This is a genomic window from Agrobacterium rosae, from assembly GCF_002915175.1.
Classification (GTDB): domain Bacteria; phylum Pseudomonadota; class Alphaproteobacteria; order Rhizobiales; family Rhizobiaceae; genus Agrobacterium; species Agrobacterium rosae.
The window spans coordinates 1-115343 of the sequence record NZ_NXEJ01000009.1 but is presented as its reverse complement, the minus strand read 5'-3'; the positions used below and the strand labels follow the sequence as shown (position 1 = coordinate 115343).

Genomic DNA, 115343 nt, shown 5'->3' with positions numbered 1-115343 from the left:
TGAAGGCCTTTACGCCTGCCTTGGACACGTTGTAAGCCGGATCACCCGGTGGCGTGGTGATGCCCTGCTTGGAGCCGGTGTTGATGATGAGGCCGGGCTCACCATGGGCCAGCATACCGGAACCGAACACACGGCTTCCGTTGACCACGCCCATCAGATTGACACCGAAAATCTTGTCCCAGTTTGCCTGCGGGCCAAAGATGGCGCTACCGGGCTGCACGCCTGCATTGTTCATCAGCACATGAACGCGCCCGAAACGCTGGATGACAGCGCGCTCGAGTGCTTCCAGCTCATCGAGTTTGGAGACATCTGTTGGAATGGAGACAATTTGCTCGTTGCCGTTTTCGGCAAGCATGGCGATCTCGCTTTGTGCAGCGGCAAGCTTCTCTCCGTCGAGGTCAACAAGCACGACGCTCATGCCGAAACTGGCGAATTTGCGGGCGGCGGCAAGGCCGATACCGGATGCAGCGCCGGTGACGACGGCGACATTATCTTGTGCGAATGCGTTGTGAAGGATCGTCATTGGTTTCTCCTTTTCGCTACCGCTTCAAATCTCCGGCAGCGACGTTCCATGGAACCATGCGCTCTACTGACGCGATGTGCAGTCTAGTCTTATCGGCCCTCTAAGTCACATGAAGATGAAAGCGTTCCAACCGCACGCCGTTTTGCATTTTTGTTGCACCCGCCGATAAACTCGCTAAAAGTGCCGAAATCCCAAGGAAAATGGCGATATCCTGATGTCGCCGACACGCAAATGGATTTCATTGATGGCCCTTCCAAAAGACGTAAAGAAAGTCGTTCTCGCCTATTCCGGCGGACTTGATACCTCCATTATTCTCAAATGGCTCCAGACCGAACTGAACGCCGAAGTGGTGACTTTCACCGCAGACCTCGGCCAGGGCGAAGAGCTGGCACCGGCCCGTAAAAAGGCCGAGATGATGGGCATCAAGGAAATCTTCGTTGAGGATGTGCGCGAAGAATTCGTGCGCGATTTCGTCTTCCCGATGTTCCGCGCCAACGCTGTTTATGAAGGCGTCTACCTGCTCGGCACTTCGATTGCCCGCCCGCTGATTTCCAAGCACCTTATCGACATCGCCAAGAAGACTGGCGCCGATGCCATCGCACACGGTGCGACCGGCAAAGGCAACGACCAGGTTCGTTTCGAGCTTTCGGCCTATGCGCTGAACCCGGATATCAAGATCATCGCCCCATGGCGTGACTGGGAATTCAAGAGCCGTACCGATCTTCTCAACTTCGCTGAACAGCACCAGATTCCGGTTGCCAAGGACAAGAAGGGCGAGGCTCCGTTTTCCGTCGATGCCAACCTTCTGCACTCGTCGTCTGAAGGCAAGGTTCTGGAAGACCCCGCAGTCGAGGCTCCAGAATACGTGCATATGCGCACCATTTCCCCGGAAGCAGCGCCCGACAAGGCAACCGTCATCAAGGTCGGTTTCCGCAAGGGTGATGCCGTCTCCATCAACGGCGTTGAAATGTCGCCGGCAACGCTTCTGGCAGCACTCAACGATTACGGTCGCGACAACGGCATCGGCCGTCTTGATCTGGTCGAGAACCGTTATGTCGGCATGAAATCGCGCGGCGTTTACGAAACACCCGGCGGCACGATCCTGCTCACCGCTCACCGCGCCATCGAATCCATCACGCTTGACCGCGGTGCCGCCCACCTCAAGGATGAGATCATGCCGCGTTATGCGGAGCTCATCTATTACGGCTTCTGGTTCTCGCCAGAGCGCGAAATGTTGCAGGCTCTGATCGACAAGAGCCAGGAACATGTCGACGGTGAGGTAACGCTGAAGCTCTACAAGGGCAATGTCATGGTCACCGGCCGCGAGAGCGACAAGTCGCTCTACTCCGACAAGCTGGTTACCTTCGAGGACGACCAGGGTGCATACGACCAGAAGGATGCGGCAGGCTTCATCAAGCTCAACGCGCTGCGTCTTCGCACGTTGGCCAAGCGCAATCTCAGCAAGTAAGCCTCTATTACAGAGATGACGTTGAAAGCCCCGGTTCTCCGGGGCTTTTTCATGTCTGCCTGCGCGATATGATGACGAAACCGATATAGCTTGCAGCCGCACTCAGTTCCATCAACGGAATGATGGTACCGAAGCCCACCAAGGGTGACCCGAGCAGCGAGGCTGCGATACCCGCTGCAAATCCCGCGCTCATCTGGATAAAGCCCATCATGGCTGATGCAGATCCTGCAATGTGGGGAAACTGCGTCATTCCGGCGGTGATGATGTAGGGGGTCAAAAGCGCAAGCCCGAATGTTGCCACGGCCACCGGGGTCATGATGGACAGGAAGGAGGGCGTGACGAGATGGACCGACAGAAAAATCAGCAGGCCGCCCAGAGCCGACAGGGAAACACCGATCACCGACGCGCGCCGGTCTCCGATTTTCTTCGCAAGGAGGCGCAAGGCAATCGAGCCGAAGAAGTACGATCCCGATTGCATCAACATCCCCACACCGAATTCTGTCGGAGAAAGCTCGACTTCGTTGATGAGGACGAACGGCAGCATGGTCGATTGGGCGTAAAGTGCGCCGACCGACCCGCCTAATACCAGCGCGGACAGCAAAAACCGTGGCGATGCCAGAAGCTCGCCATAGGCACTGAGAAGGCGGGACGGACGAAGACGGCCCGGGTCCGGTACCGTCGTTTCGCGAAGACAAAAAACAATGGTGGTAATCGATATCAACCCGAAAGCGAGCATCAGGACGAAAACCGACTGCCAGCCGAAGGCCAGCAACGACAAGCCCCCAATCGTCGGCCCGGCCGCCGGACCCACCGCCAGCATGATGCCGATGAGGTTGAGAATGCCGGTCGCCTGTGGCCCGCTATACTGATCTCGCACCACGGCCCGGGCAACGGTCACGCCGACCGACGCCCCTATCCCCTGAATGAGACGTGCGGCGAGCAGAGTGTCGACATTGGGCGCGAAAGCTGCCAGCGCTCCGCCCAAAAGGTAAATCAGGAGAAACAGAATTGTTGCCTTGCGACGGCCAAACGCATCCGACATCGCACCGGACACGAGCTGCGCCACAGCGAAGCCACCGAAATAGAGCGTCAGGCTCATCTTGATGGCCGATTCCGTCGTCGCAAACGCTCTCACGAGTTCAGGCATGGCAGGCGTGTAAATCGCCATCGAAACAGGGCCAAGTGCGGTGAGCATGGCACCGAGAATTGCGGTGCGGCGAACCGTCATGGCGGGAGTGGTGAGGTTCATAAAGGGTTCGGCTGGTTTTTGTCGCTGACTGCGGTTTGCAGATTTTTCTGCATAATCGACAGAAGCGCGTGAAATTTCTCAAAATCACCCTCTTCAAAACCGCTGGCCGCCTGATCTATCAAAAGGCCGACCTCTTCACGAACAGCAAGCAGCAGATCAGAGGACGTTTGCGTCAGGTAGATGCACTTGGAACGACGGTCATCCGGGTTCGGGCGTCTTTCGACAAGATCGAGCGATTCCAGCCTGTCGAGATAGGTGCACACCGTCATCGGCTCGAGCCCGATGCGCGTGGCGATATCGGCCTGCTTGCTGCCATCGATGGCAGCAACGGTCAAAAGCGCTCGCGCCTCACCCGGTGTCAATCCAAGTCCCGCGTCGCTGATGCGACGCTCGAAAGCGCTGTTCAAAAACCGGACACTGCTGTTGAGCAGGAATGCCAGCGATTCTTTTTCAGTCGAAGTGGCCATGCATCACCTGTTTCATAAGCGTTCCTTACTAAAAACTATGCGGCCGTCTGGCAAGGGACAGCGCGAGGGCTACGCATGTTGTTGATCCCAAGATATTGAAACGAAGCCGCAGCCATGCCCATATGGCGCATGACCAGCATCTGCATGAGGACGAACCGATGACATCGACCACAGCCCAATATTCCGCCATCACGGACTGGAACGGGACGAACGGCCTTCCCCGGTTCAATGCTGTCAGGGACGAGGATTTTGCCGGTGCCTTCGAAACCGCGCTGGCAGCCCACGATGCGGAAATCGACACGATTGCCGATAATGCCGAGGCACCGAGTTTTGCCAATACCATTGTCGCTCTCGAAGTCGCCGGAGATGCACTGTCACGTGTGTCTGCGCTGTTCTGGAACAAGGCTGGCGCTCACACCAACCCCGACATTCAGGCGCTGGAGCGCGATATCGCCCCAAAAATGTCACGCCATTATTCGAAAATCGGCATGAACGAAGCGCTGTTCAAGCGCATCGACACGTTGTGGGAGAAACGCGACGAATTAGCCCTCACCGGTGAAGAACTGCGCGTTCTCGAACGTCACTGGAAAGGTTTTGTGCGTGCCGGTGCCAAGCTGCCGAAAGAAGCGCAGGAGCGGCTGGCCGCGATCAACGAGGAACTGGCAGGGCTCGGCGCGAAATTCGGACAAAACGTTCTCGCCGACGAAAAAAGCTGGAAACTGCTTCTCACCGAGGAAGACGAGCTCGCAGGTATCCCCGACTTCCTGAGAGATTCCATGGCGGGTGCTGCGCGCGAGCATGGCGAAGACGGCAAATTCGCCGTTACCCTGTCGCGCTCGATCATCGAACCCTTCCTGACATTTTCCGAACGCCGCGATCTGCGTGAGCAGGCCTTCAAGGCTTGGGTTTCCCGTGGTGAAAACGGTGGAGAGACCGACAATCGCGAAACGGTAAAGCGCACGCTGGAACTGCGTGACGAAAAGGCAAAGCTTCTCGGCTACGCAAATTTCGCCGCTTACAAGCTGGATAATACCATGGCGAAAACGCCGGATGCTGTGAACGCGCTTTTGACCCAGGTTTGGGAAAAAGCTGTCGAGCGCGCCGGTGAGGAAGAATCCGAACTGGCAGCCGTCATCAGCGATGAAGGCAAGAACCACGATGTCATGCCATGGGACTGGCGTCATTACGCCGAAAAACTTCGGGCGAAAAAATTCAGTTTTTCCGAGGCTGAGCTTAAGCCCTATTTGCAGCTGGAAAAGATCATCGAAGCCTGCTTCGACGTGGCACAAAGGCTTTTCGGCATCCGTGCCGTCGAGCTTAAAGATGTCACCGCTTACCACCCGGATGTCCGCACCTTCGAAATTCGCAATGAACAGGGCGAGCTTGTCGCAATGTTCCTCGGTGATTTCTTCGCCCGGCCATCGAAACGTTCCGGTGCCTGGATGAGCGCATTCCAGTCTCAGCATAAGCTGCCCCTGAAGAACGGTACGGTCGGTGAATTGCCGATCATCTACAACGTCTGTAATTTTGCCAAACCATCACAGGGCAAGCCTGCGCTGCTCTCTTTGGACGATGCCCGCACATTGTTTCACGAATTCGGCCATGCGCTGCACGGTATGCTATCCAACGTGACCTACGCATCGGTATCAGGAACAGGCGTCTCCCGTGATTTTGTTGAACTGCCTTCGCAGCTTTACGAACATTGGCTGACCGTGCCTGAAATCCTTGAGAAATATGCTCTTCACTATGAGACGGGCGCTCCGATGCCAAAGGCACTGCTGGACAAGGTTCTCGCCGCCCAAACCTTTAACGCAGGTTTCAACACGGTCGAATTCACCTCGTCGGCACTGGTCGATATGGCCTTCCACACACGCGGTGCCGTCGATGATCCGATGGCCGTGCAGGCGCAAGTTCTGGCATCGCTCAACATGCCGAAGTCGATCGTCATGCGTCATGCAACGCCGCATTTCCAGCACGTCTTTTCCGGCGACGGATATTCCGCGGGCTACTATTCCTACATGTGGTCGGAAGTTCTCGATGCCGATGCCTTCGCAGCCTTCGAAGAAACTGGCGACCCGTTCAACGCGGAAATGGCCCGCAAGCTGAAGGACAACATCTACGCCGTCGGCGGCTCGATCGACGCGGAAGAAACCTATCAGGCGTTTCGTGGCAAGATGCCAAGCCCCGATGCGATGTTGCAAAAGCGTGGCCTCGTTGCTGGCTGAGCTTGGCCGGAGGCACCTGAAAACTGTCATAAAACTCTGATACGGCGTTTCTGCAAGGGGCTTATGTGGTTGCCCCCCTTTCGCATTTGCAAAAAAAAGGTTATAGGCCCGCCAGACTAAATTGGCGCATCTAAGATATGACGCCCCAACTTCAGAGATATTAAACAATGGCAATTCGCAACATCGCGATTATCGCGCACGTTGACCATGGCAAAACGACGCTCGTTGACGAGCTTCTGAAACAGTCCGGTTCGTTCCGCGAAAACCAGCGCGTTGCAGAGCGCGTCATGGACAGTAACGACCTGGAAAAAGAACGCGGCATCACCATTCTCGCCAAGGCGACGTCTGTCGAGTGGAAGGGTGTTCGCATCAACATCGTCGACACCCCCGGCCACGCCGACTTCGGTGGTGAAGTCGAGCGTATCCTGTCGATGGTGGACGGCGCGATCGTTCTGGTCGACTCGTCTGAAGGCCCAATGCCGCAGACCAAGTTCGTGGTTTCCAAGGCGCTCAAGGTAGGCCTCAAGCCTATCGTTGCGATCAACAAGATCGACCGTCCCGATGGCCGCCACGAAGAAGTTATCAACGAAGTGTTCGACCTTTTCGCGAACCTCGATGCGACTGACGAGCAGCTCGACTTCCCGATCCTTTACGGTTCCGGTCGCGATGGCTGGATGAACGTCAACCCTGAGGGACCAAAGGACGAAGGTCTTGCACCTTTGCTCGATCTCGTTCTCAAGCACGTGCCTGAGCCAACGGTTGAAGAAGGTCCGTTCCGTCTGATCGGCACGATCCTTGAAGCCAACCCGTTCCTCGGCCGCATCATCACCGGTCGTATCGCATCCGGTTCGATCAAGCCGAACCAGGCCGTCAAGGTTCTGGGCCAGGATGGCAAGATCATCGAAACCGGTCGTATCTCCAAGATCCTCGCATTCCGCGGCATCGAGCGCACAGCGATTGATGAAGCCCATGCAGGCGACATCGTTGCCATCGCCGGTCTCTCCAAGGGCACCGTCGCCGATACGTTCTGTGATCCTTCGGTTACCGAAGCCATGACAGCACAGCCAATCGATCCGCCAACGGTAACGATGTCCTTCATCGTTAACGACTCTCCGCTGGCCGGCACCGAAGGCGACAAGGTGACATCGCGCGTTATCCGCGATCGTCTGTACAAGGAAGCCGAAGGCAACGTTGCGCTGAAGATCGAAGAAGCCGAAGGCAAGGATTCGTTCTTCGTGTCCGGCCGTGGCGAATTGCAGCTCGCCGTTCTGATCGAGACCATGCGTCGCGAAGGCTTCGAGCTTGCCGTTTCGCGTCCACGCGTTGTGATGCAGAAGGACGAGAACGGCCAGACCATCGAGCCGATCGAAGAAGTCGTTATTGACGTCGATGAAGAGCACTCCGGTATCGTTGTTCAGAAGATGTCCGAGCGCAAGGCAGAAATGACCGAGCTTCGTCCATCCGGCGGCAACCGCGTTCGCCTGAAGTTCTTGGCTCCAACGCGTGGCCTCATCGGCTACCAGTCCGAACTTTTGACGGACACACGCGGCACGGCGATCATGAACCGTCTGTTCCACTCCTACCAGCCGTTCAAGGGTGCTATCGCTGGTCGCGTCCAGGGCGTTCTGCTGTCGAACGGTTCCGGTGAAGCTGTTGCTTACGCCATGTTCAACCTGGAAGATCGCGGCCCGATGATGATTGAGCCCGGCGAAAAGGTTTATGCTGGCATGATCATCGGCATTCACACGCGCGACAACGACCTCGAAGTCAACGTTCTCAAGGGCAAGCAGCTCACCAACATCCGCGCCGCTGGCAAGGATGAAGCCGTGAAGCTGACACCGCCGATCCGCATGACGCTTGACCGCGCTCTGTCGTGGATTCAGGACGATGAGCTGATGGAAGTGACACCAAAGTCCATCCGTCTGCGCAAGATGTTCCTGGACGCTAACGATCGCAAGCGTTTCGACAAGGCAAAGCTCGCTGGCTGATTGCTGACATAGTTTCAAATTCTAAGAACCCGGCCTTCGCGCCGGGTTTTTTGATATCTGGCCTCTTCTTTACGTGCCCAGCATTTATTCGCGGGACTGAGTCGGACGGCGCTTGCCTCAATGGTAAATATAGCGTTAATTTTCTGGCATCATCCACATGAATAGGCTGTGGGTAAGCTTCAAGCCGTTAACCTTTATGGCTGGTAAGTTTTCCCCGTCGGGATCAGAATCGCGTTATGAAAACGTTATCCATAGACATTCGCCGAGCAGAGCCGGACGATGCGCGCGCCATTTCCGACGCGCACAGATCGTCCTGGCAGCAGGCCTATGCAGGTCTCATTCCCCATAAGCCACTTCGGCAGATGCTGGACCGCCGCAATGAGACATGGTGGCGTAAAGCAACACGCGGTTCGGCCACCATGCTGGTGGTGGAAATTTCCGGCGTTGTTGCGGGATACACGACACTAGGCCTCAGCCGGGCGCGTGGCCTTCCCTATGACGGCGAAATCTACGAGATTTACCTGCGCCCTGAATATCAGGGCATGGGGCTGGGCTCCGTCCTTTTCATCGAGGCACGGCGTCTGCTGAAGTCGCTCGGCTGCAATGGTGTTGTCGTGTGGTGCCTTGAAGACAGCGATGTCGCCAGCCGTTTCTTTCGCTCGCATGGCGGCAAGGACGTGGCGGAAGGCATGGAAGATTTTGACGGCACCCAATTGCGTAAGCTCGGCTACGTCTGGCACTAAAACTCCCGATCCCTCACCTGTTTTTCAAGCAAACCCATCCTGACGTCTCTATGTTTCGACAGGTGTACCATGTGGGTGCGGTTTGGCCTTCAAATACGCGCGATTTTGCGCTATTGCGGCAGTCAGCGTTTATTATGGCCCTGCTATCTGTAAGATTTCGGAGTGAGAGATGGAAAAGTTCACCAAACTGACGGGTGTCGCTGCCCCCATGCCGGTCGTCAACATCGACACGGACATGATCATTCCGAAGGACTACCTCAAAACCATCAAGCGCACCGGCCTCGGCACCGGCTTGTTTGCAGAATCGCGCTATCTCGAAGATGGTTCGCCAAACCCAGATTTCATTTTGAACAAGCCCGCCTATCAAAACGCCCAAATTCTTGTGGCTGGGGATAATTTCGGCTGCGGTTCGTCGCGTGAACATGCGCCGTGGGCGCTGCTGGATTTCGGCATTCGCTGCGTCATCTCCACCAGCTTTGCCGATATTTTCTACAGCAACTGTTTCAAGAACGGCATTCTGCCGATCGTCGTCAGCCCGGAAAATCTGGAAAAGCTGATGGATGACGCATCGCGCGGCTCCAATGCCGTCGTCACCGTGGATCTCGAAAATCTCGAAATCAGCGGCCCTGATGGCGGCACGATCTCGTTCGAACTCGACGAATTCAAGCGCCACTGCATGCTGAACGGCCTCGACGATATCGGCCTGACGCTGGAACATGCCGGTGCCATCGAAGGTTTCGAAAAGACCAATGCCGCCGCCCGCCCCTGGGCCTGATCGCTTCCAGGCGCATTCAGAGCCGGTTTGATCTCCACACGTACCGAATCGTCTCTAGCCTTCCTTGAAATAGGCCATCTCCAAGGCTAAGAAGCCCGCACCCCGCAACGATTGACGTTGCGGGAAAAGGATTTTTGACGCGCCCGTTGCTTAAACCATGCGTGGTTTTGCGACGTGGCCAAGGAGGGTTTTCATGACAGTGCGCACGCTTTTCCTGTTGCCCGGTGACGGCATCGGCCCCGAAGCCATGGCTGAAGTCCGAAAGCTGATCGATTATCTGAACAGCGAAAAGGCCGCAGGCTTCAAGACCGAAGAAGGCCTCGTCGGCGGCAGCGCTTATGATGCGCATGGTGTGGCCATCTCCGACGCTGACATGGAAAAGGCGCTGGCCGCAGACGCCATTCTGTTCGGCGCAGTCGGCGGTCCCAAGTGGGATGGCGTGCCTTACGAGGTGAGACCCGAATCCGGCCTCTTGCGCCTGCGCAAGGACCTGGAACTGTTCGCCAATCTGCGCCCGGCGATCTGCTACCCGGCGCTTGCCGCTGCATCCTCGCTGAAGCAGGAACTGGTCGAAGGCCTCGATATTCTCATCGTTCGTGAATTGACGGGCGGCGTTTATTTCGGTGAACCGAAGCAGATCATCGATCTCGGCAACGGCCAAAAGCGCGGCATCGACACCCAGATTTATGACACGTTCGAAATCGAGCGCATCGCCAGCGTTGCCTTCGAACTGGCACGCACCCGCGATAACCGCGTCTGCTCCATGGAAAAGCGCAACGTCATGAAATCGGGCGTCTTGTGGAACCAGGTCGTCACCGAAACCCATGCGGCGAAATACAAGGATGTGCAGCTTGAGCATATGCTGGCCGATGCCGGTGGCATGCAGCTGGTGCGCAAGCCCAAGCAGTTCGACGTCATCGTCACCGACAACCTGTTCGGCGACATGCTGTCCGACGTTGCTGCCATGCTGACCGGTTCGCTGGGCATGCTTCCTTCCGCTTCGCTCGGCGCACCGGATGCCAAGACCGGCAAACGCAAGGCCATGTATGAGCCTGTGCACGGCTCTGCCCCTGACATTGCGGGCAAGGGCATTGCCAACCCCATCGCCATGATCGCGTCTTTCGCCATGTGCCTGCGTTATTCTTTCAACATGGTGGATGAAGCCAAAAAGCTGGAAACGGCCATTGCCAACGTGCTGGACAAGGGCATCCGCACCGCAGACATCGTCTCGGACGGCAGCCGTCAAGTCAGCACGTCTGAAATGGGCGACGCGGTTTTGGCAGAATTCAAGGCGCTTTTGGCGGCGTAACAGAAACCGGCTGGGCAGGGGGCGTTGCACCTTGCCCGGCATTATTCTCCGACAAGAGATGCTCGTATCGCTTGTCGGTCAGCGTTTTCAAAAACGCGACGATAGCATCCACCCGTTTGTCATCCAGCGCGGGTGCCGAGGTCAGCTCCGTCATGGCGATATTGTCAGCTACCTCCGGCGCATCCCATGCCTGACCCGTTTCCGGGTTGATCTGACGGCTGGGCTTCTTGCTTTTGTATTTCACGTAAAACAGCACGACGGTGCGCAAATCCTTGAACACGCCATTGTGCATATAAGGCCCGGTGACAGCGACATTGCGCAGGGTCGGCACCTTGAACTTGCCGCGCTGGGCCGGATCGCCCGCAACGGCGGGGTTCTGTGCCAGCCCAAGATCGACCGCATCAGGCTTCGACCCATTCGCCGCCCTGACCGCCTTGTTGGCGGGAACGCCGATGTTGAAATATTTGTGGTTTGTGAAAATGCCATCGGACAGCCCATTCGGCCCCCTGATCTCATGACACGTATTGCAGTTGGTGAACTGCGTCGAAGAGATCAGCACCCGGCCAAGCTCTTCCTGATCCGTCAGCTTTTCCTCACCACGCAGGAAGCGATCATATTTCGAATCGAAAGTCGAAAACTCGTCGGAACGCTCGAAAGCGGCCAGCGCCTTTGTCATTGCTGCAAAGGCGGCATCGTCGCTTTTAAAGACATCGCCACCGAATTGCGTGCCGAAAGCTGCTGCATAATCCGGGTTTTCCTTCAGCCGCTTTGCGACTGTGGCTTTGTCCGGCATGCCCATTTCAATTGGGTTTAATGGAGGACCAGCGGCCTGATCTTCCAGAGACGATGCGCGCCCATCCCAGAACTGACCGCCGACATATTCGCCCGCCGCGTTTTTGCCGAAAGGAGGAGAGAATTTCGCATAGGCAGCACTTGGCGCATTGCGGTCACCCAGCGAACCGCCGTCGTCTCCCACGGACACATCATGCCCGACCCTGTCGCTACCGCGTGCATCGGTAAAGCCCACCGCCTCCATGTGGCAGGTGGAGCAGGACATGGTGCGGTTCATGGACAGATTGTTATCGTGGAAGAGGGCAGCACCCAGCTTTTCCAGCGTGGCGTAATCCTCACCGCTATGCGCAGCGTCGCCAGTCCCGATACCCGCAGGCAGCAGGAGACACGCACTTGCAGTAATGACGCAGATGATATGCCTGATCATGGCAGATGCCGAAATCGATGAAACTGGGGTGCTCTATAGCACTTCAATTCCGCGAAGCACAGAAACTTTCTCCGTCCGCTCCACTTTGCCGCAGCGGATGGTTCAGTCGATCTGGAAATAATTCTCGAAGGATTCCGGAAAGTTCTGCCGTGCCACCCGTTCATCGATAACGAGCATGGATTGGTAGGATAGCGGATCGAAATCCTTGTCCGCAGGCAGCACCTCACGACCGAACAACAGGCTGAGACGGGCCGCATCGAGGTTTCCACGCTCGAACGGCTGGTTGCCGAACTGGTGCCACAGCGCATGCAGGAAGGCTGCATCCACCTTGTGTTCCGCCGAGTCATTCCGTGCACGGCGGGGAATGTGTTTGACGGGCGTCACGCCGCGCGGATTTGCGCGGCGTATGGTGAACTGTATGCCCGTGCTCGGCATGCCGGATGGAAAGCCGCGGTGTTTTGTCATTTCAGGCAGCTTTGCCATGTTGTTTTCCTTATGCTTTGCCGATTTTGTCCTGTGTCTTCGTGTCGAAGTCGGACGCATCGTGGCGTTCGTGCAATTGTTCCGAAGGATCACCATTGACCTTATTGACCATGCGACCCCGCTTTACCGCTGGACGTTCCGCAATCTCGGCCGCCCACCGCTGAAGGTTCTTATAGCTTTTCACATCCAAAAAGACATCCGCCTTCGGATAGGATTGTCCACGCGCAAGATTGCCATACCATGGCCAGACGGCGATATCCGCAATCGAATATTCCGAACCGGCCAGATACTCGTTGTCTGCCAGATGGCGGTCCAGCACGTCAAGCTGTCGCTTGGCTTCCATGGCAAAACGGTCGATGGCATATTTGATGTGAACAGGCGCATAAGCGTAAAAATGGCCAAAGCCACCGCCGAGATACGGTCCGGATGCCATCTGCCAGAACAGCCAGTTGATCGCCTCCGTGCGGCCCTTATGATCTTTAGGCAGAAACGCACCAAACTTTTCTGCGAGATAAAGCAGGATCGAGCCACTTTCGAACACACGCGTCGGCTCAGGAGTGGAATGGTCCACCAGTGCCGGGATTTTCGAATTCGGATTGGCCTTGACGAAATCGGAGCCAAACTGGTCGCCATCGCCGATACGGATCAGCCAGGCATCATATTCCGCACCTTTATGTCCTGCCGCCAGGAGTTCTTCCAGCATGATGCCGACCTTCTGGCCGTTGGGCGTCGCCAGCGAATAAAGCTGCAGCGGATGTTTGCCGACGGGCAATTCCTTATCGTGCGTAGGACCTGCAATCGGGCGGTTGATATTGGCGAACTGACCGCCATTGCCCTTTTCCCATTCCCAGACGTCGGCTGGTTCGTAACCGGCGGGAAAATTATTTTCGGGGGATTTCTCGGTCATGAAAATCTGTCCTTTTTGAATGGATCAAGCGCCAGCGTCAGCACCCGTACACCAATATAGGAAGACAGCAAAATTCCTCCACCGCAACATCGATGAGAAAAACTTAACCTTTGGCAATCGCGTGAAAAAACGTGCCCGTAACAAAGCCGCGCCTACCACCAGATGGCCCCAGCGGCTTGCCCGGCCCATCGGCAATCTGTGCGAAGGGGTCATCACGGCCGGAATCGATCACTCGGGCATAGTGGAACTCGTGCCCACGGAGAACGTCACCTGCCTGTCCTAACAGACCATCGGCGGCGATTGTTGCCTGCCGATAACCAAGGTTCATCTTGCGCTTTGCGAAGCTCGTGGCATGCGACAGAAGGCCGGTCATCGCATGCGTAACCCCATCTGCATCTTCCAATGCTTCACCCAGCACCATATAGCCCCCGCATTCGCCATGGACAGGCTTCGTTTGAGAAAAGCGCGCCACACCCGTCTTGAACGTATCTGCAACAGCAAGTTGCCCTGCATAAAGCTCCGGATACCCGCCCGGCAACCAGCAAACATCGCAAGACGCATCCGGTGCTTCATCGGCCAGCGGCGAGAAGGGAACGATCTCCGCACCGGCTTCACGCCAATGGCGCTGGAGATGCGGATAGAGAAAGGTAAAGGCGGCATCCTGTGCCAGCGCAATACGCTGGCCGGGTGGCGCAATCGCCGCGTCCGTAGAGCCCTGCGGCAGATCGACCGGACGGGCGAGCGCAAAAAGTGCATCAAGATCGATGGAGTTTTCCATCGCATCGGCGAGACGTTCGATATGCGCGTCGATTTCCGGGTGCTCGCTGGCTTGCACCAGCCCTAGATGCCGTTCCGGCAACACCAGAGACGGATCACGCATCACGCAACCGGCAACCGGCAGACCAATTTTTTCGATAGCTTCCGAGCAAAGGGTTCGGTGCCGTTCGCTACCCGCGCGGTTCAGGACTACAGCAGACATTCTGACCGCAGGATCGTAGTGGGCAAAACCATGGGCGACAGCCGCCGCCGTCTGCGATTGGCCAGAGATATCCAGTACCAGCAGCACCGGTATGCCGAACAGCCGCGCCAGATCGGCCGCCGACCCTGTGCGATTGTCAGGCACTACGATGCCATCAAACAGGCCCATAGCACTTTCGATCAACACCAGCTCTGCATCTTCAGCCTGCTGCGCAAACAGGTGCCGCAGCAAATCGGGCTGCATGGCCCAGCTATCTAGATTGAGCCCAGGCGTTCCCGCTGCGAAGGCGTGGAAACCCGGATCGATATAGTCAGGCCCGGTCTTGATACCACGCACTTTGACGCCGCGCCGTGCAAAGGCGCGCAGAAGCCCGATGGTAACGCTGGTCTTGCCCGAACCGGAACGCGGCGCACCGATGATGATTGCGCGTGCCGTCATGGCGTGGCTTCTTTCAAAATAAGCGGTCTCGACATTCACCCTGCCTGTTGTTTCCCGATGACGGACAAACCCGTAACCGCTATAGAAACACGATGGAAACGGATGGAAAAAATCTGCGTCGCGGCTGGACGACCGGCGCTTGCGCGACGGCGGCAACGAAAGCTGCCTGCACCGCGTTGCTGACCGGCGATTTTCCATACCTTGTCGAGATCGAACTTCCAAGCGGCAAGCGAGTCGGTTTTTCGCTGGCCACCAGCCATCGGGGTGATGGTTTTGCCAAGGCGGGCGTCATCAAGGATGCGGGCGACGACCCTGACGTGACCCACGGTGCACTGGTAGAAAGCACCGTGCGCCCCGGAAAACCCGGCACGGGCATCACCTTCAAGGCGGGCAGCGGTGTCGGCACCGTCACCCGTCCCGGCCTGCCATTGGTCGTTGGCGAACCCGCCATCAACCCCGTACCGCGCAAGATGATCGAGAAGGCCATCCACGAAGTCGCTGGCGAAAATGCCGATTTCGAAGTGGAAATTTCCGTTGAAAACGGTGAGAAAATCGCCGAAAAAACGCTGAACGGCAGGCTTGGCATCCTCGGCGGCATTTCCATTCTCGGCACCACGGGCATCGTCATTCCGTTTTCATGCTCCTCTTGGATTCACTCCATCTGGCGTGGCATCGATGTGGCCCGGGCAGAAGGGCTGACCCATATTCTCGGCGCGACCGGCAATGCCTCGGAAAAAGCCGGGCAAGCTTTGCACGGTCTACCGGAAACCGCCCTGATCGACATGGGCGATTTCATCGGCGGCATGTTGAAATATCTCCGAACGCATCCCGTGGAGAAACTCACCATCGCCGGTGGCGTCGCCAAGATGACCAAGCTCGCGCAAGGCATGCTCGACGTTCATTCCAAGCGTGGCCTAGCGGATCTCGATGCGTTGGCGAAACTGGCGACGGAGGCGGGTGGTGACGAGACGTTAGCGGATACCATCCGTCACGCCAACACGGTGGCGCATGCCTTCACCATGGCGGGCAGCGCGGGTATAGACCTTGGCAATGTCGTGGCCGAAAAAGCCTGGCAAACGGCGGCCGACGCTCTCAATGTGCCGGAAACGGTGCTCGAGATTCTGGTGTTCGATAGGGATGGGGCCTTGAAAGGGCGCTTCGGCTTTGCGCCATCCCATCACGTCTCGGCTTTCCCTTCCGGTGAGCGGAACCGGCGCACATAATCCGTGCTGTAAAGTGCGCTCTCTCGAAAATCCTCTGACGCCAAGCCTTTGCCGACGAAGATCAACGCCGTGCGCTCCACCGGCTCTTCTGCAAGCTTGGCTTCGATATTACCAAGTGTGCCTCTGATGACCCGTTCTTCCGGCCATGAGGCCCGCACCACGATGGCGACCGGGCAATCGGTACCATAGAGCGGCGTCAGGTCTTCGACCACTTTGGCGATGGCGTGAATGGCCAGATGAATGGCAAGCGTCGCGCCTGTCGCCCCGAATGCCTTCAAGGTTTCCGTCTCCGGCATTTTGGAGGCACGGCCCGAGATGCGGGTGAGCACGAGGCTCTGCGCCACCTCCGGCACTGTCAACTCTCGCCGCAACGTAGCGGCGGCTGCGGCAAAAGACGGTACACCTGGTGTAACAGTATAATCCAGCCCCAGACGCTCCAGACGGCGAATTTGCTCGCCCATGGCGCTCCAGACGGAGAGGTCGCCGGAATGCAGCCGCGCCACATCCTTGCCCTCACGCGCCGCAGCGACATATTCCGCCTCGATATCATCCAGCGAAAGCGCTGCCGTATCGACGATGCGCGCACCATCAGGGCAATACTCCAGCAAAGCTTTCGGCACGAGCGAGCCTGCATAGAGGCAGACCGGGCAGGCGGCGATGAGATCGCGCCCACGCACCGTAATAAGATCTGCTGCACCAGGACCGGCACCAATAAAATGAACCGTCATTCGTTGTCTCCTAAAGTGGCAAGCGCCACCGTCATATCGCCGATCACCATTCGCGGCGCAATCAGCCTTGATCGTGGTCCCAACGCCGCCAAAGCCGATGCTTCGCTGAGACTGGGGGAGCCGGAATGTTTGAGGCTGGTTGCCGATTGCGTGATCGTGCGGGCACCGGCCTGTTCGAAATCCGCCTGCGCCACCACGACGAACGCCATACCAAGCCGTGTCGCGGCTTCCATCAATCCCGGTTCGTCGGCCTTGATCGGTGCCGTTGCGATGAAATCGATCTTTACACCATGCGCCTTTGACGCCTCATCTAAAGCAGCAATGATTGCCTCTGCACTGGTTCCCTTGCGACACCCGATCCCCGCCACAATCACGGCTTGACCCAAGCCCATTGCGTGACCGGCATGGCCGGACGCCAGCCCTGCATGGAACCAACAGACGAGGCGCGCGCAACCTCGAGCCGGATCAGCGAACCGCCCAGCCGCGCCTGCGCAGCCAGCAACATCGCCTCCATCTCCAACGTCACCGCATTGGCCACCAGACGACCGCCGGGTTTCAACGCCGCAATTGCGCCATCCAGCACGCCATCTTCGCTGCCACCGCCGCCAATAAAGATGGCGTGTGGCACCGGCAGACCTTCGAACGCCTCCGGTGCCGTACCGATCACGATTTCCAGCCCCGGCACGCCGAAAGCTTCCGCGTTGCGCATGGCCCGCTCGGCCCGCTCCGGGTGCTGCTCGATACCGATAGCGCGCAATGACGGATGCGCCAGCATCCACTCGATGCCGATGGAGCCCGAACCCGCACCAATATCCCAAAGCAATTCGCCATGACGGGGGCCGAGCGATGACAGCGTGACCGCCCGAATCTCACGCTTGGTCATCTGGCCATCATGCTCGAACAGCGCATCATCCAGCCCTTGCGAATAGGGGATGATACGCGCCTTTTCATCCGCAACGACATTGATGGCAACGACATTCAGCGGATCGACATCGCTCAAGGAAAACTTGGCAGCCTTGCCAGCCCGGACTTTCTCACGGGGACCACCAAGAGCTTCCAGCAGACTAAAATTGGAAGCACCAAAGCCAGCCTCCGAAACAAGCGCTGCCAAAAGGGCAGGGGCTTTCTCATCCGATGTCAGAACGATGAGTTTCGCACCGGCATGCAGATGCGGGCGGATGAGATCGATGGAGCGACCGTGCAGCGACACACATTCTACATCTTGCAACGCCCAGCCGAGTCTTGAAGCGGCCAGCGAAAACGCCGATGGGGCAGGGTAGGATACGGTCTCCTCTGCAGAGACCTGACGCAGCAGCGTCACGCCGACACCGAAAAAAAATGGATCGCCAGACGCCAGCACACAAACCTCGCGTCCGCGCAACGCGACGACATCCGCCATCTCCACATCGAACGGGACTGGCCATGGCCGGGCTTCGCCTTTGATGGCATCCGCCACCAGCGCCAAATGTCGTTTGCCGCCAAACACGAATTCGGCCGTTTCAATCGCCCGGTGCGCATCCTTACCCAGTCCGGCAAGCCCGTTCTCGCCAATGCCGACAATGGAAAGCCATGGGGCACTCGCCTTTTCAGTGGATGCGCTGTCGATTCCGGCATATTCAGAGGCCATGACACGCTCCATACTCATTCTTGGCGGCACGGCGGATGCCCGTATTCTGGCTGGAAAACTGGCGGAAGACTCCGGCTACCGGCTGCTTCTGTCTATGGCCGGCCGTACCCGTGATCCTGTTCAGCAACCGGTGCCGATGCGCACCGGCGGATTTGGCGGTGCAAAAGGACTGGCCGACTTCATCACGGAAAATCGGTTCGATCTTCTGGTGGATGCGACCCACCCTTACGCGGCGCGCATCTCTGCAAACGCCGTTGAGGCCGCAAAACTGGCCGATATTCCACTTGTCACTCTGGAGCGCCCGGCGTGGGAGAGACAGTCCAGCGATGATTGGCAAAGCGTGGCCGATGTGGAAAGCGCTGTCGCTGCTCTTGGAAACACGAGCACCAAGGCTTTCCTCGCGCTCGGTCGTCAGGAACTGCTGCCCTTCGAGGCCGCACCGCAGCACCATTATCTCATCCGCAGCGTCGATCCGGTCGAGCCGCCTCTGACGGTGCCGCATGCCCGTTACCTGACGGCGCGCGGGCCCTTCGCGCTGGCTGATGAAATCGACCTGCTGCGTGAAAATCACATTGCGTTCATCGTCTCCAAAAACTCCGGCGGCACGGCGGCCTACGCGAAGATTGAAGCGGCGCGCCGTCTGGGAATAAGGGTGTTGATGATCGAGCGTCCGATGCGGGCAAATATCGAGACGGTCCCGAACATCGATACTGCCTTGGCCGCCATCCGCCATCAGCTTTCCCTTTTGGACGAACGTGGTGAATAGACAATAGGCTGCTGGCCACTGCGTTCGATCAACCGTGTTTCCACCGAACCAACAATGATGCAGGTGGCCATATCGGCCATATCGCTTGCCGCATCAGACAGCGGCACGACGCGCATACGCTCATCCGCCCGCCCGGCAGCGCGCCCGAAAATCACCGGCACCGACCCGGGCAGATGCGCGCGCAGCACATCGAAAGCCGTTGCCAATTGGTGGGGACGTGCCTTGCTGACAGGGTTGTAAAACGCCATCACGAAACCGGCTTGCGCTGCCGCAACCAGCCGCTTTTCGATCAGCGACCAGGGTTTCAGATTATCCGATAGCGAAATGGCACAAAAATCGTGCCCCAGCGGCGCACCGGCTCTCGCCGCCACCGCCAGCATGGCCGTCACACCCGGCACGACCGAAAAATCAATATTCCGCCACTCCGCGGGACCATTTTCGATGGCTTCGCACACGGCGGCAGCCATGGCGAAAACACCGGGATCACCACCCGACACGACGCAAACCTTGCCCCCCGCAGCCGCAATCGTCAGCGCCGCCTCGGCGCGGGAAAGTTCCTCGCGATTATCAGAGGCGTGGCGACGTTGATGTGGCTCCAGCGAAAGCCGGTCGAGATAGGGAATATAGCCGAAGAAATCGTCTGCCTCACGCACGGCATCCAGCGCTTCCGGCGTAATCTGACCCAGATTGCCCGGGCCAAGGCCAACGACGGTGAGACGACCACTCATATGGTCTCTCCACCCGCAGGTCTGTCTTTCCAGCCCGGTACCAGCACCAGAGAGAAGTAGGGCGCGGGCGAACCGTCGTGCTCCACCAGTCGCATGGCATGACCGTTTTCCATCGTGCCGCGCTCGACATACAGAGCGCTTTGCAGCTTGCCCGCGCGTTCCAGCGCACGGCGGATTTTTGGAAGGTTGCGCCCAACCTTCATGATAACAGCACCATCCGTACCGGACAGCCGCTCCGTCAACGTCTCTTCGCCAAGTGTTCCGGGCAGCACGCTCAAGATGTCATCGCCCTGCACCAGCGGAAGGCCCGTCATGGACCAGCAGCCGGACATGGCTGTGATGCCCGCCACGACTTCTGCCGGATAGGACGGCGCAAGTCGCAAATGCAAGTGCATATAGGAGCCGTAAAACAACGGATCGCCTTCGGAGAGCACTGCGACGTTGCGTCCGGCATCCAGATGAACGGCAATATCTCTCGCAGACTGATCGAAAAAGCCAGCAATGGCTCCGCGGTAATCGTCGCCGTTCTTGTCGCTCTCAACCGTCACCGGGTAAACCAATGGCATTTCCAGCGTGCCGGGGCGGATGAAGCTTTCAACGATGCCGCGCCCATTGCCCTTGCTACCTCTCTTGCAAAAAAAGGCGACAACATCGGCATTCTCGATGGCGCGAACGGCCTTCAGCGTCAAAAGCTCGGGATCACCAGGACCTGTGCCGACACCAATCAGCTTGCCTTTCAATACCGTCTGTGGCGCAGGATCGAACAGTGCGGCGCTCATAGGCCAGGCCTCGCCACGGCATTGACCGCTGCTGCCGTCATGGCAGAGCCGCCGAGGCGGCCCTTGACGATCGCATAGGGAATGCGCAGCCCACTTTCCTCAAGCGCATCCTTTGATTCCATCGCACCCACGAAACCAACCGGCATGCCGATGATGGCGGCGGGGCGGGGCGCACCACGTTCCAGCATTTCCAAGAGATAAAACAGCGCGGTCGGTGCATTGCCGATGGCCACCAGCGCGCCATCCAGTTTATCGCCCCAAAGATCGAGTGCTGCGGCAGAACGGGTGTTGCCGATGGCCTTTGCCAGTTCAGGGGTTTGTGGATAGCGCAGCGTGCAAATCACCTCGTTGCGGGCGGGAAGGCGAGCACGCGTCACGCCATGCGCCACCATTTCGGCGTCGCAAAGAATGGGCTTGCCCGCTTCCAGCGCGCCGCGCGCAGCAGTCACGAAATCGGGCGAGAAGCGAAAATGCTGTGCCGCCTCCACCTGTCCGCAGGCGTGGATCATGCGGATGGCGATTTCGGCCTGGTCCGGCGTAAAGGCAGACAGATCAGCCTCTTCTCGCACCATCGCAAAGGAGCGCTCGTAAATCGCGTTACCATCGCGAATATAGTCGTATTCAGTCATCGATTATCCTGTCGGAGCGCCGCGACGATCTTTTGCCTGCCAAGACGGGCAAGCAGCGCGCGGGCATTTTCTCCGGGCTTATGTTCTTTTTCATACAAACGGGCAAGTCGCGAAAGTGCCGCCTTCTGCTCCGTGAAGGGCAAAATAACATCTGGAGCGTCTGAAACACGGCCCGAATAGCGAAACGCCAGCCCATCGGAAGAGCCTGAGAAAGCAAGCGGTGCCGATGTGGGATGGGCGCAGCCCTTGCCGCAGCCGGAAAGATGCAGCGTGAGTGACCCGTCCAGGAGGGCCGCACAGTCCGCCGCCGCGTGTTCAGCCAGTTGTCTTGTGGAAATGAAAGCCGAAGCGCAGGCCGGTTCCCCGGCGCAAACTGCAATGGCAGAACGCGGATCACGAGCATTCGTCACAAAACTAGCATCACGCGCATGGGTGAGAAGCGTCTGGCAAGCCTCTTTGTCTCCAATAAAATACAGAGCATGGCCGGGGCCGGGTCTTACATATTTTATCTCCAGCATGGATGCATGTCGGCAAAGAGCAGACAGCGTATCAGCTGGGATTTGACCGTAGGCAGGTGCCAACGCGGCGGCAAACTGCCAACAGGAAAGACTCATTAATCCGTAGGGATGCGCTTCGCCATGAGTCGGGAGGGTCAGGCTTTCCGCCTTCTCCCTGCCGGAGAGAAGGTCGCGGCAGGGGGATGAGGGGCTCAGGTCTTGACCTGTTTCATTGCTATCAACCAACCGTTCCGCACAAACCGCCCGCACCGTTTCAATGTCCAGATCGCGACCGCGCGCGTCGGAACCCCGTTCAACAAGGCAATTCAGGAGATCGATGACCACATCTGCGGCATGTTCCGTTCGCAGCATACCGGCACGCAATGACGTTTTTTCTGCACCACTCAACATCAATTGCCACAGTACGTCATCATTGATCCGAACCGCCTTCAGCCTGACATCTGCCAGCAGATCGACCATGCTCACATGGCCGCCGCCATCAATGATGACAGACATTTTCGCGGCCAGTCGTTCAGACAGTTTGAACGTATCCGCGCGCTCCGATATCCGGCTCATAATCGCACGCGGATCAGCGATGGCCGCCTCATCGATGCCTGCAAGAGGTGAAATTTCTACCGCCAAGCCTTGTCGCAACGGCAGACTAAGAGTCAAAATATCCTGTTCAAGGGCCACAGCACTCTCAGCGGTCAACCCGCGAAATTGCAAACCGCCACGCGCGGTGATGTCGATCAAACCGTTGCCATGCCGGATGGCGAGGGCAGATAGCGCATCCAGATCATCGGGCGAAATATGATCCGTGAAGGCAATGCGGGACAAAAGTCCATCTCCCGTCTGCATCGGAGCAGACAAGGCCGGGCAAACGCCGCGACGGGTAAAAGGCTGAACGTCGACACGGCTGGTGGCGCTCATGCGTTCGCCCTCGCCTGTCTTGGAGCAATCAACATCTCCAGTTCCGCATCCACGGCATTGCGACGGCTGTGCCAAAGGCCGCGATGACGGGCGGAGAGAAACCGTTGGGCCATAACCTCTGCCGCCTGCGGGTTTTCCCGTAGAATGAAATCGCGCACCTCTTCATTGCCCAAATATGCGTCGTAGAGCGCCTCGATCAGAGAGGACGATACGGCATGGGTGGTTTCGGCAAAGCCGATCAGCCGGTCCACCGTCTCGGCAAATTCCGCCGCACCGCGTGGCCCATGCCGCATCTGCCCGGCGATAAAGCGCGGATTGATCGCCCGGGCGCGCACGACGCGAGTGATTGCCTGAGCGATAGAACGGGCACGCGGGCGGGCGGGATCGGTCGTGTCCAATGCCACCACGTCAGCCGATTGACCAAGCGCCGCCTTGGCCGCCGCGAAGCCTCCGATGAAGGCAACGTCAGAGGAGCCATCAAGAAGGTCGCGTCCCGGATCATCGCCGGTGTGGACCAGCAGGTCGGCTTTTTCCACCTGGCTTGCAAAGCCTGTATCAACAAAAACGCCAAGCCCATCCGCGCCACCGAAAGCATGACTTGCCGCGTCCAAATAGGTCTGCCCAAGCTCCTCGCGCTCATCCCAGCGCCCGCTGGCCAGCTTTTCCTCAATGCCAGCACCATAGGTGCCGGGTGCGGAGCCGAAAATGCGGGCCGGGATATGGCCGAGGCTTGCAGCTTCTTCCCCCAGTGGATTGTCACCGGCGGCTTCCTCACGCCGGGCGATCGCCTTTGCCGCAGCATCGAGCAGGGCGATCAGCGCCGGGAACATATCTCGAAACAGGCCAGAAATACGGAATGTCACATCGACACGGGGCCGTCCCAGCGCCGCAGGTGGCAGCACTTCGATGCCGGTTACACGGCCCGTAGCCGGATCATAGATCGGCCTTGCCCCCATCAGATGAAGCGCCTGCCCCACATCCTCGCCGCCATTGCGCAACGAGGCCGAGCCCCAGAGATCGAACACCAGATGTTTTGGCCAATCGCCATGGCTTTGCAAATAATGCCGCAAGACCTCTTCGCCTGCCATGCGGCCAAGCTCGAAAGCGGTCGGCGTCGGCATGGTGCGCGGATCTGCGGCGTAAAGATTGCGCCCAGTGGGCAAAACATCAAGTCGCCCGCGAGCCGGTGCACCGGAAGGCCCGGGAGGGATATGCCGACCATCGAGTGCTGCAAGCAGTGCCGACTTTTCCGCCACTGCACTTTGTACTCTCAGTGGATCGACCTCATCATCTGCGCAGCGGCCGAACACATGCTGACCGTCCTTGATGGCGAAATCCTTGAGATCGCAGAGAAAGGCATCGATGCGTGACAGTGCCGTATCGGCATCGTCCCGCAAGCCAATTCCCGCATCTGCCGCCAGTCCGGTCTCCTGCGCCTTCTCCACGATAAGCTTTGCCAACCGGTCGCGGCGACGACGGTCCAGCCCATCCGCCTGCGCATATTCATCGACAAGCTGCTCCAGCGCCATTTGCTCTGGCGACAGACCGGCATCCACCAGCACGGGGGGAATGTGACCAATGGTGACGGCGGCAATGCGTCGCTTGGCAACCGCTGCTTCACCTGGATTGGACACGATGAACGGATAGATCACAGGCAACGGCCCTGTGACGATTTCCGGGAAGCAGGCCTGTGATAACGCCACAGTCTTGCCGGGCAACCATTCCAGCGTGCCATGTGCACCGACATGAATGATGGCATGCGCATCCACGCCATGCCGCATCCAAGCACCGAAAGCGACCAAGGCGTGCCGTGGAGGTAAAGCCGGGTCATGGTAATCCACGCGCCGATCTTCGTTGCGACCGCGATCAGGTGCCAGTGCGACGGTTACCGCGCCGAAACGCGCGGCGCGGAAGCGGAAGGCTCCATCTTCAATGGCATCGTCGTCAGCGGCATTCCCCCAGGTGCTCTCCAACGCCTGATTGGCGGAAGGCGGGAGGGTAGCGCAGAATACCGAATATTCGGCGAAACCGAAACCAACGGTTTCGTTCTCTATGCGGTTGAGCAACCCACGTGCCGTCTCGGGAATGTCGTCTACCGCATATCCAGCATCGCGCAGATCATGCAGCATTTCTAGTACGCTTTGCGGTACATCCAGACCCACGGCATAACCGGTTCGGCCGGGTGCCGCGCCCGGATAATCCGGCATGAGAATGACAAGGCGTCGTTGAGATGGTGCCGCAGTCTTCAGCCGAAAAAAGGCCGCCACGCGGTCTGCAACCTGCTCGACGCGGTCAGGCTCCGGCATATTGACCAGGCCCCGCCCTCCATTCGGATCAGGCTGCTTGAACGAAATGACCCCGGCCAGTATTCTGCCATCCAGCTCCGGCAGCACCACATGCATGGCAAGATCAGACGGATTGATCCCGCGCATGTTTTCCGTCCAACCATCACGCCGGGTCGTGGCCATGATCACTTGAAACGTTGCCACATCCAGCCGCTCGAACAGGGTTTTGCCGCTCTCATCCGTCTGGCTGGCAAAGGCGGTTGCCGCGATGATCGCCGCCGGTTTCAAATGCGCAAGTGTCTCTTCCAGAAACCGGATCGCGTCCTGATCTTTCAAGCCGCTGACGAAAATCGGCAGCGGTGCAAAGCCTTTCGCGTGTAAAGCACCAAACAGCGCATCGATGGGTGCCACATCTGCGGCCAGCAACATGGAACGATAAAACAGGATGGGCAGGATAGGGGCATTTTGCGGAAATTCGCGGAGCGCCTGGACGAGATCGACAAATCCCTCTCCGGGTCGATAGAAACCGGCTTTCGGCAGCGGTTCCGCCACGATATCCGGCCATGCATCGCCGCGTGCAACTGCAGCCAGCCCAGCCGCCACACGGCTCATATTATCTGAACCACCCGCGCGGAAAAACGAAAGGATGGCGTTGAGCGTTTCAAGATCGACGGTGGACGCCACCTCCAATTTTTCGTCCCGCTCGCTGCATTCACCGGGCAACAACACCAGCTTGATCCCGCGATGGCGGGCCATCCTCGATAGCTGATCCACCCCATAACGCCAACGGTCAGCGCCGCCGAGAATCCGGATAAGGATCAGTTTGGCATGTTCGGCCGTCTTCTCGATCCACAGATCGACCGACATGGGGTGGCGAAGCTCGGAAAGATTGGCGGATACGAGCGAGACAGAACCATCGCCAGCTTGCGCCCATCCACGTTCCAACCCCGCAAGATCGCTGGCGGAAAAGGACATCACCACCACATCTGCCCGTGGCTGGTTGAGATCAACCGGCTCGATCAGGTCGTCCAGAGACGAGGATGTGGTGGCGAGGATGTGCATGGATCAGGCCGCCAGCATCCGCTCGATTTTCTCGCGGTTGATACCTTTTTCGCCGATCACCACCAGGCGGCTGCGGCGGACTTCACCGGTGGCCCAGGGACGATCGAAGTAATGGTTGACGCGTGAACCGACGGCCTGAACCTGCAAGCGCATCGGCTTGGAAGAGACCTCGACAAAACCCTTGATACGCAGCACGTTTTCAGAGGCCGCCGTTTCGGAGATACGCACCGCCAACGCATCTGCGTCGGTTACCGCATCCAGTTCCACGACGAAGCTGTCGAACTCATCGTGATCGTGGTCTTCTTCCTCATCATGATGGGTGTGGCGATTATCGATATCCTCTTCCACCGCAAGCCCAAGCCCGATGAGGACGGCAGGATCGATGACGCCATTGGACGCCACGATGATTTTTGCCGCCTTTGGAAGATGTGCATTGATATGCGCCTTGGCGCGCTCGAGACCCTCTGCATCGAGCAGATCGCCCTTGGTCAGAACGATGAGATCTGCGCAGGCAATCTGATCTTCGAAAACCTCTTCGACCGGATCGTCGTGATCCAGCGCTTCGTCGTTCTGGCGCTGGGCGGCAAGAGCCTCGAGATCATGCGACACCATGCCTTCCGCAAGAGCTGCACCATCGGCAACAGCGACCACGGCGTCCACCGTCACGCGGCTTTTGATCGCTGGCCACTGGAAGGCCTGAACCAACGGCTTCGGCAAAGCCAATCCAGATGTCTCGATAAGGATATGCTCGACGCGTGGCTGACGGCTGAGGATCTGCTCGATAGCTGGTTGGAAATCATCGGCAACCGTGCAGCAAATGCAGCCATTGGCCAATTCTACGATATTTTCTTCCGGGCAGCTTTCGATGCCGCAGCCTTTGAGAACATCGCCATCAATGCCAACATCGCCAAATTCGTTGACGATAATAGCCAGCCGTTTTCCATCCAGTTTCTCCAACAGGCCACGCAGCAAGGTGGTTTTGCCAGCGCCAAGAAAGCCGGTGATGATGGTGCAGGGAACGCGATCGAGCGTGGTCATGATGTCTCCTCGGTAAAATGCAAAGGGGGAATGCGGGCAACCAAGCCACGCTTCAAACTGTTAGGCCGTCCGCGCCATGGCATCAGGCCATCCGGTGCCGTGGCCAGAAGACGCGCACCGACCATCAGGTCGGCGGCATCGTCTGCGGTCAGCGAACCAAACATATAAGACCAACCGTCGGCGCTGCGCATCGCCGCACTCAGGCCTCGCTTGCAATTGGCAAGGCAATTGACGCTACGCACCTCGACACCTTCAGTGCGACCAAGCGCGACTGCAGCCTGCGCAAGTGTGGCACCGGGACGGGGTTCTATATTGGGATCGGCTTCATCGCGACAGCTGCGGCACACGAAAACGACGACGCCACTGGACGTTTCGCGTTCGGGCTCCGCCGTCATGGCTGGGGATGTCGATGTTATATCCAAGATTAAGCTTTCCGCGCCTGCAAATTCTCTGGGGTGCGGATATCGAAAAACGCCACGCGCCGAGGCACGCTTCGCTGTTCGACAAGACCGACTGACCGGAGCACCCCGCCCGGCAGACGTTTTCCTGAAACGGCAGGTCTCCTGGCTCGCAGTGTGAAGAACGCCCTTGCGCCGCCTTCCCGGACAACATGTCCAGTGGCTTTTGGCGCGGGCTCACCGCTTACAGTTGCGGGGGCAGCCACGGATTGGTCCGCATAGCGAATTGAACCGTGTTCCCTCTTAGCTTTTCCCGTTGCCGGAAAAAGACCGTCAGTTCTTAATCCTTATGCCCTGCGGTGCTGGAGTGTCAATGCCGCTCCATGATTGCCGTGAGAACGGATTTGACTATAGTCGCCGCTTCGAAAAAACATGCGCCGGAAGGATAAGACGCCATGAACCGCGATATCAGCGACAGCGAGGCCGAACGCCATCGCGCCAAAATGGCCAATCGCAAAGCCGTTCAAGACGCGGAGGTCTCGGAAAAGACCATCGAAAAAGGTCTGCTGATGGTCAATACCGGCCCGGGCAAAGGCAAGTCCACCGCAGCCTTCGGACTTGCGCTGCGCATGCTGGGCACCAACAGACGCGTCGGCATCGTGCAGTTCATCAAGGGCGCATGGTCCACTGGCGAGCAGCAGGCGCTGGCCCTGTTTGGCGACCGTGTGGAGTGGCGCACCATGGGTGAAGGTTTCACGTGGGACACCCAGGATCTCAAACGCGATGTCGCAGCTGCCACGAAAGCGTGGCAAGAGGCAAAGACACTGATGGCCGATGAAACGATTGGCTTGGTGGTGCTCGATGAGCTCAATATCGCATTGCGTTACGATTACCTACCGCTGGATGAAGTGGTGGCAGCGTTGCAAAACCGCCGTCCGGAGCTGCATGTCATGGTCACTGGTCGTAACGCCAAGCCGGCGCTGATCGATGCCGCTGATATGGTGACGGAAATGACGCTGGTGAAGCATCACTTCAAAGCGGGCGTCAAAGCCCAGTCCGGCATCGAGTTTTAATTGATGACAGCGCGCGTTTTGATGTTTCAGGGTACCGGATCTGACGTCGGCAAGTCACTAATGGTGGCGGGGCTTGCCCGTGCGTTCACCCGCCGTGGCCTTTCCGTCATGCCGTTCAAGCCGCAAAACATGTCCAACAACGCCGCCGTTACCGCAGATGGTGGTGAAATCGGCAGGGCGCAGGCCTTGCAGGCGCGGGCGGCGGGTGTTGCCCTTTCCGTGCATATGAACCCGGTGCTGCTAAAGCCGCAAAGCGAGACCGGCGCGCAGGTGGTGGTGCAGGGCAAGGTCATCGGCAACGCCAAGGCGGCAGATTACCAGCACATGAAAGCGGGCCTGATGCCGTGTGTGCTGGAAAGTTTCGAGCATCTGAAAGCCAAAGCCGACCTGGTTCTGGTGGAGGGTGCGGGCAGCGCATCGGAAGTCAATCTTCGCGCCAACGACATTGCCAATATGGGCTTTGCCCGGGCCGCGGATGCGCCTGTCATCCTCATCGGCGATATCGATCGCGGTGGCGTCATCGCCAGCCTTGTGGGCACGAAAACAGTTCTGGATGCAGAAGATGCGGCGATGATCCAAGGCTTCATCGTCAATCGTTTCAGAGGTGATCCAAGCCTGTTCGATGACGGCATGCGCATCATCCAGGATAAAACCGGCTGGAGCCCGATTGGTCTTCTGCCCCATTTTGCCGACGCCAGCCGCTTGCCCGCCGAAGATGCACTGGGTTTGACCGCACCGGAACAGCGCAAACCGGGCGCGAAAATCCGCATCGCGGTTCCCATCCTGCCGCATATCTCCAACTTCGATGACCTCGACCCGCTGGAGGCTGAGCCCGATGTCGAACTGATTCGCGTGCGGCCGGGTGATGTCATTCCAGCAGATTGCGCATTGGTGCTTCTTTGCGGCTCGAAGTCAACAATCGCTGACCTGACCACGCTGAAAAGCTCAAGTTTCGATGTCGATATCAAAGCGCATCTGCGCCGAGGCGGCTATGTTCTCGGCCTTTGTGGTGGCTACCAGATGCTGGGCAACACCGTGGCTGATCCAGAGGGCATCGAAGGCGTAAATCTCACGGTAGACGGGTTAGGATTGTTGAATGTTGACACCGTCCTGACCGGCGATAAACGGCTCATCTCTGTCACCGGCCAGAGCTTCGACGGAATATCCTTCTCCGGCTATGAAATGCATGTTGGAATAACCGAGGGAGCGGATGTCATCCGCCCGTTCTCTACTATTGGCGACCAAAAAGACGGCGCGATTTCAACGGATGGTCGCGTCTTCGGCACCTATATGCACGGCCTGTTTGCTGATGATACTCAGCGCAGTGCCTGGCTGAAGCGGCTGGGCAGCGAAAGTTCGACGCTCAATTACGAACAGCAAGTGAATGCCGTTCTGGACAGGTTGGCTGACCATATGGAGCGCCATCTCAATCTGGATGCCTTATGGGCTATAGCGCGATGACAACGGCGAGTGCGCCGAAGAGACAAATCAACATGGCATCGGCGACACGGGTCAGTTTCAAGGCCTGACGAATATCGGCGGCGGTCAAATCCCGTCGCCCGCCTTCGCCCATGAACCGTGCCTCGATCATCTGCCCGCCGTAGGAGCGGGGACCGGCGAGCGCAAATCCAAGTGCTCCGGCAAGCGCTGCCTCCGGCCATCCGGCATTGGGCGAGCGATGATGCGGCGCATCGCGAAAAACGGCATTCATGCTCTCGCGCGGCGACGCACCTTTCACAAAAAAAGCAGACAGAACGAAAAGTAAGCCAGTAAGGCGCGAAGCGGGAAGGTTGACGAGATCATCCAGCCGCGCAGAGGCCCAGCCGAAGGCCTCATGGCGGGGTGAGCGATGGCCGATCATGCTGTCTGCCGTGTTGATCGCCTTGTATCCTGTGCCGCCGGCAAGCCCCAGAAGGCCGAGCCAGAGCGAGGGTGCAACGATGCCATCGGAAAAATTTTCTGCCAGACTTTCTATAGCCGCCCGGCACACGGCGGCTTCATCCAGCTTTTCCGGATCACGCCCCACGATCATCGACACCGCCTTGCGGCCACCTTCGACGCCATCACGCTCTAGAGCAAGGGCCACGGCCGCAACATGCTGCTCCAGGCTTTTCTGCGCAGGCAGAGATGCACCAAACACCGCCAAGATCAACAGACCAAGAGGAAGCCATAGAAGCGTTGATTGCAACACCCAAGCAATCAGCACCGCCGACCCCAGAAAAATGATCAGTGCGGCCACACCCATGCCCTTGCGACGCGAAAATGAATCACTCTCCCGGTTCCATTTTTTATCGAGGAGGGCGATAAGCGAACCGATCCATGTCACGGGATGGCCGATGCGCTTGAACAGCCAGTCGGGATAGCCGACAAGGCGTTCGATCAGCACGGACAGGAAAGCGAGAGCGAAGAACATGGGCGAGAGGGTACCAGAAAAAGCGCAACCGGCGATCCGCCATGGGGGCAACCTAGGATACGCGCGCCAGCTTTATCCACAGGCACCCGAACCCTGGATCGATCTTTCCACCGGGATCAATCCGCACTCCTACCCGCATTCGCCCATTCCCGCCAGCGCGTTTGCCCGACTGCCGGAACCAAGTGCAGTGGAAAAATTGAAAGATGTCGCATCAGCGGCGTTTGGTGCACCCTCCGCAGCGCACGTCGTAGCTGCTCCCGGCACCCAAATGCTGATGCCGTTGCTGGCGCAATTGGCCGTCCAGAAAGGCGGGCAAACGTGCGGCGTGCTGTCTCCCGCCTATGCCGAACACGCCCGCACCGCCCGCATAGCCGGGCTTTCTGTCACTGAAGTCTCTGATATCGAGGACCTCATTGCTTTCGATTACGTGGTTGTTATCAACCCAAACAATCCAGATGGGCGGGTGATAGAGCGTGCACCCTTGCTGGCACTGGCTGACGCCATGCGCAAAAAAGATGGATTGCTTGTGGTCGATGAAGCCTTCATCGAAACCGGATGCGCCGAAAGTATCGCTGACGGGGCGACCTCAAACAGCCTCGTCGTCTTGCGCTCCTTCGGCAAGTTTTACGGCATGGCAGGCGTCCGCCTCGGCTTCTCCATCGCCCACCCCGACATTGCCGCAGACCTCGAAGCACGACTGGGACCGTGGGCCGTGTCCGGCCCGGCTTTGCACATTGCGACGGAAGCGCTGGCGGACAAGCCTTGGCGGGAAGCCATGAGACTCCGGCTAAAGGATGAGTCGGCACGGCTGAACGAGATGCTGAGAAAAACCGGTTTGACCATCGCTGGGGGTACGTCGCTCTTCACCCTTGTTCGCGATGAGCGGGTGCCACGCCTGTTTGTCCACCTGATGCAACACGGCATTCTGACGCGCATCTTTGATGAAAGACCCGCTGATATGCGGTTTGGTCTTCCGGGAGAAGAGGCCGAGTGGGTAAGGCTCGAAGCAGCGCTTAGTAGCTTTTAGTTTGCCGTAAATTATTCCATTCGACGTCAAACGTGGTCAGATCCTCGGGCTTGACCCGAGGATCTGACCACGTTTGACGTCGGGGTTCGTTAGATCCTCGGGTCAAGCCCGAGGATGACGGTGAGGGGCGGCGAACTCGTCACGTCTTACCCCCTGAACAAATAAGCCTCAATCGATTCCGGCTTCATCTCAATCGAAAAACCCGCCATTTTTGGCGGCATGTAAGCCGCATCCTTGATGTCGCAGGGCTCGATGAAATGCTCGTGCAGATGGTCGACATATTCGATCACGCGGCCTTCCTTGGTGCCTGATACGACCAAATAATCGATCATCGACAGGTGCTGCACATATTCGCAGAGTCCGACGCCACCGGCATGCGGCCAGACGGGCAGGCCGTATTTCGCGGCGATCAGCAAGACGGCCAGCACTTCGTTGAGACCACCCATTCGGCAGCTGTCGATCTGCACGACGTCAATCGCACCTTCGGCGATGAACTGCTTGAACATGATACGGTTCTGGCACATTTCACCGGTCGCGACCTTGACCGAGCCAATCGCCTCGCGAATTTTCCGGTGGCCGGCAATATCGTCCGGGCTGGTCGGCTCTTCGATGAAGAAGGGATTGGCGAAAGCGAGCTTATTGACCCACTCGATGGCCTGATCGACTTCCCATACTTGGTTGGCATCGATCATCAGATAGCGGTCGGGGCCGATCACCTCGCGGGCGATGGTCAGGCGACGGATGTCGTCTTCGAGATCACGCCCAACCTTCATCTTAACGTGGTTGAAGCCGGCATCAATAGCTTCCTGGCACAGACGGCGCAGTTTCTCATCGCCGTACCCCAGCCAGCCAGCAGAGGTGGTATAGCAGGCGTAACCCTCTTTTTTCAGGATTTCGATACGCTCTGCCTTACCGGCTTCGGCTTTTTTCAAAATCGCCAGCGCATCGTCGCGCGTCAGTACGTCTGTCAGATAACGGTAATCAACGATATCGGCGATCTGCTCAGGGCTCATATCGGCCACCAGTTGCCAGACCGGCTTACCCGCCTGTTTTGCCAGCAAATCCCACACGGCATTGACGACGGCACCTGTGGCCAGATGCATGGCACCCTTGTCCGGTCCGATCCAGCGTAGCTGGCTATCACCCGTCAGATGCCGCCAATATTTGCCGGGATTTTCCACCACGGTGGAAAGATCAGTACCGACAACCAGATGCCGCATAGCTTCGATGGCCATGCAGCAAATCTCGTTGCCTCGGCCAATGGTGAAGGTCAGACCATGGCCTTTCAAGGCGGCATCATCGGTATCGAGAATGACATAGGCGGCGGAATAATCCGGATCGGGGTTCATCGCATCCGAGCCATCGAGGCTTTGCGAGGTGGGAAAGCGCAAATCGAAAACGCGCAGATCGGTAATCTTGGTCATGGCCTCACTCGCAGTCAGGGGTCACAGAATGTCTTTGTTGTTGCAGGTCTCAGACGACTTCCACCATGCCTTTGATGACACCGGCCTTTGGGTTGGTCAGGTCGGCAAAACGGGCGGGAACGTCGACCAGTGTCATGCGGTGGGTAATCAGCGCTTCGGGTACCTTGCCGGAACGTTGCGCCTCGAGCACCACTTCGAAATCCTCCAGCGTCGCGTTGCGGCTGCCCAGCAACGTGGTTTCACGCTTGTGAAATTCGGGATCATTGAAGCTGATATCGCTGGCGACGATCGATACCAGCACATAGGAACCGCCATGGCCGACGAAGGAAAAGCCACGCTCCATGGCTTTCGGATTGCCGGTGGCATCAAACACTGCGTCGAAGAAATCACCGCCGGTGATCTTGGATAGTTGATCCTTGTCACCCTCGCCAAGGATGACGACATTCGAGACGCCCAGTTGGTCTTTGCAGAACGCCAACCGGTCTTCGCGGCTGTCGATCATCGTCACCACACTGCCATTCAACACCGCGAAAACGGCAACGGCCATGCCGATGGGTCCGGCACCGACGATCAGCACATGCTGATCCGCCTTGACCGCACCACGACGGACCGCATGTGCGCCGATGGCTAGAAATTCCGTCATCGCCGCCTGATCGAGGCTGAGACCCTCGGCCTTCAATACGAATTGCTGCGGTACACTCAGATATTCCAACATGCCACCATCGCGGTGTACGCCCAGTACGCCGATGTTGCGGCAGCAATTGCTCTTACCTTTCAGGCAAGCGCTGCAATGGCCACAGGAAATGTAGGGAATGATGGTGACGATATCGCCAGCAGACAGCGCGCTTCCATCCGGTGCCTCTTCCACCGTACCGGACAATTCATGCCCCATGATGCGGGGGTAGGACAGGTAAGGCTGATTGCCGGTGAAGATATGCAAATCCGTGCCGCAGACACCGATCCGGCGGATACGCACGAGAACTTCACCCTCGCCGCGATGCGGCTTGGGCAGTTCCTTGGCCGATAGAAGCCCGGGCTTATCGCAAAAAATCGCCAGCATATGTCACCTGTCAGAAAGAGAATAAAAATGCACGGCATTGCCGCCAAACACCGCAACATGGTCGGCGGCAGGCACAATGTCACGGCTGAAATCCAGCCACGCCTGATAATCGCCAGCCAACCGCAACACAGGCCAGTCACTGCCAAACATCACCCGTCCAGTACCGAACAGCTCGACAATGGTTTCAGCATAGGGTCTCACTGCCTCAGGCTTTTGATCACCACGCTCGGTCAGCAGACCTGAAAGCTTGCAATGGACATGGGGAAGGGCCGCCAAGGCCGTCATATCCTTGCGCCAATTGCTGTAATGTCCACTGGCAATCAAAGGCTTTGCGCCGTGATCAATGACGATCGGGAGCCCGGTGTGGCGGGTCGCAAAGGCAAGCAAATGCGGCAAATGTTGAGGGAGGACCAGCGCATCGAAAACAAGGCCGTGATCGATCAAGGCTGCAACAGCCGGATCGAGGGCCGGATCTTCTATCCAGCTGACATTGGCGATGTCCTGCAACATCGGTCGCACACCCTTGAAAGCGGGATAGGCTGCGCGGCTGGCAATCTGTTCAGAGGCATCCGGTGCCTTCATATCGACCCAGCCGACCACGCCTTTGATGAAAGAATGCTTGTCGGCCAGTGCCAACATAAAATCCGTATCAGCAGCCGTTTCCATCGTCTGGACCAGCACCGTACCGGTTACGCCCGCCTGCTGCATCAATGGCAACAGATCGTCAGGAAGAAAATCCCTGTAGATGGCCTCCAGGGATGGCGGCGGCCATTGGCCGCCGCGGTCCTTCAAAAGCCAGAAATGCTGGTGGGCGTCGATCAGCATGGTCAGACCCTGCCTCCCGGCACCGGCGCACCCTCCGCAATCAGCTCCCGCCTTTGAAGCTCACTCCAGAATTCCGGCGGAATATCCTGCTCGAACCATTCGATGTTGGAAGACAGTTGTTGCGCGTTGCGTGCGCCCGACACCACCGTGACCGCAGCGGCATGCGCCAGCGGAAATTGCAGCGCAGCCGCCTGCAAGGAAACGCCGAGTTCTTCGCAGACCTCATGGAGGGCATCGACTTTGGCCAGAATATCGGCTGGCGCGTCCTCGTAATTGAATTTGCGATTGCCCGCCAGAATACCGGAATTGAACGCGCCCGCGACGACAATGGCGACGCCGCGTGTGGCACATGTATTGAGGAAATCGAGGCTGCTCTGTTCCAGCAACGTATAGCGCCCGGCCAGCATCGCAACGTCGATGTCGAAGACCTCCATTGCGCTACGGACAACTTCCCATTCGTTGACGCCAAGGCCAACGGCACCCGTAGAGCCTTCGTCGCGCAGTTTGCCGAGTGCCTTGAAACCACCGCCCGTTGTCAGCTGGTCCCAGTAGTGCTGATGCTTGTCGCCATGGGTGAAAGGACCGATATCGTGAATATAAAGGATATCCGGCTTCAGAATGCCAAGCCGCTGCTGGCTGGCCTCGAAGGAGCGCAGGATACCATCATGGGAATAATCATAGACCGGACGGAAGGGCAGGGGCGCGATATAGGCATCCTCTTCCGGGCCCACCGTTTCATCTGGCACCATTACACGCCCGACCTTGGTACTCAGCGTATAATCGCCGCGCTCATGCTCCGTCACCATCGTACCCAGGCGGCGCTCAGAGCGGGTGTAACCGTAAAAGGGTGCAGTATCGAAATAACGCATGCCGTGCTGCCAGGCCGTGTCGAAAGCGCCCTTCGATTCCGCATAGGGCGTGACCCGGTAAAGATTACCCATCTGGGCACAGCCAAGGCCCATCACGGTCACATCCACATCACGGCGAGGGATTTTACGTTTTTCGGATACTTTCATCGTAGCACTTTCGAAAGCTAATTCTTGGTAGTTTATATTTTTGGCACGTCATCCTCGGGCCTGTCCCGAGGATCCATTCACGTCGCAAAAACCGAAACGTTGGCAGATGCTCGGGACAAGCCCGAGCATGACGTCAAGTAGACTTAATAAAGAACGTTCTTGGCTTCCGGCTTGTCGATGTTGTCCTTTGTTACCACCACGACGCCGGTATCAACGAACTTCTCGACCTTTTCCTTGGCGATAAGCTTGGAGACGGTCTGAACACCCAGTTCACCCATCTGGTACGAACCCTGCACCACGATACCCGCTAGCGTGCCATCCTTGACAAAGCCCTGAAGGTCCTGATTGCCGTCAAAGCCAATGGCGACAACCTTGCCCGCCTTACCGGATTGCGCAAGCGCACGACCAACGCCAATGGCAGTCGGTTCATTGGCACCGAAAATGCCTTTGAGATCGGAATTGGCAGCCAGAACGTCCGTTGTCTGATTTAGCGCCGTCGCCATCTGAGACTGCGAATAATAAGGGCCGACAATCTGAAGCTTGGAGTTGGCCTTGATGTAATCGGTGAAACCGCCAACGCGGCCGATTTCAGAACCGGCACCGGCGACATAGGACATGACCGCAATCTTGCCTTCCTTGCCAACCTTGTCGATCAGTGCCTGCGCAGCCAGCTCACCAGCTTTTTTGTTATCGGTCGCGAGGAAGGACTGGTAATATTGCTCCGCACCCTTGGCGAGCTGCGAGTCTACGATGACAACGGGGATGCGAGCTTCCCAGGCCTTTTTCACGGCAGGAACCAGCGCATCCGGATCGGAAGGGGCGAGAACAATGCCAGCGACCTTACGGTTGACGGCATTTTCCACCATGTTGACCTGATCGGCGATGGCTGATTCCGAGGCCGGACCCTGGAAGGTCATGGTGTTGCCCTTGGAGTCCTTGATCGCGGCATCCGCACCCTTCTGGACGTTCTGCCAGAAAGTGGAGTTCACGGTCTTGACGATGACGGCGATTTCACCGGCCTCAACGGTGGAAACGCTCCACAGCGCAATCACCGATGTCAAAAGGGCAGTCGTAAGCTTTTTCATGTTTTCCTCCATTGTGCCGGCACAGCGATATCTCCTCATCGCCGTGCCGGTTTCCCGCGGAAAAGGTCCGCACCCCTATAGATCATCGGCGGTTGCGCAGCTGGTCGATCCAGACCGTACCGAGAATAACCAGACCGATGATAATCTGCTGTGTGAAGGCTGAAACGCCGTTCATGTTGAGGCCATTGCGCAAAATGCCTATGACGAAGGCACCGATAGCCGTGCCAGAAATCGTGCCGACACCACCAATCAGCGATGTGCCACCAATGACGGCACTGGCGATGGCATCCAGCTCATACATCACGCCCTCGTTCGGCTGCGCTGTGACAAGGCGAGACATCAGCACACAGCCGGTCAAACCCGCCAGCGTGCCAGACAACACGTAGGTAAAGTTGGTGACGCGGGCGACGTTGACGCCGGACAGCCGAGCGGCTTCCGCATTCGAGCCTACCGCATAGATGTGCCGTCCCAGCACCGAGCGGTTCAGCATGAAGGAAACGGCAATCGCGATCACGATCATCAAAATGACCGGGTAGGGAATGCCGGGAAATACCACATTCGGAAATCCGTCATCGCCGATGTTGACGATGCGGAACAAAGCGCCGTTGCCCAGCACACCAAAGGACTCGCCAAGGCCGGAAACGGCCCGCGCACCGGTGATTTGCAGAGCGACACCGCGGGCAATCAGCATCATGCCGAGTGTTGCGATAAACGGCGGCAGCTTGAAGCGCGTGACCAGCAAGCCATTGATAAGGCCGCAGAGAGAACCCGTCAGAATGCCGAAGAACATGCCAACCGGCACCGGCATGCCCAACTCTTTTACCGCGAGAGCTGCGACCACACCTGCCAGCGCCAGCACCGAGCCCACCGAAAGATCAATGCCGCCAGTGATGATAACGCAGGTCGCGCCAATGCCAAGCAGGGCAATCGACGTCACCTGCAAGGCAATCGTCATGGCGTTGTTGACGGTGAAGAACGCATTGCTGGTGGCTGAAAACACGATCGTCAGAAGCACCAGACTGCCGAGCGCGGCGAACTTCTGGATGATGTCCTTCTGCCGGTCGCTGAAGGAAAAACGCTTGGGTGTTTCTGGACTAACCGACATGTCTATCTCCGCTGCTATAGCCGGAGGCATAGCGCATGATTTCTTCCTGATTGGTCTTGGCCGTTTCCAGAATTCCGGTAATTCTGCCTTCGTGGAACACCGCAATCCTGTCCGTCAGCCCCAGCACTTCCGGCAGTTCGGAGCTGATGAGAATGACGCCGATGCCCTTGGCAGCCAGCTCATCCATGATTTGGTAGATCGCGAACTTCGCACCGACATCGATGCCGCGCGTCGGCTCATCGAAGAACAGGACGCGAGACTGGCGAAACAGCCATTTGCCGATAATGATCTTCTGCTGGTTGCCGCCGGACAAAAGCCGCACTGTCTGCTTGATGGAGGGTGTGCGGATGTTCAAAAGATCGACGTAACGCTTGGCAACCTCGTCATGTTTCTTAAAATCAATCAATCCGAAACGGCTGGAGACGGCCTCCATATTGGCCAGCGACGTATTCGCGGCGACCGACATCTTGATGGCGAGGCCATCGGTTTTCCGGTCTTCGGAGAGATAGGCGATGCCGTTTTCAATCGCATCCTGTGGCGACTTGATGGACAAGGTACGTCCCTCGAAGGTGACCGTTCCCGCGTCAAAGGCATCGGCTCCGAAAATGGCCCGCGCCACTTCTGTACGACCGGCACCCATCAAACCTGCAAACCCTAAGATTTCACCGCGACGCAGTTCGAAGCTGACATCGTGAAACACGCCGGTGCGCGTCAGACCTTCAACCGCGAAAATCACCTCATCGGTCGGCTTGGATGTTCGCTCTGGAAACTTCTCCTCCAGCGACCGGCCCACCATACGTGTGACGATATCGTCAACCGTAACAGCGTCGAAATCATCGGTCGAGATATGACGCCCATCACGCAAAACCGTCACGCGATCAACGATCTCTGCCATCTCGTCCAGACGGTGCGAGATATAGACGATGCCGACGCCTGATGCCTTGAGATCACGGATGACCTTGAACAAGAGCCGCGTTTCCTGCTCCGTCAACGACGACGTCGGCTCGTCCATGATCAGAACTTCCGCATCGAGAGACAATGCCTTGGCAATCTCAACCATCTGACATTGCGCAACAGAGAGACCGCGCACCAGTTGGTCAGGGTTGAGATCGACACCGAGCCGGTCGAGACAGCGCTTGGCGTCAGCGCGTAGTTTCTTGCGGTCAACCAGAAATGCCTTTTTCGGCTCGCGCGCCAGATAGATGTTTTCGGCGATGCTCAAATGCGGAACGAGGTTCAGTTCCTGGTGGATGATGGCAATGCCAGCCGCTTCCGATTCCAGCGGCGAGGCGTACTGAACCTTTTCGCCCTTGTGCAAAATGGTGCCGCTGGTGGGTTGGTACACACCACTGACGATCTTCATCAGCGTTGATTTTCCAGCGCCGTTCTCACCGCAAACGGCATGCACCTCACCAGAACGCAGATCGAAATGCACGTCGCTCAGCGCTTTGACGCCCGGGAATTCCTTGCTGATATTGTCCAGGCGAAGCACAACGCGACCATGCTCACGCACAGCGTTGTCGCCAACAATTTCGTCCTGAGCAGTCGATGCGCGATGCGACATCCAAATCCTCCCGATAGCGCCCTAACTCCACCCAAGACGCTGCGAATAGGCGGAATGGTTAGGCCGCATTTTTACCTTGGTCAAGCCAATTTTGGAATGCGGGGGAGATGAGCGTCGTTTGAAATTGATAAATTAAAAGAAATATCTAAAATTATTTATTAATTTCAATACTATAAACATTATCTTGCGTCTGTTTGATGTTGAGGGTACGGTAAGGCCAAATCTTAAGGTGTGCGCTGGTCGCGCGGAACTCATATGAATGGTCAGGCCAAAATTATGGAGCCGCGCAGGCTTTATCAGCAGATTGCGGATCAAATCCGCGAATTGATTGAGAGCGGTGAGTTTCAGACGGGTTCAAGGCTTCCGCCGGAGCGTGAGCTGGCGCAACGGCTTGGCGTCTCTCGACCGTCCCTTCGTGAAGGGCTGATCGCGCTGGAAATCGATGGAAGCGTCGAAATCCGCATGGGCTCCGGCGTTTATGTCCTACCCGAACCAGTGCAGCCAAACACGCAAACAAAATCGCTGGGCGAAAGCCCGACGGAATTGATGCAGGCGCGGGCAGCGCTTGAGGGCACAACCATCGTGCTTGCCGCCAGTCGTATCGATCGGGACGCGCTTGAAACATTGCGGTCGACTCTGGATGCGATGCGCAATGAAATAGAGGCTGGACGCAAGCCACTGGATCAGGACAGGCAGTTCCATGTGATCATTGCCGAGCAATCCGGCAACAGCGTCCTTGCACGTCTTATCGCGGATTTGTTCGATGAGCGTCACAGCCCGATGTCGGCACAGTTTCGGGTCAAGTTCGAAGACAAGGATACCTGGACATTCGCGTTGCAGGAACATGAGGCAATTCTTGCTGCCCTGGAGGCGAAAGATCCATTGTTGGCTCAATCGACCATGCACAGCCATCTGGACAGCTCCAGACGACGATGGGTCGAGAACTAGAGACGCCCGCTTGAAAGAGCACATTCGCGAGGAGGAGACCGCGTGACAGACAATTCGGAAGCAACCATTCTGCTCAACACCCGTGATAATGTCGCGGTAGCACGCCGTTCGATACAGCCGGGTGGAGCGACCGGTCGTGGTGACCTTATGACAGCGGAACTGATCGGGCGAGGGCACAAGGTTGCCTTGACCAGCATTAAAACCGGCGAGGAAGTGCTGAAATACGGTCAGGTCATCGGCATGGCAACGCAGGATATCGAGCCTGGCCGTCTCGTGCACCTGCATAATCTCGCCATGGTGCCTTCGGAACATGCGCACCAGTTCAGTGTCGATATCGAAGAAAAAGGAATGCTACCGCTCGATCAGCGCCGCACTTTCATGGGCTTCGACCGAGGAACGGGTGGGGTTGGGACACGAAACTATATCGGCGTCATTGCCTCGGTAAACTGTTCCGCCACCGTATCGCGCTACATAGCCGACTATTTCAACCGCGACGGTGGACTTGATGGTTTCGACAATATCGATGGCGTCGTGGCTTTAACCCATAGCACCGGCTGCGCGATAAACACCAAGTCGGAAGGTTACCGGCTGCTGATCCGCACCATTCAAGGGTACGCCCGCCATCCCAATTTCGGCGGCATTTTGCTGATCGGGCTTGGCTGCGAAACCAACCAGATTGCGCCAATTCTCGAACATTACAAAATGGAGGAGGGCGAGCGCCTTCGCACCATGACCATCCAGCAGCATGGGGGCACGCGCAAAACAATCGAAGCGGCCATCGCCCAGATCAAAGACATGCTGCCAGGCGTGAATGCTGCGAGACGAACCGAACAACCGCTGTCGGCGCTCAAGGTCGCTTTGGAGTGTGGTGGGTCTGACGGTTATTCGGGCATCTCCGCCAATCCAGCACTCGGCTACGCTTCTGACCTCATCGTACAAAATGGCGGCACCACGGTTCTGGCTGAAACCCCTGAAATCTATGGGGCTGAGCATCTGCTGACCCGCCGCGCCGTGACCCCTGCGGTAGCGGAAAAGCTCTTACAACGCATCGACTGGTGGCGGGATTACACGGCCCGCAACGGCGACGAGTTGAACAACAACCCCTCCCATGGCAATAAGCTGGGCGGCTTGACCACCATTCTCGAAAAATCGCTGGGTGCCGTGGCTAAGGGTGGTTCGATGCCCCTAAAGGCCGTCTATGAATTTGCCGAAACGGTCACCGAACCCGGTTTCGTCTTCATGGATACGCCCGGCTACGATCCCGTCGCAGTCACGGGTCAGGTGGCGGGTGGCTGTAATGTCATCTGCTTCACCACAGGTCGAGGCTCTGTCTCGGGCTTCAAACCATCCCCTTGCATCAAGATCGCCACCAACTCCGAAATGTATGAGCACATGAAGGAAGATATGGATATCAACTGCGGCGAGATCGTCACTGGGCAGGAAACTATTCAGGAATCCGGCAAACGAATTTTTGAGCACATCATCGCTGTTGCTTCAGGTGACAAGACCGTCAGCGAAATCTACGATTATGGGGACAACGAGTTCGTGCCGTGGCAAGTGGGTTCTGTGACGTAAGGGCCTGTCCCACGTGAAACATTGAGGAAGAATACGAGGAGGGGCATAGCCAAACCTCGTCATTCCGCACTGCACAGCATCCAATAAAAATGGACAGTCATGATCCTCGGGACGAGCCGAGGATCATCAATGTTGTGTGAAGTAATCCGGGCGAGTGCCGGCCCACTCAGTGCTTGAAGTGGCGCATGCCCGTAAACACCATCGCCACTCCATGCGCGTTCGCTGCATCGATGACATCCTGATCCCGCATCGAGCCACCCGGCTGAATAACAGCGGTCGCGCCAGCCGCGATCGCTGCCAGCAAACCATCCGCAAAGGGATAAAACGCCTCGGATGCCACGGCTGAACCCTTGGTGAGTGGCTCCGCGAGCCCCATGGCCTTGGCGGCATCTTCGGCCTTTTGCGCGGCTATACGGGCTGAATCGATACGGCTCATCTGACCCGCACCGATACCGGCAGTCTGTCCGTCCTTGGCATAGATCACCGCATTGGACTTCACGTGCTTGGCGATCTTGAAGGCGAACTTCATATCCTCAAGCTCTTGCGGCGTTGGCGCACGATTGGTGACGACCTTGAGGTCGAGGTCTTCGACTATGCCATTGTCACGGCTTTGCACCAGAAGACCACCGGATACGGTTTTCGCTGTGAGACCCGGAGCGCGCGCATCCGGCAGGCCACCGGCGGAAAGAAGGCGCAGGTTCGGCTTACGTGCAACGATCAGCTTTGCTTCTTCGGTAACGTCAGGCGCAATAATGACTTCGGTGAAGAGCTGGATGATTTCTTCGGCCGTCTCAGCGTCGAGCGTCCGGTTCAACGCAATCACGCCGCCAAACGCCGACACAGGATCGCAGGCGAGGGCACGCTTATAGGCATCCAGCAATGTCGCACCAGTGGCCACACCACATGGATTTGCGTGCTTGATGATCGCAACGGCTGGCGCGTTTTCCGGCAGGAATTCGGCAACCAGCTCATAGGCTGCGTCCGTGTCGTTGATATTGTTGTAGGAAAGCTGCTTGCCCTGCAAAAGCGTAGCCGTGGCAACACCTGGGCGCTTGTCTCCCGTCAGATAGAAACCGGCACTCTGGTGCGGGTTTTCGCCATAGCGCATCTTCTCCTTCAGAACGCCACCGATCGAGCGGTAATGCGGCGTCTCTATGGATAGCGCTTCGGCAAACCAGTTGGAAATCCCGGCGTCATAGGCGGCGGTCCGGGCGTAGGCTTTTGCAGCAAAACGCTGACGCAATGCATAGCTCGTCTGGCCGTCATCGGCTTGCAGCGCCTCCAGCAGCTCCGGGTAATCGCTGGGATCGGTTAGGACCGTGACATAGGCATGGTTTTTGGCAGAAGCGCGGATCATCGCCGGGCCACCAATATCAATGTTTTCCACTGTTGTTGGATAATCACCGCCCTTGGCGCGGACCTCCTCGAAAGGATAGAGATTGATCACGGAAAGATCGATCGCTTCGATGCCGTGCGCGCGCATCGCCTCCACATGCTCCGCATCGTCACGGATCGCCAGCAGACCGCCATGGACATTGGGATGCAACGTCTTGACGCGACCATCCATGATCTCCGGAAACTGGGTGATATCGGAGACATCAGTCACTGGAAGACCCGCATCGGCAATGGCCTTGGACGTGCCTCCCGTCGACAAAAGCTTCACACCGAGCTTGGCCAGCGCGCCTGCCAGTTCAACGATATCCGTCTTGTCCGAGACTGAGAGCAGCGCAGTGCGGATTTTGACCTTGTCAGGAGCGGGAATTTTCTTGGAAACGACAGCCATGCGGGAACACTCCGTGATGCGGAAAGGACAGGCCGGAGAGCGACCCATCCGGCGGTTGCCGCCGCGTTAGCACAGCTTGGCGCAATAATAAACCTGCACCGGCGTGTTGGCCCACAAATCAAACCAGATATGAGGCGGAACGCAAAAGGCTACGGCTTCTTTTCGATCAGCCAGCGAACTTCCGGTGTATCCAAAGGGCTAAAGGGAATCTCGATCTGCTGCGATGGCCGTATCCCAGAGGCATCGGCCATAAAAACGTCCTCGGCGATCGTGACAATTTGACCCGGCGCTGAAAACACCCAGCCCGTGCCATCAGCCGCACTCATCAAGACGGTTTCCTGATCCACTTGTACGAGATTGATGGACGGATGAATGTGGAAACGGGAAACGGCGCTAACCGGCAGGGTGGTTCGTTTTTTGCCGTCCTGAGACAAGATGACGGCGTCGCGGCCTTTTATCTTGGTGCCAGCAACATTCAGCTCCAACTCCCGCTCATGACGATATCCGAGTGTCCTGAGATAACCGTCATGTGAGGCCGTCAGCACATCGCTACCCTTCTGGTCGGTCTGTCGCTCGACAGTCACGTCGGTAATACCCGGCATCATGACGGGCCCGAGAAGACGTGAGCGGGAAAGACGCGAAGACGAGGTATCGTTGAGGGTGACCGTGGAATGCGCGGCCGTAGACCGACTAGCGCGTCTGAAATCCTTGGCCGCCTGGGGTGGAAAACCGGAATTGACGATGAACCGGTTGCGAACAGAAGAAAGCTCAAATGAGAGGCAGCCGCAATGGGCACCTTTCGAAAGCTCAAGTGTCTGCGGAAGCCCGGTATCAACGATAACAACTGTGCTGCCGGCCGAAAGCCGCTGATAACCGACATCAGGCAGCGCTCGGGAGGGTCTTCCAGATGTTTCATCGTAGCGCAGTACGGAGGCCAGTTCATTGGCGAGCGTCACCGTTGCCCCGTTGAAAAGCGCAAGATCACCATCTTGATGGCGAAAGAAACGAATGGCTGGAAACATACGGTCGATTGCAGGCACGAGCCCAGGTGGGACATCATGGCCGAGATTGATATAGCTCTGGCGCAGAGGCAAGAGATCCAGCAGCAGATCCAGCATGACGCGCGGGTTGCGCGACACATGGCCACCATCCGGCAGAACCTGTCGTTCCAGCTCACGATCGAGTTTCACGCCGAAACGCGCGATTTTTACCGCCCTGTGCGGTAGGGAAATCGACGCGACAGCCAAAGCGATACGGATTTTCAGGCGAATTTCGCCATCCGGTGCATATTTTGCAATGAGGCTGAGATAGCGAACGTGGTAGCCGAGGCATTTCAGGAAACGGCGATAAAACACCGCATCGGCGTTTTGCAGCACGACAGGAGAATGCGACAACCAGGCAATCAGTCTTTGCGCTGCAATCTCTGGAGCCCAGGCGACACCTTTGATCCTGCGGCCGTGATGGGCGATCCAGTCCGAGACCAAAAATCGCGCGCGGGCGCAGGCCTCATCCGATTTGCTGGCACGAACATGTCGCAACCAGCCAAACGCATGGAGTTTTTCCTCAAAGGCTGCAGAGGGCATCTCCAGCGAAAACGGCGATGCTCCGCCCGTTTCCAAGATACGACCGGTGAGCGCTATGCGCCCATATACCAGTTCCTGAGCAACGTAAGGATCAACCGCACGTAAATCCGTAGGTGCTGCAACAAGCCCGCTGGGTGCACGATCGGCAAGCTTCAAAAACCGCAGGCGTGATGGCGCGAGGCCGATCATGATGCGATTCCGGAGTGTGCGTATAAAAAGCCCCGCAACACTCAAGCTGCTGTTCAGGGATATTGCCAAACCTGCGTTTCCCGCCCGCCCGAAGACTTGTTCTGTTTCATTTGCACAGCATGAAATCTCAGTCGATTTTCTGCCAGCACGCCATTGAAGGGATTGAGAGCGACCTTGTGCGTCCAGACGTCCGCACAGCCCTCAGAGAAAGGACGGCATATTGCGAATGCGACATTGTTCAATATGTCATGAAAAACTTCATATTTTGTAAACAATCCAAAGCAACAGCAAGCAAGCCATGATCACCCGATGGGAATCCGGCTCAAGGTTGAAAAAGAATAAGCTGTATTAATTCACACGAAGGACCGTAGCGTAAAAACCGTCCACGCCCCCGAACATATCGGGCGTCGTGCGAAGGTCACCGTTTTCATTGATCGCAATTTCCATGTCCGGAAAGTCGCTCTTGGAGGCCGGAACGCGCTGCAGCGACGGCTCGCTTTTCAGAACCTTGGCAACCATATCTTCGCCCTCTGACGGATCGAGCGAGCAATTGGAGAAGACAACGATACCGCCTGGTTTCACCATGGTGATGGCGTGGCGAAGCATCTGTTCCTGTAAGGTAGCGAGCTTGGAAATGTCTTTTTCGTCCTTGGTCCAGCAAACATCCGGGTGTTTGCGCAAGGTGCCTGTGGAAGAGCAGGGCGCATCCAGAAGTACGGCATCGAACAATTCGTCCGGCTGGAATTTCAGCATGTTGATCTCGATAGTCTCTGCTTTCAGTTGCAGGCGATCCAGATTTTCACGAAGACGTTTCAGACGGTTTCCCGATTGATCCAATGCGGTAACCTCGGCACCTGCAAGAACGAGTTGCGCCGTCTTGCCACCGGGTGCCGCGCAAAGATCGGCCACACGCTTACCAGCGAGATCGCCCATCAGTCGCACCGGCATGCTCGCGGAGAAATCCTGAACCCACCATTCGCCTTCCGTAAAGCCGTCCAGCCCGGAAACCGAGCCTTCGAAGGAACCGAGCCGAACGCTACCATTCGGCATCACCGTCCCATTCAGCTTTTCCGCCCAATGATCAGGGTCGGATTTCACGGTGACGTCAATAACTGACGGAATGAGTTGCGCCTCGGCTATACGCGCCGCTGCGTCCTTACCGTAAACCTTAACCAGCTTGGCATAAAACCATTCGGGCAAAACAGGTATGGCGCTGACCGCTTGCAAGATATCGTCTTTCTCACGCCCCAAACGCCGCAAGACAGCGTTGACGAGTTTGACGAAACGACGGTTGCGTGGATCTCGATGCGCCTGTTCGACGGCAAGATCGACGGCGGAGTGATCCGGAACATCCAGATAAAGCATCTGCGTGACACCGACCACCAGAACATGGTGCAGCGACCGCGCGCCCTGTGGCAGCGGGCCGTCCAGCAACATCCCGAGAACCGCTTCGATGCGAGGTAGGTGTCGGAGAGATGTATTGACGATTGCCCGAACCAGAGCGCGGTCAGCAAGACTGAGAGCGCGGTAGGCTGGATTGCCATTTTCCGCATCCAACATGCCATCCAGCGACGTCTTCTTGTCCAAGACCGCTGAGATGATCTTGACGGCTGCCACACGCGTAGCAAGCCCTGGTTTCCAGTCTTCAACAAAAGACGCGGCTTCGTTGTTTCCACCAGACGGCTTACGTTTGTGTTGTTTTGCCGGCTTGGCGGAGGAATTCGATGTCAAGACCAGGGACCTTTGCGTTCATTTTGATCGCCTTTCCCAATACCAATGTTTGGAACAGAGCGTGATTTGCGGACCGGATTAGCACTTGTCGGACGATAGGTCGATGCCTGCGCGAAATCCTGCGACATCGCCTGAAGCGCAGCGATGCGATTGTCCGTATTCGGGTGCGTCGAAAACAGATTGTCCATGCGCTCACCGGACAGCGGATTGATGATGAACATGTGCGCTGTCGCAGGGTTTCGTTCTGCATCATCATTATGAATCTGCTTTGCGGCACCGGCAATCTTTTGCAGCGCAGATGCGAGCCACATCGGATTTCCGCAAATCTCCGCACCGCGACGGTCCGCGGAATATTCCCGTGTCCGACTGATGGCCATCTGCACCAGCATCGCCGCCAAAGGTGCCACGATCATGGCAACCAAAACGCCAATAAAGCCGAGCGGATTATTGTTCTCGCGGTTTCCGCCAAAAAAGAATGCAAAGTTGCCGAGCATGGAAATAGCACCGGCTAGAGTTGCCGTGATGGTCATCGTCAACGTGTCGCGGTTCTGGATATGCGCCAACTCATGCGCCATGACCCCAGCAACCTCTTGCGGCGTCAATTGCTCCATCAATCCGGTCGACGCCGCAACCGCGGCATTTTGCGGATTGCGACCCGTGGCAAAAGCGTTGGGTTGTGGGCTATCGTAAACATAGACCTTGGGCATCGGCAGGCCAGCATTGTGTGAGAGATCGCGAATCATCGCGAAAAAATCTGGCGCGTTTCGTTCATCGATTTCCTGGGCGTGATAGGCCTTCAGAACCATCTTGTCTGAATTCCAGTAAGAAAACAGATTCATGCCAGCTGCGAACAGCAAAGCAATCATCATGCCTTCCGTACCGCCAATCAAGAAACCAATCCCCATGAACAAAGCGGTCATGAACGCCAACAACATGGCCGTACGCATCAGATTCATCTAAAAATCTCCGTTCAAAGGTGAAATGGCTTATCAAGCCATTGCGACTTCTATAATCTGGTTACGAACGAATGCATTTCAATATGCTGTCATAAGGCCTAGGATTTCATGCAAGACGCAGACAACGATAATGGCGGTGAAAACCGCAGGACACTTTCTCCTGCTGCAGAACGTGCGCTGAAAGAAGCCAAAGAGCGCCGCCGAGAGGCAAAAGCGCTGGAATTACCGCCGGAATCGGGCGGGCGCGGCGGACCTGAGCCGGTGCGTTTTGGCGACTATGAAATCAAAGGACGCGCAATCGATTTTTAAGCTAAATATGGTTGAAAAAGGGGAAATCCAAATCGATTTCCCCATAATATTCAGATAGTTGATGTCATTTTTGTTCCAGAAGACGGCACACCGCCTCAAGCTGGTCCAGCGTGCGGTAATTAATGCGAATATGACCGCCCGAGCCTTTGTGATTGATTTTCACATCAAGACCCAATGCATCGGCCAACGTCCGCTCAAGCGCAATCGTATCGGAATCTTTCTCATTCTCGGATTTGCGTGAATGAGCCGGATCAAGTTGTGATCGGATATCGGCCTGCGCCATACGTTCGGCATCACGAACGGACAGACCTTTCGCAACGATCGAGCGGGCCAGATAGGTTGGATCAGACGTCGAGACCAAAGCTCGCGCGTGACCGGCCGATAAAGAACCTTCTGCCAGCATATCACGAACAGGGTCCGGTAGCTTCAGAAGGCGCAGGCTATTGGCGACATGACTGCGGCTTTTGCCGATGATCTCACCGAGATCATTCTGAGTATAACCATGCTCAGCGATCAACTGGTCGTAACCGAGGGCTTCTTCCAATGGATTGAGGTCAGAACGCTGGACGTTTTCAACGATAGCGAGCTCAAGTGCGGTGCGGTCATCCACATCGCGGACGATAACGGGAACTTCCGTAAAGCCGGCGAGCTGCGCAGCGCGCCAACGGCGCTCACCGGCAATAATCTCATAACGATCTTGGCTGGTCGTCCTGACGACAACAGGCTGAACGATACCGTGCTGCCGTATTGAGGAGGCAAGGTCCTGAAGTTCGCTTTCGTCAAAATGACGACGCGGGTTGCGTGGGCTTCGAGCAATGAATTCGATAGGAATGGTGCGGTCGGCACTCACAGCGCGCTGCGGCTCGCCCACCGGAAGAGGCTGGTCCATCTCTCCAATTAGGGCCGCCAAGCCGCGCCCGAGACGGCGCTTCGAAAGATCATCGCTCATATTCAACTCCACAAAACTCGCAAGAACACTACATGAACACTCGTCATGTTTGCGCTATGATGCTTATTCATACCTATCAAGCGGCTTTCCGCAAACGTTCACGTTGTATCACTTCAGAAGCCAACTCCAGGTAGGCTTGGGAACCCGCGCATTTAAGATCATATAATATCGCTGGTTTACCATAGGATGGCGCTTCGGACACGCGGACATTCCGAGGAATGAGCGTGTGGTACACCTTCTCTCCCAGATGGGTGCGCACATCATTGACGACCTGCTGTGCCAGATTGTTGCGCGAATCGAACATCGTCAGCACGATACCTTGGATATCCAAGGCAGGATTAACCGTGCCACGAATCTGATTGACCGTATCCAGCAGTTGGCTGAGACCCTCAAGCGCAAAGAACTCGCATTGCAGAGGAACAAGCACAGAATGCGCTGCCGCCATCGCATTCATTGTCAAAAGATTGAATGAGGGTGGGCAATCAACCAGAATGTATGAATAGGCGCGCGCATCATCAGCTTGTAGCGCGTTGCGCAAAAAGAAAACACGATTTGCAACATTGGCGACTTCCATCTCGAAACCGAGCAAATCCATGGTCGACGCGACGATGTCGAGATTTGGCACTGCCGTGGGCACAGCCACTTCCGCAACGGAATTGGTGCCGACCAGAAGATCATAAGACGAAAGCTTGCGAGAGCGACGATCTATACCCAAGCCAGTGCTTGCATTTCCCTGTGGGTCGAGATCGACAACGAGAACACGTTCACCAATAGCAGCAAGTGCTGTGGCAAGGTTTATGGCCGTCGTCGTTTTACCGACGCCACCCTTTTGGTTCGCGATCGTGATTATTCGGTTTTTTTCGAACATGATGCCGCACCTGACTTGGTAAATCAGCTTTTCGAGGCAAGACCACTAATTTCAAGAACAACAGAGCTCGCTTCGACGCTGCTTTGATGTATTAACAGATCGAAATCCCAACGACCACGCGCTTTTTGCACCTCAGCCTCGTAATCCCGACCTTTGTTCAGATAACAGCGCAAATTTTCGTTGGTAGTAGCCCATGGATGAATATAATCCATCAATAAATCAAGCTCGGCCAGTGCTCTGGCGGATATGGCGTCACAGGGCCCTATTGCCGAAGGAGCAGCTTCGATTCGAATTGGGTGGACCGAACCACGAGCGCCTGTCTCTTTAAGCGCAACGCGGAGAAATCCAGCCTTTTTATTGTTGCTTTCAACGAGATGAACCCAACCGTCTTGAAGTTCAGCCAAAAAAATAGCCGTTATGATGCCCGGAAATCCGCCGCCGCTTCCCAAGTCAACCCAAACTTGAGGCCTTGGAGAGAGCTGGAAAATTTGAGCACTATCAGCGATATGGCGTGACCACAGTTCACCGAGCGTGGAGGGGGCAACAAGGTTGGTCGTCGCATTCCATTTTTTGAAAAGCTCGACAAAAAGCTCAAGCCGCTCTTGTGTTTCACGTGAAACACTCTGGCCGTTTATGATCATATTGGGACTCGTTATGGATGTGCACGCAACTTTGAAGTTTGCGTATAAGTCCCTTTTTTCACTAAAGCAAGAATCAATGAGATAGCCGCCGGTGTCATTCCATCCACCCGCCCGGCCTGAGCGATATTTTCAGGTCGAGCCCTCTGAAGCTTCTGTTTCAATTCATTGGAAAGGCCAGACAACATGGAAAAATCAAAATCATCAGGGATTTTTCGATCTTCGTCCCGTTTGATGTCGACAATGTCGGCACTCTGCCGCTGCATATAGACGGCATAGCTCGCCTCAATTTCCAAGACTTCACCGACTTTTGGAGATATCTGATGCAAGTCAGGCCAAATCGCCTTGAGTATATCCAATGTGATGTCAGGATGAGATAGCAGCTCGTAGGCCGACCGTTTCTGTCCGTCTTGGTTCAGCTTCAATCCATGCTTTGCAGCGTGAGAGGGGCAAACAAAACTTTGTTTTAGGATCGAACGATTTTTGTCGAGGTCATCGCCAAAGGCTTCAAATCGCTTCGCTCGTTCAGACCCAATAATGCCTGCCTTGGCACCGACAGGGGTCAGACGAAGATCTGCATTATCGACACGTAGTGATAGGCGATATTCTGCCCGTGAGGTGAACATCCGGTAGGGCTCGGTGACACCCTTGGACGTCAAATCGTCGATCATGACTCCAATGTAAGATTCGGTGCGGCTGAAATGGATGGCGTCAGCGCCGCTTGCAAACAACGAAGCGTTCAGCCCCGCCACCAAGCCCTGCGCGGCGGCCTCCTCATAGCCCGTCGTTCCATTAATCTGACCTGCCAGAAAAAGCCCTGGTACCTTGCGGCATTCCAGCGATGGCTTTAGTTCACGAGGATCGACATAGTCATACTCTATCGCGTAGCCTGGCTGAAGAATCGTGACATGCTCCAGTCCGGGTATTGTGTGAATAAACATTTCTTGGACAGAAGCGGGTAGGGACGTCGAAATGCCGTTTGGATAAATCGTGTCGTCGTCCAAGCCTTCTGGCTCGAGGAATATTTGGTGGCCGTCCCGCTCGCCGAACCGGACAATCTTATCCTCAATGGATGGGCAATAACGCGGTCCAACACCTTCGATCTGTCCTGAATACATGGCGGACAAGTGGATATTGTCTTGAATTATCTTGTGTCCGGCGGGCGTCGTCCGGGTCACGCCGCATTCAATCTGGGGATTAACGATTTTATTCGTCATAAAGGAAAACGGAACAGGATCAGTATCCGCTCCTTGGCGCTCGACTGCTGCCCAATCAATGGTTTTGCCATCAAGTCTTGCGGGAGTTCCGGTTTTCAGTCTCCCCATGCTCAGGCCAGATCGAGCCAACGTGTCCGACAGGCCAACAGAGGGCTTTTCACCAACGCGTCCAGCCGGTATCTTTTCGGAGCCGATATGAATCAGACCTCGCAGAAATGTGCCGCTGGTTAGAACAACTGCTCTGCAAGAAATTTTTCGACCGTCCGCCAGAACGACAGCACTGATGGTACCGTGGACCATTTCGATGTCGTATGCATCACCTTCAACCACCGTCAGGTTTTCGATTACAGCAATTTCCGCCTGCATGGCTTCGCGATAAAGTCGGCGATCGGCCTGGGTGCGAGGGCCGCGAACGGCGGGGCCCTTCTTGCGGTTTAGCATGCGGAACTGAATACCGCCCGCGTCAGCCACACGGCCCATAAGACCGTCGAGCGCGTCGATCTCTCGCACAAGGTGGCCTTTTCCGAGGCCGCCTATGGCGGGATTGCATGACATGACGCCGATCGTATCTTTGTTGTGCGTCAACAAGACCGTCTTGGCACCATGACGCGCGGCCGCGGCGGCCGCTTCGCTTCCGGCATGCCCACCGCCAATTACAACGACATCGTATGTCATTATAAATCTCTTTATCCCTGTCGCCTCTGACAATCAGAATGCGAATGTTTCACGTGAATCATTTACCGATACAAAATTCGGAGAATATGACGCCCAGCAAGTCTTCAACATCGACTCGGCCCGTAATCCGTCCAAGAGACGTCGCTGCCAAACGTAGATATTCCGAGCGGATCGCTAAATCCATTTCTTCGGATTTCAAGGCATCACTAACATAGTTTAGCGTCTCTTCAAGACGTTTCTTATGCCTCGCCCTAGCAGGGACAAGTGTCTGGGCAACACCGACGCGTTTGGCAATCTCAGAGCCAATTCTTTGACGCAGAACATCCAGCCCTGCACCGGTTTTAGATGAGATGGACATATTAGAGTTCTGCTGTTGACCGGCTCGTCGAACATCGGCCTTCGTTTCTACCGAAATAACTGATGCAGACGGGGACTCATCGAATTGTTGCGGAGCCGAATCAATGTCGGAAAGCAAAAGAACAAGATCGGCAGTGCTTGCGGTTTCTCGTGCACGACGAACGCCCTCAAGCTCCACGACGTCAGTGGTTTCTCTGAGGCCAGCGGTATCGAAGACAGCCACCAAATAGCCGTCGATGTTAAGATCAACACTCAAAACATCGCGCGTCGTGCCAGCAATGTCAGTGACGATAGCGATATCGCGACCGCTAAGAGCGTTCAGCAAACTGGATTTACCGACGTTAGGCGCGCCAACAAGCGCAACTTTGAACCCATCTCTGATGATTTCTGATGAAGAACCTGCATTAAGGTGACGCTCCAGTTCTTTCTGGAGACCTGAGACATCTTTCCATACCTGCGCTGCAACCGAGTCGGGAACATCTTCTTCGTCTGAAAAATCAAGCTCTGCTTCAATCAAGGCGCGACAACGGGTCAAGCGATGCGCCCAACCATCATAAAGTCCAGAGAGACGCCCACTGGTTTGTTCGACAGCCAGTCGCCGCTGCATTTCTGTTTCAGCCTTCAGAAGGTCGGCAAGACCTTCAACTTCCAGCAAGTCCATTTTGCCGTTGTCATAGGCGCGCTTGGAAAACTCACCAGGCTCCGCCGGGCGAAGTCCGGGTATGGCGTCGAGTTCTGAGAAGACAGCTTCCACAACGGCTCTGCTGCCATGAATGTGGATTTCGGCGCAGTCTTCTCCTGTAAAAGAATGCGGTGCTGGAAATTGTAGAACCAAAGCTTGATCAAGCTCTTCATTGTTTCGGTTACGAATCGTTTTTAGCGCGGCCCGACGCGGGGACGGCAGGGGGTCACCGATCAACGATACAAGAGCCGTAAGCGCCGAAGGCCCGCTTAGTCGCAACACTGCAACGCCAGCCGGCAGAGAACCACTCGACAGAGCATAAATTGTATCAGTGGACTGAGACATCGAATGTCATCTCGCTAAAACAATTGGCCGCATCCTTATGAGGAACGCGGCCTTATGATCGATAATGAGGATTGATACTTGAGAGATCAAGTGTTCATGGAGTCGAAGAAATCGCCATTTGTCTTTGTCTGCTTCAGCTTGTCGATAAGGAACTCGATGGCATCTGTCGTGCCCATCGGTGCCAGAATACGGCGCAGCACAAAGATTTTCTGCAAGTCCTGACGCGGAACGAGCAGGTCTTCCTTACGCGTACCGGACTTGAGAATATCCATCGACGGGAAGATACGCTTATCGGCGACCTTACGGTCCAGCACGATTTCCGAGTTACCCGTACCCTTGAATTCTTCAAAGATGACTTCATCCATACGGCTGCCGGTATCGATCAACGCCGTAGCAATGATCGTCAGCGAGCCGCCTTCTTCGATATTACGGGCGGCACCAAAGAAGCGCTTGGGGCGCTGCAGAGCGTTTGCATCCACACCACCGGTCAGAACCTTGCCAGAAGAGGGAACGACGGTGTTATAGGCGCGGCCAAGGCGTGTAATGGAGTCGAGCAGGATAACGACGTCACGGCCATGTTCGACGAGACGCTTGGCCTTTTCGATGACCATTTCGGCGACCTGAACGTGACGGACAGCCGGTTCATCGAATGTGGATGATACGACTTCGCCCTTCACCGAGCGCTGCATGTCGGTCACTTCCTCGGGACGCTCATCGATCAGCAGAACGATCAGATAGCATTCGGGATGATTGGCAGTGATGGAGTGAGCAATGTTCTGAAGAAGAACGGTTTTACCGGTGCGTGGCGGAGCGACGATCAAACCGCGCTGGCCTTTACCGAGTGGTGCTACGAGATCCATGACGCGGGCGGAAAGGTCCTTGGATGTGGGAACTTCCAACTCCAGCTTGAAACGCTCGTTGGGATAAAGCGGCGTCAGATTGTCGAAATGGACCTTGTGACGAATTTTTTCCGGATCGTCGAAGTTGATCGTGTTGACCTTCAGCAGCGCGAAATAGCGCTCGCCTTCCTTGGGTCCCCGGATTGGGCCTTCAACGGTATCGCCCGTTTTCAATGAGAAACGGCGGATCTGCGAAGGCGAGATGTAAATATCATCCGGGCCTGGCAGATAATTGGCATTGGCAGAACGCAGGAAGCCAAATCCATCCTGGAGAACTTCGACGACACCTTCGCCAATGATCTCGATGTCCTGACTTGCCAGAACCTTGAGGATTGCAAACATGAGCTCCTGCTTACGCATCGTGCTCGCATTTTCGACTTCCAGGGATTCGGCAAAAGTCAGCAAATCGGTTGGGGATTTGCTCTTAAGTTCCTGTAGCTTCATTTCAGCCATGAAGAGAAAGACCGTCTTTAAAAAATGTGTGTGGGGAAAGGCTTGATCGCGAATCAGGTACTGAGGGTGTCCCGCAGACGGCTGAATAATTCACATGCCATTGAGATGGGTTACGGGAAAATAGCGATTCAACCGGAAAGCCGCAAGAGGAAAGCACCAATTCCGAGAAAATTATCGTGATCGCCCGTCAGGCATAGGGTTTCACAACCACTAGTATGACTATCACGATCATCAGAACGGTCGGAACCTCGTTCATCAACCGCCAGTGACGGGCAGAACGGGTGTTCTCATCCCGTGCAAATCGCCTCACGCTTCGGCTGAAGTAGACATGGGTCACTGTCATGAGCACGACGAAGCCGATTTTCGCATGCAGCCATCCACCGGAAAATCCATAAACCGACCAGGCAAGATAGAGGCCCAGCACCCAGGAAATCATCATCGCCGGGTTCATGATGACCTTGAGAAGCCGCTGCTCCATGATCTTGAAGGTCTCGGATGTCTCGGAGCCAGGTGCCGCATCCGTGTGGTAGATGAACAGCCGCGGAAGGTAGAACAGCCCGGCCATCCACGAGATAACGGCGATGATGTGCAAAGCCTTGATCCACAAATAGGCATCCGCCGGATCGACATGCAGGACAAGCGCAACCAGCGCAACAAAACCAGCGAGTGCCACCGCCGCCCGCAGACGGGACTTCTGGCCGGCCTTTGCTGAGGTTTGCGCTTCCAAGCTCATTTTGCCACTCCGTAAGAGCGAACTCTGGACACGAGCCTTCCAACGTTTTCAGGATCAGCCTGAGGTGTTATTCCGTGGCCGAGATTGAAGATCAATGGACCGGCCCCGAGACAGTCGAGAATGGCATCAATGCCGTCTTCCAGCGCCTTACCACCCGCCACCATGCGCATTGGATCGAGATTACCCTGTACCGGGCCGTCCTTCTGAAGATCGCGCGCAAAGGACAACGGCACGCTCCAGTCGAGGCCGATAGCATCTGCCTTCGTCTTCTGACGGTAGTCCTTCAACAGGATACCTGCACCTTTCGCGAAAGCGATGATCTTGGCGTTCGGGCGACGGGCTCGAACGGATGCGATAATCCGGGCAACCGGCTTCACCGCATAGTCTTCGAACTCTTTCTCGCCTAACACACCAGCCCAAGAATCGAATATCTGAACGGCATCCGCTCCCGCATCGAGCTGCGCAACGAGATAATCGGCCGACACCTCTGCCAAAAATGACAGCAGCTTTTCCATGGCCTTCGGGTGTTGGTAACCGAACAGACGAGCAGGGGCCTGATCCGGCGTTCCGTGTCCAGCAATCATATAGGTCGCAACGGTCCAGGGCGCACCACAGAACCCGAGCAGCGTAGTCTTCGATGGCAGTTCCCGCCTCAGCTTCGTCACCGTTTCAAATACAGGCTTGAGATGCGGAAGGATGTTGTCAGGTTTCAGAGCAGAGATGCCCGCCGTGTCAATCGGATCCATCGCTGGACCTTTGCCCTCGGTGAATGTGACGTTGCGGTTCAGAGCATCCGGAATGACCAGAATATCGGAAAACAAAATGGCAGCATCCAGATCGAAACGACGGATCGGCTGGAGTGTCACCTCAGTCGCCAGCTCTGGATTATAACAAAGGTCCAGGAAACTTCCCGCAGTTTTGCGCGTTTCTCGATATTCGGGAAGGTAACGACCAGCCTGTCTCATCAGCCAGATCGGCGGAGGGCTCAGTGCCTCTCCATTTAAAACCTTCAAAACGCTACGTTCAGACATCAGCTCATCTTTTCTAAAAATAAAATAAAAGAGATTCTTAAGATTTTCTATTTCTTAGAGTCTGTGAGTAGCAAGGATTAAAATTTATCCGGCGGATATGCCGCATGTGACGCCGTTGGATTTAGACAATGACAATGCCGACATGGTGTCTATCTCATATCCGAGATAAGGCTGAAAATATCATGATTTTCAATAATTTATGACATCATGAAATTTAAGCCATCCTGTGGATAATTATTGTGTCGTTTTTAACAGTTTGACGTTCTCCTCACAATTCACAAGCGGGTCTTTGCTTGCTACACCAAAAGCCAATTGTGGATAAAACGCAGGTTTTGCGCCGGGGTGACCATTACCCGCCCGAAAGGCTGATGTTGTCCACCCTTATCAACAGGGAGGCGAAAACAGCGTGGAGAACCAAAAAAGCTTCTTCCATCTTCATCTGATTTCTGACTCCACGGGAGAGACTCTGATGTCGGCGGGTAGGGCGGTATCGGCGCAGTTTCACGCGGCGATGCCGCTTGAACACGTTTATCCAATGATCAGGAACCAGAAACAGCTGCAACAAGTTCTCGACAGTATCGATAAGGAGCCGGGAATCGTGCTCTATACGATTGTCGATGAACAGCTTGCGGAATTTCTTGATCTTCAATGTCACGCGATTGGCGTTCCTTGCGTGAATGTCCTCGAACCTGTCATCGGTATTTTTCAGACATACCTTGGAACAGCCTCGAGACGGCGGGTTGGCGCACAGCATGCGCTTAACGCGGAGTATTTCGCACGCATTGAAGCATTGAACTTCGCCATGGACCATGATGACGGGCAGATGCCGGAAAGTTACGACGACGCGGACGTCGTGCTGATCGGTATCAGCCGGACGTCGAAGACGCCGACCAGCATCTATCTCGCCAACCGGGGCGTTAAGACCGCAAATATTCCGGTCGTTCCCGGCGTTCCGCTGCCCGAGGGTCTTTATAAGGCATCAAGACCGTTGATTGTTGGACTTGTGGCGACATCCGATCGGATATCGCAGGTCCGCGAACATCGTGAACTCGGCTCGACAGGTGGCTTTGATCGAGGCCAGTACATTGATCGGGCCACGATCATGGAAGAGTTGAAATATGCCCGCGCGCTTTGCGCTCGCAACAATTGGCCGATGATCGATGTTACCAGGCGCTCGATTGAAGAGACGGCTGCCGCCATTCTTGCCCTTCGTCAACGGACACGCTAATCCCTTCGCCAAATCGTTTGGAGACCGTGGTTGATGAAACCAGACCTTATTCTTGCTTCCTCCAGTGCTTCACGGCAAATGCTGATGCGCAATGCAGGTCTCAGTTTTTCCGTGCAACCCGCCGATATCGATGAGAGAGCCGTCGATGCTCGGCTCGAGGCGGAGGGTGCAACGCCGGACCGGATCGCGGTGGAGCTTGCAAAGGCAAAAGCACTGGCGGTCAGCGCGTTAAATCCACATGCGATTGTTCTGGGATGTGATCAAACGATGTCGCTTGCGGATCGGATTTACCATAAGCCGAGGGATATGACGGAGGCCCATGCAAATCTCATGTCTTTGTCTGGCAAAACGCACAGGCTGAATTGCGGTGCAGCACTTGCCAGACATGATGAGATCATTTGGGATGTCGTGACGGTTGCGGATATGACGGTGCGTGAACTGGATGCAGCTTTTGTCGATAGGCATCTGGACCGCGTCGGCACGAAAGTGCTTTCCAGCGTTGGCGCGTACCAGTTGGAGAGAGAGGGAATCCAGCTATTTACCGCAATTGAAGGCGATTATTTCACCATCCTCGGGCTGCCGCTTTTGCCTCTCTTAACAAAACTTCGAGAACTGGGCCTGATCGATGGCTGATTCACGTGAAACATTAACTATAAACGCTTTCGTCACCGGCTACCCGATCAAGCATTCCCGTTCGCCATTGATCCACGGGCATTGGCTGAAAACATTCGAGATAGACGGCTCTTATAAAGCGGTAGAAGTTGCGCCTGAAAAATTCGAAAAATTCATCACCGAATTAAAGTCCGAGAGCGATAGCAGTTTTGTCGGCGGCAACGTCACGATCCCTCACAAGGAATCCGCCTATCGATTGGCAGACCAACCGGACGAACTTGCGCAGGAGCTGGGAGCAGTCAACACACTGTGGCTTGAGGATGGCCTTGTCCATGCATCGAACACGGACGGTTACGGTTTCGTGTCCAATCTGGACGCAGCTCATCCTGGATGGGACGTAACCGATAAGGCGGTGGTTCTTGGTGCGGGGGGTGCGAGCCGAGCTGTCATTCAGGCCCTGCGAGACCGAGGTATTTCCGAAATCCACGTGGTCAACCGCACGGTGGCGCGAGCCAAAGAATTGCGTGATCGGTTCGGTGTCCACGTCTTTGCTCACCCGATGGAGGCTTTGCACGAAGTATCGGGCGGCGCGGGGCTCTTCGTCAACACGACGTCGCTGGGCATGGATGGGAGCGCCGTGCCGGACATCGATTTTTCGAGGCTAAGCAACGGTGCCGTGGTGACTGATATCGTCTACGTTCCGTTGAAGACACCCATTTTGAGAATGGCGGAGAGACAAGGCTTTTCAATTGTCGATGGGCTCGGCATGCTGCTTCACCAAGCCAAACCCGGTTTTAAGAAATGGTTTGGAAAAACACCTCACGTGGATGAAGCGCTGCGATCACTGATCATCAACGATATGGAACAGCACGTATGATCACCATCGGGCTGACCGGATCGATCGGAATGGGAAAGTCAACAACTGCCCAACTGTTTGCTCAGGAAGGCATAGCCATCTGCGATTCCGACGCTGTGGTGCATCAGCTCTATGAAAATGAAGCTGCGTCTCTTATCGAAGACGCTTTTCGAGGGACGACTGAAGCAGGTCGCGTCAACCGCGAGAAACTCGGCCAAATTCTTCGACAGAATCCGGCTAATTTTGCAAAGCTTGAGCAGCTTGTTCACCCACTGGTGAGGAGTAAGCAGGACGAATTTCTGGAGCGTGAACGACAGAACGGTTCTGCGTTTGCATTGCTGGATATTCCGCTTCTGTTTGAGACCGGTGCTGAAACGCGGGTGGATGTTATTGTCGTTGTCAGCTGCGCACCCGATATTCAGCGCCAGCGGGTTTTGTCGCGGCCTGGAATGAGCGAAGAAAAGTTCCAGATGATCCTTGCGCGGCAAAGGCCAGATGAGGAAAAAAGGAAGCGTGCCGATTTCATTATTGATACCGGACGTGGGCTAGAAGATGCCCGCGTACAGGTGCAAGCGGTGCTTGTTGCCTTGCGGACCAGGCGAGACGGAAAGGTTTGACCATGCGCGAAATCATATTCGATACGGAAACAACTGGTCTGGAATCGAAGGCCGATCGCATTATCGAAATCGGTGGCATTGAACTTTTCAATCATTTCCCGACAGGCCGGTCGATTCATCTTTATATCAATCCGGCGGACCGAAAGGTTCATCCGGATGCGTTGGCGGTGCATGGCATCACCGATGAATTTTTGCGGGACAAACCAAAGTTCGAAGAGGTCGTTCAGGACATCAGGGATTTCTTCGAAGGTGCGCGTTGGGTCGCCCATAATGCCACATTCGATATGGGCTTCATCAACGCGGAATTTGCCCGGCTTGGAATAGAGCCGGTTTCACCGGAGCTGGTAACAGACACGCTATCCATGGCGCGCCGCAAACATCCGATGGGTCCGAATTCGCTGGATGCGCTCTGCCGCAGATACGGTATCGACAATTCGCACCGGACACGGCACGGCGCGCTGCTCGATTCCGAACTTCTGGCCGAAGTCTATATCGAGATGATCGGCGGTCGCCAGACGGCGCTGGGATTTGGAAGCGCAGCCAAAACTCAAACGGTCAACGTCGTGGATGAAGTGCCGAGCGAACCATTACACCGGATCAAGCCATTACCACCGAGGCTGGATGCCGATACCGCTGCTGCGCATGGAAAGCTGGTTCTAGCGATGGGCGACAAGGCGATCTGGAACAAGTATCAGCAGTGAAGATGTCTGAAGCGAGGACCAAGTTTGTTGGTTCACGTGATCCTGAAAAAGCTTACAGATGAAATTGAGTGTGCGTCGCGACACCCAAAAAATAAACCCGGGCTTTTGACCCGGGTTCATCAACTCATCTATGTTTTCGTACAATCAGTTCGGAACGGCCTGAACCTTGGCGCGGGCCTGTTCTTCAGCAACACGCTGCGCAAACATCTGAGAGAAATCGATCGGATCGATCATCAATGGAGGGAAGCCGCCGTTGCGGGTAACGTCTGCAATGATCTGGCGTGCGAAAGGAAACAGCAGACGCGGGCACTCGATGAAGAGAACCGGCAGCATATGTTCCTGCGGAAAGCCAGTGATGCGGAAAACGCCGCCGTAGACCAGTTCAGCCACAAACAGAACCTTGTCACCATCCTTGGCTTCTGCGTTCAGCGTCAGAACGACGTCGAAATCCGAACCGGAAATCGGGTTCGCATTGACGTTGACATTGATGTTGATGGCAGGAGCGCCATCACGGGCCTGAAGCGAGCGGGGGGCACCCGGATTTTCAAAGGACAAATCCTTGGTGTACTGCGTCAGAATATTGAGGGAAGGGTTTGCACCGTCCAGCGCACCGTTTTCAGTGGTCATACTATGTCCTCGCGGATTGAATTCTTGGAAAGCCCTCTATCATTTAGACAATAGGCTTACAACCCTTCGATATGCAGGGTGGCGTCAAGGTTTCGGCAAGTCGCGGTCGTCTCTATTCGCAGACCATGGCGACTGGTTTGGCCCATCACGGTGGAAGTCGTCATCGTCCAGATCCACCACCTTTGCAGAACCGTTATTTTGCGGACCCGGTCGAAAACCCTGGTTCTTGAACGAGCCGGCAACGACGATGCGGGGACCGATCGCTTTCCAGATAAGGGTTCTGAAAGCGGGAACGAGGAGAAGAAGACCGATGACATCGGTAATGAAGCCAGGCACGAACAACAGAATACCAGCAATAACGCGCATACCGCCATTGATCATGGCCTGCGCCGGTTCATCACCCGAGCGACTTGCGGTTTGAAGGTTGCGCACCATGCCGAGGCCGCCGGATCTGAGAATGACCAGTCCGAGGAAAGAGGTGAAAAGGATCAGCGCCAGCGTGAGCCATAATCCCAGTGCTTTGCCGACGACGATGAAGCCGCAAATTTCCAGGATTGGCATCATAAGAACGATGACGGGTAAGAAAGAGAAACGCATATTGCTAGCCTTGCGTGTTACAGGTCAGTCGAGACGAAAGTTTCAAACCCGTTTTCGGAAAATTCGATGCTGGATCGGGACGATATCATCAATATGTCGACCGATGGATAGAACCGATTGAATCTGCAGGTTTGAATGATGAGCAGATGCAGACTATATGATGTGTAGAAAATTAGATTTAAATGGCGGTTTCGGTAAAAGATGGGCTCAAGCGACTTTATAACATTGTTTTTCCTTGTGGCTGCAGTGCTGATTTTTCTTCAGCTTCGCAGTGTTCTTGGCCGCCGTACCGGCAATGAGAAGCCACCAGTGGACCCTTATAGCCCGCGTGATGCCGCCAAATCTCCGGCTGACGATAACAAGGTCGTGACCTTGCCGCGCCGCGGGGAAGGTGACGAGGAAAACCGTTTTGCAGCAATCGATGCCATCGCCCCTGTGGGTTCAGCGCTCAATGATTCGCTTCGTGAACTGACAAAGACCGATCCGTCTTTCGAGCCGAAGGAGTTCCTGAACGGTGCCCGGATGGCCTACGAAATGATCGTCATGGCTTTTGCCGATGGCGACCGCAAGACGCTTAAGAACCTCCTGTCCAAGGAAGTATATGAGGGTTTCGATGCGGCGATTTCCGAGCGTGAGAGCCGCGGTGAAGTGATCAAGTCGACCTTCGTCGGCACTGAAAAGATCGATATCACCCATGCCAGCATCCGTGATTCCGAAGAGCAGATTACACTGCGGATCATCAGCCAGTTGATTTCGGCGACCTATGATAAGGATGGCAAGGTTATCGACGGCGACGCGGAAAATGTCTCCGAGGTTGACGATATCTGGACCTTCTCACGCGACATCCGTTCGCGCGATCCAAACTGGAAACTGATCGCGACCGAATCCGAACAATGAGCAGCATGGGCCGGGATTTTGCTTTAGAAGAGGTATCGTTCGATGAACTGCCCGGTTGGCAGACGGACGATCCTTCGGCTCTGTTTCCGGCCATGCACTCCGTTCTCGAACATTTAAGTCACGGCAAGCGATATCGCACCGGAGCACTTGGTCTCAAAGCGGATGACCTTGTTCCTCTTCTGGAGAAGGCCGACAGTGCAGAGTTGACCGATGCGCTTTCTGCCCGCCGCTTCTTTGAAGCGGAGTGTTTTCCATTCAAAATATCTCCCGCGTCGGGCAGAAGCGGTTTCGTCACTGCATTTTATGAGCCGGAACTGGACGTATCGGCTACGCCAGATGCGATCTGGAAATATCCGATTTATCGTCGCCCGGCGGACCTCATCGATCTGGATGAGACCAACAGACCATCCGATATCGATCCCTATTATGCCTTCGGGCTCGAGCGCGATTGTGCGATTTCCCCATATCCCGACCGAGGAGAGATCGACCGCGGATATCTCGACGGCCGTGGTCTTGAAATTGCCTGGGCGAAATCGAAAGTCGATCTCTTTTTCGTCCATGTACAGGGTGCGGCGCGGCTTCGGTTTGCCGATGGCACGATCAAACGGATCACCTATGCGGCCAAGGCCGGTCATCCCTTCTCTCCGATCGGTCGGCTTTTGCTGGACAAAAGCGAGCTCGATCCAGCCACCATATCGATGCAGACCATCCGGGCTTGGTTAGGCGAGCATCCGGACAAGGTGGATGAAGTCCTCTGGCACAATCGCTCCTACATCTTTTTCCGCGAGGCGGATGTGGAGGGTCTAGAGCTTGGACCTGTTGCTGCCGCCAAAGTACCTTTGATTGCTGGTCGGTCGCTTGCGGTGGATCGGTTGATCCATACGTTTGGCTTCCCCTTCTTTATCAGTTCGAAGAGCCTCACCCATCTTGATGGTGGTCACTCCTTTGGCCGGCTGATGCTGGCACTCGATACAGGTTCTGCCATTGTCGGGCCTGCCCGTGGCGATATTTTCACGGGGTCCGGTGATGAGGCGGGAGAGCTTGCAGGCACGGTGCGCAATGACGCAGATTTTTATATACTGATACCGCGTGGAGCAGCGGAAAGGTATCGGTGATGAAGGGTGGCCGCAAGCTCGGCAAGGACGAGCGTATTTTATGGGGGAAGGTGGCCAAGACGACGCGGTTGATTTCCGGTCGTGCCGAGGATCTTCTTGCTTTCGAAGCGCTGGAGGCCGAAGCCGAGGTCGTGTTGCCGCTGCAGCCGGAAAAGAAACCCGGCAAACCCATTCCGCCTTTCCCGCAGATGATCATCGAAACAGTGCCTCAACCCTTATTGACGGAGGCGGACAGGAAGCGTTTTCACAGCCCGCTGGAAAAGCCCGTCAAACGAAAGCTGACCCGTGGGCGCTTGCCGCTGGAGGCGCGAATCGATCTGCACGGGATGTTCCAGAGCGAAGCCCACGCCGTGCTTCTTGATTTTCTGATTCGGGCACATGAGCGCGGTTTGCGCCACGTGCTGGTCATTACCGGTAAGGGCCGGTCCATGGGCAGCGATGGCGCATTGAAGCGGGCGGTGCCCATGTGGTTTTCCAAACCGGAGTATCGCTATCTCATCTCGTCCTATGAGGATGCATCGATGAACCATGGCGGCGATGGTGCGCTTTATGTGCGCCTGGCCAGACGTCGCGGTGAGCCCTCATGACACCCTTTGCCGATGCCGTGCGAGTGCTGCGGGAGAAGAAGGGTGTAACGCAAAAGCAGATGGCGCTGGCGATTGGCGTTTCGCCTGCCTATCTCTCGGCGCTGGAACATGGAAAGCGCGGCAAACCGAGTTTCGATCTTCTTCAGCGCATTGCCGGCTACTTCAACATCATCTGGGATGAGGCCGACGAGTTGTTCTCACTGGCTGGCGCGTCCGATCCACGCGTGGTGATCGATACAGCCGGTTTGCCGAAGGAATATACGGCGCTGGCCAACGGATTGGCGCGGAATATTCGCAAGCTGTCGCCAACTGTGATAGATGAACTGACAGAGGTGCTGCAAAAAAGCCGTTCTTGCGATTGAAACCCGCGCTATCCCCGACTTTGTGCTGGGTTTTGGCGCTCGTGGACTTTGGATATCGAGGCGGAATTTCTATAGTCACACGTCAGATTTAAAGTGATTCGCTGCCGCGCCGTTCTTGTTTTGGATGCGCTGCGACAGATACATTTGGAAAGAGTGCTTATGACTGAAACGACGTCGAGCGAAAAAAACGCCGCTAGTGCAGCCTATGGAGCCGATTCGATCAAAGTGCTCAAGGGCCTTGACGCGGTTCGCAAACGTCCCGGCATGTATATCGGTGATACCGACGATGGTTCTGGTCTGCACCACATGGTCTACGAGGTGGTGGATAACGCCATCGACGAAGCGTTGGCTGGTCACGCTGATCTGGTAACTGTGACGCTGAACGCCGATGGTTCGGTCTCGGTCACCGATAACGGTCGCGGCATTCCAACAGATATTCACACTGGCGAAGGTGTTTCAGCTGCCGAAGTTATCATGACGCAGCTGCATGCGGGCGGTAAGTTCGACCAGAACTCCTACAAGGTGTCTGGCGGTCTGCACGGTGTGGGTGTTTCCGTTGTGAACGCGCTGTCGGTCTGGCTGAAGCTTCGCATTCGCCGCAATGGAAAAACCCACGAAATTTCCTTTACGCACGGTGTGGCCGACGGCCCGCTGAAGGTTGTTGGTGAATATGAAGGTCGTTCCGGCACGGAAGTTACCTTCCTCGCCAGCACCGAAACCTTCACGATGACAGAATATACCTATGCAACGCTGGAGCACCGACTTCGCGAGCTGGCGTTCCTGAATTCGGGCGTGCGCATTCTGTTGACCGACAAGCGTCACTCCGACATCAAGCAGGAAGAAATGCTTTATGATGGCGGTCTTGAGGCCTTCGTGCGATATCTGGATCGCTCCAAGAAGCCGCTGGTGGACAAGCCCGTTTACATCATTGGCGAAAAAGACGGTATTACCGTCGAAGTCGCGATGTGGTGGAACGACAGCTATCATGAAAACATGCTGTGCTTCACCAACAACATCCCGCAGCGCGATGGCGGCACGCACATGGCCGGTTTCCGCGGCGCGTTGACGCGTCAGGTTACGTCCTATGCAGATAGCTCGGGCATCACCAAGCGCGAGAAGGTCTCCCTTCAGGGCGAAGATTGCCGTGAAGGTCTGACGGCCGTTCTTTCGGTCAAGGTTCCAGATCCGAAGTTCTCATCGCAGACCAAGGACAAGCTGGTTTCCTCGGAAGTCCGTCCCGTCGTTGAAAACCTCGTCAATGAAGCGCTCAGCACTTGGTTCGAAGAGCATCCGACAGAAGCTAAGATTCTCGTCGGCAAGGTGGTGGAAGCTGCCATCGCCCGTGAAGCTGCCCGCAAGGCGCGCGAACTGACCCGCCGTAAGGGCGCTCTCGATATCGCATCCTTGCCGGGTAAACTGGCGGACTGCTCTGAACGCGATCCGGCTAAATCCGAAGTCTTCCTCGTCGAGGGCGACTCCGCTGGCGGTTCCGCCAAGCAAGGCCGTTCCCGTGAAACGCAGGCCATTCTGCCTTTGCGTGGTAAGATTCTGAACGTGGAACGCGCCCGTTTCGACAAGATGCTGTCCAGCCAGGAAATCGGTACGCTGATTACTGCGCTCGGCACATCCATCGGCAAGGACGAATTCAACGCTGACAAGCTGCGTTACCACAAGATCATCATCATGACCGATGCTGATGTGGACGGCGCGCATATTCGCACACTTTTGCTGACGTTCTTCTTCCGCCAGATGCCAGAACTGATCGAGCGCGGTCATCTTTATATCGCACAGCCACCGCTTTATAAGGTCACACGTGGCAAGTCTGTGCAATATCTGAAGGACGAAAAGGCGCTGGAAGAATACCTGATTTCCATGGGTATCGAAGAAGCGTCTCTCACCGTCGGTTCGGGTGAAGTCCGGGTTGGCCAGGATTTGCGCGAGGTTATTCTCGATGCGGTGCGGATGCGCACACTGATCGACAGCCTGCACTCGCGCTACAGCCGCTCCATCGTGGAACAGGCAGCCATCGCCGGTGCGCTCAACCCCGAACTGTCAGCAGACGCCAGCAAGGCCGAAGCGACCGTTGCTGAAGTCTCACGCCGTCTGGACATGATTGCCGAAGAGACGGAGTGCGGCTGGACCGGCGAAGTGATGAACGATGGCGGCTTGCGTTTCTGGCGCATGGTGCGTGGCGTAAAGGAAGTCTCCACGCTGGATATGGGCCTGATGGGTTCGGCAGATGCCCGACATATCGACCAGCTGGCTACGCGCATGGGTGACATTTACAAGACGCCGCCCGTGCTACAACGCAAGGATGGCACGCTGACAATTTCCGGCCCGCGCTCGCTTCTCGACGCGATCTTTGCGGCAGGCCGCAAGGGCCTCTCCATGCAGCGTTATAAGGGGCTTGGTGAAATGAATGCCGAGCAGCTGTGGGAAACCACGCTCGACGCCAATGTCCGCTCGTTGTTGCAGGTCAAAATTCCAGACGCCACCGATGCTGACAGCCTGTTTGCCCGGCTGATGGGCGATGAAGTGGAGCCGCGCCGCGACTTCATTCAGGAAAACGCGCTCAACGTCGCCAATCTTGATATCTGATTTTAACCGGTGGATTGTCGGATGCGACGATTCACGTGAAACGCAATGTTAACAAAAGGCCCGGTGGATATGCTTCCACCGGGCCTTTTGTTGTTCTGACGGTTGGTAGCAACCAGCTCAATCCGCCTTGCCAGTGAAACTGCCTTCAAACGCGACGTCGGCAAGCGGCAATCTCTCGCTTGGAACTTCGCGTGCGGCCAGTTCGTCGGGTAGGGTGCTTTTGTCGGCAATCGTACCGATGGCGACGGCTGCTTCCACGACATAACCTTGCGGCAGATTGAGCGCTTCTGCGATTTTGTCTTTAAATATGCCCGCCATGCCATGGGCGTGATAGCCGAGATAATGCGCCTGCATCGCGAGCGAGAACCACGCGGCTCCGGCGTCGAATGAATGGGTCGTCGCAGGCTTCTTCTCGCCATCGCGCGAAATATTGTAATCACGAGAAATGATAAAGAGCAGAACCGCGGCGTTTTTGGCCCAACGCTGGTTTCCCTCCATCAGCAGGCCCACGAATTTATCCCAATCCGGGCTGCCTCTATGGGTATAAACAAAGCGCCAAGGCTGGAGATTGGACGCCGATGGAGCCCAATGCGCCGCATCGAGGATCGTCAGCAAATGTTCTTTGGGCATTGCTGCGTCCGTAAATGCTCGCGGTGACCATCGGTCCAGAAAAATGGGATCGACCGGGTATTCGGATTGGCGTGAATTACTGTAGGTCATATCATCTCCTCGACAATTTTCTGCGTCACATGGATGCAGCGTAAAGCCATGATGTGGCTTAGCCTTCATTCAATGCCATGGATAGGGGAATGCGCAAGGCCTATGTTGGTTCGCGTTTTTGACCATGAAATGGTGACAAGGATAAATAGTTCGTTCATATATGCATAATCAAATGCAAGTGGGAGAGACCTATGAAACTGATGCGCGTCGGCCAACCCGGCCAGGAAAAGCCAGCAATCCTCGATACGGATGGAAAGGTCCGTGATCTTTCTTCACACGTGAAAGATATCGGCGGAGAGGCAATCTCGCCGGAGGGTCTCAAAAAAATTGCTGCCATCGATCTCTCTTCGCTTCCCGTTCTGTCCGGCGAGCGCATCGGAGCCTGCGTTTCCGGCACGGGCAAGTTCATTTGCATCGGGCTCAACTTCTCCGACCACGCTGCCGAAACCGGTGCGAAGGTGCCGTCCGAACCGGTTATCTTCATGAAGGCCACCTCCGCCATCGTCGGCCCCGACGACAATGTCGTTATCCCGCGCGGTTCGGAGAAGACGGACTGGGAAGTCGAACTCGGTGTCGTCATCGGCAAGACAGCGAAATATGTCTCTGAAGCCGATGCGCTGGATTACGTCGCCGGCTATTGTGTTTCACATGATGTCTCGGAGCGCGCGTTTCAGTCAGAGCGCCAGGGCCAGTGGACCAAGGGAAAATCCTGCGACACCTTCGGCCCAATCGGTCCATGGCTCGTGACCAAGGATGAAGTTGCCGATCCACAAAACCTTGGTATGTGGCTGAAGGTCAATGGTGAGACGATGCAGAACGGTTCCAGCAAAACCATGGTCTATGGTGTCGCTCACGTCGTTTCCTATCTCAGCCAGTTCATGTCCCTGCATCCCGGAGATGTTATCTCCACCGGCACGCCTCCCGGCGTCGGCCTTGGCATGAAGCCACAGCGCTTCCTGAAAGCTGGCGATGTTGTCGAACTCGGCATCGAAGGTCTGGGAACTCAGAAGCAGACTTTCGTCGCCGACGTTTAAGCGTCAGCTTCGGTTAGAGCCATTATCTCTGGAAGCAATTTAAGCGCTGGTGCAACTCACCAGCGCTTAGCGCATTTTGTGCATGTGCGAAAAGATGCTACTATCCTGCAAAAGACCAAGATAAACGACGGGAGGCGTTCATCCATGTTCTATCATCTCTATGAAATGAACCATGCGGCCATGGCCCCGCTGAGGGCAGGTGCAGATATGATGCGCCAGGCCTATAGCAATCCACTCAGCCCTTTATCCAATACCGCCTTCGGGCGCAGCATGGATGCAGGTTTCGAGGTTTTCGAGCGATTGACCCGGCGTTATGGAAAACCTGAATTCGGTCTGTCCTCTACCGTGGTTGACGGCAAGCCCGTGAGCGTTATCGAGGAAACCGTTTGGTCGAGACCATTCTGTAATCTGGTGCGATTCAATCGTGATCTCGGCGCAAATCGCAAGGCTGACCCAAAAATATTGATCGTTTCGCCCATGTCAGGCCATTACTCCACTTTGCTGCGTGGCACCGTTGAAGCTTTGCTCCCTTACGGCGAGATTTACATTACCGACTGGATAGATGCGCGAACGGTGCCGGTAACGGACGGCGGGTTCGACCTAGACGACTATATCTCCCACGTCATCGATATGCTGCATCACATCGGCGAAGGCGTGCATGTCGTGGCCGTTTGTCAGCCATCCGTGCCGGTTCTCGCCGCCGTGTCCCTGATGGAAGCGGATGATGACACATGCGCTCCTGCCTCGATGACGCTGATGGGTGGGCCAATCGATACGCGTATCAATCCCACTGCCGTCAATGAGATGGCTAAAGGCAAGCCAATCGAATGGTTTCGCGACAATGTGGTAATGCAGGTGCCATGGCCGCAGCCGGGTTTCGGCCGTCCCGTCTATCCAGGCTTTCTACAGCTCTCCGGCTTCATGTCGATGAACCTCGACCGGCACATGACGGCGCATAAGGATTTCTACCTCAATCTCGTCAAGAATGACGGGGATTCGGCGGAGAAACATCGCGAGTTCTATGATGAATATCTGGCCGTGATGGATCTGACAGCGGAGTTCTATCTCCAGACGGTCGAAACGGTCTTCATCGAACATGCTCTGCCCAAAGGCATGATGTTACACAAGGGCAGGGCGGTCGATCCGTCGGCCATTCGACATACGGCACTTTTCACAGTGGAGGGTGAGAACGACGATATCTCCGGCGTCGGCCAGACCAAGGCGGCGCATGACATCTGTCTCAATCTTCCAGACAGCAAGCGTGAGCATTACATGCAGCCGGATGTCGGCCATTACGGCGTTTTCAACGGTTCGCGCTTCCGCAGCGATATCGTGCCGCGCATGGTGGATTTTATGCGCAAACATGAGAAGGCTGCTTAAGGACAGGCGGATAGCTTTTTGTGGTGCGAATCGCTATGAAAGGACATGTTTTCGCTTCTCCGAAAGTCTCCGAAACAACCTGCCTCCGCGAAAGCCGCGCCCTCTCAGCGTTTGGTGGAGGTTGGCGGTCGTAGCTTGCCTATCACCATCAAGGAAAACCAACGCGCAACCCGCATCACACTTCGCATCGAACCAGGTGGCAAAGCGCTGAAGATGACCATTCCCTATGGTCTACATCACCGTGAGGTCGATGACTTTCTGGACCGTTATAATGGCTGGCTGAAAAACAGACTGGCAAAGTTTTCGGACGATGCAGGTATCGTGGATGGCGGCAAGATCGATATCCGCGGCGTTGCACACCGCATCGAGCACACCGGCACATTGCGCGGCGTGACACATGTGGTGACAAACGCGGACGGCGAGGCCGTGCTGCGAGTGAGCGGCTTACCGGAAAGCTTGGGCAAGCGCATTGCGACGTTCTTGAAAAAAGAAGCGCGCGCCGATCTGGAACGGCTGGTCGCTGTTCACGCAAAAACAGTCGGCAAATCCGTTCGCTCCATTTCCATGAAAGACACCCGCAGCCGGTGGGGCTCCTGCTCGCACGAAGGCAATCTCAGTTTTTCCTGGCGCATCGTCATGGCACCGGAAAGCGTCATTGATTACCTCGCCGCCCATGAGGTCGCACATCTGCGCGAGATGAATCACGGCCCAAAATTCTGGGCCTTATGTGAACGGCTCTGCCCGCATACTGAAACCTCAAAGGCTTGGTTGAAGCGCAATGGATCACAACTCCATGCCATCGACTTCGACTGAAGCGTTCCAAACGGTTTTGGATTCACGTGAAACACTCGTTCTCTGTCCGCGGAAAATGGATTTGGCTCGACTTTGGACGCATTTCGTGGCACCTCCCACCCTATGAAACCGGACATAAAGATTTGCGGACTGAAGTCGGCGGACGCCATTGAGCGGTCCGTTAGACGCGGTGCGACCCATATCGGCTTTATCTTCTTTGAAAAGAGCCCACGCAATATCGAGCCTGACATCGCAGGCAAGCTGGCCGATGCCGTGCGCGGCAGCGTCAAGATCGTGGCCGTTACCGTCAATGCCGACAATGACGAGCTGGACGAGATCATCGATTTGCTGAAGCCGGACATGCTGCAACTGCATGGCAGCGAAACTCCGGAGAGAGTACTGAACATCAAAGCTGTCTACGGATTGCCCGTCATAAAAGCGTTTTCCATTCGTGATGGCGATGATCTTGCCAAAATTCATCCCTATATAGGGATTGCCGACAAGTTCCTGTTCGATGCCAAACCGCCAGCGGGTTCCGATCTTCCAGGCGGGAATGGCGTGTCCTTCGATTGGACCTTGCTGCGCACTCTTGACGAAGGCGTAGATTACATGCTTTCCGGGGGATTGAACAAAGACAATATCGCTGAAGCCTTGGAAGAAACCGGGGCGAGGGGAATAGATGCATCGTCTGGTGTCGAAAGCGCGCCGGGTGTGAAGGATTTGGCCATGATCGACGCATTTTTCGATGCGGTCCGATCGGCAAGGCCGCAGGGAGTTTAAGAGTGAACGAAACGGTGAAACCCAACTCTTTCCGCGCTGGTCCCGATGAGGACGGGCGCTTCGGTATCTACGGAGGCCGCTTCGTGGCCGAAACGTTGATGCCGCTGATCCTTGATCTCCAAGCCGAATGGAACAAGGCCAAGACCGATCCCGAGTTCCAGGCAGAGCTGACCCACCTCAACACCCATTATACCGGCCGCCCGAGCCCGCTCTATTTTGCCGAGCGACTGACGCATGAGCTGGGCGGCGCAAAGATTTACTTCAAGCGTGACGAACTGAACCACACCGGTTCGCACAAGATCAACAATTGCCTCGGACAAATCCTGCTCGCCAAGCGCATGGGCAAGACCCGTATCATCGCGGAAACCGGTGCCGGTCAGCATGGCGTTGCCTCGGCAACCGTCGCTGCCCGTTTCGGTATTCCATGCGTGGTCTACATGGGTGCAACAGATGTCGAGCGTCAGGCACCCAATGTCTTTCGCATGAAGCTTCTGGGTGCAGAAGTCATTCCGGTGACAGCAGGTCATGGCACGCTGAAAGATGCCATGAACGAGGCCTTGCGTGATTGGGTCACCAATGTCGATGACACCTATTACATGATCGGCACCGCAGCTGGTCCGCATCCATACCCGGAAATGGTTCGAGACTTCCAATCCGTCATCGGCCACGAAGTGCGTGAGCAGATGATGGCAGCTGAAGGGCGTCTTCCCGACATGCTCGTGGCTGCGGTTGGTGGTGGCTCTAACGCCATCGGCCTGTTCCACCCCTTCCTCGACGACGCCAGCGTCAAGATCGTCGGCGTTGAAGCAGGCGGTAAGGGTCTTGAAGGTGAGGAGCATTGCGCGTCTCTCACAGCCGGTTCACCCGGCGTGCTGCACGGCAATCGCACCTATCTGTTGCAAGACAGCGATGGCCAGATCAAGGAAGGTCACTCGATTTCCGCAGGTCTCGATTATCCCGGCATCGGCCCAGAACATTCGTGGCTGAAAGATGCAGGCCGCGTCGAATATGTGCCCATCAAGGACAATGAGGCGCTGGATGCCTTCCAGTTGCTGACACGCACAGAGGGCATCATTCCCGCCCTTGAGCCTGCGCATGCGCTGGCGGAAGTCGTCAAGCGTGCTCCAAAGATGGATAAGGATCAGATCATCGTCATGAACCTGTGCGGCCGTGGCGACAAGGACATCTTCACCGTGGCGAAACTTCTGGAAATGGGTGCGTAATCATGACTGCACGTATGGACAAGCGCTTTGCTGATTTGCGCGCTGAAAATCGCCCCGCACTGATCACCTATTTCATGGGTGGCGATCCGGATTTTGAGACGTCGCTCGGCATTATGAAATCGTTGCCGGACGCTGGTGCCGATGTGATCGAACTCGGTATGCCCTTTTCCGACCCCATGGCAGATGGCCCAGCCATTCAGCTTGCCGCACAGCGTGCGCTGAAGGGCGGACAGACGTTAAAAACCACGCTCGATCTGGCACGGGAATTTCGCAAGCAGGATAGTGCGACACCGATCGTTTTGATGGGCTATTACAATCCCATCTACATCTATGGCGTTGAAAAGTTTTTGGATGACGCGTTGGCGGCTGGCATAGATGGCCTCATCGTCGTTGATCTGCCGCCGGAAATGGACGATGAGCTTTGCGTTCCGGCCTTGAGTCGCGACATCAATTTCATTCGTCTTGCGACGCCAACGACCGATGAGAAGCGACTGCCCACTGTTCTCAAAAACACCTCGGGCTTCGTTTATTATGTTTCGACCAACGGGATCACCGGTTCGGCATTGCCGGAACCGGCGCTGATTTCCGGTGCCGTCGGTCGGATCAAATCCCATACCGGCCTTCCGGTCTGCGTCGGATTTGGCGTCAAGACCGCAGATCATGCCCGTGCCATCGGCGCTGTTGCCGATGGCGTCGTTGTCGGATCTGTCATCGTCAACCAGATTGCCGCCAGCCTGACCAAGGATGGCAAAGCCACGAATGACACTGTTCCCTTCGTCACAACGCTGGTAAAGGGACTTTCAACAGGTGTGCGCGCATCGCGCCTTGCCGCTGCCGAATAAGTCTTCGGTTCAGCGCAGATAGTCAGGAGTATTAGACGTGAACTGGATCACCAATTACGTACGGCCTCGGATCAACTCCATGCTTGGCCGCCGCGAGACACCGGAAAATCTCTGGATCAAATGCCCCGAGACGGGCGAGATGGTTTTTCATAAGGATCTCGAAGAAAACAAGTGGGTCATCCCGGCCTCCGGTTTTCATATGAAGATGCCGGCCAAGGCACGTCTTGAAGACCTGTTCGACGGTGGCACTTACGAAGCGCTGCCGCAGCCCAAGGTCGCCCAGGACCCGTTGAAGTTTCGCGATTCCAAGAAATATTCGGATCGTCTGCGCGACAGCCGCGTGAAGACCGAACAGGAAGATACGATCCTGGCGGGCGTCGGCAAGCTCCAGGGTTTGAAGATCGTCGCCATCGTGCACGAATTCCAATTCATGGGTGGCTCACTCGGAATTGCTGCCGGTGAAGCCATCGTAAAGGCCTTCGAGCGCGCCATTTCCGAGCGTTGCCCTGTAGTGATGTTCCCGGCCTCCGGTGGTGCACGCATGCAGGAAGGCATCCTGTCTTTGATGCAGCTGCCGCGCACCACGGTTGCGGTCAACATGCTCAAGGAAGCGGGCATGCCTTACATCGTCGTGCTGACCAACCCGACAACGGGTGGCGTGACGGCATCCTACGCCATGCTGGGCGACGTGCACATTGCCGAACCGGGTGCTGAAATCTGCTTCGCAGGCAAGCGGGTGATCGAACAGACGATCCGCGAAAAGCTGCCAGAGGGCTTCCAGACATCGGAATATCTGCTGGATCACGGCATGGTCGACATGGTCGTGGATCGGCGTGAAATTCCCGATACGCTGGCCAGCTTGTTCAAGATCATGACCAAGGCACCAGCCGATACGTCTACGGAAATCCTGCCACTGGCCGCTTCCGCCTGACGTCATTCGCGACTGGGCTCCGGAGGGGCCAATGACGGATATGACGACGCCCGCGCAAAGCGAGGCAGAACGGATCATCGAAAAGCTTTTGGGGCTGCACCCCAAAGGCTTCGATCTGTCGCTCGGCAGGATCACCATCCTCCTCGAAAAGCTCGGCAATCCGCACGAACGATTGCCGCCCATTATCCATGTTGCCGGTACCAACGGCAAAGGCTCGTTCACAGCCTTCAGCCGCGCGCTTCTGGAAGCCGCGGGCCTTGGCGTTCACGTCCACACCTCTCCGCATCTCGTCAATTGGTACGAACGCTACCGCCTCGGCATTCGTGGTGAAAAGGGCCGCTACGTTGAAGATGCGGTTCTGGCCGATGCCCTGGAACGCGTGGCCGCCGCCAATGGCGGGCAGATGATCACTGTCTTTGAAATCCTGACCGCCGTCACCTTCGTTTTGTTCGCGGAGCATCCAGCCGATGCTGCTATCATCGAGGTTGGCCTCGGCGGCCGTTTCGACGCGACCAATGTGATCACGAACCCTGCGGTTTCGATTATCATGCCGATTTCGCTCGACCACCAGGCCTATCTTGGAGACAGCGTCGAATTGATCGCAGCTGAAAAAGCCGGGATCATGAAATCAGGCTCGCCTGTCGTCATCGGCCATCAGGAATATGATGCCGCGCTTGATGTGCTCGTGCAAACCGCGGAGCGCCTGAAATGCCCGACAGCCGTTTACGGGCAGGATTACTCCGCCCACGAAGAATTCGGGCGCATGGTCTATCAGGATGAATTCAGCCTGGTGGACGCCCCATTGCCACGCCTTCCCGGCCGCCACCAACTCGCCAACGCCGCCGCCGCCATCCGTGCCGTCAAGGCCGCTGGCTTCGAAGTGACGGACAAGATGATCGAAACGGCGATGGCATCGGTCGAGTGGCCGGGCCGCCTGCAACGCATCAAGACCGGCCGCATCGTCGATTTTGCACCCGCGGGCTCGGAAATCTGGATCGATGGCGGACATAATCCCGGTGCTGGCGAAGTCATTTCCGAGGCCATGGCGGGCTTTGAAGAAAAGCAGGCTCGTCCGCTGTTTCTCATTGCCGGTATGATCAACACCAAGGATCAGGTCGGATATTTCAAGGCGTTTGCCGATATTGCGCAATACGTTTTCACGGTGCCGATCCATGGCACGGATGCCGCGATTGACCCGGTGGTGCTGGCGCATGCGGTATTTGATGCCGGGCTGGTTGCGGCACCGACATCCTCCATCGAGGAGGCCTTGGAAGAACTCACAAGACGTCTTGTGCCTGGCAAACCGGCACCGCGCATTTTGATCGGTGGATCACTCTATCTGGCGGGCAATGCGCTGGCGTTGAACGGCACGGTTCCGAAGTAAAGCCTGCGAACATCGACTTTGAGAATTGAGCCGCTCCATCCGGTGGGAATGGGGATTATTTCAAAAGAAAAAGCCCGGCAATGACCGGGCTTTTCTCACTTTATCTTTTGCACTCAATCAAGCGGCGCTGGAAATCCAGGCCGAAAGCGCAGTCTTGGGCGCTGCGCCGACCTTGATGTCCGCCACTTCGCCGCCCTTGAACATCGCAAGAGTCGGGATCGAGCGAACGCCGAACTGTGCTGCCAGTTCAGGGTTCTCGTCGATGTTGAGCTTGACGACCTTCACCTTACCAGCAAGTTCGGTTGCGATTTCTTCGAGGCTCGGCGCAATCATCTTGCACGGGCCGCACCATTCAGCCCAGAAATCAACGACGACGGGCTCGACGGAATCAAGAACTTCGGCCTGGAAGTTGGACGTATCGACTTTCACGGTAGCCATGGATGGCTCTCCTTTCGGTGTCTCTTTTGGTTGATTAGAATGTGATGCCGATGGCCGGCAATTTCAATGTCCGGTATCTCACTTTGTCTCGATTGCAGCAAGGGCAGCGGATAACGCCTCGTCACTGAGCGTCACGAACGAGGCGTTTTCCGTATAGACCAGTGCACAGGTAAAGCTCTTATCAGGGTAAAGCGGCTCCAGAATACTTTTATAGATCGCAAGCTGCGCCTTGTGTGCCAGGGGTATATCCGCGTCTTTGACAGGTGGAACACGGTTCGTCTTGTAATCGACCAGAATAACGCGGTCTCCATCTACCGCCAGTCGGTCGATCCGGCCAGATACGGAATAGTCCTTCGTACCCAGCCGCAAGGTCCCCATGATCGAGATTTCTGCACGGCTATTGGCGGAAAAGGCGGGCTGAAGCGCGGGTTCTGACAGCACTGCCAGCGTCGAGCGGATCAGTTTTTCACGCTCGTGCTCGGGCCAGAACCGGGCGGCGCGTTCCGCATACCGGCGGGCGGTGGCGTCACGCTGTTCCGATGGGTATTCAGGCAATGTCTGCAGCATCCGGTGAACGAGCTTGCCGCGTTGCAACGCAAGGCCGGATGAGACCTCCTGTTTGGCAAATAGCGGTGATGTGACCAGCAGGTCCTCCGAACCATCATCTATGATGGTTCCGGCACCGGAAGGGCTGAGCGGGCGCGGTAGAACCGGTGGTGGCGGCAAGGGCTGCATGAGAGGTGGGGGCAGCCCATCCCGAACGGGAAGGGGCGGCGGTTCGGTTTTGGCGATGGCCTTAGCGTCGCGGCTGGTCGAATGCCACAGGAGACCATCCCACTCTTCGCCGCCAGCGGAAAAACCCTGGCGTTTGCAGCGGTTTTCATCTGCGGTCAGCGAACGCGCGATCATCGCATGCCAGCAATCGAGATTTTCCCGGGGGCCGCGATAGCCGCAGACGATCAGATGATCGGCAGCACGCGTCATCGCCACGTAAAGAAGGCGGCGATATTCCTGCTCGGCCGAAAGCTTGAGTCGATCCTCATCTTTCGACACCAGCGCATTGTCGAAGCCCTTGCCGGGCAGCCAAATAGGCAGAGAGGTATCATGGGTTTCGATAAAACGCAGTTTCGGCAGATGGCTATGAATAAAGGCCTTCGAACCTCCATCGACCAGAAAAACAACCGGCGCTTCAAGACCCTTGGACGCATGCACGGTCATGATGCGGACTTCGCCGCGTTCCTTGTCCTGCTCGCGCTTGATCTCGGGCGCGTCGGTTTCCATCACGGAAATAAAGGATTGCAGGCCGGGAAGGCCTGTCCTTTCATGATCGAGCGCGAACGACAGAAATTCGTCCATGACGTCGCTGGCTTCATTGCCCAGCCGCCCGAGGAATTTTGCGCGACCTTCATGCAGGGTCAGCACGGCAGCAAAGAAGTCATGGATCGTCTGCGTCTTCGACAGTTCGATGAAGTGTAGAAGTTGCGCCACGGAAGCAACGAAATGACTGCCCTCGGGCTGTTCTGATACCACTCGCAAATATTGCCAAACACTGGTGTCTGGAGGGCGTTTGGCCGCGATGTCGAAAATGTCTTCTTCAGAGTGATTGAACAGCGGACTTTTCAGCAGCGCCGATAGAGACAAATCGTCCTGCGGCAACAGCACGAAGCGGCCAAGCGCCAGAAGATCCTGAATGGCGATGTGATCGGTCAGGCGCAATCGGTCGGCACCGGCGACGGGAATGTTCTTTCGCTGCTTCAACTCGCGGGTCAGCGCGTTGACGAAGGCATGGCGTTTTCTGACCAGAACCAGAATATCGCCTGCCTCAATGGTGCGTTCCACGCCGTTCTCGACCACGGTCTCCTTGCCGATCATCTCGGCAATGCGGGCAGCGATGCGGCGCGCGACGATTGCGGGCGGTGCGCTTTCGCGCAGCGCATCGAAGGGTGCCGTCCAGTCTTCTTCGTTTTCAACCGGTTCGGCGGCGATCATGTCCCACAGTTCGACGGTGCCCGCCTGTCCTTGGCGGTTGGAGCGGTGTTCGACGGGTTCCTTCTCGGCGCTAAGTCCTTCCGCATGTTCTGGCAGGGAAAAGACCTGATCGACCGCGGCAAGAACATCGTCCGTTGAACGGAAGGAAAGGGGTAGGCGGACGGAATGGAATGTTTGCTCCACGGCAGTAACGCGCCGCTGTGTCTCCCGACTTTCCTGCGAGAAACGCTCCGGCCGTGCGCCTTGGAAGGAGTAGATCGACTGCTTCTCGTCACCCACCGCAAACACCGTGCGCCGACCATCGCGCGCGGTTTCACCATGGAAGAAATCGGCGGCCAGTGACTGGATGATGGACCACTGCACAGGGCTGGTGTCCTGCGCCTCATCCACCAGAATGTGATCGATACCCTGATCCAGCTTGTAATGAACCCAGGCACCCGCCGTATCGCGGTTCAAAAGCGTAGCGGCGCGTTCGATCAGATCCTCGAAATCCAGCTGGCTGCGCTGTTTCTTCAAATCTTCAAAATCACCGATCAGCCGTTCCGCGAGAGTCAGCGCATGTTTCGTCGCTTCCAGCATACGGATGGTGCGGTAGCGATCGCGGCAGGCGACGACATGGGCACGCGCCGCTGCCAGATCGTCCAGCAGGGCAGGGGCGGATTTCTGCATGGCCTTGTTGATGACGTAAGCGTCGGACTTCGCTGCGCCTTGTGAAGTTAAAAGAGCGGCTTCGATGAACTCAACACGTTTGAAGACATCTGTCGTGCGGGCGGCTTCACGAAGCGCATAGGCGACGTCGATCACGCGCGATCCACCAATTTCGTCGCCTAGGGTTAGATAGGTTTCCATCGATAGACCGGATAGACCGGGCAGGGGCCAATAGGCCGCGGCTGCCGTTTCTTCCGTTTCCTCAGCGCCAATGCCAGCCTTAGCCCGAAGCGTGGCATCGATACCGCCGCTGCGGCTTGCCTGTTCGAGAAAGCCGCTGATCGCGTTGCGGTTTGACACAATGGCGCTGAGCAAGGCTTCCAGCCCGGTCTCATCCGCGATATCGAGGACATAGGCAAGGGCCTGCGCCAGTGGCTGATCGGCCTCCATGGAGACTGCGGTCAGAAGCGTGCGGCGCGCTTCTGTCAGAAGCGTACTTGCGGCACGGTCATCCAGCACTGAGAAATGCCCGGCGACATTGGCTTCCAGCGGAAATTGATGAAGAAGTGCTTCGCAGAAGGCATGGATGGTCTGGATTTTCAGGCCACCCGGCGTTTCCAAGGCCTTTGCAAAAAGGCGTCGTGCTTCTTTCAACTTGATGAGATCTGGAACACGGCCTTCGATGGCGGTGATGCGATCACTGAGATCGGCGTTGGAAAGCGTGGCCCAGTCTGCCAGCCTGTCGAATACGCGGCTCGACATTTCCGATGCCGCGGCCTTGGTATAGGTCAGACACAGGATGGCGGACGGGCGGCAACCGGCCAGAAGCAGGCGGATCACCCGCTGCGTCAAAACGTGCGTCTTGCCGGAACCGGCATTCGCCGACACCCAGGCGGAGCTGGTGGGGTCGGACGCGCGGGTCTGCTGCGCGCTCGTCCAGTCGATCCAGCTTTTTGGATCGTCCTGTTCAGGGCCGTGATCGATGATGTCATTCAGCATCGCTATCTCCCGGCTCTGCCGTCGACCATTCGGACACACGGGCAAGGTGGTCATATTCGCCGCCATAGGCCTGCTGTTCCTCGGGGATCAGCCGCGAAACGAAGCCGTTCTTGCCCTCGCGAAGAGAAATCACGAATTTGGCCAGCTGATCGATGGAATCACTCGCCAGGTCCACCGCCGACTTTGGCGCAACTTTCGCCGTTGCCTTGGCGTGTTCATTGTTGATCGTATCTGTTCCGAAGCGCTCGCCGGGCCGCAGACGCACATAGATCAAATCCTCCGGTGTCGGAGAGCCCGTATCGCGAAACGCGCCGCGCATCAGGGCCGCCGCTTCCAGCGGCAATTGCGGATCGAGCAGCGAGCGTGCCTGTTTGACGGAGGGTGAGAGGCCGGTTTTGTAATCGATGATATCGGCCTTGCCAGAGGTCTTGATATCGATGCGGTCTGCAACGCCAGTCAGGCGAATGCCCGCTTCCGGAATTTCCTGTCCGGCCCGTGCTTCGATGTGGCTGCGCTTGACCAGCGCGCGATGGTCTTTTTCCCATTTCAGAAACTCGCGGGCGACAGCTTCGAAGCGGGGCCGCCAAACCACATCGATATGTGGCGGTAGGTTTTCCGCATCGAAACAGCCATGCAGCACGCGAAACATCGCTTCTTCGGACGCAGGCGTACCCGGCACATGCTCTTCGCGAGAATAGGTTTCCATGATGCGGTGATAGAGTGTTCCACGGTCGGCAGCACCCGGATCGCGGTTGAACTCGTCCAGCGGATCGAGTTTCAGAATGCGCCGCGCATAGATGGAATAGGGATCGCGCCGCAGCCTACCCACTTCGCTGAAGGAATAGGATTTCGGTTGCAGCTCCGCAGGCGGTGTCGGGGCAGGGCGCTTGGCGGCTTGCTGGCTTTCACCCTCATCCAGCATGGTGGCCCAGTGCCGGTACGCTGTCCCGCGCGCTTTCAGCGTGTCCGCAAACTCGTCGCCACCCAGTGCCAAGAGCCGTTGCAGCCAGCGCGACGCAACGGCGGGCGTCGATCCCTGGCGCAGCGCACGGGTGTAAAAAATATGACGCGTGCCATTGGCCATCTCGAAATCATGCGCCAGCTGGCCGATGCGCCGTTCCGGCGGCTCCAGACCGATGGCGGTTTTCATGTTGCGGGACAGGAACGGGTTGTTGGCCGTCTGGTCGGGCCATATGCCTTCGTTCAAACCGCCGATAATGACGGTATCGACGCTTTGAAGTCGGGCTTCCAATGCACCGAAAATAAAGACGCGCGGATGGCGCATCGCGCGCGGTTTGATCGATTCGCCGGCAATGAGCGCCGTCATGATATCGATCCATTGCGGCCCATCGGCCTCCAGCACGCTGCCGCAGTCCATCAGCTCTGAGAGAAGGCCGGACAGTTTCTCACCCGCCTCATGCGACCAGAGATTGGCAAGATCACCCCTCTCATCGATACACATGGCCTCGATCACCCGGCCTGTCCGCTCCGCCCAGTCGGCCAGCGTCAGCCGCGCCGTCAACCGGCCGCTGACGGGGTCTTTGCGAATAAACGCGGCATCCAGCGGCTCAATGGCAGCCTTGATGCGGCGCGCTAGGTCGGCAGCAGCGAGGTCGGTACCCTCCGTCAGAGATTTTCGCCATTGCGGCGGATGCCGGTCGTCCGTGTGAATGGCTAGTTGCTGCTGGAGCAGGGCTTCCAGTGTATCGAGTGTGGTTTCCGTTCTTCCACCGCGAAGTGCGAGCAGTTCTAGACCGGCGACTGCCTGACCAACCGCCTCTTCGCCAAGACCGAAGCGTCCGAGCGGATGTTTCAGCAGCGACATGACAGCGACCGGATCACCGGGCCGCAAGATGGCCTCGAGCGCCAGCATCAACAGTCCCGCCTGCGGGGTTGCCGACAGCGGCGTACCGGCGGAATCGTCTGCCTCGATACCGAAACGGGCGAGCTCTGTTGCCACGCGTCGCGCAAGTCCACGATCCGGGGTGATGAGTGCTGCCTGCGACTGACCGCCTGTGCCGGGCTTTTCAAGCGCCAGACGAAGGGCAATCGCAATTGCCGTCGCCTCCTCGCGTTCATTGGCAGCCTCTATGATGGAGGCCGATGCAAAGGCTTCATTGAAAAATGCATCGCTTTTTTCGGAACGCCACTCGTTCCACTCGCTGGTGGCCTTGGCTGGAGCAAGGGCCGTTGAAAAGATGGCGGCACGGTTTTGTAGGTCGCCGTCCAGCACCCCGATCTGTTCGGCATCATTGCGAGAGACACCCAGCTTTTGCAGCAGAACGAACAGGCCATATTGCGAATGCGTGCGGCTGGACGGGTCGTCGGGGCTCTCATTGATCGATTGCCATTGATCCTCGGGCATTTCAATATCGAGGCCCGGCAGAACGACGGTGCCCTGGGGGAGGGATGCGACAGCTGCAATCAAGTCTGCTGCTGCCGGAATGGAACCTGTGGAACCCGCAACGATGATGGGATCGTCCGATCCGATCTTTGTGAGGCGATCGGCTTCTGCCCGCAAAATAGCATTGCGGTGCCGTCCGGCAGAGGATTTGTTGAGTTCTTCCAGCCGCGCGGGCCAGAAGACGCTGGCAATCTTCAGGAAGTCTGCGGTCAGCTGCCACCATTGCGCATGGTCGGCGGTGTCGAGCTTGGAGAGCGCGTCCCAATCCCGATCTTCCGTGTCTATGGCGTCGATGACTTCGCCGAGCGACCGCGCCAGCCAGATGGCATCCGCCGGGCTTGCAGGCGCGACGAGCGGCGAATCGGAATGCACGGCACGGATGGCATCCGGCAAGCTGTTGCGCCACGCAAGGATCAGACGCGCAAGCTCGACCAGCCGCGCAGTGCTGGAAATCGGTGGGGCGAGGTCGATGGTCGCGGGCGTTTCGACATCGAAAAAACCGCTATCGTCATCTGTTTCGCCCAACGGACGGATAATCGGCAGGATGGCAGATTTGCCGCCGAGAAGATCCACGAATTCGGACCGCAGTACACGCGCCGAACGGCGTGTCGGAACGTAGATGGTGACCTTGGCCAGCGACAGCGGATCAGCGGCATCGTAACGAAAGCCGGGTGTCAGCCTACCATCGCACAGAGCTACCGCCAGCGTTCGGAGAAACGGCGTTCCGGGGGCGATGGTTAGAATACGCTTGGCATGCGCCAATGGGTGATCTCACTTGTCGTTTGCTACAGCTGCGATTGTTCGTTCCGCATCTTCTATAGCATCCGGCGTGCCGACCGTAATCCATTGACCTGAAAGTGACAGGCCAAATAGCCGGTTTTGGGCAATGGCACGGTCGAAATAGATGTTGAGATTGAAGGCGTCCGTGGGTGCGTCATCCAGAAGCCGCGTATCCATCGCAATCGCACCGGCATAAACCACAGGGCGCGGTTCGCCTTCATTGTAGCGCGTTAACGTGCCGTCATCGGCAAGGTTGAAATCCTTCTTGCCGTTATGGCCGGTGGTGCGGTCCATATCGACGCAGAGCAGCGCCATATCCATGGTCTCAGGATCGAAAAACGCGGCAAGCTTTTGCAGATTAGTGGCTTCAGCAGGCATTTCGCCAACCCAGAACAGGTCCGCATTCATCACGATGACAGGGCCGGGCTCCAGCAGCTTCAAACCCTTGGCAAGCCCGCCGCCGGAATTCATCAGCTGTTCCCGCTCGTCGGAAATCAGAATGTTAACGTCCTTGCGGGCCTCAAGATGGGCAACCATCTGGTCGGCATGATGGTGCACATTGACGGCGATGGTCTCGACGCCCGCCTCAACGAGAACATCGATGACATAATCGATCATAGGCCGCCCCGCGATCCGCACCAGAGGTTTGGGGATTGTATCGGTAATCGGCCGCATTCTCGTGCCGAGACCTGCCGCCAGCACCATCGCTTGTCTGATCGTCATGAGAAAACTTCGCTGTTAGTGAATGTCGATGCCCGCATTCCTGAACCAGTCGTTCAAGGGTGCCAGATCGGGATGCTCAAGCGCCGAGCGCAGATAGGAGAAGGTGCGCGGCATGTGTTTCATGTAATGCGGCTTGCCATCGCGCGTCATCAGCCGCACCCATATGCCCACCAGCTTGCAATTGCGCTGTGCGGCCATGATGGAAAAGGCTCTCAGAAAGGCTTTTTCATCGAAAGCAGGATTTTTGCACCGGATATCGAGATAGTGTTCCATCAGCCGGGCTTGCATATCCGGTGAAATTGTCACGCGGGCATCCTGAACGATGGAGGCGAGGTCGTAGGCCGTTGGCCCGATCATGGCATCCTGAAAGTCGATAATACCAACCCGTTGGATGCCGGTTTTTTCGGGTTGCCAGATGATGTTGGGTGAATGGAAATCCCGCAGCAAAAGCCCGGTCTCCGCATCATCGAGTTTTTCGATCAGCTGGTCCCAGACGGCAAAGAAGCTTTGCTTTTCACTGTCATTGGTCTCTCCACCACGGATATGCGGGAGATACCAGTCCAACAGCAAAGATGTCTCGATCTTCATCGCATCCGCATCAAATGACGGTACCTGATAGATCGCGCCATTCGGAAGGCTGATATCGCTTGAGGCAGGTGCGTCATGAAGGGCGGCAAGGCAGGCGACGCTTGCCAGATAGCGTTCTTCAATTGGCGCACCATCGGCATCCAAAATACCATCGCGGCCGATATCTTCGAGAAGCAGAATGCCCCGTTCCAGATCCTGCGCCAGAATGGCGGGTGCGGAAAAACCCTTGTCGGTGAGATAGAGGTCGATGGCGATGAAAGGCGTGACCTCGCGGGCGAGATGCACGATTTCGGCGTAGGTTTTGCCATCCTGGATGACTGGTCCCCTCGGCGGCGGCTGCCAGTCCATCAGCAGGCACTGGCCGTCGGCGTCGCTTATCAGTTCGTAGGTGCGGTAAGCTGCATCGCCGCTGAAATATTGGCGGGAGGCATTTCCTTTACCGTTGCTTTCAAGAAATTTGCGAATGGCAAGCACGCGCTCCAGCCGTTCTCTCTGCCTTGGTGGCACATCGATTGTCGCCAAGCGTCCTTCGTCGCGGTGGGTAAGCCGCAACGTAATGGTGCTGTCTCTCGGAAGCTCACTGGCTGCCATCTCCGGCCATTCGATCAGGCAAACGCCGTCAGACAGCATCTCGTCAATGCCGAGCTCATCGAGTTCGGAGACGCTGGACAGACGATAGAGATCGAGATGCGCGACGGGAAAGCGCAGATCGTAGGATTGGACGATGGTGAAGGTCGGGCTGGGAACTTCGAGATACGGGTCACCGGCGACTGACCGGATGAGCGCGCGCGCCAGCGTCGATTTGCCCGCGCCGAGATCGCCGACAAGGGTGATGCAATCGCCGGGTTTCACAGTCAGTGCCAGTTCCTCGCCCAGCCGGATCGTCTCGGCTTCGTCGGCGAGGAAAATAGAAATAGGCGAAATCGTCCCGTTCATTCGGCGGCGATGGAATGCGGATGGGAACCGGATGGTATGCGGCAGCTGACGACCGTGCCTTCACCCGGACGGCTGTCGATGGTGACATTGCCACTGTGAAGACTGACGAAGCTTTCCACGATGGATAGGCCAAGGCCCGCCCCGGTGCGGCGGCCGCCATTGCCGCGTGTCGAAAAGCGATCAAACACGGTTTTCAACATATCTTCCGGAATGCCCGGACCCTGATCTGCCACGGAGAAGACGAAGTCGCCCTCGCTGCGCTGGCACGTGAGGGTAATCGCCGAACCTTCTGGCGCGAAGTTGGCGGCATTGGTCAAAAGCTTGATCAGGATTTGCTTCAGACGCTGATGGTCGGCAACGATTGCGCCCAAATGTGCGGGTGCGACGATCTCCAGCAAAACACCGCTTTCCTGTAAACGATCGGTTATCTGCACCGAAACATCGGCGAGAAGCTCATTCAGATCATTTTCGGTGTAGTTGAGGTGCATGATGCCTGCATCAACCGTCGCCAGATCAAGAATGTCGTTGACGATCGTCAGCAGCACCGACGAAGACGTAGAGATATGATCGAGATATTCCGCCTGACGATCGCTGAGTTCGCCGATGCCAGGCGTTTTCAGAAGGTCGGTAAAGCCAATGATGTTGGTCAAGGGGGAGCGCAGTTCATAGGATACGTGCTGAACGAAATCGTTCTTCAACTCATCCGCCTTGCGTAGCGCTTCATTCTTTTCCTTCAGCGCCCGCTCGGCCCGTACGCTGTCCGTCATATTGACGAAGGTCAGCATGGTCTGCGAGTCCGGCAACGGAATAATGGCGTAATCCAGCACCAGACCGGACAGAAGTTCGAGCGTGCCCTGTTTGGACAGGCGTTCATCATCGAAACTGGTGATGAACTGGCTGAAGGCGCGCCAGCCATCCGCCTTCTCATAGGATTGTGAGCAGGCTTCTTCGATAGAGCGAATATGCTTGCCAGCCTCGGCTTCTTCGCCAGTGATGGCCCAGAGCGCGCGGAAGGCGGGGTTCGACAGGCGGATGCGTCCGTCCGCCCCGAACACGGCCACACCTTCGGAAAGATGGTCGATGGTTTCGCCCTGAACCTTGACCAGCGTGTTATAGCGCATTTGCAGGTCGACCTGCTCGGTCAGGTTTTCAAACACCCAGGTTGCGCCGCCCTGCGGATGTGCTGTGGCGATGACGCGCAGCGTCTGTCCGTTCGGCAAGTGCCAGAGGTCGGTTTTCGTATCGAGGGACCGGTAGACGGCAAGAGCCGTCTCTTTCCAGCTCTTCCAGTTCAACTGTTCCGGCAGTTTGCCATCGGAGCGCAGGCGGTCCAGAAGCTCGGAATTATCGGGTTTGGATTCCAGCAGAACGAGATCGAGGCCCCAAAGGCTGACAAAAGCCTGATTGTAGAATTGCAGACGCTGCCGACCATCGAAGATCGCAACCGGTGTTGCCAGATGATCCAATGTCTCGGCATGGCTTTTCAGCGTGCGCTTCAGTTCTTCACGCACGGTTTCGGTTTCCGTCGTGTCGATGGCGATGCCTGCGGAACCGCCCGGCGTCTTGATATCGACCACGTCGAAAAACGTTCGGTTGCCGGAAACCACCGTTGAGATGCGGTCATGATAGGGCGATTCAGGTGTGGCGCTTGCGCGGATTTTCTGGCGCGTCACCGTATTCAGCAATTCGCGCTGTTCGGTCACGGCCTCTTGCGGATTGCGGGCGTCCACGCCCTGCGCATAGGCATGGTTCACCCATGTCAGCGCGCCGTCGGAATTGCGTCGCCAGACGGGCTGCTCGATGCTGTCGAGCAGATCCTGGAATGTCGAGATCGACGATACCAGCCGCTCACGCTCGACTTTCAGATTGGCAAGTTCGGCGCGCAGATTGTTGAGAGCAACGAAACGGGCAAAGGCCTTGCCGCCAGATACGCGACCTTGAACCTCGATCACCTCGCCGCGCTGCGTTTCGACGGTCAGATCGAAACTCTGTGCATGGCTGCGCAATTTCTCGATGGCTTTTTCAAGCGGAGCTGCGGATGCGGGGCGAAGCCAGCGACCGAAAGCCAGAAAATCGTGGTCAGCCTGCGGAACGCCAGTTTCAGGCGGCAGCTGTCCGATAAATTCTGCACGCTGACTGGAGCTTTCCCAGATGACGATACGGCGGGATTTGTCCGCAATCAGCGCTTCGTATTTTGAAATCTTGGCATTGGCTTCGGACAAAGCCGTTCGGTATTCGCTGGTTTCGGCCTCGATATTTCCACGCTGGCGAACAAGCCAGACGATGGAAAACAGCGTAGCCGAAACAACACCGATAAACAGGGAATAGGTTATGGTTTCTGAAGACGAGAACAGGCGTTCTCCAGTCTGCAAAACCGTGTTTTGCTGTGCATGGGCGACAGCCGCAAAGCCGCTCAAGACAGTTCCCGCCATCAGGACTGAAAGTGTCTTCGCCTTGTCGCGCAGAGCGCTCACGGTTCCCATAAGCGAAGTAGCCAAGCGTTTAGATACCGAGGCATCAAGACTGCCCGGCTCATCGTTTTTTTTCGCCCGCTTTTGCGCGCGTGAATCGTCTACCGTCATCCCCGGTCTGTCTCCGTCCTATGTGCCGCATTCTCGACAAGACATCCCATTTCCGCGCGCTATGCCCGCGCACGAATCAAGTCTTGAGACAATACCGCCTTCGGAAACCCCCGTGAAGGGAGGGCGCAAAAAGATATGGCGGGCTTTGTCAAGCCCGCCATATCCATATCTAGTGCGTTAATTGTGGATATTAACCATAAAATCAATATCTGTAGTGTTCAGCCTTAAATGGACCCGTCTTGGACACGCCAATATAATCTGCCTGAAGATCAGAAAGTTCTGTCAGCTTCACGCCCAGCTTCTCAAGATGCAGACGCGCGACCTTCTCATCCAGGTGCTTTGGCAGCACGTAGACGTCGTTCTTGTACTCGCCCTGTTTCGTGAAGAGCTCGATCTGGCCCAGAACCTGGTTGGTAAAGGACGCCGACATGACGAAGGATGGGTGGCCCGTGGCGTTGCCGAGGTTGAGCAAACGGCCTTCCGAAAGGAGGATCATGCGGTTACCCTTGGCGAACTCGATGAGATCGACCTGCGGCTTGACGTTGGTCCACTTCAGGTTCTTGAGAGCAGCAACCTGAATTTCGTTGTCGAAGTGGCCGATGTTGCCGACGATCGCCATGTCCTTCATCTCGCGCATATGCTCGATGCGGATGACGTCCTTGTTGCCGGTGGTGGTGATGAAGATGTCAGCCGAGGCGACGACGTCTTCCAGACGTACGACTTCAAAACCGTCCATAGCAGCCTGAAGCGCGCAGATCGGGTCGATTTCCGTGACCTTGACGCGAGCGCCAGCGCCCTGAAGCGAAGCGGCAGAACCCTTGCCGACATCGCCGTAACCGCAGACAACAGCAACCTTGCCAGCCATCATGACGTCGGTTGCGCGGCGGATGCCGTCGACCAGCGATTCCTTGCAGCCATACTTGTTGTCGAACTTCGACTTGGTGACGCTGTCATTGACGTTGATGGCAGGGAAAGGCAGCAGGCCCTTTTTGCTGAGGTCGTAGAGGCGATGAACGCCCGTCGTTGTTTCCTCAGTCACACCCTTGATGGCATCGCGCTGCTTGGTGAACCAGCCCGGGGAAGCGGCAAGACGCTTCTTGATCTGGGCGATGAGAATTTCTTCTTCTTCCGATGTCGGGTTGGACAGGACGTCCTCGCCAGCTTCAGCGCGTGCGCCGAGCAGAATGTACATGGTGGCATCGCCGCCATCGTCCAGGATCATGTTGGAGAAGCCACCATCGGTCCACTGGAAAATCTTGTCGGTATATTCCCAATATTCTGTGAGGCTTTCACCCTTGACCGCGAAAACCGGAATGCCGGTTTCGGCAATGGCCGCTGCCGCATGGTCCTGGGTGGAGAATATGTTGCACGATGCCCAGCGAATGTCAGCGCCCAGTTCCTTCAGCGTCTCGATGAGAACGGCTGTCTGAATGGTCATGTGCAGAGAGCCGGAAATCCGTGCGCCCTTCAAAGGCTTGGTCTGCCCAAACTCTTCGCGGCAGGACATCAGGCCTGGCATTTCGGTTTCAGCGATGTCGAGTTCCTTGCGGCCATAGGCGGCAAGGTTGATATCGGCGACGACGTAGTCTTTTTCAGCGCTCATAAAATGTCTCCTGCTCAAAAGGAGGCAGAGGACGAACCGCTGCCCGAATGATGGCTGCGGTTTATCAGGCTGAGATCAATCTGGCAATAATGATATAAAGAAGTCTTTATGTCTTTATATGACTTGGTTATCAAACCTCTTCGCCGAAACGGTCTGCAACCAGCGTCTCGAGCGCTGCCAAGGCCTCCGCGGCCTGATTGCCACTAGCTTCGACAACAACCGTACAGCCGGGGCTCGCAGCAAGCATCATCAGGCCCATGATCGAGGTGCCGCCAACGGTCATGCCATCTTTAGAGACTGTGATTTCCGCATCGAAGCCATCAACCATCTGAACGAACTTCGCAGATGCGCGGGCGTGAAGGCCGCGCTTGTTGACGATCAGCAATTCCCGCGAAAGAGGCGACATTCAAATGAACTTCTTTATTTGCCGCTGAGAACGCGGCTGGCGACATTGATGTATTTTCTGCCAGCATCCGAGGCCTCCTGCAAGGCCTTCTCCATGTTATCTTCGGTGCGAATGCCCGCAAGTTTGATGAGCATGGGCAGATTGACGCCTGCGATGACCTCGACATTGCCGTTGTGCATGACGGAAATGGCAAGATTGGAGGGTGTGCCGCCAAACATGTCGGTCAGAATAATGACGCCGTTACCGTCATTGGCGCGCTCGACGGCATCGAGAATATCCTGCCGGCGCTGATCCATGTCATCCTCGGGACCGATACAAACCGTCTCGATCAATTTCTGAGGACCGACCACATGCTCTACCGCGTGCCGGAATTCCTCAGCCAGCTTGCCATGGGTGACAAGCACTAGTCCGATCATGAAATGCTCCCTTTCGCACGCACCTTGATTGCCGACTATCGCAATGCCGCAATCATGTCTATCGGTGGGGGCACATCTTGATGAGGAAAATACGAAGCGCAAGCCCCAAATTGCCGGTTTTCCGTTCACATTCCCTTGGTTATGAAAAGATTCTGAGCAAGTGCAGCAAATTTTCCATAGGGCATGATGCTGTCACGCGGAATGCGCAGCAAGGGCAGACGGGCACCGCCGATCAACTCCATCGTCTCATTTTCAGGCGGCAGGCGAGGGCTCTCCGGGTGCGGGACGGATGTAATCGCGTAATGCATGGGCGCTTCTGCGACGCTATCAATGGAGATGATGCCACTGCCGCGCAGTTCCAAAAGTCCCTTGATCGGCTCGGGTCGTTCTGCAATCACGATGCCATTTCGAAGCGTGATGAAGACCTGGTCGTCCGCAATAAGCGCCACCGATAGGCCGCAACGCTGAGCCTCCGTTAGAAAACTGAAAGCAAGCTCACTTTTCCCGCTGCCGGACGGGCCCACAAACAAAAGGCCGGTCTGCCCGACAAGGATGGCACTGGCATGAATATTGGTTCGATCAGCGCTCATTGGCTTGCGCAAGTGGAAGCGACAGACTGAAACGTGCGCCGCAGATGACGCCATATTTGTCGATAATGTTTTCTGCCTTCAAAGTACCGTTATGGGCTTCTGCAATCTGTCGGCTGATGGATAGACCAAGGCCGGAGTTCTGGCCGAAGCCTTCCGCGGAAGGTCGGTCGGTATAGAAGCGTTCGAAAATACGATCGATATCTTCGGCCTGGATACCTGGACCATTGTCTTCCACGCGGACGATGCAGCGGTCTTTCTGACGCAACAGATGCACAAAAATCCGCCCATTATCACTGTCGACAAAAGAGCGGGCGTTCTCGATGAGGTTGGTGACGATCTGGCCGATACGAAGATCATGGCCGTTGACGATATAGCTGACTTTGGTACCCGGCTTGTGGTCGACAGCGAAATCGATCGTGACCTTCTTTTTCTTGGCGCTGATCTGACGGGATATTTCGACCAGATTACCGAGGAGAACTTCAAGATCCACCGGCGAAGCGTCCGCACGGGCAAGTTCCGCATCAAGGCGTGATGCATCCGAGATATCGCTGATCAGACGGTCGAGACGACGGACATCATGAAAGATGATCTCGGTTAGCCGCTGCTTGGACTCTTCGGTCTTGGCGCGTGGCAGGGTTTCGACGGCGCTGCGCAGGGATGTCAGCGGGTTTTTAAGCTCGTGGCTAACGTCGGCAGCAAAGCTTTCGATCGCGTCGATACGGTCATAGAGCGCATTGGTCATCTCGCGAAGAGCGATGGAAAGGTTGCCAATTTCATCCTGACGTGCCGAGAAATCGGGGATTTCCTCACGCGCTTTGGCCCCGCGCCGCACGCGGATGGCTGCAGCCGACAAACGTCTCAGCGGTGTCGCTATGGTAGAGGATAGGAGCAGCGACAGAACGATATTGACGAGTGTGGCAATGCCGAAGACGCGCATAATGGCCAGACGCTCGGCATGCACGATCTTGTCGATATCACCCGCCTGGGTGGACAGAAGCAACACGCCTAACACCGCACGGAAGCGCTGCACAGGAACGGCAACGGAAACGATCAGTTCGCCTTTTTCAGTGACGCGCACCACGGCACCGCGAACACCGGTCAGGGCATTCATCACTTCCGGGTAGATTGAGCCATCACCGCCGGGCGTTTCTTTGTAGAGCGGCAAGCTACTGGGTTGGAGCATGCGATTGAAGACACTGGCGAACCACTCGCTCCATGTCTGCGTTTCCTGCACGACAGGCGGCAGATCATAGCGCAAAACCTGGCCACGCGAATAAAGATGGCGCGAATCCAGCAGCAGGTTGGCATCTGCATCGAACAAGCGAGCACGGGTGCGGGTTGGTGAAATCAACCGCCGCAGCACGGGCGCTACACGCTCGGGATTGATCGGAAAGCTCAGGTCTTCATCGTTGGGCACAGGCGTGATGCTCTGGCCCGCCTGCAATTCCAGCAGCTTTTCCGGATTGATGGTGATGGAATTGGTGTCGACAGATGCAGAGGCCGAAATCGCGCCTGCGATAATTTCGCCCTGTGTCAGAAGGCTTTCGACACGCGCATCGATCAGGCCTTCACGAAACTGGTTGAGATAGAGAATGCCGCCAACGAGAACCACGGTCGCCGCGACGTTGAAGAACAGGATACGCCGGGTGAGGCTGGAAAACACTGCATTGCCGAAAATACGCCGGACAATCGTCAACGGATGAATACGATGCCGCCGACCGCTTTCACGGTCGTCGGCATCGGTATAATCCGATACGCTTCCTTGCGTCTTGTTCAGCAACGTCTTTCCTCAGCGCCGCTTTTGCGCGGCGTTATCCGTGTCTCGGCCCTGTCTCAGGCTGCTTCGCGGAACCGATATCCCACACCGTAGAGTGTTTCAATCATGTCGAAGTCGTTATCGACCAGTTTGAACTTCTTGCGCAGGCGCTTGATGTGGCTATCGATGGTCCGGTCATCAACATAGACCTGCTCGTCATAGGCCGCGTCCATCAGTGCATCACGGCTTTTGACGACGCCGGGGCGCTGCGCCAGCGAGTGCAGGATGAGGAATTCGGTCACGGTCAAGGTAACGGGCTCGCCCTTCCACGTGCAGGTGTGGCGTTCCTGGTCCATGGCAAGCTGGCCACGCTCCAGAGTGCGCGCCTGTTGGTCTGCTGTCGGCTTCAGCGGGCTCGCACCCGGCACCGCCGCATCACGGCTGCTGGCGCGACGCAGGATCGCCTTGACGCGCTCGACCAGAAGACGCTGCGAGAAAGGTTTGGTGATGAAGTCGTCGGCACCCATTTTCAGGCCGAACAGCTCATCGATTTCCTCGTCTTTCGAGGTGAGGAAAATAACCGGCAGGTCGGACTTCTGGCGCAGGCGGCGCAGCAGCTCCATGCCATCCATACGCGGCATCTTAATATCGAAAATCGCCAATTGAGGTGGACGTGCAACCAGCCCATCGAGGGCAGAGGCGCCATCAGTATATGTTTCGACCTTGTAACCTTCTGCTTCAAGCGCGATCGAGACCGACGTCAAAATATTCCGGTCATCATCCACAAGCGCAATTGTCTGCATAATATTGGTCTCCAGCGTCATTCATCAATACTCCCGACATGCACCCCAGCCAAAGGTTGCGCCGTGAGCCTTTCTCATGAGTATAAAGGTGGAACAAATTGTGGCAAAGAAAAAGAGTAGCTTTTTCGGATGGCGAGCAGCAGTAAATTCCGCAGAGGCAGACATTGCCGGATTCAACTGGGAACTAAACCGATTTAAAATGGAATAAAATCTTTTAAATCGATTAATATATTGAAATTATTGATTATTTTTAAAGTCGGGCTTGTCTTTTGTTTTAACCGGGATTAATTTCCGTGAAAATTTCAACGGCTTTGTTTAACGAAAAGGAACGCGCCCGTGGAGGAACTTGGAGTACATAATCCTGAAAATGGACTGTCGGCACTCGGTCTGACTGGCGTTTCTGCGGTTCACTACAATCTCATAGAGAGCGAATTGTACGAACACGCGATCCGCAACGGTGAGGCAGACGTGACTGCTGACGGCGCATTGCGTGCGGTCACCGGCCAGCACACGGGTCGTTCTCCAAAGGACAAGTTCGTGGTGCGCGACGCTTCCACAGAAGATAAAGTCTGGTGGGATAACAACAAGCCGCTTTCGCCTGAGCACTTCGACCTTCTCCACAAGGATATGCTTGCGCACGCTGCGGGCAAGACGCTGTATGTGCAGGACCTGATCGGTGGTGCGGATGAGGACAATGCGCTTCCAACCCGCGTCGTGACTGAACTTGCCTGGCACGGCCTGTTCATTCGCAACCTGTTGATTCGTCCAGCCCGCGAAGAGCTCGGCACCTTCAAGCAGAAGCTGACGATCATCAACCTGCCGAGCTTCAAGGCCGATCCTGCTCGTCACGGCGTTCGCACCGAAACCGTGATTGCCTGCGATCTGACCAAGGGCCTCGTTCTGATCGGCGGCACGTCCTATGCCGGTGAAAACAAGAAGTCTGTCTTCACCGTTCTCAACTACTTGCTGCCTGCCAAGGGTGTCATGCCCATGCACTGCTCCGCCAATGTTGGCCCGGATGGAGACGCTGCCGTTTTCTTCGGCCTATCCGGCACCGGCAAGACCACGCTGTCTGCCGATCCATCGCGCACGTTGATCGGCGATGACGAGCATGGCTGGGGCGAAGACGGCATCTTCAACTTCGAAGGTGGCTGCTATGCCAAGGCCATTAAGCTTTCGGCAGAAGCCGAGCCTGAAATCTATGCCGCGACCCGCCGCTTCGGCACGGTATTGGAAAACGTCGTTCTCGATGAAAATCGCGTTCCGGATTTCAATGATACGTCGCTGACGGAAAATACGCGCAGCGCCTATCCGCTGCACTTCATTCCGAATGCATCGGACACTGGCCTTGCCGGTCACCCCAAGACCATCATCATGCTGACGGCAGATGCCTTCGGCGTTTTGCCGCCGATTGCCCGGTTGACGCCGGAACAAGCCATGTACCACTTCCTGTCCGGTTACACCGCCAAGGTGGCAGGCACGGAAAAGGGCGTGACGGAACCAGAAGCGACATTCTCGACCTGCTTCGGCGCACCCTTCATGCCGCGCCACCCGGCCGAGTACGGCAACCTGCTGCGGGATCTCATCGGCAAGCACGGCGTCGATTGCTGGCTGGTCAACACCGGCTGGACCGGTGGTGCCTATGGCATCGGCAAGCGCATGCCCATCAAGGCAACCCGCGCGCTTCTGAGTGCAGCACTGACTGGCGAGCTGAAAAACGCTCAGTTCCGCACGGATGTGAACTTCGGTTTTGCGGTTCCGACAGCGCTTGAGGGTATCGATAGCGGTATTCTAGACCCGCGTTCGACCTGGGCCGATGGCGCGGCTTATGACGCGCAAGCCAAGAAGCTGGTCTCTATGTTCGTGACGAACTTCACCAAGTTCGAAGACCATGTCGACGGCAAGGTTCGCGATGCAGCACCCGGCTTGCTGGCCGCTGCCGAGTAAAACTGAAAATGGATCGACGTGAAACCCGGCCTTGTGCCGGGTTTTTCGTTTCTGTGTGTGGTTTTCATCCGCCCAGATCTGTGGCATCACCGCTGCCGGAGAACGAACATGGCCAGCGCCCCGCTATTTATCAGCAACCGAATCACGATCGCCGGATGGGAACTGACGGAGCAATTCGTGCTGGCAGGTGGTCCCGGCGGACAGAACGTCAACAAGGTGTCGACCGCCGTTCAACTGTTCTTCGATGTCGCCAACTCCCCGTCTCTGCCGGATCGCGTCAAGACGAACCTGCTCCAGCTTGGTGGCAGGCGGGTGTCGAAGGACGGCGTCTTGATGATCGAGGCCAATCGTTTTCGCACGCAAGAGCGGAACCGTGAAGATGCCCGCGAGCGATTGAAAGAACTCGTTCTCAAGGCAGCAAAACCGCCGCCACCGGTGCGCCGGGCAACGAAACCCACTAAGGGTTCGGTTGAAAGACGCCTGAAAGCCAAATCAGGCCGTTCCGATGTCAAAAAGATGCGCAGCAGACCCGATAAGGAATAGTGCTCAAAGCTTGCGCAGCGCCACCGTGTCGATCAGGTGGTTTTGTCCCTTGCGCAAGATCAGGTCGGCACGCGGGCGTGATGGCAAGATATTTTGCCGCAGATTCTTCAGATTGATGTTTTCCCACAGCCCCTCGGCAATCGCCCGGGCCGCTTCTTCCGATATCGAGGCGTAGCGATTGAAATAAGACGAGGGATCGCGGAACGCGGTCTGTCGTAGGTTCATGAAGCGGTTCACGTACCAGTTATGGATCAGCGGCTCGTCGGCGTCGATGTAAATGGAAAAGTCGAAGAAATCCGACACCATCGGCACGATCCGTCCACCGGCTGGCAAATCGCGCGATTGAAGAACATTGATTCCCTCGAAGATCAGAATATCGGGCCGGTCGATGGTGGTGAATTCGTTGGGAACCACGTCATAGGTCAGGTGCGAATAGCGGGGCGCCTTGACATCCGGTTGACCGGCCTTGATGGCCGACAGAAATCTCAAGAGAGAGCCGATATCGTAGCTTTCGGGAAAACCCTTGCGCTCCATCAGATTGTCGCGTCGCAAAATATCGTTCGGATAGAGAAAACCATCTGTGGTGATGAGATCGACTTTGGGGCTGGAGGGCCAGCGTGCCAGAAGCTCTTGAAGAATGCGGGCGGTGGTTGATTTACCCACGGCAACGGATCCGGCAATGCCGATCACGAAGGGCGTCTTGTTCACATCGGCCATGTTGAGGAACTGATTGCGCTGATCGAACAGCAGCTGCGACGCTTCGACATGGGTGGACAGCAGGCGCGACAGCGAAAGGTAGATGCGCCGCACCTCATCCATATCGATGGGGTCGTTCAGCGAGCGTAGTCGCTTGAGCTCATCTGACGACAACGTCAGGGGCGTATCGGCGCGGAATTTCGACCACTCTTCCGAGCTGAAGAAATAATAGGGCGAATATTCGTCGGGGCGGAAATGATCGAGCGTGTTTGGCATGCCTTGTCCTCCCATGCGTGCCACGGTCGTCATGTACTGGGCCTCGATTCTTTTTCCTGCAGGCCGGACTGGCCAGTGCGGCGTTGCAACTCGGCAAAGACATCCGCCAGCGGAATATCGGCGATCTTCAGCACCACCAGCAAGTGGTAGAGCAGATCGGCGGCCTCGTCCGTCAGGTTCTTGCGATCGTTGGAAATGGCGGCGATGACGGTTTCCACCGCCTCTTCGCCCAGCTTCTTGGCGGCACGGGTTTGGCCAGCGGCCACAAGCTTCGCCGTCCAGGATTGATCCGGCGAAGCGCTTGCGCGTTCCGCCACGATGCGCTCCAGATCGGAAAGGGAAAAATCACTCATCTCGCAATACCCTAGGTGAGATCAATCGAGGCGCATGGCAATGCCGTTATCGGCCATATAGGCCTTGGCTTCACCAATCGAATAGGTGCCAAAATGGAAGATGGAGGCGGCAAGTACGGCTGTCGCATGGCCATCCTTCACGCCCGCCACCAGATCATCCAGCGTGCCGACACCGCCTGAGGCTACGACAGGAACGCGAACCTGATCGGCAATCGTGCGGGTCAGCGCGATGTCATAACCACTTTTGGTGCCATCGCGGTCCATAGAGGTGATGAGCAATTCACCCGCACCACGCTCCACCATCTTGATGGCGAATTCCACGGCATCGATGCCAGTCGGCTGGCGACCGCCATGGGTGAAAATCTCCCAGCGATCCGTTTCACCTGCGCCGGACACTTTTTTCGCATCGATGGAAACAACGATGCACTGGTTGCCAAACTTATCCGCAGCTCGTGCCACGAAATCCGGGTCTTTGACGGCAGCGGAGTTGATCGAAACCTTGTCGGCACCGCATAAAAGCAGCTTGCGAATATCACCGACAGCGCGAACACCGCCGCCCACCGTGACAGGCATGAAGCAATGGTCAGCGGTGCGAGACACGACATCGAAGAGCGTATCGCGATTGTCGGATGAGGCGGTGATATCGAGGAAGCACAGCTCGTCGGCACCGGCGGCGTCATAAGCCTTGGCAGCTTCGACCGGGTCTCCAGCGTCAATGAGATCGACGAAATTAACGCCCTTGACGACGCGACCGTCTTTGACGTCGAGACAGGGAATAATACGGGCTTTCAGCGTCATGCGCGCGCCTCCTTGATGAGCGCCAGCGCGTTTGCTGGGTCGATACGGCCATCATAGAGCGCACGACCGGAGATCGCGCCTTCTAGCTTTGCCGCATCGGGCTCCAGCATGCGCTTGATGTCTTCGATTGAAGCAAGGCCGCCTGAGGCGATGACGGGGATGGAGACGGCGTCGGCCAGTTCCAGCGTGGAATCCCAGTTGATGCCAGCCAAAATGCCGTCGCGGTCGATATCGGTGTAGATGATGGCGGCAACGCCTGCACCCTCGAAACGCTTGGCCAGTTCGATCACGCCAAGCTCCGAGGCTTCCGCCCAGCCTTCCACCGCTACCTTGCCGCCCTTGGCATCGATGCCGACGGCGACCTGACCGGGGAAACGCTTGCAGGCTTCGATTACCAGAACCGGATCGCGCACGGCAACGGTGCCGAGAATGACGCGGGCAAGGCCACGAGACAGCCATGCCTCGATGTGATCAAGTGTCCTGATACCGCCACCCAGCTGAACCGGGTTTTTCGTGGATTTCAAAATAGCATCGACCGCATCACCATTCACGGTCTGGCCAGCAAAGGCACCGTTCAGGTCCACCACATGCAGCCATTCAAAGCCCTGATCTTCAAAGGCTTTGGCCTGAGCGCCGGGGTCTTCATTATAGACGGTGGCCTGCTCCATATCGCCAAGCTTGAGGCGAACGCACTGGCCGTCTTTGAGGTCGATTGCGGGAAATAAGATCATGTCAGGGCTTCCAGCGCAGGAAATTCGAGATGAGGGCGAGGCCAAGCGTCTGGCTTTTTTCCGGATGGAACTGCGCGCCGACTTTGTTGTCACGACCGACGAAAGCCGTCATCGCGCCACCGTAATTGGTTGTGGCGATGACATCGTCAGCATGGTTGGCGGCAAGGTGATAGGAGTGCACGAAATAGGCGTGCAGGCCATCCGCGCCCGTCTTGATGCCGTCGAACAACGGGTGAGGACGGTGCAGATCCAGCGTGTTCCAGCCGATCTGCGGAATCTTCAAGGTCGGATCGGACGGCGTCATTTCCACGACATCGCCCTCAATCCAGCCAAGGCCTTCGCTGGTCGTCTTTTCCAGGCCGCGTGACGACATGAGCTGCATGCCGACACAAATGCCGATGAAGGGACGGGCCTTGTTTTCGACGGCTTCGATCAGCGCCTCGTGCATCCCGGTCACGGCGTCGAGTCCAGCACGGCAGTCTGCATAAGCACCGACGCCGGGCAGGACGATCCGGTCTGCGGATGCGACGCTTTCCGGCTTGTCGGTCAGATCGATGGTCGCGTCGATACCGGCTTCGCGGGCAGCGCGCTCAAACGCTTTCGTCGCGGAGCGAAGATTGCCGGAGCCATAATCTATAATTGCCACACGCATATCAGCGCCTTCCATTCAGATCGAACTGAAACGACCCAGCCAGATCGTTCCTTATGAACCCGTTGCCGTTTTTACTATCCTGTTTCCAGTCCGGCTGCGGGATCGTGCTTGCCTGCGACGTTTCATTGTCAGGCAGGTTAGAGAAGTAGATGTCTTCCGCTGTCGCAAGATCGGATGCCGTGACGACGTCCTTCAGTGCCCATCCCTTGGAGATGAGATGTCGAACCACGATATTGCGACCTTCGAATCCGGCTATCAATCCGACAGCCAGCGCGAACAATCCTCCGGTGACGGCGTATCCGTCCAATCCCGAAACTTGGCCTGCCGCAACTTGCAAGATGACGATCCCGATTGCCAGCCACCATAAGCGCTGGACCGCAAACCATACCCAGGGAAACAACAGTGCAAGCCAGGAAAAACGATCAGCGATAAACCGTGTAGAACGGTGATCTCTGTCCGGTCCGCCGGGTGCTTCCAGAACCAGATACGATGTCATTGACGTTCCTGACGGCTTCGCTTTGGATTGGCGTATCGGGTCGTTTACCCCGATGTCGGATGGGTCAGGCCAGCATGCCCTTTGTCGAGGGAACGCGGTCTGCCTGACGTGGATCGATCTCGGTGGCTGCACGCAGCACGCGGGCAACCGCCTTGAAGCACGTTTCGGCGATATGGTGATTGTTGGCACCGTAATGGTTCAGAATATGCAGGGTGATGCCAGCATTCTGAGACAGGGCCTGGAAGAATTCGCGCACGAGCTCCGTGTCAAAGGTGCCGATTTTCGGGGCAGAGAATGCGACATTCCAGACCAGAAACGGACGGCCGGAAATATCCACGGCAGCCTTGGTCATGGTCTCGTCCATGGCAAGATCGAGCGACGCATAACGGGTGATGCCGCGACGGTCTCCCAGCGCTTTGGAGATGGCTTGGCCGATGGCGATGCCGGTGTCTTCGACAGTGTGATGATCGTCGATATGCAGGTCGCCCTTAACAGTGATCTCCATGTCGATCAGCGAATGGCGGCTGAGCTGGTCGAGCATATGATCGAAGAAGCCCACACCGGTGGAAATCTTCGACTTGCCTGTCCCGTCGATGTCAACGCGTACGGAAACATCCGTTTCGTTGGTCTTGCGGGAAATCTCGGCTCTACGCTCTGCCATGGGGCTGCTCCGTATCAATATCGGCGTTCCTTAGCAGCAAGGCTGGCAAATATCCAGCCATTCCATCGTCTTGCGCAGATGCATCGGATCTTGCCGTACCGGCTCGATTTGCAATCGCAAAAACGGGACTTACATAGATTGCGAAGCGGATCGAAGACGTATCCCGTTACAGCGCCCTCTGAGGGGCAAACAGGTGTTTGATGACAACGATTATTACTGTGAGAAAGGCCGGCAAGGTTGTGATGGCCGGTGACGGTCAGGTCAGTCTTGGCCAGACGGTGATGAAGGGCAACGCCCGTAAAGTGCGCCGCATTGGCAAGGGCGGCGACGTGATTGCCGGATTTGCAGGTGCCACGGCAGACGCGTTCACACTGCTCGACCGTCTTGAAAAGAAGCTGGAGCAATATCCCGGACAATTGATGCGCGCAGCCGTCGAGCTGGCCAAGGACTGGCGCACGGACAAGTATCTGCGCAATCTGGAAGCCATGATGCTGGTGGCCGATAAATCGATTACGTTGGCAATTACCGGAAATGGCGATGTTCTGGAGCCCGAACATGGTGCCATCGCCATCGGCTCGGGCGGCAACTACGCCTTTGCGGCGGCGCGTGCGCTGATGGACTCGGAGAAATCTGCGGAAGAGGTTGCGCGCCAGTCGCTCGATATCGCTGCGGATATCTGCGTCTACACCAACCATAATCTCGTGATTGAAACGCTCGACGCAGAGTAAGCTGCGCCTTCCAAAACCCATGGGTTCTGTGGGCCGGGCCTTGATGGCTGGCCGCAACAGGACGCCGAAAGGAATATGATGACGAACTTTTCTCCTCGCGAGATTGTCTCTGAACTCGACCGCCACATCATTGGCCAGCATGACGCCAAGCGCGCCGTTGCCATTGCCCTTCGCAATCGTTGGCGCCGCCAGCAGCTCGATGAGAGCCTGCGCGACGAAGTCATGCCGAAAAACATTCTGATGATCGGGCCGACCGGCGTCGGCAAGACGGAAATTTCCCGCCGTCTGGCGAAACTCGCTGGCGCACCTTTCATCAAGGTCGAAGCCACGAAGTTTACCGAAGTCGGCTATGTCGGTCGTGATGTCGAACAGATCATCCGTGATCTGGTGGAAATCGGTATCGGTCTCGTCCGCGAAAAGAAACGCGCCGAAGTCCAGGCGAAAGCCCATGCCAGTGCTGAAGAACGAGTGCTCGATGCGCTGGTCGGGTCAACAGCCTCGCCGGCGACACGTGAGAGCTTCCGCAAGAAGCTGCGCGACGGCGAAATGGACAATAAGGAAATCGATATCGAGGTTGCCGATACGAGCTCAGGCATGCCTGGCTTCGATATTCCCGGCATGCCGCCGGGTGCCAATATCGGTGTTCTCAATCTTTCCGATATGTTCGGCAAAGCCATGGGTGGCCGGACCAAGAAAGTGCGCACGACAGTCGAAAAATCCTACGCGGATTTGATTCGCGATGAATCCGACAAGATGCTGGACAATGAGTTGATCCAGCGCGAAGCGGTGAAGTCCACGGAAAACGACGGCATCGTCTTTCTGGATGAGATCGACAAGATTGCAGCGCGTGATGGCGGCATGGGTGCCGGTGTGTCCCGTGAAGGCGTGCAGCGCGATCTGCTGCCGCTGGTGGAAGGCACGACTGTGTCGACCAAATACGGACCGGTGAAAACCGACCATATCCTCTTCATCGCTTCCGGCGCGTTTCATGTCTCCAAGCCATCCGATCTTTTGCCGGAACTTCAGGGTCGCCTGCCGATCCGCGTCGAGCTGAAGCCTCTGACCAAGGAAGACTTCCGCCGTATTCTGACGGAAACCGAAGCAAGCCTCATCCGCCAATATATCGCGCTGATGGCGACGGAAGAGCTGAACCTCGAATTCACCGATGATGCCATCGACGCTTTGGCTGATGTCGCGGTCCATCTGAATTCGTCCGTTGAAAATATCGGCGCACGCCGTCTGCAGACGGTAATGGAGCGAGTGCTAGACGAGATTTCCTTCAACGCGCCGGATCGTGGTGGTTCGGCGGTCAAGATCGATCAGGCCTATGTGAAAGAGCATGTCGGCGATATCGCTGCCGATACAGATCTATCCCGCTACATTCTTTAAAAAGCGTCAGAGTGCGGCCCAGTTGGCCGCACTCTTATTTTACTTGCCTTCTCTCGACATTTGGCCACGCTTTTCGCTAATGAAAGCGTTAATAGCTTTTGAAGGAATGGTCCGGTCTTAAACCCGGTCGAAGAAAAGGCATTTCCCGTGCGTAAAACTCTTCTGGCATTGGCCGCGATTTTCGTCTTCGGCGTGGTTTCTCCCTCGTTCGCGCAGGCGGCGACGGTGCCGCCTGGTAACCGCAATGCGGAGCAACCAGGCGTTCCCGGTTCATCGACGCGCCGAACGAAAGGCTCGAATTCCACATTCGATCGCAAATATCAGAAGGTCATCGACCTGCTTTCAAGCGATCAGCAACTGATTTCCAAGATCAAATCGACCGCAAGCCGCTACGGCATCGACCCGATCCATATGGTCGGCGCTATCGTGGGTGAGCACACCTACAATGTCGACGCCTATGATCGGCTGCAATCCTATTACGTCAAGGCTGCGTCCTATGCCGGAAACAGTTTCCGCTTCGGCTACAAAGACGAAAGCATCGGACAGTTTATGACGCATTCACAGTTTTCCAAATGCGAGGCAAAGCGCGATTCGGCCAGTCTTTGGACTTGTCGGGAAGACGTCTGGGACGATAGCTTTCGGGGCAAAAAGGTTGATGGCGTCAGCTATCCGGACAATCGCTTCAGCTCGGTTTTCTTCCAACCCTTCTATGCGGGCCAGACCTTTGGCCTTGGCCAGATCAATCCTTTGACGGCACTGATGTTATCGGACAGGGTCGCGCGCGTTTCCGGCTTCGAAAAGCTGGACGAGAATGATGCCGCCGCCGTCTATACCTCGATCATGGACCCGGACCGTTCGCTGGCTTACATGGCAGCCGCCATCCGCAAATCCATTGACGATTACAAGTCGATTGCGGACATGGATATTTCCAAAAACCCGGGCCTGACATCCACGCTCTATAATCTGGGTGGATCGCAGCAGCGCGCTGCGGTGCTTGCCCAGAAAAACCGTCAAAGGGCGGCAAGCGGCGAAGCGCCGCTATGGCCCGAGGAAAATTATTATGGCTGGCTGGTCAACGACAAGCTGCCGGAGCTCCAGAAGCTTTTGTAATTCTCAAGCAAGGTCGGACGGAATATTTCTGAAGAACAAAACCGTTTGACGCTGGCTTGTGATTGACGAGGCAGCCTCTCAGCGTCCACTCTCTGACCCAATAATGACAAGGGAGATATATGGTGAGCCGCATTGAACAGCACGGTCTTTCGTTTGACGAAACGCTCTATCGCTTTTTGAAAGACGATGTCCTGCCGGAAACGGGTCTGGACGCAGATTCATTTTTCGCGGGCTTTTCCGAGATTGTGCACGAATTGTCGCCGAAAAATCGCGACCTGCTGGCAAAGCGAGACGCTTTTCAAGAAAAGCTCGACGCCTGGTACCGGGAAAACGGCGCGCCGGTGGATTTGGGTCAGTACGAAACTTTCCTCAGAGAGATCGGCTATCTCCTGCCGGAAGGCGACGCCTTCAAGGTCGATACGCAAAATGTCGATCCAGAAATTGCCCTGCTTGCGGGTCCGCAGCTTGTCGTGCCGGTGATGAATGCGCGCTATGCGTTGAACGCTGCCAATGCCCGCTGGGGTTCGCTATACGATGCGCTTTACGGCACGGATGCGATTTCCGATGATGATGGAGCGGAGAAGGGCAAAGGCTACAACCCAAAGCGCGGGGCAAAGGTAATTGCCTGGGCTCGGGATTTTCTGGATCGCTCCGCACCTCTGGCGAACGGCAACTGGTCGAGCGCCTCAAGCATCAAAATCGTCGATGGTACAGTGCAGATTGAGCTTGATGGTAACTGGACCCCTCTGGCCGAACCTGCCCAATTCGCGGGTTTTGGCGGCGAAGCATCCGCGCCATCGACGCTATTGCTTGAAAAGAATGGCTTGCACGTCGAGATCGTAATCGATCCATCGACGGATATCGGCAAGAGCGATGCGGCTGGTATTTCCGACGTCATCCTCGAATCAGCGCTGACGACGATCATGGACTGCGAGGATTCCGTCGCTGCGGTCGACGCCGACGATAAGGTCGTGGCCTACAGCAATTGGCTCGGCCTGATGCGCGGTGATCTGACCGAAGACGTGACCAAGGGTGGCTCAACCTTCACTCGCCGTCTCAATGTTGACCGCAATTATACCGCCCCGGATGGTTCTGCCCTGACGGTTCCCGGTCGCTCGTTGATGCTGGTACGCAATGTCGGTCACCTGATGACCAACCCTGCGGTGCTGGATCGGGATGGCAAGGAAATCCCTGAAGGAATCATGGATGCCGTCGTGACGGGTCTGATCGCCCTTTACGACGTCGGCCCCAACGGCCGTCGCCAGAATTCGCGTGCTGGTTCCATGTATGTCGTCAAGCCGAAGATGCACGGTCCGGAAGAGGTGGCATTCGCATCCGAAATTTTCGGGCGCGTCGAAAAGCTGATCGGCATGCAGCCCAACACCATCAAAATGGGCATCATGGATGAGGAGCGCCGCACGACCATCAATCTGAAAGAGTGCATTCGCGCCGCCAGGGATCGTGTCGTCTTCATCAATACCGGCTTCCTGGATCGCACCGGTGATGAAATCCACACCTCGATGGAAGCGGGCCCCATGATTCGCAAGGGCGATATGAAGCAGGCTTCGTGGATCGCAGCTTATGAGAACTGGAATGTCGATATCGGTTTGGAATGCGGTCTTTCCGGCCATGCCCAGATCGGCAAGGGCATGTGGGCCATGCCCGACCTGATGGCGGCAATGCTGGAGCAGAAGATTGCGCATCCAAAAGCCGGTGCGAACACCGCCTGGGTGCCGTCACCCACGGCTGCGACCCTTCACGCAACGCATTATCACAGTGTCGATGTTGCTGATGTCCAGAACGGACTGAAAAGCCGTGATCGCGCCAAGCTATCCGACATTCTTTCGGTGCCGGTCGCTGTTCGCCCCAATTGGAGCGCCGAAGACATCCAGCGTGAACTGGATAACAACGCGCAGGGAATATTGGGTTATGTCGTTCGCTGGGTCGATCAGGGTGTCGGTTGCTCGAAAGTCCCTGACATCAACAATGTCGGCCTGATGGAAGACCGCGCGACGCTGCGTATTTCCGCGCAGCACATGGCCAACTGGTTGCGCCATGGGGTGGTATCGGAAGAACAGATCACCGAAACCATGAAGCGCATGGCAGCTGTCGTCGATGGTCAGAACGCCGGTGATTCGGCCTACTTGCCAATGGCCGGAAACTTCGAAAACTCCATCGCTTTCCAGGCTGCTTTGGAACTGGTGCTGAAGGGCAGGGAGCAGCCCAACGGCTATACGGAGCCAGTTTTGCATCGCCGCCGTCTGGAGCTGAAGGCGAAGCAGGCTTTGTGACGAACAACCCTCACCCGTCATCTCACCTCAAGTGCGGGATGACGGGTGAGGGAGACATCTGAAAACAAAAAAGCCGCCGGGAAAATCCTCGGCGGCTTTTTCGTATTGATCCTGAGTGATCTTACTGGATCACGATGACCTTGGATGTGCGGCCTGGACGGACGCGGCTGTAGAGGTCGATGACGTCCTGATTGATCATGCGGATGCAGCCCGACGAAGCGGCGGTACCGATGGATGCCCATTCAGGCGAACCATGGATACGGAACAGCGTGTCCTGGCCCTTTTCGTTGAAGAGATACATGGCGCGTGCACCCAGTGGGTTCGTCAGGCCTGGGCCCATGCCGCCTTCGACGTAGCGGGCAACTTCAGGCTTGCGATCTGCCATTTCCTTTGGCGGATGCCACATTGGCCATTCCTGCTTCCAAGCAACGTAAGCTTCACCAGCCCATGCGAAACCCTGCTTGCCAACGCCAATGCCGTAACGCACAGCCTTACCGCCTGGCAGGATGTAATAAAGGAAGCGTTCACGGGTGTTGACGATGACTGTGCCTGCCTTTTCCGGCGTCTCGAAATTCACGATCTGGCGGTGGAAACGCTTGTCCACGCGGTTGATCGGAATGGCCGGCAGGGCGTAGCCAGCGTCGGTCGTTGCGCCGTATACTTCGTCACCGAAAATCTGAGTCGTTTCGACATAGGCTGGTGCCGAAGCAGGGCTGGCAGGGGAGGTCTGGCTCGTCGTAGAGGCGCAGCCGCCCAAAGCAAGTACGGACGACAGGCCGAGGGCAGTCAAGGAAGTGCGAATGCGCATGATGTTCTCGCGGGAAATATCGCCTATATGAGGCAATGTAGGAAGCTCTATTGGATATATCGGTTATTTTCGATTAATCTTGAGTTGGCAAGCCGTTGCATCGCAGCAAAAGAATATGGCGCGCGAAATCACGGCCTCATGGCCTTTTTGCAACATGAAGAAGGGCGTTTCAGCGGATTTTATCCATGACTATTCTTTCCATCATCAACAATAATCCGTTAATCGACGGTCGGCAGTCAGAGAACGCGATGCTCGTACGCCGCGGCGTTCAGATATTGCTGAATGAGATGCGTCATTCGGTGTTGCCGGAACTGGCGCTTTCCAGCGGCCGCCGGGCTGATCTAATCAGTGTTTCTGCAAAGGGTGAAATCTGGATCATCGAGATCAAATCCTCCATCGAGGATTTCCGGGTCGATCGTAAGTGGCCGGATTATCGACGCCATTGCGACCGGCTATTTTTCGCAACCCATGGCGGGGTGCCGCTCGATATCTTTCCCGAAGACTGCGGACTGTTCGTATCGGACGGCTACGGCGCTCATATGTTGCGCGAAGCACCGGAGCATAAATTGCCATCAGCGACGCGCAAATCGCTGATGCTGGATTTTTCCCGAACCGCCGCCCGCCGCCTGATGATGGCCGAGTGGTCTACCGGCAAGAGCTATTCGGATTGACGGTTACTTCGGTGCCCGCTTGGCTAATATGCGCTGCAAGGTGCGCCGGTGCATGTTGAGGCGACGCGCCGTTTCCGAGACGTTTCGTTCGCACATTTCATAGACTCGTTGAATGTGTTCCCAGCGAACCCGGTCTGCCGACATCGGGTTTTCCGGCAAGTCCATCTTGTCGCCTTCGCGCTGGGTCAGCGCATTGAACACATCATCCGCATCCGCCGGCTTGGCGAGATAATCAAGAGCACCCAGCTTTACCGCCGTCACGGCAGTGGCGATGTTGCCATAGCCCGTCAAAACCACGATTTGCGTATCGTCACGGTGCTGGCGAATAGCTTCGATCACCTCTAATCCATTACCGTCACCCAGCCGCAGATCGACCACGGCATATTTGGGCGGTGCCAGTTTGGACTTGGCAATGCCCTCGCTGACCGACTCGGCGGTTTCGACAGCAAAGCCTCGGGTTTCCATGGCACGGGCAAGACGGCGCAAAAACGGGCCATCGTCATCGACGATGAGAAGCGACTTGTCCGGGCCGATGGGATCAACGTCATCCGGGGCGGTTGTCCCTGCCTTGTCTTCTTGTCTGTCGTCACTCATCCCAGCAGCCTCCGGCGGTCTTCTTACACATGTCTATCGGACCCCATTGAGCCCGTAAGAAAATAAAGTCACTTGCTCTTCTTATCGTCCATAATGGCGCGTGGCCATATCACCGTTACACGCGCCCCTGCGGCATCTGGTCCACGGTTCTCGAAGCTGAGTGTGGCACCGGAACGCTCCAGCAGGGTTTTCGCAATGAACAACCCGAGCCCCAGCCCACCCGCCCGCGCCTCGTTCTGGCGCTTGGTCACATAGGGCTCACCGATCCGTGCCAGAATGTCCGGGGCGTAACCCTGGCCATCGTCTTCGATCATGACCTTAACCTGCTGTGCGTCATGTTCGGCGGTGACCGTTACCGATTCCTTGGCGTAATCGACAGCGTTTTCCAGCAAATTACCAAGACCATAGATAATTCCAGCATTGCGAGCACCGACGGGCTCTCCGCTTCGCCCGCTTTTTTCAACAAGGCGAAGCTTGATGCCGAATTCGCGGTGAGGAGCCATGACCTCCTCGATGAGAGACGACAAAGGCAACTTGCTCAGATGCTCCTCACCTTCGGCAGACAGGGAGGTCAGTCGGCGCAGAATATCGCGGCAACGTTCGCTCTGGCTGCGAAGCAGCGCCACGTCCTCTCGAAAACGATCATCCTTACCCAGTTCCCGTTCCATCTCTTTCGCCACGACGCTGATGGTCGCGAGAGGAGTGCCGAGTTCATGTGCCGCGGCGGCTGCCAGTCCGTCCAGTTGAGACAGGTGCTTTTCGCGTTCCAGAACCAACTCTGTGGCGGCCAGCGCATCCGCCAACTGATTAGCTTCATGCGATACGCGGTACGCATAGAAGGCGGCAAACAACATCATCGCGACGATGGAGCACCATATGCCGACGTGAATGATGAGCTGGATTGGCAATGCTTCGCCCGGATACCACGGAACCGGAAAGGGAGAGAAGGCTATTGCCGTGACGCAGACAAGCGCAAAGGCCAGCAGCATGAGCGAATGCTTCATCGGCTGTGACGCAAAGGCGATGATGACCTGTACGCAGATAAGCGGCGCAAAGGGGTTGGAAAGCCCACCGGTGATGTAGATCAAGGCCGTCAGTTGCAGCAGATCGAACGCCAGAAGCAAAGTCGCTTCCCAAGGGTCCAAACGATAGGTTGCAGGAAAGCGAGCCGATAAGAACAGATTTGCCACGGCAAGCGCACCAATCAGAACGGCACATGTCAGAAGAGGCAGCGGGAAGTTCAGCCCGAAAGCGACAATCAGGATCGTCGCACTCTGCCCAACCACCGCCAGCCAGCGCAGCCAGACGATCGTCTGCAAACGAATATGGCGACTGGCACGACCAAGTCGTGTGTTTTCTTCTGGCTGAACGGCCATCCGCCGATCTCCTGTCTTACGTTCCGCGCGGCTTTACGCGATTGGTCGGCTGTGCCGAGGCGGGATCCTCTGGCCATGGATGACGCGGGTAACGCCCACGCATGTCCGCACGCACGTCTTTCCACGAACCCGTCCAGAAACCGGGAAGATCCCTTGTGGTCTGTATCGGCCTGTGCGCTGGCGAGGTCAATTCCAACAACAGAGGCAATTTGCCACCCGCCACCGCCGGGTGTTGCTTCAGGCCAAACAGCTCCTGCACGCGAATGGTCAGCGTCGGCTCCTCGCCATCATAGCTGATCGGGTGCTTCTGGCCTGTCGGAGCTTCGAAATGGGACGGCAGGAGCCTAGGGAGTTCGCGGGCTGCGGAATGCGGTACCAAGGACAGCAACCCGTCCATAATGCCGCCTGCCCTGATGTCCTGAAGGCTCTTGGCATCATGCTGAAAGGGAATGAACCACTCGTCCAGCCGCGCAATCAACGCGTCATCGCTTGTGTCCGGCCACGGCTCGCCGATGGTTCGGTAAAGAAAGCCGAGACGCTGGCGCAGCTGCTGCGCATCCTTGGAGAGAGACAAAAGACCAAGGCCATGGTCGCGAAGCCCATTGGCAAGCGCAATCGCCGCTTTTTCTCCTGTCGGTTTTGCAAGCGGCGTTTCTTCCAGAACAATGGCACCGATGCGGGTGACACGCCGTGCGCGGACCTGCCCGCTTGCCTTGTCAAAAAACAGCTGGTCTTCTTGGGTGATTGCGTCTGGGAGATGGTCTTCAATATCCTCGCGCCGTATCGAAGCCGCTGCCAGGATACGCGGTTGCGCGGCTCGCCCTGTCACATCTGCAACAACCAGCATTTTCTCCGTGGCGAGACGCTCTGTCTCGGCCAACTCAGCGCCGCGCCCGTTTGCCATAACGTAACGACCACGCCCGCCGCGCTGGAAGGCAATGCGATCTGGATAAGCATGCAGCAACAGCTCGCCAACGCTGACGGCCCCGTCTCCGCCCCGGTTGCCGAAAGGGCCCGCAATCCGTTTGGCGAGGCTTCTGGCTGCATTCGCGCGTTCGCCTTTTTCATTTTTGAAGCGCCGCAACCTTTCTTCAAGATCGATATCGTTGCCGCCAAGCCCCTGTTCGGTCAACAGCACCGCCAGCATTCCCGCCTCGTTGCCGTGGCCCGCGTCTTGGGCCGCAATCACCATGGCAGACAGGCGAGGGGGCATTGCGAACTCACGCATCTTCTTTCCGCGTGGAGTAATCGCACCTGCTGCATCCAGCGCGCCGAGCTTGCTCAACAATACCCTCGCTTCATTCAGAGCGGTTTCTGGTGGGTGATCCAGAAATGAAAGTGAGCCAGGATCGCTAACACCCCAGTGGGCGAGATCGAGCACAAGACCGGAAAGATCGCTGGCTAATATCTGTGGCGGAGTGAAAGCGGGCAGGGCCGCAGTCTGGCCCGCATGCCACAATCGGATCGCAATGCCGGGCTCCGTTCGACCTGCACGCCCGGCCCGCTGATCCGCCGAGGCACGCGACACCTTCACCGTTTCAAGCCTCGTCATACCGGTTGAAGGTTCGAAAACAGGCAGACGCTGCAAGCCACTGTCAATCACGACCCGAACACCATCGATCGTAATCGACGTCTCAGCAATCGATGTCGCCAGCACGATCTTGCGTTTGCCGGGTTCCGTCGGCTTGATCGCCGCGTCCTGTTCCTTCTGGGACAGGTTACCATAGAGCGGAATGACGCTCGTATCCGGCCCGAAGCGACCTTCCAGTCGCTCCACTGTTCTTATGATCTCACCCTGACCGGGCAGGAAAGCGAGGATCGATCCTTCTTCCGCTCCATGAGCGTCGATGATGGCCCGGGCGATGCTGTCCTCTATCCGCTCACGATTGGGCCTGTCATCATACCTGATGTCGATGGGAAAACTACGCCCAAGGCTTTTGATGACCGGTGCACCCTGCAGCAAGGCACTGATTCGCTCCACATCCAGCGTGGCTGACATAACGACGATTCGAATATCATCACGAAGCCCCGCCCGAACATCCAGCGCCAGTGCCAAGCCGAAATCGCCATCAAGTGAGCGCTCGTGAAATTCATCGAAAATGACAGCGGAGACATTGCTCAACTCCGGGTCATCCAGAACCATGCGCGCAAAGACGCCTTCGGTCACCACCTCGATTCGGGTTTTGGTGGAAATGCGGTTGTCCAGCCGCATGCGATAGCCCACGGTTTCACCCACCGTTTCCCTCAAGAGCGTCGCCATCCGGCTGGCCGCAGCACGTGCTGCTAGCCTTCGCGGCTCAAGCAGAATGATCTTGCCATCTCCGCGCCATGGCTGATCGAGCAGGTAAAGCGGTACCAGCGTCGTCTTGCCTGCCCCCGGCGGCGCGGAAAGCACTGCCTGTCCATGGGTCGCAAGCGCTTCGCCGATCTCGGCCAGTACATCCGTGACCGGCAGTTTCGGCAGGCTTCGCTCTATGGTCTGTGTCATGCTACTCACGAACTTAGTTACACTGCCTTGATGCTTTCATAGGCGAGGATTGCGCCGGCCAAATCTTCCAGCGCAGCCCCGACAGATTTGAACAGTGTTATCTCATCACCACTGCTGCGTCCCGCGTGGCGACCTGAAACAAGGTCAGAAAGCTCGGCATAAATATCGTCGCGTCGTATAATGCCTGCCTCAAGAGGCTGAACAATATCGCCACCCTCTTTTAGCGCACCATCAAACGTATCGACAAAGAGACTGGCACGTTTAACCGCCATATCATCGCTTTCACGCATACTGGGCTTGAACGCGCCGACGAGATCGAGATGCGCACCAGGCTTCAACCATTCGCCCTTGATCAAGGGCTCGTTAGACAATGTCGCGCAGGAAATGATGTCGGAGGAGCGTGCGGCCTCTTCCAGATCGCTGCAGACATTTGCATTAAATCCCAACTGACGCGCATCTTCGACCGTCTTCTGTGCAGCATCTGCATTACGTCCCCATATAGAGAAGGATGTCAGCGGACGCATAGTGGCATGGGCCGCAATCAAGTTCAGCGACAATCGACCGGTTCCAATCATCAACATGGACGACGCATCCTGACGCGCGAGATATTTTGCAGCCAGAGCCGATGTCGCCGCCGTACGCCGCGCTGTCAGTTCACCACCCTCTATGGCAGCCAGCATTTCGCCAGTTTTACCAGACGAAAGGAGATAGGTGCCAAAAATGGCAGGCAGGGAACGCCGACTGTTGTCCGGGAAGACGGATAGTATCTTGACGCCCATATAGGAGCCGGGCACCCAGGCGGGCATCATCAACAGTGTTGCGTCACTCTCGCCGGGCACTTCTACTTCATGATGGTGCCGCACTGGCATCACACAGCCACCGCGAAACATGTTTTCTATTGCTTCGATAAGATGAGGCCATTCGAGCGCGCGGCGCGTTTCTTCTTCATTGAGAACAAGCATTACATACTCCCGGTCTGATGATCGGGAATGACCTTAGCAAGGTCGTATTGTCTGGTGAAGGTCAGGCAGCGGGATGGCTGGGAAAACGGCAGCTCTATAAGGCGCAAAAACAAGATTTTGATAAAGAAACCAAAATACCCTTTTGAAATCAGACGCTTACAATTTTTCTGATTTTTCTTCTTTTGGTGCTGTTGACTATGTCAGAGGTGTTCCTCTATAAGTCCGCTCACTGACGAGGGCGGCGGCGCTGCTA

Annotated in this window: 103 protein-coding genes and 1 riboswitch (1 of these 104 running past the window's edge); of the genes, 39 read left to right on the top strand and 64 right to left on the bottom strand. The window is 56.6% G+C overall.

Annotation, left to right across the window (positions count from 1 at the left end; genetic code table 11):
• On the bottom strand, positions 1-523 hold the 5' portion of the coding sequence (locus CPJ18_RS20340) for an SDR family NAD(P)-dependent oxidoreductase (RefSeq protein ID WP_077121499.1). It extends 332 nt beyond the left edge of the window; 523 of the gene's 855 nt are visible here — the first part of the coding sequence; the start codon lies at positions 521-523; its stop codon lies off the left edge, out of view.
• A 244-nt stretch (positions 524-767) separates the two neighbouring features.
• Between CPJ18_RS20340 and CPJ18_RS20335 the strand changes: the two genes are divergently transcribed.
• Positions 768-1991: an argininosuccinate synthase gene (locus CPJ18_RS20335; protein WP_077105004.1), complete on the top strand. Its 1224-nt coding sequence runs from the start codon at positions 768-770 to the stop codon at positions 1989-1991.
• 49 nt (positions 1992-2040) lie between these two features.
• Here CPJ18_RS20335 and CPJ18_RS20330 read toward each other — a convergent pair whose 3' ends face one another.
• Together CPJ18_RS20330 and CPJ18_RS20325 are read right to left on the bottom strand one after the other, a co-directional pair.
• Positions 2041-3219, bottom strand: a complete 1179-nt coding sequence (locus tag CPJ18_RS20330) for a multidrug effflux MFS transporter (RefSeq protein ID WP_103659807.1) — start codon at positions 3217-3219, stop codon at positions 2041-2043.
• A gap of 17 nt (positions 3220-3236) precedes the next feature.
• The gene (locus tag CPJ18_RS20325; RefSeq protein WP_103659806.1) at positions 3237-3707 is read right to left on the bottom strand and encodes a MarR family winged helix-turn-helix transcriptional regulator; all 471 of its coding nucleotides are present in this window, start codon (positions 3705-3707) and stop codon (positions 3237-3239) included.
• A 158-nt stretch (positions 3708-3865) separates the two neighbouring features.
• Between CPJ18_RS20325 and CPJ18_RS20320 the strand changes: the two genes are divergently transcribed.
• The 5 genes from CPJ18_RS20320 to leuB all read left to right on the top strand — a co-directional run bounded on the left by CPJ18_RS20320 (position 3866) and on the right by leuB (position 10747).
• Complete coding sequence (locus CPJ18_RS20320) at positions 3866-5932, top strand: M3 family metallopeptidase (RefSeq protein ID WP_103659939.1); 2067 nt, start codon at positions 3866-3868, stop codon at positions 5930-5932.
• Between the two features lie 167 nt (positions 5933-6099).
• Positions 6100-7920, top strand: a complete 1821-nt coding sequence (typA, locus tag CPJ18_RS20315) for a translational GTPase TypA (RefSeq protein ID WP_067646006.1) — start codon at positions 6100-6102, stop codon at positions 7918-7920.
• Positions 7921-8156: 236 nt separating this feature from the next.
• A complete protein-coding gene (locus tag CPJ18_RS20310) occupies positions 8157-8663 on the top strand; it encodes a GNAT family N-acetyltransferase (RefSeq protein WP_103587102.1) in 507 nt (168 codons plus the stop codon).
• A gap of 169 nt (positions 8664-8832) precedes the next feature.
• Positions 8833-9438, top strand: coding sequence for a 3-isopropylmalate dehydratase small subunit (leuD, locus tag CPJ18_RS20305; protein ID WP_103659805.1), 606 nt, complete (start codon positions 8833-8835; stop codon positions 9436-9438).
• Positions 9439-9631: 193 nt separating this feature from the next.
• Entirely contained in the window at positions 9632-10747 is a 1116-nt protein-coding gene (gene leuB, locus CPJ18_RS20300; RefSeq protein ID WP_103659804.1) for a 3-isopropylmalate dehydrogenase, read from the top strand.
• Here leuB and CPJ18_RS20295 read toward each other — a convergent pair.
• The 4 genes from CPJ18_RS20295 to CPJ18_RS20280 form a co-directional block, all read right to left on the bottom strand.
• Positions 10725-11966: a cytochrome-c peroxidase gene (locus CPJ18_RS20295; protein WP_103659803.1), complete on the bottom strand. Its 1242-nt coding sequence runs from the start codon at positions 11964-11966 to the stop codon at positions 10725-10727. The genes leuB and CPJ18_RS20295 overlap by 23 nt on opposite strands.
• A 102-nt stretch (positions 11967-12068) precedes the next feature.
• Complete coding sequence (locus CPJ18_RS20290; protein WP_103659802.1) at positions 12069-12449, bottom strand: hypothetical protein; 381 nt, start codon at positions 12447-12449, stop codon at positions 12069-12071.
• Positions 12450-12459: 10 nt separating this feature from the next.
• On the bottom strand, positions 12460-13356 hold the full coding sequence (gene yghU, locus CPJ18_RS20285) for a glutathione-dependent disulfide-bond oxidoreductase (RefSeq protein ID WP_103659801.1): 897 nt from the start codon (positions 13354-13356) through the stop codon (positions 12460-12462).
• Between the two features lie 103 nt (positions 13357-13459).
• On the bottom strand, positions 13460-14773 hold the full coding sequence (locus tag CPJ18_RS20280; protein WP_103659938.1) for a cobyrinic acid a,c-diamide synthase CobB: 1314 nt from the start codon (positions 14771-14773) through the stop codon (positions 13460-13462).
• A 92-nt stretch (positions 14774-14865) separates the two neighbouring features.
• Between CPJ18_RS20280 and CPJ18_RS20275 the strand changes: the two genes are divergently transcribed.
• Positions 14866-15996, top strand: coding sequence for a cobalt-precorrin-5B (C(1))-methyltransferase (locus CPJ18_RS20275; protein ID WP_103659800.1), 1131 nt, complete (start codon positions 14866-14868; stop codon positions 15994-15996).
• Here the strand turns inward: CPJ18_RS20275 and cobM are convergent.
• The 3 genes from cobM to cbiE are packed head-to-tail and all read right to left on the bottom strand — an operon-like array spanning position 15951 to position 18351.
• Positions 15951-16724, bottom strand: a complete 774-nt coding sequence (cobM, locus tag CPJ18_RS20270; protein WP_103659799.1) for a precorrin-4 C(11)-methyltransferase — start codon at positions 16722-16724, stop codon at positions 15951-15953. The genes CPJ18_RS20275 and cobM overlap by 46 nt on opposite strands.
• Positions 16721-17116: a cobalamin biosynthesis protein gene (locus CPJ18_RS20265; RefSeq protein ID WP_103659798.1), complete on the bottom strand. Its 396-nt coding sequence runs from the start codon at positions 17114-17116 to the stop codon at positions 16721-16723. Before CPJ18_RS20265 ends, cobM begins: the two co-directional genes overlap by 4 nt.
• Positions 17095-18351, bottom strand: a complete 1257-nt coding sequence (cbiE, locus tag CPJ18_RS20260) for a precorrin-6y C5,15-methyltransferase (decarboxylating) subunit CbiE (protein WP_103659797.1) — start codon at positions 18349-18351, stop codon at positions 17095-17097. The genes CPJ18_RS20265 and cbiE overlap by 22 nt, the downstream gene beginning before the upstream one ends.
• Between cbiE and CPJ18_RS20255 the strand changes: the two genes are divergently transcribed.
• Positions 18350-19117, top strand: a complete 768-nt coding sequence (locus tag CPJ18_RS20255) for a cobalt-precorrin-6A reductase (protein WP_103659796.1) — start codon at positions 18350-18352, stop codon at positions 19115-19117. The genes cbiE and CPJ18_RS20255 overlap by 2 nt on opposite strands.
• On the opposite strand, the gene CPJ18_RS20250 is transcribed toward CPJ18_RS20255, so the two are convergent.
• The 7 genes from CPJ18_RS20250 to CPJ18_RS20220 are packed head-to-tail and all read right to left on the bottom strand — an operon-like array spanning position 19084 to position 27460.
• Positions 19084-19845: a precorrin-3B C(17)-methyltransferase gene (locus tag CPJ18_RS20250; RefSeq protein ID WP_103659795.1), complete on the bottom strand. Its 762-nt coding sequence runs from the start codon at positions 19843-19845 to the stop codon at positions 19084-19086. The genes CPJ18_RS20255 and CPJ18_RS20250 overlap by 34 nt on opposite strands.
• Positions 19842-20624, bottom strand: coding sequence for a precorrin-2 C(20)-methyltransferase (locus tag CPJ18_RS20245; RefSeq protein ID WP_103659794.1), 783 nt, complete (start codon positions 20622-20624; stop codon positions 19842-19844). Before CPJ18_RS20245 ends, CPJ18_RS20250 begins: the two co-directional genes overlap by 4 nt.
• Positions 20621-21253, bottom strand: coding sequence for a precorrin-8X methylmutase (locus CPJ18_RS20240; protein ID WP_103659793.1), 633 nt, complete (start codon positions 21251-21253; stop codon positions 20621-20623). The genes CPJ18_RS20245 and CPJ18_RS20240 overlap by 4 nt, the downstream gene beginning before the upstream one ends.
• On the bottom strand, positions 21250-22680 hold the full coding sequence (gene cobG / locus CPJ18_RS20235) for a precorrin-3B synthase (protein ID WP_103659792.1): 1431 nt from the start codon (positions 22678-22680) through the stop codon (positions 21250-21252). Before cobG ends, CPJ18_RS20240 begins: the two co-directional genes overlap by 4 nt.
• The gene (gene cobN, locus CPJ18_RS20230; RefSeq protein WP_103659791.1) at positions 22677-26027 is read right to left on the bottom strand and encodes a cobaltochelatase subunit CobN; all 3351 of its coding nucleotides are present in this window, start codon (positions 26025-26027) and stop codon (positions 22677-22679) included. The genes cobG and cobN overlap by 4 nt, the downstream gene beginning before the upstream one ends.
• 3 nt (positions 26028-26030) lie before the next feature.
• Positions 26031-27068 carry a cobalamin biosynthesis protein CobW gene (gene cobW / locus CPJ18_RS20225; protein WP_103659790.1) on the bottom strand — a complete coding sequence of 346 codons (1038 nt, stop codon included), beginning with the start codon at positions 27066-27068 and terminating at the stop codon, positions 26031-26033.
• On the bottom strand, positions 27062-27460 hold the full coding sequence (locus CPJ18_RS20220; RefSeq protein WP_103659789.1) for a DUF1636 family protein: 399 nt from the start codon (positions 27458-27460) through the stop codon (positions 27062-27064). The genes cobW and CPJ18_RS20220 overlap by 7 nt, the downstream gene beginning before the upstream one ends.
• Before the next feature lie 141 nt (positions 27461-27601).
• Positions 27602-27813: riboswitch (cobalamin riboswitch) on the bottom strand.
• 105 nt (positions 27814-27918) lie between these two features.
• Between CPJ18_RS20220 and cobO the strand changes: the two genes are divergently transcribed.
• Together cobO and CPJ18_RS20210 are read left to right on the top strand one after the other, a co-directional pair.
• Entirely contained in the window at positions 27919-28536 is a 618-nt protein-coding gene (gene cobO / locus CPJ18_RS20215; protein WP_103659788.1) for a cob(I)yrinic acid a,c-diamide adenosyltransferase, read from the top strand.
• Positions 28537-28539: 3 nt separating this feature from the next.
• The gene (locus CPJ18_RS20210) at positions 28540-29997 is read left to right on the top strand and encodes a cobyric acid synthase (protein ID WP_103659787.1); all 1458 of its coding nucleotides are present in this window, start codon (positions 28540-28542) and stop codon (positions 29995-29997) included.
• On the opposite strand, the gene cbiB is transcribed toward CPJ18_RS20210, so the two are convergent.
• Entirely contained in the window at positions 29984-30949 is a 966-nt protein-coding gene (cbiB, locus tag CPJ18_RS20205; protein ID WP_103659786.1) for an adenosylcobinamide-phosphate synthase CbiB, read from the bottom strand. The two genes, CPJ18_RS20210 and cbiB, sit on opposite strands and share 14 nt — an antisense overlap.
• On the opposite strand from cbiB, the gene cobD reads away from it, so the two are divergent.
• The gene (gene cobD, locus CPJ18_RS20200) at positions 30948-31976 is read left to right on the top strand and encodes a threonine-phosphate decarboxylase CobD (protein WP_103659785.1); all 1029 of its coding nucleotides are present in this window, start codon (positions 30948-30950) and stop codon (positions 31974-31976) included. The genes cbiB and cobD overlap by 2 nt on opposite strands.
• 146 nt (positions 31977-32122) lie before the next feature.
• On the opposite strand, the gene CPJ18_RS20195 is transcribed toward cobD, so the two are convergent.
• The 7 genes from CPJ18_RS20195 to CPJ18_RS20165 form a co-directional block, all read right to left on the bottom strand.
• Positions 32123-33400 carry an L-fuconate dehydratase gene (locus CPJ18_RS20195; RefSeq protein WP_103659784.1) on the bottom strand — a complete coding sequence of 426 codons (1278 nt, stop codon included), beginning with the start codon at positions 33398-33400 and terminating at the stop codon, positions 32123-32125.
• A gap of 49 nt (positions 33401-33449) precedes the next feature.
• Positions 33450-34460 (bottom strand): zinc-binding alcohol dehydrogenase family protein, encoded by a 1011-nt coding sequence (locus CPJ18_RS20190; protein WP_103659783.1) that lies wholly within the window; start codon positions 34458-34460, stop codon positions 33450-33452.
• Between the two features lie 3 nt (positions 34461-34463).
• A complete protein-coding gene (locus CPJ18_RS20185; RefSeq protein WP_103659782.1) occupies positions 34464-35285 on the bottom strand; it encodes an amidohydrolase family protein in 822 nt (273 codons plus the stop codon).
• 2 nt (positions 35286-35287) lie between these two features.
• Positions 35288-36301 (bottom strand): aldo/keto reductase, encoded by a 1014-nt coding sequence (locus CPJ18_RS20180; protein ID WP_103659781.1) that lies wholly within the window; start codon positions 36299-36301, stop codon positions 35288-35290.
• Between the two features lie 143 nt (positions 36302-36444).
• Positions 36445-37386 carry an ABC transporter substrate-binding protein gene (locus CPJ18_RS20175; RefSeq protein WP_103659937.1) on the bottom strand — a complete coding sequence of 314 codons (942 nt, stop codon included), beginning with the start codon at positions 37384-37386 and terminating at the stop codon, positions 36445-36447.
• Between the two features lie 82 nt (positions 37387-37468).
• Complete coding sequence (locus tag CPJ18_RS20170; protein WP_077104939.1) at positions 37469-38491, bottom strand: ABC transporter permease; 1023 nt, start codon at positions 38489-38491, stop codon at positions 37469-37471.
• On the bottom strand, positions 38481-40055 hold the full coding sequence (locus CPJ18_RS20165) for a sugar ABC transporter ATP-binding protein (RefSeq protein WP_103659780.1): 1575 nt from the start codon (positions 40053-40055) through the stop codon (positions 38481-38483). Before CPJ18_RS20165 ends, CPJ18_RS20170 begins: the two co-directional genes overlap by 11 nt.
• Before the next feature lie 255 nt (positions 40056-40310).
• Between CPJ18_RS20165 and CPJ18_RS20160 the strand changes: the two genes are divergently transcribed.
• Both CPJ18_RS20160 and CPJ18_RS20155 read left to right on the top strand, forming a co-directional pair.
• The gene (locus CPJ18_RS20160) at positions 40311-41003 is read left to right on the top strand and encodes a FadR/GntR family transcriptional regulator (RefSeq protein WP_103659779.1); all 693 of its coding nucleotides are present in this window, start codon (positions 40311-40313) and stop codon (positions 41001-41003) included.
• 42 nt (positions 41004-41045) lie between these two features.
• Positions 41046-42578: a UxaA family hydrolase gene (locus CPJ18_RS20155; RefSeq protein ID WP_103659778.1), complete on the top strand. Its 1533-nt coding sequence runs from the start codon at positions 41046-41048 to the stop codon at positions 42576-42578.
• Positions 42579-42744: 166 nt separating this feature from the next.
• Here the strand turns inward: CPJ18_RS20155 and purH are convergent, their stop codons facing one another.
• The 4 genes from purH to htpX form a co-directional block, all read right to left on the bottom strand.
• Entirely contained in the window at positions 42745-44361 is a 1617-nt protein-coding gene (gene purH / locus CPJ18_RS20150; protein WP_103659777.1) for a bifunctional phosphoribosylaminoimidazolecarboxamide formyltransferase/IMP cyclohydrolase, read from the bottom strand.
• A gap of 149 nt (positions 44362-44510) precedes the next feature.
• On the bottom strand, positions 44511-46133 hold the full coding sequence (locus CPJ18_RS20145; RefSeq protein ID WP_103659776.1) for a heparinase II/III family protein: 1623 nt from the start codon (positions 46131-46133) through the stop codon (positions 44511-44513).
• Positions 46134-46481: 348 nt separating this feature from the next.
• A complete protein-coding gene (locus CPJ18_RS20135) occupies positions 46482-47870 on the bottom strand; it encodes an RsmB/NOP family class I SAM-dependent RNA methyltransferase (protein WP_188348533.1) in 1389 nt (462 codons plus the stop codon).
• On the bottom strand, positions 47861-48820 hold the full coding sequence (gene htpX / locus CPJ18_RS20130; RefSeq protein ID WP_103659773.1) for a zinc metalloprotease HtpX: 960 nt from the start codon (positions 48818-48820) through the stop codon (positions 47861-47863). Before htpX ends, CPJ18_RS20135 begins: the two co-directional genes overlap by 10 nt.
• A 108-nt stretch (positions 48821-48928) precedes the next feature.
• On the opposite strand from htpX, the gene CPJ18_RS20125 reads away from it, so the two are divergent.
• Entirely contained in the window at positions 48929-49129 is a 201-nt protein-coding gene (locus tag CPJ18_RS20125; protein ID WP_103659772.1) for a DUF1674 domain-containing protein, read from the top strand.
• A gap of 64 nt (positions 49130-49193) precedes the next feature.
• On the opposite strand, the gene CPJ18_RS20120 is transcribed toward CPJ18_RS20125, so the two are convergent.
• The 8 genes from CPJ18_RS20120 to hemE all read right to left on the bottom strand — a co-directional run bounded on the left by CPJ18_RS20120 (position 49194) and on the right by hemE (position 57976).
• Complete coding sequence (locus tag CPJ18_RS20120; protein WP_103659771.1) at positions 49194-50078, bottom strand: ParB/RepB/Spo0J family partition protein; 885 nt, start codon at positions 50076-50078, stop codon at positions 49194-49196.
• Between the two features lie 76 nt (positions 50079-50154).
• Positions 50155-50949, bottom strand: coding sequence for a ParA family protein (locus CPJ18_RS20115; protein WP_103659770.1), 795 nt, complete (start codon positions 50947-50949; stop codon positions 50155-50157).
• Between the two features lie 20 nt (positions 50950-50969).
• Entirely contained in the window at positions 50970-51587 is a 618-nt protein-coding gene (gene rsmG, locus CPJ18_RS20110) for a 16S rRNA (guanine(527)-N(7))-methyltransferase RsmG (RefSeq protein WP_103659769.1), read from the bottom strand.
• Between the two features lie 11 nt (positions 51588-51598).
• Positions 51599-53476, bottom strand: a complete 1878-nt coding sequence (gene mnmG / locus CPJ18_RS20105) for a tRNA uridine-5-carboxymethylaminomethyl(34) synthesis enzyme MnmG (RefSeq protein ID WP_103659768.1) — start codon at positions 53474-53476, stop codon at positions 51599-51601.
• A gap of 58 nt (positions 53477-53534) precedes the next feature.
• Positions 53535-54860, bottom strand: coding sequence for a tRNA uridine-5-carboxymethylaminomethyl(34) synthesis GTPase MnmE (mnmE, locus tag CPJ18_RS20100; RefSeq protein WP_103659767.1), 1326 nt, complete (start codon positions 54858-54860; stop codon positions 53535-53537).
• An 86-nt stretch (positions 54861-54946) separates the two neighbouring features.
• Complete coding sequence (rho, locus tag CPJ18_RS20095; RefSeq protein ID WP_103587028.1) at positions 54947-56212, bottom strand: transcription termination factor Rho; 1266 nt, start codon at positions 56210-56212, stop codon at positions 54947-54949.
• A gap of 187 nt (positions 56213-56399) precedes the next feature.
• On the bottom strand, positions 56400-56945 hold the full coding sequence (hemJ, locus tag CPJ18_RS20090) for a protoporphyrinogen oxidase HemJ (protein WP_167397943.1): 546 nt from the start codon (positions 56943-56945) through the stop codon (positions 56400-56402).
• A complete protein-coding gene (hemE, locus tag CPJ18_RS20085) occupies positions 56942-57976 on the bottom strand; it encodes a uroporphyrinogen decarboxylase (RefSeq protein ID WP_103659766.1) in 1035 nt (344 codons plus the stop codon). The genes hemJ and hemE overlap by 4 nt, the downstream gene beginning before the upstream one ends.
• A gap of 406 nt (positions 57977-58382) precedes the next feature.
• On the opposite strand from hemE, the gene CPJ18_RS20080 reads away from it, so the two are divergent.
• From CPJ18_RS20080 to dnaQ, 5 genes are read left to right on the top strand one after another with little or no spacing between them, the layout of a single operon-like run.
• Positions 58383-59204 (top strand): pyruvate, water dikinase regulatory protein, encoded by an 822-nt coding sequence (locus CPJ18_RS20080; protein WP_103659765.1) that lies wholly within the window; start codon positions 58383-58385, stop codon positions 59202-59204.
• A gap of 33 nt (positions 59205-59237) precedes the next feature.
• Positions 59238-59837, top strand: a complete 600-nt coding sequence (locus CPJ18_RS20075) for a Maf-like protein (protein WP_103659764.1) — start codon at positions 59238-59240, stop codon at positions 59835-59837.
• A complete protein-coding gene (locus CPJ18_RS20070) occupies positions 59830-60693 on the top strand; it encodes a shikimate dehydrogenase (RefSeq protein ID WP_103659763.1) in 864 nt (287 codons plus the stop codon). The genes CPJ18_RS20075 and CPJ18_RS20070 overlap by 8 nt, the downstream gene beginning before the upstream one ends.
• A complete protein-coding gene (gene coaE / locus CPJ18_RS20065; protein WP_103659762.1) occupies positions 60690-61289 on the top strand; it encodes a dephospho-CoA kinase in 600 nt (199 codons plus the stop codon). Before CPJ18_RS20070 ends, coaE begins: the two co-directional genes overlap by 4 nt.
• 2 nt (positions 61290-61291) lie before the next feature.
• A complete protein-coding gene (gene dnaQ, locus CPJ18_RS20060) occupies positions 61292-61990 on the top strand; it encodes a DNA polymerase III subunit epsilon (RefSeq protein WP_103659761.1) in 699 nt (232 codons plus the stop codon).
• Between the two features lie 144 nt (positions 61991-62134).
• On the opposite strand, the gene secB is transcribed toward dnaQ, so the two are convergent.
• Both secB and CPJ18_RS20050 read right to left on the bottom strand, forming a co-directional pair.
• On the bottom strand, positions 62135-62617 hold the full coding sequence (gene secB, locus CPJ18_RS20055; protein WP_077104959.1) for a protein-export chaperone SecB: 483 nt from the start codon (positions 62615-62617) through the stop codon (positions 62135-62137).
• Positions 62618-62701: 84 nt separating this feature from the next.
• Entirely contained in the window at positions 62702-63214 is a 513-nt protein-coding gene (locus CPJ18_RS20050; protein WP_103659760.1) for an FxsA family protein, read from the bottom strand.
• A gap of 201 nt (positions 63215-63415) precedes the next feature.
• Between CPJ18_RS20050 and CPJ18_RS20045 the strand changes: the two genes are divergently transcribed.
• From CPJ18_RS20045 to gyrB, 5 genes are all read left to right on the top strand, one after another.
• The gene (locus CPJ18_RS20045) at positions 63416-64111 is read left to right on the top strand and encodes a Tim44/TimA family putative adaptor protein (protein WP_077123018.1); all 696 of its coding nucleotides are present in this window, start codon (positions 63416-63418) and stop codon (positions 64109-64111) included.
• Positions 64108-65226 carry a murein transglycosylase A gene (gene mltA, locus CPJ18_RS20040; protein WP_407026456.1) on the top strand — a complete coding sequence of 373 codons (1119 nt, stop codon included), beginning with the start codon at positions 64108-64110 and terminating at the stop codon, positions 65224-65226. The genes CPJ18_RS20045 and mltA overlap by 4 nt, the downstream gene beginning before the upstream one ends.
• Entirely contained in the window at positions 65226-65813 is a 588-nt protein-coding gene (locus tag CPJ18_RS20035) for a Smr/MutS family protein (protein WP_103659759.1), read from the top strand. Before mltA ends, CPJ18_RS20035 begins: the two co-directional genes overlap by 1 nt.
• Positions 65810-66175, top strand: a complete 366-nt coding sequence (locus tag CPJ18_RS20030; RefSeq protein WP_103659758.1) for a helix-turn-helix domain-containing protein — start codon at positions 65810-65812, stop codon at positions 66173-66175. The genes CPJ18_RS20035 and CPJ18_RS20030 overlap by 4 nt, the downstream gene beginning before the upstream one ends.
• 159 nt (positions 66176-66334) lie before the next feature.
• Complete coding sequence (gene gyrB, locus CPJ18_RS20025; protein ID WP_103659933.1) at positions 66335-68773, top strand: DNA topoisomerase (ATP-hydrolyzing) subunit B; 2439 nt, start codon at positions 66335-66337, stop codon at positions 68771-68773.
• Between the two features lie 117 nt (positions 68774-68890).
• Here the strand turns inward: gyrB and CPJ18_RS20020 are convergent, their stop codons facing one another.
• Positions 68891-69493, bottom strand: a complete 603-nt coding sequence (locus CPJ18_RS20020) for a nitroreductase family protein (protein ID WP_103659757.1) — start codon at positions 69491-69493, stop codon at positions 68891-68893.
• 191 nt (positions 69494-69684) lie between these two features.
• On the opposite strand from CPJ18_RS20020, the gene CPJ18_RS20015 reads away from it, so the two are divergent.
• The 8 genes from CPJ18_RS20015 to CPJ18_RS19980 all read left to right on the top strand — a co-directional run bounded on the left by CPJ18_RS20015 (position 69685) and on the right by CPJ18_RS19980 (position 77859).
• Complete coding sequence (locus CPJ18_RS20015) at positions 69685-70527, top strand: fumarylacetoacetate hydrolase family protein (protein WP_103659756.1); 843 nt, start codon at positions 69685-69687, stop codon at positions 70525-70527.
• Positions 70528-70671: 144 nt separating this feature from the next.
• A complete protein-coding gene (locus CPJ18_RS20010) occupies positions 70672-71907 on the top strand; it encodes a polyhydroxyalkanoate depolymerase (RefSeq protein WP_103659755.1) in 1236 nt (411 codons plus the stop codon).
• 45 nt (positions 71908-71952) lie between these two features.
• Positions 71953-72720 (top strand): M48 family metallopeptidase, encoded by a 768-nt coding sequence (locus CPJ18_RS20005; RefSeq protein WP_103659754.1) that lies wholly within the window; start codon positions 71953-71955, stop codon positions 72718-72720.
• Between the two features lie 102 nt (positions 72721-72822).
• Entirely contained in the window at positions 72823-73479 is a 657-nt protein-coding gene (locus tag CPJ18_RS20000; protein WP_103659753.1) for a phosphoribosylanthranilate isomerase, read from the top strand.
• 2 nt (positions 73480-73481) lie between these two features.
• Complete coding sequence (gene trpB, locus CPJ18_RS19995; protein ID WP_103659752.1) at positions 73482-74702, top strand: tryptophan synthase subunit beta; 1221 nt, start codon at positions 73482-73484, stop codon at positions 74700-74702.
• 2 nt (positions 74703-74704) lie between these two features.
• Complete coding sequence (gene trpA / locus CPJ18_RS19990) at positions 74705-75544, top strand: tryptophan synthase subunit alpha (RefSeq protein ID WP_103659751.1); 840 nt, start codon at positions 74705-74707, stop codon at positions 75542-75544.
• Positions 75545-75581: 37 nt separating this feature from the next.
• A complete protein-coding gene (accD, locus tag CPJ18_RS19985) occupies positions 75582-76475 on the top strand; it encodes an acetyl-CoA carboxylase, carboxyltransferase subunit beta (RefSeq protein WP_103659750.1) in 894 nt (297 codons plus the stop codon).
• 40 nt (positions 76476-76515) lie between these two features.
• Positions 76516-77859, top strand: a complete 1344-nt coding sequence (locus CPJ18_RS19980; RefSeq protein WP_103659932.1) for a bifunctional folylpolyglutamate synthase/dihydrofolate synthase — start codon at positions 76516-76518, stop codon at positions 77857-77859.
• 117 nt (positions 77860-77976) lie between these two features.
• Here CPJ18_RS19980 and trxA read toward each other — a convergent pair whose 3' ends face one another.
• The 12 genes from trxA to chvI all read right to left on the bottom strand — a co-directional run bounded on the left by trxA (position 77977) and on the right by chvI (position 95520).
• Positions 77977-78297 carry a thioredoxin gene (trxA, locus tag CPJ18_RS19975; RefSeq protein ID WP_067646133.1) on the bottom strand — a complete coding sequence of 107 codons (321 nt, stop codon included), beginning with the start codon at positions 78295-78297 and terminating at the stop codon, positions 77977-77979.
• 78 nt (positions 78298-78375) lie between these two features.
• Positions 78376-81933 (bottom strand): double-strand break repair helicase AddA, encoded by a 3558-nt coding sequence (addA, locus tag CPJ18_RS19970; RefSeq protein ID WP_103659749.1) that lies wholly within the window; start codon positions 81931-81933, stop codon positions 78376-78378.
• Positions 81923-85099, bottom strand: a complete 3177-nt coding sequence (gene addB, locus CPJ18_RS19965) for a double-strand break repair protein AddB (RefSeq protein WP_103659748.1) — start codon at positions 85097-85099, stop codon at positions 81923-81925. Before addB ends, addA begins: the two co-directional genes overlap by 11 nt.
• Positions 85100-85108: 9 nt before the next feature.
• Complete coding sequence (locus tag CPJ18_RS19960) at positions 85109-85840, bottom strand: nucleotidyltransferase family protein (protein WP_103659747.1); 732 nt, start codon at positions 85838-85840, stop codon at positions 85109-85111.
• 15 nt (positions 85841-85855) lie between these two features.
• Positions 85856-87364, bottom strand: a complete 1509-nt coding sequence (gene tsaE / locus CPJ18_RS19955) for a tRNA (adenosine(37)-N6)-threonylcarbamoyltransferase complex ATPase subunit type 1 TsaE (protein ID WP_103659746.1) — start codon at positions 87362-87364, stop codon at positions 85856-85858.
• The gene (locus tag CPJ18_RS19950) at positions 87361-89946 is read right to left on the bottom strand and encodes a sensor histidine kinase (RefSeq protein ID WP_103659745.1); all 2586 of its coding nucleotides are present in this window, start codon (positions 89944-89946) and stop codon (positions 87361-87363) included. The genes tsaE and CPJ18_RS19950 overlap by 4 nt, the downstream gene beginning before the upstream one ends.
• A 202-nt stretch (positions 89947-90148) precedes the next feature.
• A complete protein-coding gene (gene ahcY / locus CPJ18_RS19945) occupies positions 90149-91549 on the bottom strand; it encodes an adenosylhomocysteinase (protein ID WP_103586992.1) in 1401 nt (466 codons plus the stop codon).
• Positions 91550-91679: 130 nt separating this feature from the next.
• A complete protein-coding gene (locus tag CPJ18_RS19940) occupies positions 91680-91955 on the bottom strand; it encodes an HPr family phosphocarrier protein (RefSeq protein WP_077104979.1) in 276 nt (91 codons plus the stop codon).
• A gap of 14 nt (positions 91956-91969) precedes the next feature.
• Positions 91970-92371 (bottom strand): PTS sugar transporter subunit IIA, encoded by a 402-nt coding sequence (locus tag CPJ18_RS19935; RefSeq protein ID WP_077104980.1) that lies wholly within the window; start codon positions 92369-92371, stop codon positions 91970-91972.
• A gap of 125 nt (positions 92372-92496) precedes the next feature.
• Positions 92497-92961 (bottom strand): HPr kinase/phosphorylase, encoded by a 465-nt coding sequence (locus tag CPJ18_RS19930; protein ID WP_103659744.1) that lies wholly within the window; start codon positions 92959-92961, stop codon positions 92497-92499.
• The gene (locus CPJ18_RS19925; protein WP_077104982.1) at positions 92951-94741 is read right to left on the bottom strand and encodes a sensor histidine kinase; all 1791 of its coding nucleotides are present in this window, start codon (positions 94739-94741) and stop codon (positions 92951-92953) included. Before CPJ18_RS19925 ends, CPJ18_RS19930 begins: the two co-directional genes overlap by 11 nt.
• A 53-nt stretch (positions 94742-94794) precedes the next feature.
• Positions 94795-95520: a two-component system response regulator ChvI gene (gene chvI / locus CPJ18_RS19920; RefSeq protein ID WP_103587306.1), complete on the bottom strand. Its 726-nt coding sequence runs from the start codon at positions 95518-95520 to the stop codon at positions 94795-94797.
• A 336-nt stretch (positions 95521-95856) separates the two neighbouring features.
• On the opposite strand from chvI, the gene CPJ18_RS19915 reads away from it, so the two are divergent.
• Together CPJ18_RS19915 and arfB are read left to right on the top strand one after the other, a co-directional pair.
• A complete protein-coding gene (locus CPJ18_RS19915) occupies positions 95857-97467 on the top strand; it encodes a phosphoenolpyruvate carboxykinase (protein WP_103659743.1) in 1611 nt (536 codons plus the stop codon).
• A 108-nt stretch (positions 97468-97575) separates the two neighbouring features.
• Positions 97576-98010, top strand: coding sequence for an alternative ribosome rescue aminoacyl-tRNA hydrolase ArfB (arfB, locus tag CPJ18_RS19910; RefSeq protein WP_103659742.1), 435 nt, complete (start codon positions 97576-97578; stop codon positions 98008-98010).
• Between the two features lie 3 nt (positions 98011-98013).
• Here arfB and coaA read toward each other — a convergent pair whose 3' ends face one another.
• The 7 genes from coaA to hisB form a co-directional block, all read right to left on the bottom strand.
• Positions 98014-98997 carry a type I pantothenate kinase gene (gene coaA / locus CPJ18_RS19905; protein WP_188348534.1) on the bottom strand — a complete coding sequence of 328 codons (984 nt, stop codon included), beginning with the start codon at positions 98995-98997 and terminating at the stop codon, positions 98014-98016.
• A 14-nt stretch (positions 98998-99011) separates the two neighbouring features.
• On the bottom strand, positions 99012-99335 hold the full coding sequence (locus tag CPJ18_RS19900; RefSeq protein ID WP_103659741.1) for a phosphoribosyl-ATP diphosphatase: 324 nt from the start codon (positions 99333-99335) through the stop codon (positions 99012-99014).
• A 21-nt stretch (positions 99336-99356) separates the two neighbouring features.
• A complete protein-coding gene (gene hisF / locus CPJ18_RS19895; protein WP_103659740.1) occupies positions 99357-100133 on the bottom strand; it encodes an imidazole glycerol phosphate synthase subunit HisF in 777 nt (258 codons plus the stop codon).
• Positions 100130-100864, bottom strand: coding sequence for a 1-(5-phosphoribosyl)-5-[(5-phosphoribosylamino)methylideneamino]imidazole-4-carboxamide isomerase (gene hisA / locus CPJ18_RS19890; RefSeq protein WP_077122997.1), 735 nt, complete (start codon positions 100862-100864; stop codon positions 100130-100132). The genes hisF and hisA overlap by 4 nt, the downstream gene beginning before the upstream one ends.
• A gap of 1 nt (position 100865) precedes the next feature.
• A complete protein-coding gene (hisH, locus tag CPJ18_RS19885; RefSeq protein WP_103659930.1) occupies positions 100866-101516 on the bottom strand; it encodes an imidazole glycerol phosphate synthase subunit HisH in 651 nt (216 codons plus the stop codon).
• A gap of 1 nt (position 101517) precedes the next feature.
• Positions 101518-102012: a DUF2628 domain-containing protein gene (locus CPJ18_RS19880; RefSeq protein WP_103659739.1), complete on the bottom strand. Its 495-nt coding sequence runs from the start codon at positions 102010-102012 to the stop codon at positions 101518-101520.
• Positions 102013-102076: 64 nt separating this feature from the next.
• Positions 102077-102673, bottom strand: coding sequence for an imidazoleglycerol-phosphate dehydratase HisB (hisB, locus tag CPJ18_RS19875; protein WP_103659738.1), 597 nt, complete (start codon positions 102671-102673; stop codon positions 102077-102079).
• Between the two features lie 200 nt (positions 102674-102873).
• Between hisB and hslV the strand changes: the two genes are divergently transcribed.
• The 4 genes from hslV (at position 102874) to CPJ18_RS19855 (ending at position 108191) form a co-directional block, all read left to right on the top strand.
• Positions 102874-103401 carry an ATP-dependent protease subunit HslV gene (gene hslV / locus CPJ18_RS19870; protein ID WP_045231076.1) on the top strand — a complete coding sequence of 176 codons (528 nt, stop codon included), beginning with the start codon at positions 102874-102876 and terminating at the stop codon, positions 103399-103401.
• Between the two features lie 78 nt (positions 103402-103479).
• On the top strand, positions 103480-104790 hold the full coding sequence (gene hslU, locus CPJ18_RS19865) for an ATP-dependent protease ATPase subunit HslU (RefSeq protein WP_103659929.1): 1311 nt from the start codon (positions 103480-103482) through the stop codon (positions 104788-104790).
• Between the two features lie 147 nt (positions 104791-104937).
• A complete protein-coding gene (locus CPJ18_RS19860) occupies positions 104938-105900 on the top strand; it encodes a DUF1402 family protein (RefSeq protein WP_103659737.1) in 963 nt (320 codons plus the stop codon).
• A gap of 119 nt (positions 105901-106019) precedes the next feature.
• Positions 106020-108191 carry a malate synthase G gene (locus CPJ18_RS19855; protein ID WP_153366906.1) on the top strand — a complete coding sequence of 724 codons (2172 nt, stop codon included), beginning with the start codon at positions 106020-106022 and terminating at the stop codon, positions 108189-108191.
• Positions 108192-108312: 121 nt separating this feature from the next.
• On the opposite strand, the gene CPJ18_RS19850 is transcribed toward CPJ18_RS19855, so the two are convergent.
• Entirely contained in the window at positions 108313-108999 is a 687-nt protein-coding gene (locus tag CPJ18_RS19850) for a L,D-transpeptidase (RefSeq protein ID WP_077104993.1), read from the bottom strand.
• 185 nt (positions 109000-109184) lie between these two features.
• On the opposite strand from CPJ18_RS19850, the gene CPJ18_RS19845 reads away from it, so the two are divergent.
• Positions 109185-109670 (top strand): MmcB family DNA repair protein, encoded by a 486-nt coding sequence (locus CPJ18_RS19845; RefSeq protein WP_103659736.1) that lies wholly within the window; start codon positions 109185-109187, stop codon positions 109668-109670.
• 3 nt (positions 109671-109673) lie between these two features.
• Here CPJ18_RS19845 and CPJ18_RS19840 read toward each other — a convergent pair whose 3' ends face one another.
• From CPJ18_RS19840 to lhpI, 4 genes are all read right to left on the bottom strand, one after another.
• Positions 109674-110264, bottom strand: coding sequence for an ActR/PrrA/RegA family redox response regulator transcription factor (locus CPJ18_RS19840; RefSeq protein ID WP_103659735.1), 591 nt, complete (start codon positions 110262-110264; stop codon positions 109674-109676).
• A 68-nt stretch (positions 110265-110332) separates the two neighbouring features.
• A complete protein-coding gene (locus CPJ18_RS19835) occupies positions 110333-111640 on the bottom strand; it encodes an ActS/PrrB/RegB family redox-sensitive histidine kinase (RefSeq protein ID WP_077104996.1) in 1308 nt (435 codons plus the stop codon).
• A gap of 16 nt (positions 111641-111656) precedes the next feature.
• Positions 111657-114128, bottom strand: coding sequence for an ATP-dependent helicase HrpB (gene hrpB / locus CPJ18_RS19830; protein WP_103659734.1), 2472 nt, complete (start codon positions 114126-114128; stop codon positions 111657-111659).
• A 17-nt stretch (positions 114129-114145) separates the two neighbouring features.
• A complete protein-coding gene (gene lhpI / locus CPJ18_RS19825) occupies positions 114146-115090 on the bottom strand; it encodes a bifunctional Delta(1)-pyrroline-2-carboxylate/Delta(1)-piperideine-2-carboxylate reductase (RefSeq protein WP_103659733.1) in 945 nt (314 codons plus the stop codon).
• Positions 115091-115343: the final 253 nt, after the last annotated feature.

Excerpts from the sequence above, each read along its gene's own strand:
- CPJ18_RS20335 (WP_077105004.1), top strand. The coding sequence starts at position 768 with ATGGCCCTTCCAAAAGACGTAAAGAAAGTCGTTCTCGCCTATTCCGGC.
- CPJ18_RS20330 (WP_103659807.1), bottom strand. The coding sequence starts at position 3,219 with ATGACGGTTCGCCGCACCGCAATTCTCGGTGCCATGCTCACCGCACTT.
- CPJ18_RS20325 (WP_103659806.1), bottom strand. The coding sequence starts at position 3,707 with ATGGCCACTTCGACTGAAAAAGAATCGCTGGCATTCCTGCTCAACAGC.
- CPJ18_RS20320 (WP_103659939.1), top strand. The coding sequence starts at position 3,866 with ATGACATCGACCACAGCCCAATATTCCGCCATCACGGACTGGAACGGG.
- typA (WP_067646006.1), top strand. The coding sequence starts at position 6,100 with ATGGCAATTCGCAACATCGCGATTATCGCGCACGTTGACCATGGCAAA.
- CPJ18_RS20310 (WP_103587102.1), top strand. The coding sequence starts at position 8,157 with ATGAAAACGTTATCCATAGACATTCGCCGAGCAGAGCCGGACGATGCG.
- leuD (WP_103659805.1), top strand. The coding sequence starts at position 8,833 with ATGGAAAAGTTCACCAAACTGACGGGTGTCGCTGCCCCCATGCCGGTC.
- leuB (WP_103659804.1), top strand. The coding sequence starts at position 9,632 with ATGACAGTGCGCACGCTTTTCCTGTTGCCCGGTGACGGCATCGGCCCC.
- CPJ18_RS20295 (WP_103659803.1), bottom strand. The coding sequence starts at position 11,966 with ATGATCAGGCATATCATCTGCGTCATTACTGCAAGTGCGTGTCTCCTG.
- CPJ18_RS20290 (WP_103659802.1), bottom strand. The coding sequence starts at position 12,449 with ATGGCAAAGCTGCCTGAAATGACAAAACACCGCGGCTTTCCATCCGGC.
- yghU (WP_103659801.1), bottom strand. The coding sequence starts at position 13,356 with ATGACCGAGAAATCCCCCGAAAATAATTTTCCCGCCGGTTACGAACCA.
- CPJ18_RS20280 (WP_103659938.1), bottom strand. The coding sequence starts at position 14,773 with ATGACGGCACGCGCAATCATCATCGGTGCGCCGCGTTCCGGTTCGGGC.
- CPJ18_RS20275 (WP_103659800.1), top strand. The coding sequence starts at position 14,866 with ATGGAAACGGATGGAAAAAATCTGCGTCGCGGCTGGACGACCGGCGCT.
- cobM (WP_103659799.1), bottom strand. The coding sequence starts at position 16,724 with ATGACGGTTCATTTTATTGGTGCCGGTCCTGGTGCAGCAGATCTTATT.
- CPJ18_RS20265 (WP_103659798.1), bottom strand. The coding sequence starts at position 17,116 with ATGGGCTTGGGTCAAGCCGTGATTGTGGCGGGGATCGGGTGTCGCAAG.
- CPJ18_RS20255 (WP_103659796.1), top strand. The coding sequence starts at position 18,350 with ATGACACGCTCCATACTCATTCTTGGCGGCACGGCGGATGCCCGTATT.
- cbiE (WP_103659797.1), bottom strand. The coding sequence starts at position 18,351 with ATGGCCTCTGAATATGCCGGAATCGACAGCGCATCCACTGAAAAGGCG.
- CPJ18_RS20250 (WP_103659795.1), bottom strand. The coding sequence starts at position 19,845 with ATGAGTGGTCGTCTCACCGTCGTTGGCCTTGGCCCGGGCAATCTGGGT.
- CPJ18_RS20245 (WP_103659794.1), bottom strand. The coding sequence starts at position 20,624 with ATGAGCGCCGCACTGTTCGATCCTGCGCCACAGACGGTATTGAAAGGC.
- CPJ18_RS20240 (WP_103659793.1), bottom strand. The coding sequence starts at position 21,253 with ATGACTGAATACGACTATATTCGCGATGGTAACGCGATTTACGAGCGC.
- cobG (WP_103659792.1), bottom strand. The coding sequence starts at position 22,680 with ATGAGCGCCACCAGCCGTGTCGACGTTCAGCCTTTTACCCGTCGCGGC.
- cobN (WP_103659791.1), bottom strand. The coding sequence starts at position 26,027 with ATGCACATCCTCGCCACCACATCCTCGTCTCTGGACGACCTGATCGAG.
- CPJ18_RS20220 (WP_103659789.1), bottom strand. The coding sequence starts at position 27,460 with ATGACGGCGGAGCCCGAACGCGAAACGTCCAGTGGCGTCGTCGTTTTC.
- cobO (WP_103659788.1), top strand. The coding sequence starts at position 27,919 with ATGAACCGCGATATCAGCGACAGCGAGGCCGAACGCCATCGCGCCAAA.
- CPJ18_RS20210 (WP_103659787.1), top strand. The coding sequence starts at position 28,540 with ATGACAGCGCGCGTTTTGATGTTTCAGGGTACCGGATCTGACGTCGGC.
- cobD (WP_103659785.1), top strand. The coding sequence starts at position 30,948 with ATGGGCGAGAGGGTACCAGAAAAAGCGCAACCGGCGATCCGCCATGGG.
- cbiB (WP_103659786.1), bottom strand. The coding sequence starts at position 30,949 with ATGTTCTTCGCTCTCGCTTTCCTGTCCGTGCTGATCGAACGCCTTGTC.
- CPJ18_RS20195 (WP_103659784.1), bottom strand. The coding sequence starts at position 33,400 with ATGACCAAGATTACCGATCTGCGCGTTTTCGATTTGCGCTTTCCCACC.
- CPJ18_RS20190 (WP_103659783.1), bottom strand. The coding sequence starts at position 34,460 with ATGCTGGCGATTTTTTGCGATAAGCCCGGGCTTCTATCGGCCAAGGAA.
- CPJ18_RS20185 (WP_103659782.1), bottom strand. The coding sequence starts at position 35,285 with ATGCTGATCGACGCCCACCAGCATTTCTGGCTTTTGAAGGACCGCGGC.
- CPJ18_RS20180 (WP_103659781.1), bottom strand. The coding sequence starts at position 36,301 with ATGAAAGTATCCGAAAAACGTAAAATCCCTCGCCGTGATGTGGATGTG.
- CPJ18_RS20175 (WP_103659937.1), bottom strand. The coding sequence starts at position 37,386 with ATGAAAAAGCTTACGACTGCCCTTTTGACATCGGTGATTGCGCTGTGG.
- CPJ18_RS20170 (WP_077104939.1), bottom strand. The coding sequence starts at position 38,491 with ATGTCGGTTAGTCCAGAAACACCCAAGCGTTTTTCCTTCAGCGACCGG.
- CPJ18_RS20165 (WP_103659780.1), bottom strand. The coding sequence starts at position 40,055 with ATGTCGCATCGCGCATCGACTGCTCAGGACGAAATTGTTGGCGACAAC.
- CPJ18_RS20160 (WP_103659779.1), top strand. The coding sequence starts at position 40,311 with ATGAATGGTCAGGCCAAAATTATGGAGCCGCGCAGGCTTTATCAGCAG.
- purH (WP_103659777.1), bottom strand. The coding sequence starts at position 44,361 with ATGGCTGTCGTTTCCAAGAAAATTCCCGCTCCTGACAAGGTCAAAATC.
- CPJ18_RS20145 (WP_103659776.1), bottom strand. The coding sequence starts at position 46,133 with ATGATCGGCCTCGCGCCATCACGCCTGCGGTTTTTGAAGCTTGCCGAT.
- htpX (WP_103659773.1), bottom strand. The coding sequence starts at position 48,820 with ATGAATCTGATGCGTACGGCCATGTTGTTGGCGTTCATGACCGCTTTG.
- CPJ18_RS20125 (WP_103659772.1), top strand. The coding sequence starts at position 48,929 with ATGCAAGACGCAGACAACGATAATGGCGGTGAAAACCGCAGGACACTT.
- CPJ18_RS20120 (WP_103659771.1), bottom strand. The coding sequence starts at position 50,078 with ATGAGCGATGATCTTTCGAAGCGCCGTCTCGGGCGCGGCTTGGCGGCC.
- rsmG (WP_103659769.1), bottom strand. The coding sequence starts at position 51,587 with ATGATCATAAACGGCCAGAGTGTTTCACGTGAAACACAAGAGCGGCTT.
- mnmG (WP_103659768.1), bottom strand. The coding sequence starts at position 53,476 with ATGACATACGATGTCGTTGTAATTGGCGGTGGGCATGCCGGAAGCGAA.
- mnmE (WP_103659767.1), bottom strand. The coding sequence starts at position 54,860 with ATGTCTCAGTCCACTGATACAATTTATGCTCTGTCGAGTGGTTCTCTG.
- rho (WP_103587028.1), bottom strand. The coding sequence starts at position 56,212 with ATGGCTGAAATGAAGCTACAGGAACTTAAGAGCAAATCCCCAACCGAT.
- hemJ (WP_167397943.1), bottom strand. The coding sequence starts at position 56,945 with ATGAGCTTGGAAGCGCAAACCTCAGCAAAGGCCGGCCAGAAGTCCCGT.
- hemE (WP_103659766.1), bottom strand. The coding sequence starts at position 57,976 with ATGTCTGAACGTAGCGTTTTGAAGGTTTTAAATGGAGAGGCACTGAGC.
- CPJ18_RS20075 (WP_103659764.1), top strand. The coding sequence starts at position 59,238 with ATGAAACCAGACCTTATTCTTGCTTCCTCCAGTGCTTCACGGCAAATG.
- CPJ18_RS20070 (WP_103659763.1), top strand. The coding sequence starts at position 59,830 with ATGGCTGATTCACGTGAAACATTAACTATAAACGCTTTCGTCACCGGC.
- coaE (WP_103659762.1), top strand. The coding sequence starts at position 60,690 with ATGATCACCATCGGGCTGACCGGATCGATCGGAATGGGAAAGTCAACA.
- dnaQ (WP_103659761.1), top strand. The coding sequence starts at position 61,292 with ATGCGCGAAATCATATTCGATACGGAAACAACTGGTCTGGAATCGAAG.
- secB (WP_077104959.1), bottom strand. The coding sequence starts at position 62,617 with ATGACCACTGAAAACGGTGCGCTGGACGGTGCAAACCCTTCCCTCAAT.
- CPJ18_RS20050 (WP_103659760.1), bottom strand. The coding sequence starts at position 63,214 with ATGCGTTTCTCTTTCTTACCCGTCATCGTTCTTATGATGCCAATCCTG.
- CPJ18_RS20045 (WP_077123018.1), top strand. The coding sequence starts at position 63,416 with ATGGGCTCAAGCGACTTTATAACATTGTTTTTCCTTGTGGCTGCAGTG.
- mltA (WP_407026456.1), top strand. The coding sequence starts at position 64,108 with ATGAGCAGCATGGGCCGGGATTTTGCTTTAGAAGAGGTATCGTTCGAT.
- CPJ18_RS20035 (WP_103659759.1), top strand. The coding sequence starts at position 65,226 with ATGAAGGGTGGCCGCAAGCTCGGCAAGGACGAGCGTATTTTATGGGGG.
- CPJ18_RS20030 (WP_103659758.1), top strand. The coding sequence starts at position 65,810 with ATGACACCCTTTGCCGATGCCGTGCGAGTGCTGCGGGAGAAGAAGGGT.
- gyrB (WP_103659933.1), top strand. The coding sequence starts at position 66,335 with ATGACTGAAACGACGTCGAGCGAAAAAAACGCCGCTAGTGCAGCCTAT.
- CPJ18_RS20020 (WP_103659757.1), bottom strand. The coding sequence starts at position 69,493 with ATGACCTACAGTAATTCACGCCAATCCGAATACCCGGTCGATCCCATT.
- CPJ18_RS20015 (WP_103659756.1), top strand. The coding sequence starts at position 69,685 with ATGAAACTGATGCGCGTCGGCCAACCCGGCCAGGAAAAGCCAGCAATC.
- CPJ18_RS20010 (WP_103659755.1), top strand. The coding sequence starts at position 70,672 with ATGTTCTATCATCTCTATGAAATGAACCATGCGGCCATGGCCCCGCTG.
- CPJ18_RS20005 (WP_103659754.1), top strand. The coding sequence starts at position 71,953 with ATGTTTTCGCTTCTCCGAAAGTCTCCGAAACAACCTGCCTCCGCGAAA.
- CPJ18_RS20000 (WP_103659753.1), top strand. The coding sequence starts at position 72,823 with ATGAAACCGGACATAAAGATTTGCGGACTGAAGTCGGCGGACGCCATT.
- trpA (WP_103659751.1), top strand. The coding sequence starts at position 74,705 with ATGACTGCACGTATGGACAAGCGCTTTGCTGATTTGCGCGCTGAAAAT.
- CPJ18_RS19980 (WP_103659932.1), top strand. The coding sequence starts at position 76,516 with ATGACGACGCCCGCGCAAAGCGAGGCAGAACGGATCATCGAAAAGCTT.
- trxA (WP_067646133.1), bottom strand. The coding sequence starts at position 78,297 with ATGGCTACCGTGAAAGTCGATACGTCCAACTTCCAGGCCGAAGTTCTT.
- addA (WP_103659749.1), bottom strand. The coding sequence starts at position 81,933 with ATGCTGAATGACATCATCGATCACGGCCCTGAACAGGACGATCCAAAA.
- CPJ18_RS19960 (WP_103659747.1), bottom strand. The coding sequence starts at position 85,840 with ATGACGATCAGACAAGCGATGGTGCTGGCGGCAGGTCTCGGCACGAGA.
- tsaE (WP_103659746.1), bottom strand. The coding sequence starts at position 87,364 with ATGAACGGGACGATTTCGCCTATTTCTATTTTCCTCGCCGACGAAGCC.
- CPJ18_RS19950 (WP_103659745.1), bottom strand. The coding sequence starts at position 89,946 with ATGACGGTAGACGATTCACGCGCGCAAAAGCGGGCGAAAAAAAACGAT.
- ahcY (WP_103586992.1), bottom strand. The coding sequence starts at position 91,549 with ATGAGCGCTGAAAAAGACTACGTCGTCGCCGATATCAACCTTGCCGCC.
- CPJ18_RS19940 (WP_077104979.1), bottom strand. The coding sequence starts at position 91,955 with ATGTCGCCTCTTTCGCGGGAATTGCTGATCGTCAACAAGCGCGGCCTT.
- CPJ18_RS19935 (WP_077104980.1), bottom strand. The coding sequence starts at position 92,371 with ATGATCGGACTAGTGCTTGTCACCCATGGCAAGCTGGCTGAGGAATTC.
- CPJ18_RS19930 (WP_103659744.1), bottom strand. The coding sequence starts at position 92,961 with ATGAGCGCTGATCGAACCAATATTCATGCCAGTGCCATCCTTGTCGGG.
- chvI (WP_103587306.1), bottom strand. The coding sequence starts at position 95,520 with ATGCAGACAATTGCGCTTGTGGATGATGACCGGAATATTTTGACGTCG.
- arfB (WP_103659742.1), top strand. The coding sequence starts at position 97,576 with ATGGCCAGCGCCCCGCTATTTATCAGCAACCGAATCACGATCGCCGGA.
- coaA (WP_188348534.1), bottom strand. The coding sequence starts at position 98,997 with ATGGGAGGACAAGGCATGCCAAACACGCTCGATCATTTCCGCCCCGAC.
- CPJ18_RS19900 (WP_103659741.1), bottom strand. The coding sequence starts at position 99,335 with ATGAGTGATTTTTCCCTTTCCGATCTGGAGCGCATCGTGGCGGAACGC.
- hisF (WP_103659740.1), bottom strand. The coding sequence starts at position 100,133 with ATGACGCTGAAAGCCCGTATTATTCCCTGTCTCGACGTCAAAGACGGT.
- hisA (WP_077122997.1), bottom strand. The coding sequence starts at position 100,864 with ATGATCTTATTTCCCGCAATCGACCTCAAAGACGGCCAGTGCGTTCGC.
- hisH (WP_103659930.1), bottom strand. The coding sequence starts at position 101,516 with ATGCGTGTGGCAATTATAGATTATGGCTCCGGCAATCTTCGCTCCGCG.
- CPJ18_RS19880 (WP_103659739.1), bottom strand. The coding sequence starts at position 102,012 with ATGACATCGTATCTGGTTCTGGAAGCACCCGGCGGACCGGACAGAGAT.
- hisB (WP_103659738.1), bottom strand. The coding sequence starts at position 102,673 with ATGGCAGAGCGTAGAGCCGAGATTTCCCGCAAGACCAACGAAACGGAT.
- hslV (WP_045231076.1), top strand. The coding sequence starts at position 102,874 with ATGACAACGATTATTACTGTGAGAAAGGCCGGCAAGGTTGTGATGGCC.
- hslU (WP_103659929.1), top strand. The coding sequence starts at position 103,480 with ATGACGAACTTTTCTCCTCGCGAGATTGTCTCTGAACTCGACCGCCAC.
- CPJ18_RS19855 (WP_153366906.1), top strand. The coding sequence starts at position 106,020 with ATGGTGAGCCGCATTGAACAGCACGGTCTTTCGTTTGACGAAACGCTC.
- CPJ18_RS19850 (WP_077104993.1), bottom strand. The coding sequence starts at position 108,999 with ATGCGCATTCGCACTTCCTTGACTGCCCTCGGCCTGTCGTCCGTACTT.
- CPJ18_RS19845 (WP_103659736.1), top strand. The coding sequence starts at position 109,185 with ATGACTATTCTTTCCATCATCAACAATAATCCGTTAATCGACGGTCGG.
- CPJ18_RS19840 (WP_103659735.1), bottom strand. The coding sequence starts at position 110,264 with ATGAGTGACGACAGACAAGAAGACAAGGCAGGGACAACCGCCCCGGAT.
- CPJ18_RS19835 (WP_077104996.1), bottom strand. The coding sequence starts at position 111,640 with ATGGCCGTTCAGCCAGAAGAAAACACACGACTTGGTCGTGCCAGTCGC.
- hrpB (WP_103659734.1), bottom strand. The coding sequence starts at position 114,128 with ATGACACAGACCATAGAGCGAAGCCTGCCGAAACTGCCGGTCACGGAT.
- lhpI (WP_103659733.1), bottom strand. The coding sequence starts at position 115,090 with ATGCTTGTTCTCAATGAAGAAGAAACGCGCCGCGCGCTCGAATGGCCT.